Origin of the sequence: Vibrio sp. Vf1514, assembly GCF_052076135.1 — a bacterium.
In the GTDB taxonomy this organism is placed as follows: domain Bacteria; phylum Pseudomonadota; class Gammaproteobacteria; order Enterobacterales; family Vibrionaceae; genus Vibrio; species Vibrio furnissii.
Map to the genome: position 1 here is coordinate 1,440,715 of NZ_CP197268.1, position 113,659 is coordinate 1,554,373.

At 52.7% G+C, this 113,659-nt stretch carries 108 protein-coding genes and 3 pseudogenes (2 of these 111 running past the window's edge); 52 read left to right on the forward strand and 59 right to left on the reverse strand.

The features are described 5' to 3' along the window. Positions 1 to 178, forward strand: partial view of an FMN-dependent L-lactate dehydrogenase LldD gene (gene lldD / locus ACS18Q_RS21360; protein ID WP_004727548.1) — the end only. Its footprint begins 959 nt before the window's first position; only the last 178 of its 1,137 coding nucleotides appear in the window; its start codon lies off the left edge, out of view; its stop codon occupies positions 176 to 178. A 56-nt stretch (positions 179 to 234) separates the two neighbouring features. Beyond that, complete coding sequence (locus ACS18Q_RS21365; RefSeq protein WP_441257842.1) at positions 235 to 3,093, forward strand: FAD-binding and (Fe-S)-binding domain-containing protein; 2,859 nt, start codon at positions 235 to 237, stop codon at positions 3,091 to 3,093. A gap of 86 nt (positions 3,094 to 3,179) precedes the next feature. Here the strand turns inward: ACS18Q_RS21365 and ppsR are convergent, their stop codons facing one another. Next, the gene (gene ppsR / locus ACS18Q_RS21370) at positions 3,180 to 4,013 is read right to left on the reverse strand and encodes a posphoenolpyruvate synthetase regulatory kinase/phosphorylase PpsR (RefSeq protein ID WP_441257843.1); all 834 of its coding nucleotides are present in this window, start codon (positions 4,011 to 4,013) and stop codon (positions 3,180 to 3,182) included. 173 nt (positions 4,014 to 4,186) lie between these two features. Between ppsR and ppsA the strand changes: the two are divergent. Beyond that, positions 4,187 to 6,557, forward strand: a pseudogene (gene ppsA / locus ACS18Q_RS21375) (phosphoenolpyruvate synthase). 67 nt (positions 6,558 to 6,624) lie between these two features. Here the strand turns inward: ppsA and ACS18Q_RS21380 are convergent. Next, on the reverse strand, positions 6,625 to 7,356 hold the full coding sequence (locus tag ACS18Q_RS21380) for a helix-turn-helix domain-containing protein (RefSeq protein ID WP_441257844.1): 732 nt from the start codon (positions 7,354 to 7,356) through the stop codon (positions 6,625 to 6,627). 21 nt (positions 7,357 to 7,377) lie between these two features. Further along, positions 7,378 to 7,839: a carboxymuconolactone decarboxylase family protein gene (locus ACS18Q_RS21385; protein ID WP_441257845.1), complete on the reverse strand. Its 462-nt coding sequence runs from the start codon at positions 7,837 to 7,839 to the stop codon at positions 7,378 to 7,380. Positions 7,840 to 8,013: 174 nt separating this feature from the next. Here ACS18Q_RS21385 and dsdA point away from each other — a divergent pair, with 174 nt between their 5' ends. After that, a complete protein-coding gene (gene dsdA, locus ACS18Q_RS21390; protein ID WP_441257846.1) occupies positions 8,014 to 9,324 on the forward strand; it encodes a D-serine ammonia-lyase in 1,311 nt (436 codons plus the stop codon). Here the strand turns inward: dsdA and ACS18Q_RS21395 are convergent. From ACS18Q_RS21395 to ACS18Q_RS21405, 3 genes are all read right to left on the reverse strand, one after another. Continuing rightward, positions 9,321 to 9,737, reverse strand: a complete 417-nt coding sequence (locus tag ACS18Q_RS21395; RefSeq protein ID WP_004727541.1) for a PaaI family thioesterase — start codon at positions 9,735 to 9,737, stop codon at positions 9,321 to 9,323. The two genes, dsdA and ACS18Q_RS21395, sit on opposite strands and share 4 nt — an antisense overlap. Positions 9,738 to 9,889: 152 nt before the next feature. Then, positions 9,890 to 10,471, reverse strand: coding sequence for a hypothetical protein (locus ACS18Q_RS21400; protein WP_441257847.1), 582 nt, complete (start codon positions 10,469 to 10,471; stop codon positions 9,890 to 9,892). A gap of 13 nt (positions 10,472 to 10,484) precedes the next feature. Further along, complete coding sequence (locus ACS18Q_RS21405; protein ID WP_032080905.1) at positions 10,485 to 10,826, reverse strand: DUF805 domain-containing protein; 342 nt, start codon at positions 10,824 to 10,826, stop codon at positions 10,485 to 10,487. A gap of 234 nt (positions 10,827 to 11,060) precedes the next feature. Between ACS18Q_RS21405 and ACS18Q_RS21410 the strand changes: the two genes are divergently transcribed. The 5 genes from ACS18Q_RS21410 to ACS18Q_RS21430 all read left to right on the forward strand — a co-directional run bounded on the left by ACS18Q_RS21410 (position 11,061) and on the right by ACS18Q_RS21430 (position 14,515). Further along, complete coding sequence (locus ACS18Q_RS21410) at positions 11,061 to 12,089, forward strand: helix-turn-helix domain-containing protein (protein WP_441257848.1); 1,029 nt, start codon at positions 11,061 to 11,063, stop codon at positions 12,087 to 12,089. A 210-nt stretch (positions 12,090 to 12,299) separates the two neighbouring features. Beyond that, positions 12,300 to 12,785: a VOC family protein gene (locus ACS18Q_RS21415; RefSeq protein WP_014257755.1), complete on the forward strand. Its 486-nt coding sequence runs from the start codon at positions 12,300 to 12,302 to the stop codon at positions 12,783 to 12,785. A gap of 230 nt (positions 12,786 to 13,015) precedes the next feature. Further along, the gene (locus tag ACS18Q_RS21420) at positions 13,016 to 13,360 is read left to right on the forward strand and encodes a YajD family HNH nuclease (RefSeq protein WP_014257756.1); all 345 of its coding nucleotides are present in this window, start codon (positions 13,016 to 13,018) and stop codon (positions 13,358 to 13,360) included. Between the two features lie 32 nt (positions 13,361 to 13,392). Then, on the forward strand, positions 13,393 to 13,887 hold the full coding sequence (locus ACS18Q_RS21425) for an N-acetyltransferase family protein (RefSeq protein WP_441257849.1): 495 nt from the start codon (positions 13,393 to 13,395) through the stop codon (positions 13,885 to 13,887). A 196-nt stretch (positions 13,888 to 14,083) separates the two neighbouring features. Then, a complete protein-coding gene (locus ACS18Q_RS21430; RefSeq protein ID WP_441257850.1) occupies positions 14,084 to 14,515 on the forward strand; it encodes a GNAT family N-acetyltransferase in 432 nt (143 codons plus the stop codon). Positions 14,516 to 14,564: 49 nt separating this feature from the next. Here the strand turns inward: ACS18Q_RS21430 and map are convergent, their stop codons facing one another. The 3 genes from map to ACS18Q_RS21445 all read right to left on the reverse strand — a co-directional run bounded on the left by map (position 14,565) and on the right by ACS18Q_RS21445 (position 16,482). Further along, positions 14,565 to 15,350, reverse strand: a complete 786-nt coding sequence (gene map, locus ACS18Q_RS21435) for a type I methionyl aminopeptidase (protein WP_055465504.1) — start codon at positions 15,348 to 15,350, stop codon at positions 14,565 to 14,567. Next, positions 15,340 to 15,567 carry a ParD-like family protein gene (locus ACS18Q_RS21440; RefSeq protein WP_038152288.1) on the reverse strand — a complete coding sequence of 76 codons (228 nt, stop codon included), beginning with the start codon at positions 15,565 to 15,567 and terminating at the stop codon, positions 15,340 to 15,342. Before ACS18Q_RS21440 ends, map begins: the two co-directional genes overlap by 11 nt. 156 nt (positions 15,568 to 15,723) lie before the next feature. After that, positions 15,724 to 16,482, reverse strand: coding sequence for an SDR family NAD(P)-dependent oxidoreductase (locus ACS18Q_RS21445; protein WP_004727528.1), 759 nt, complete (start codon positions 16,480 to 16,482; stop codon positions 15,724 to 15,726). Between the two features lie 119 nt (positions 16,483 to 16,601). Here ACS18Q_RS21445 and ACS18Q_RS21450 point away from each other — a divergent pair, with 119 nt between their 5' ends. Further along, entirely contained in the window at positions 16,602 to 17,558 is a 957-nt protein-coding gene (locus ACS18Q_RS21450; protein WP_441257851.1) for a LysR substrate-binding domain-containing protein, read from the forward strand. Between the two features lie 66 nt (positions 17,559 to 17,624). Here the strand turns inward: ACS18Q_RS21450 and ACS18Q_RS21455 are convergent, their stop codons facing one another. From ACS18Q_RS21455 to ACS18Q_RS21480, 6 genes are all read right to left on the reverse strand, one after another. Further along, entirely contained in the window at positions 17,625 to 18,710 is a 1,086-nt protein-coding gene (locus ACS18Q_RS21455; RefSeq protein WP_441257852.1) for an AarF/UbiB family protein, read from the reverse strand. A 194-nt stretch (positions 18,711 to 18,904) separates the two neighbouring features. Next, entirely contained in the window at positions 18,905 to 19,672 is a 768-nt protein-coding gene (fecE, locus tag ACS18Q_RS21460) for a Fe(3+) dicitrate ABC transporter ATP-binding protein FecE (RefSeq protein ID WP_154179516.1), read from the reverse strand. A gap of 3 nt (positions 19,673 to 19,675) precedes the next feature. Continuing rightward, complete coding sequence (gene fecD, locus ACS18Q_RS21465; protein WP_158164694.1) at positions 19,676 to 20,638, reverse strand: Fe(3+) dicitrate ABC transporter permease subunit FecD; 963 nt, start codon at positions 20,636 to 20,638, stop codon at positions 19,676 to 19,678. After that, positions 20,635 to 21,636, reverse strand: coding sequence for an iron chelate uptake ABC transporter family permease subunit (locus ACS18Q_RS21470; RefSeq protein WP_441257853.1), 1,002 nt, complete (start codon positions 21,634 to 21,636; stop codon positions 20,635 to 20,637). Before ACS18Q_RS21470 ends, fecD begins: the two co-directional genes overlap by 4 nt. Beyond that, complete coding sequence (locus tag ACS18Q_RS21475; RefSeq protein ID WP_441257854.1) at positions 21,636 to 22,535, reverse strand: Fe(3+) dicitrate ABC transporter substrate-binding protein; 900 nt, start codon at positions 22,533 to 22,535, stop codon at positions 21,636 to 21,638. The genes ACS18Q_RS21470 and ACS18Q_RS21475 overlap by 1 nt, the downstream gene beginning before the upstream one ends. Positions 22,536 to 22,719: 184 nt before the next feature. Further along, a complete protein-coding gene (locus ACS18Q_RS21480) occupies positions 22,720 to 24,873 on the reverse strand; it encodes a TonB-dependent siderophore receptor (RefSeq protein ID WP_441257855.1) in 2,154 nt (717 codons plus the stop codon). Positions 24,874 to 25,136: 263 nt separating this feature from the next. On the opposite strand from ACS18Q_RS21480, the gene ACS18Q_RS21485 reads away from it, so the two are divergent. Beyond that, a complete protein-coding gene (locus tag ACS18Q_RS21485; protein WP_004727520.1) occupies positions 25,137 to 25,448 on the forward strand; it encodes a hypothetical protein in 312 nt (103 codons plus the stop codon). 178 nt (positions 25,449 to 25,626) lie between these two features. Beyond that, the gene (locus tag ACS18Q_RS21490; protein WP_014257769.1) at positions 25,627 to 26,250 is read left to right on the forward strand and encodes an esterase/lipase family protein; all 624 of its coding nucleotides are present in this window, start codon (positions 25,627 to 25,629) and stop codon (positions 26,248 to 26,250) included. Between the two features lie 346 nt (positions 26,251 to 26,596). On the opposite strand, the gene ACS18Q_RS21495 is transcribed toward ACS18Q_RS21490, so the two are convergent. Then, positions 26,597 to 27,406 carry a DODA-type extradiol aromatic ring-opening family dioxygenase gene (locus ACS18Q_RS21495; RefSeq protein WP_055465494.1) on the reverse strand — a complete coding sequence of 270 codons (810 nt, stop codon included), beginning with the start codon at positions 27,404 to 27,406 and terminating at the stop codon, positions 26,597 to 26,599. 133 nt (positions 27,407 to 27,539) lie between these two features. Between ACS18Q_RS21495 and ACS18Q_RS21500 the strand changes: the two genes are divergently transcribed. Next, positions 27,540 to 28,436, forward strand: a complete 897-nt coding sequence (locus ACS18Q_RS21500) for a LysR substrate-binding domain-containing protein (RefSeq protein WP_432581966.1) — start codon at positions 27,540 to 27,542, stop codon at positions 28,434 to 28,436. 115 nt (positions 28,437 to 28,551) lie between these two features. Then, entirely contained in the window at positions 28,552 to 29,163 is a 612-nt protein-coding gene (locus tag ACS18Q_RS21505) for an outer membrane beta-barrel protein (RefSeq protein WP_014257772.1), read from the forward strand. Here the strand turns inward: ACS18Q_RS21505 and ACS18Q_RS21510 are convergent. Beyond that, positions 29,160 to 29,495: a DUF134 domain-containing protein gene (locus ACS18Q_RS21510; protein WP_014257773.1), complete on the reverse strand. Its 336-nt coding sequence runs from the start codon at positions 29,493 to 29,495 to the stop codon at positions 29,160 to 29,162. The two genes, ACS18Q_RS21505 and ACS18Q_RS21510, sit on opposite strands and share 4 nt — an antisense overlap. Positions 29,496 to 29,609: 114 nt before the next feature. Further along, positions 29,610 to 30,497: a LysR substrate-binding domain-containing protein gene (locus tag ACS18Q_RS21515; protein ID WP_441257856.1), complete on the reverse strand. Its 888-nt coding sequence runs from the start codon at positions 30,495 to 30,497 to the stop codon at positions 29,610 to 29,612. 182 nt (positions 30,498 to 30,679) lie between these two features. Here ACS18Q_RS21515 and hisC point away from each other — a divergent pair, with 182 nt between their 5' ends. The 7 genes from hisC (at position 30,680) to ACS18Q_RS21550 (ending at position 37,861) form a co-directional block, all read left to right on the forward strand. Next, positions 30,680 to 31,753, forward strand: a complete 1,074-nt coding sequence (gene hisC, locus ACS18Q_RS21520) for a histidinol-phosphate transaminase (protein WP_441257857.1) — start codon at positions 30,680 to 30,682, stop codon at positions 31,751 to 31,753. Between the two features lie 23 nt (positions 31,754 to 31,776). Further along, positions 31,777 to 32,550 (forward strand): ABC transporter substrate-binding protein, encoded by a 774-nt coding sequence (locus ACS18Q_RS21525; RefSeq protein WP_004727512.1) that lies wholly within the window; start codon positions 31,777 to 31,779, stop codon positions 32,548 to 32,550. 222 nt (positions 32,551 to 32,772) lie between these two features. Continuing rightward, positions 32,773 to 33,243, forward strand: coding sequence for a transcriptional regulator SlyA (slyA, locus tag ACS18Q_RS21530; RefSeq protein WP_004727511.1), 471 nt, complete (start codon positions 32,773 to 32,775; stop codon positions 33,241 to 33,243). A gap of 20 nt (positions 33,244 to 33,263) precedes the next feature. Then, positions 33,264 to 34,322, forward strand: a complete 1,059-nt coding sequence (locus ACS18Q_RS21535; protein WP_238773455.1) for an HlyD family secretion protein — start codon at positions 33,264 to 33,266, stop codon at positions 34,320 to 34,322. 12 nt (positions 34,323 to 34,334) lie between these two features. Further along, positions 34,335 to 35,378: a DUF2955 domain-containing protein gene (locus tag ACS18Q_RS21540; RefSeq protein ID WP_038151833.1), complete on the forward strand. Its 1,044-nt coding sequence runs from the start codon at positions 34,335 to 34,337 to the stop codon at positions 35,376 to 35,378. A gap of 115 nt (positions 35,379 to 35,493) precedes the next feature. Next, a complete protein-coding gene (locus ACS18Q_RS21545; RefSeq protein WP_441257858.1) occupies positions 35,494 to 36,807 on the forward strand; it encodes an alpha/beta fold hydrolase in 1,314 nt (437 codons plus the stop codon). 160 nt (positions 36,808 to 36,967) lie between these two features. Then, positions 36,968 to 37,861, forward strand: a complete 894-nt coding sequence (locus ACS18Q_RS21550) for a DMT family transporter (RefSeq protein ID WP_441257859.1) — start codon at positions 36,968 to 36,970, stop codon at positions 37,859 to 37,861. 98 nt (positions 37,862 to 37,959) lie between these two features. On the opposite strand, the gene ACS18Q_RS21555 is transcribed toward ACS18Q_RS21550, so the two are convergent. Next, positions 37,960 to 38,850, reverse strand: coding sequence for a helix-turn-helix domain-containing protein (locus tag ACS18Q_RS21555; protein WP_238820670.1), 891 nt, complete (start codon positions 38,848 to 38,850; stop codon positions 37,960 to 37,962). 731 nt (positions 38,851 to 39,581) lie between these two features. On the opposite strand from ACS18Q_RS21555, the gene ACS18Q_RS21560 reads away from it, so the two are divergent. Then, positions 39,582 to 40,880 (forward strand): dicarboxylate/amino acid:cation symporter, encoded by a 1,299-nt coding sequence (locus tag ACS18Q_RS21560; protein ID WP_004727504.1) that lies wholly within the window; start codon positions 39,582 to 39,584, stop codon positions 40,878 to 40,880. A gap of 136 nt (positions 40,881 to 41,016) precedes the next feature. After that, positions 41,017 to 42,459 carry a sodium:proton antiporter NhaD gene (gene nhaD, locus ACS18Q_RS21565; protein ID WP_238773449.1) on the forward strand — a complete coding sequence of 481 codons (1,443 nt, stop codon included), beginning with the start codon at positions 41,017 to 41,019 and terminating at the stop codon, positions 42,457 to 42,459. An 8-nt stretch (positions 42,460 to 42,467) separates the two neighbouring features. Here the strand turns inward: nhaD and ACS18Q_RS21570 are convergent, their stop codons facing one another. Genes ACS18Q_RS21570 through ACS18Q_RS21580 form a run of 3 tightly spaced genes read right to left on the reverse strand, consistent with a single transcriptional unit; the run spans position 42,468 to position 44,723 of the window. Beyond that, positions 42,468 to 42,860, reverse strand: a complete 393-nt coding sequence (locus ACS18Q_RS21570) for a hypothetical protein (RefSeq protein ID WP_441257860.1) — start codon at positions 42,858 to 42,860, stop codon at positions 42,468 to 42,470. A gap of 23 nt (positions 42,861 to 42,883) precedes the next feature. Beyond that, a complete protein-coding gene (locus ACS18Q_RS21575; RefSeq protein WP_014257783.1) occupies positions 42,884 to 43,357 on the reverse strand; it encodes a methylated-DNA--[protein]-cysteine S-methyltransferase in 474 nt (157 codons plus the stop codon). A 1-nt stretch (position 43,358) separates the two neighbouring features. Beyond that, on the reverse strand, positions 43,359 to 44,723 hold the full coding sequence (locus ACS18Q_RS21580) for a DNA-3-methyladenine glycosylase 2 family protein (RefSeq protein ID WP_014257784.1): 1,365 nt from the start codon (positions 44,721 to 44,723) through the stop codon (positions 43,359 to 43,361). Positions 44,724 to 44,997: 274 nt separating this feature from the next. Here ACS18Q_RS21580 and ACS18Q_RS21585 point away from each other — a divergent pair, with 274 nt between their 5' ends. From ACS18Q_RS21585 to ACS18Q_RS21595, 3 genes are all read left to right on the forward strand, one after another. Continuing rightward, entirely contained in the window at positions 44,998 to 45,435 is a 438-nt protein-coding gene (locus tag ACS18Q_RS21585; protein WP_158108227.1) for a DoxX family protein, read from the forward strand. 475 nt (positions 45,436 to 45,910) lie between these two features. Next, on the forward strand, positions 45,911 to 47,149 hold the full coding sequence (gene codB, locus ACS18Q_RS21590) for a cytosine permease (RefSeq protein ID WP_041943250.1): 1,239 nt from the start codon (positions 45,911 to 45,913) through the stop codon (positions 47,147 to 47,149). Between the two features lie 9 nt (positions 47,150 to 47,158). After that, positions 47,159 to 48,436, forward strand: a complete 1,278-nt coding sequence (locus ACS18Q_RS21595) for a cytosine deaminase (RefSeq protein ID WP_441257861.1) — start codon at positions 47,159 to 47,161, stop codon at positions 48,434 to 48,436. A 96-nt stretch (positions 48,437 to 48,532) separates the two neighbouring features. Here the strand turns inward: ACS18Q_RS21595 and ACS18Q_RS21600 are convergent, their stop codons facing one another. Then, a complete protein-coding gene (locus ACS18Q_RS21600; RefSeq protein WP_004727496.1) occupies positions 48,533 to 49,420 on the reverse strand; it encodes a LysR family transcriptional regulator in 888 nt (295 codons plus the stop codon). 150 nt (positions 49,421 to 49,570) lie between these two features. Here ACS18Q_RS21600 and ACS18Q_RS21605 point away from each other — a divergent pair, with 150 nt between their 5' ends. After that, entirely contained in the window at positions 49,571 to 49,930 is a 360-nt protein-coding gene (locus tag ACS18Q_RS21605; protein ID WP_038151827.1) for a DUF413 domain-containing protein, read from the forward strand. A gap of 73 nt (positions 49,931 to 50,003) precedes the next feature. After that, the gene (locus ACS18Q_RS21610) at positions 50,004 to 51,992 is read left to right on the forward strand and encodes a flavohemoglobin expression-modulating QEGLA motif protein (protein ID WP_441257862.1); all 1,989 of its coding nucleotides are present in this window, start codon (positions 50,004 to 50,006) and stop codon (positions 51,990 to 51,992) included. An 85-nt stretch (positions 51,993 to 52,077) separates the two neighbouring features. Here the strand turns inward: ACS18Q_RS21610 and ACS18Q_RS21615 are convergent, their stop codons facing one another. Continuing rightward, a complete protein-coding gene (locus ACS18Q_RS21615; protein WP_004727493.1) occupies positions 52,078 to 52,329 on the reverse strand; it encodes a DUF3081 domain-containing protein in 252 nt (83 codons plus the stop codon). A 318-nt stretch (positions 52,330 to 52,647) separates the two neighbouring features. Between ACS18Q_RS21615 and nagB the strand changes: the two genes are divergently transcribed. Beyond that, on the forward strand, positions 52,648 to 53,448 hold the full coding sequence (gene nagB / locus ACS18Q_RS21620; protein WP_004727491.1) for a glucosamine-6-phosphate deaminase: 801 nt from the start codon (positions 52,648 to 52,650) through the stop codon (positions 53,446 to 53,448). 284 nt (positions 53,449 to 53,732) lie between these two features. Then, positions 53,733 to 55,516: pseudogene (locus ACS18Q_RS21625) on the forward strand (M28 family peptidase). Between the two features lie 104 nt (positions 55,517 to 55,620). Here ACS18Q_RS21625 and ACS18Q_RS21630 read toward each other — a convergent pair. Both ACS18Q_RS21630 and ACS18Q_RS21635 read right to left on the reverse strand, forming a co-directional pair. Next, complete coding sequence (locus ACS18Q_RS21630) at positions 55,621 to 55,926, reverse strand: bactofilin family protein (RefSeq protein ID WP_004727489.1); 306 nt, start codon at positions 55,924 to 55,926, stop codon at positions 55,621 to 55,623. An 8-nt stretch (positions 55,927 to 55,934) separates the two neighbouring features. Next, positions 55,935 to 56,882: a M23 family metallopeptidase gene (locus ACS18Q_RS21635; RefSeq protein ID WP_238824610.1), complete on the reverse strand. Its 948-nt coding sequence runs from the start codon at positions 56,880 to 56,882 to the stop codon at positions 55,935 to 55,937. 904 nt (positions 56,883 to 57,786) lie between these two features. On the opposite strand from ACS18Q_RS21635, the gene ACS18Q_RS21640 reads away from it, so the two are divergent. The 5 genes from ACS18Q_RS21640 (at position 57,787) to dhaR (ending at position 64,770) form a co-directional block, all read left to right on the forward strand. Further along, on the forward strand, positions 57,787 to 59,754 hold the full coding sequence (locus tag ACS18Q_RS21640) for a PTS mannitol transporter subunit IICBA (RefSeq protein ID WP_441257863.1): 1,968 nt from the start codon (positions 57,787 to 57,789) through the stop codon (positions 59,752 to 59,754). Positions 59,755 to 59,867: 113 nt separating this feature from the next. Next, positions 59,868 to 61,016 (forward strand): mannitol-1-phosphate 5-dehydrogenase, encoded by a 1,149-nt coding sequence (locus ACS18Q_RS21645; protein WP_441257864.1) that lies wholly within the window; start codon positions 59,868 to 59,870, stop codon positions 61,014 to 61,016. 61 nt (positions 61,017 to 61,077) lie between these two features. Then, positions 61,078 to 61,611: an MltR family transcriptional regulator gene (locus ACS18Q_RS21650; protein ID WP_004727485.1), complete on the forward strand. Its 534-nt coding sequence runs from the start codon at positions 61,078 to 61,080 to the stop codon at positions 61,609 to 61,611. A 109-nt stretch (positions 61,612 to 61,720) separates the two neighbouring features. Next, on the forward strand, positions 61,721 to 62,662 hold the full coding sequence (locus ACS18Q_RS21655) for a Gfo/Idh/MocA family protein (RefSeq protein WP_441257865.1): 942 nt from the start codon (positions 61,721 to 61,723) through the stop codon (positions 62,660 to 62,662). A 179-nt stretch (positions 62,663 to 62,841) separates the two neighbouring features. Next, a complete protein-coding gene (dhaR, locus tag ACS18Q_RS21660; RefSeq protein WP_154179496.1) occupies positions 62,842 to 64,770 on the forward strand; it encodes a dihydroxyacetone kinase operon transcriptional regulator DhaR in 1,929 nt (642 codons plus the stop codon). 96 nt (positions 64,771 to 64,866) lie between these two features. On the opposite strand, the gene ptsP is transcribed toward dhaR, so the two are convergent. From ptsP to dhaK, 3 genes are read right to left on the reverse strand one after another with little or no spacing between them, the layout of a single operon-like run. Further along, positions 64,867 to 67,269, reverse strand: a complete 2,403-nt coding sequence (gene ptsP, locus ACS18Q_RS21665) for a phosphoenolpyruvate--protein phosphotransferase (RefSeq protein ID WP_441257866.1) — start codon at positions 67,267 to 67,269, stop codon at positions 64,867 to 64,869. A 13-nt stretch (positions 67,270 to 67,282) separates the two neighbouring features. Beyond that, complete coding sequence (gene dhaL, locus ACS18Q_RS21670; protein WP_004727481.1) at positions 67,283 to 67,918, reverse strand: dihydroxyacetone kinase subunit DhaL; 636 nt, start codon at positions 67,916 to 67,918, stop codon at positions 67,283 to 67,285. A 12-nt stretch (positions 67,919 to 67,930) separates the two neighbouring features. Then, entirely contained in the window at positions 67,931 to 68,989 is a 1,059-nt protein-coding gene (gene dhaK, locus ACS18Q_RS21675) for a dihydroxyacetone kinase subunit DhaK (RefSeq protein WP_441258201.1), read from the reverse strand. Between the two features lie 355 nt (positions 68,990 to 69,344). On the opposite strand from dhaK, the gene ACS18Q_RS21680 reads away from it, so the two are divergent. From ACS18Q_RS21680 to ACS18Q_RS21695, 4 genes are all read left to right on the forward strand, one after another. Continuing rightward, on the forward strand, positions 69,345 to 70,427 hold the full coding sequence (locus tag ACS18Q_RS21680) for a glycerol dehydrogenase (protein ID WP_441257867.1): 1,083 nt from the start codon (positions 69,345 to 69,347) through the stop codon (positions 70,425 to 70,427). 149 nt (positions 70,428 to 70,576) lie between these two features. Beyond that, positions 70,577 to 70,756 carry a hypothetical protein gene (locus ACS18Q_RS21685; RefSeq protein WP_004727478.1) on the forward strand — a complete coding sequence of 60 codons (180 nt, stop codon included), beginning with the start codon at positions 70,577 to 70,579 and terminating at the stop codon, positions 70,754 to 70,756. Between the two features lie 228 nt (positions 70,757 to 70,984). Then, complete coding sequence (locus tag ACS18Q_RS21690; protein ID WP_004727477.1) at positions 70,985 to 72,160, forward strand: M20 aminoacylase family protein; 1,176 nt, start codon at positions 70,985 to 70,987, stop codon at positions 72,158 to 72,160. A gap of 51 nt (positions 72,161 to 72,211) precedes the next feature. Beyond that, positions 72,212 to 73,723, forward strand: coding sequence for an AbgT family transporter (locus ACS18Q_RS21695; RefSeq protein ID WP_143679718.1), 1,512 nt, complete (start codon positions 72,212 to 72,214; stop codon positions 73,721 to 73,723). 70 nt (positions 73,724 to 73,793) lie between these two features. Here the strand turns inward: ACS18Q_RS21695 and ACS18Q_RS21700 are convergent, their stop codons facing one another. The 9 genes from ACS18Q_RS21700 to yegD all read right to left on the reverse strand — a co-directional run bounded on the left by ACS18Q_RS21700 (position 73,794) and on the right by yegD (position 83,599). Further along, the gene (locus tag ACS18Q_RS21700; protein ID WP_014257800.1) at positions 73,794 to 74,720 is read right to left on the reverse strand and encodes a LysR family transcriptional regulator; all 927 of its coding nucleotides are present in this window, start codon (positions 74,718 to 74,720) and stop codon (positions 73,794 to 73,796) included. Positions 74,721 to 74,859: 139 nt separating this feature from the next. Further along, entirely contained in the window at positions 74,860 to 75,339 is a 480-nt protein-coding gene (locus ACS18Q_RS21705) for an aminoacyl-tRNA deacylase (protein WP_206980950.1), read from the reverse strand. Between the two features lie 78 nt (positions 75,340 to 75,417). After that, positions 75,418 to 75,954, reverse strand: coding sequence for a 4Fe-4S dicluster domain-containing protein (locus ACS18Q_RS21710; RefSeq protein WP_432581976.1), 537 nt, complete (start codon positions 75,952 to 75,954; stop codon positions 75,418 to 75,420). After that, positions 75,911 to 76,522: a molecular chaperone TorD family protein gene (locus tag ACS18Q_RS21715; RefSeq protein ID WP_441257868.1), complete on the reverse strand. Its 612-nt coding sequence runs from the start codon at positions 76,520 to 76,522 to the stop codon at positions 75,911 to 75,913. The genes ACS18Q_RS21710 and ACS18Q_RS21715 overlap by 44 nt, the downstream gene beginning before the upstream one ends. 61 nt (positions 76,523 to 76,583) lie before the next feature. Beyond that, entirely contained in the window at positions 76,584 to 77,435 is an 852-nt protein-coding gene (locus ACS18Q_RS21720) for a dimethyl sulfoxide reductase anchor subunit family protein (RefSeq protein WP_441258202.1), read from the reverse strand. Next, on the reverse strand, positions 77,435 to 78,064 hold the full coding sequence (locus tag ACS18Q_RS21725; protein WP_004727470.1) for a DMSO/selenate family reductase complex B subunit: 630 nt from the start codon (positions 78,062 to 78,064) through the stop codon (positions 77,435 to 77,437). Before ACS18Q_RS21725 ends, ACS18Q_RS21720 begins: the two co-directional genes overlap by 1 nt. Beyond that, entirely contained in the window at positions 78,061 to 80,511 is a 2,451-nt protein-coding gene (locus tag ACS18Q_RS21730) for a DmsA/YnfE/YnfF family dimethyl sulfoxide reductase (RefSeq protein WP_014257805.1), read from the reverse strand. Before ACS18Q_RS21730 ends, ACS18Q_RS21725 begins: the two co-directional genes overlap by 4 nt. A gap of 609 nt (positions 80,512 to 81,120) precedes the next feature. Continuing rightward, a complete protein-coding gene (locus ACS18Q_RS21735) occupies positions 81,121 to 82,137 on the reverse strand; it encodes a lipoate--protein ligase (protein WP_004727468.1) in 1,017 nt (338 codons plus the stop codon). A gap of 109 nt (positions 82,138 to 82,246) precedes the next feature. Then, positions 82,247 to 83,599 (reverse strand): molecular chaperone, encoded by a 1,353-nt coding sequence (gene yegD / locus ACS18Q_RS21740; protein ID WP_441257869.1) that lies wholly within the window; start codon positions 83,597 to 83,599, stop codon positions 82,247 to 82,249. Between the two features lie 207 nt (positions 83,600 to 83,806). Between yegD and ACS18Q_RS21745 the strand changes: the two genes are divergently transcribed. The 3 genes from ACS18Q_RS21745 to ACS18Q_RS21755 all read left to right on the forward strand — a co-directional run bounded on the left by ACS18Q_RS21745 (position 83,807) and on the right by ACS18Q_RS21755 (position 85,812). Next, the gene (locus tag ACS18Q_RS21745; protein ID WP_441257870.1) at positions 83,807 to 84,286 is read left to right on the forward strand and encodes a pyridoxamine 5'-phosphate oxidase family protein; all 480 of its coding nucleotides are present in this window, start codon (positions 83,807 to 83,809) and stop codon (positions 84,284 to 84,286) included. 18 nt (positions 84,287 to 84,304) lie between these two features. Beyond that, on the forward strand, positions 84,305 to 85,087 hold the full coding sequence (locus tag ACS18Q_RS21750; protein ID WP_206980954.1) for a GNAT family N-acetyltransferase: 783 nt from the start codon (positions 84,305 to 84,307) through the stop codon (positions 85,085 to 85,087). 107 nt (positions 85,088 to 85,194) lie between these two features. After that, the gene (locus tag ACS18Q_RS21755; protein ID WP_441257871.1) at positions 85,195 to 85,812 is read left to right on the forward strand and encodes a 3'-5' exonuclease; all 618 of its coding nucleotides are present in this window, start codon (positions 85,195 to 85,197) and stop codon (positions 85,810 to 85,812) included. 191 nt (positions 85,813 to 86,003) lie between these two features. On the opposite strand, the gene ACS18Q_RS21760 is transcribed toward ACS18Q_RS21755, so the two are convergent. Further along, positions 86,004 to 86,648, reverse strand: a complete 645-nt coding sequence (locus tag ACS18Q_RS21760; protein ID WP_441257872.1) for a CatB-related O-acetyltransferase — start codon at positions 86,646 to 86,648, stop codon at positions 86,004 to 86,006. A gap of 82 nt (positions 86,649 to 86,730) precedes the next feature. Between ACS18Q_RS21760 and ACS18Q_RS21765 the strand changes: the two are divergent. Beyond that, positions 86,731 to 86,787, forward strand: a pseudogene (locus ACS18Q_RS21765) (GlyGly-CTERM sorting domain-containing protein); the annotation flags it as partial. Between the two features lie 112 nt (positions 86,788 to 86,899). On the opposite strand, the gene ACS18Q_RS21770 reads toward ACS18Q_RS21765, so the two are convergent. The 10 genes from ACS18Q_RS21770 to accD all read right to left on the reverse strand — a co-directional run bounded on the left by ACS18Q_RS21770 (position 86,900) and on the right by accD (position 95,853). Continuing rightward, positions 86,900 to 87,490: a TetR/AcrR family transcriptional regulator gene (locus tag ACS18Q_RS21770; RefSeq protein WP_238809988.1), complete on the reverse strand. Its 591-nt coding sequence runs from the start codon at positions 87,488 to 87,490 to the stop codon at positions 86,900 to 86,902. 139 nt (positions 87,491 to 87,629) lie between these two features. Beyond that, positions 87,630 to 88,601, reverse strand: coding sequence for a thioredoxin-disulfide reductase (gene trxB, locus ACS18Q_RS21775; RefSeq protein ID WP_441257873.1), 972 nt, complete (start codon positions 88,599 to 88,601; stop codon positions 87,630 to 87,632). A 16-nt stretch (positions 88,602 to 88,617) separates the two neighbouring features. Beyond that, positions 88,618 to 88,944 (reverse strand): thioredoxin family protein, encoded by a 327-nt coding sequence (locus ACS18Q_RS21780; RefSeq protein WP_441257874.1) that lies wholly within the window; start codon positions 88,942 to 88,944, stop codon positions 88,618 to 88,620. Positions 88,945 to 89,044: 100 nt separating this feature from the next. Then, positions 89,045 to 89,368 carry a thioredoxin family protein gene (locus ACS18Q_RS21785; RefSeq protein ID WP_038151816.1) on the reverse strand — a complete coding sequence of 108 codons (324 nt, stop codon included), beginning with the start codon at positions 89,366 to 89,368 and terminating at the stop codon, positions 89,045 to 89,047. Positions 89,369 to 89,379: 11 nt separating this feature from the next. After that, positions 89,380 to 89,808 (reverse strand): OsmC family protein, encoded by a 429-nt coding sequence (locus tag ACS18Q_RS21790; RefSeq protein WP_004727458.1) that lies wholly within the window; start codon positions 89,806 to 89,808, stop codon positions 89,380 to 89,382. A gap of 40 nt (positions 89,809 to 89,848) precedes the next feature. Continuing rightward, positions 89,849 to 91,033 (reverse strand): MFS transporter, encoded by a 1,185-nt coding sequence (locus tag ACS18Q_RS21795; RefSeq protein ID WP_038151814.1) that lies wholly within the window; start codon positions 91,031 to 91,033, stop codon positions 89,849 to 89,851. A gap of 423 nt (positions 91,034 to 91,456) precedes the next feature. Next, positions 91,457 to 92,851: a dihydrolipoyl dehydrogenase gene (gene lpdA / locus ACS18Q_RS21800; protein WP_004727456.1), complete on the reverse strand. Its 1,395-nt coding sequence runs from the start codon at positions 92,849 to 92,851 to the stop codon at positions 91,457 to 91,459. 253 nt (positions 92,852 to 93,104) lie between these two features. Beyond that, positions 93,105 to 93,734 (reverse strand): ArsR/SmtB family transcription factor, encoded by a 630-nt coding sequence (locus tag ACS18Q_RS21805; protein WP_238773404.1) that lies wholly within the window; start codon positions 93,732 to 93,734, stop codon positions 93,105 to 93,107. A 231-nt stretch (positions 93,735 to 93,965) separates the two neighbouring features. Next, the gene (locus ACS18Q_RS21810) at positions 93,966 to 94,730 is read right to left on the reverse strand and encodes an NAD(P)-binding domain-containing protein (RefSeq protein ID WP_441257875.1); all 765 of its coding nucleotides are present in this window, start codon (positions 94,728 to 94,730) and stop codon (positions 93,966 to 93,968) included. 256 nt (positions 94,731 to 94,986) lie between these two features. Beyond that, positions 94,987 to 95,853: an acetyl-CoA carboxylase, carboxyltransferase subunit beta gene (accD, locus tag ACS18Q_RS21815; RefSeq protein WP_441257876.1), complete on the reverse strand. Its 867-nt coding sequence runs from the start codon at positions 95,851 to 95,853 to the stop codon at positions 94,987 to 94,989. 107 nt (positions 95,854 to 95,960) lie between these two features. Between accD and ACS18Q_RS21820 the strand changes: the two genes are divergently transcribed. Beyond that, positions 95,961 to 96,866, forward strand: coding sequence for a LysR family transcriptional regulator (locus ACS18Q_RS21820; RefSeq protein WP_441257877.1), 906 nt, complete (start codon positions 95,961 to 95,963; stop codon positions 96,864 to 96,866). 96 nt (positions 96,867 to 96,962) lie between these two features. Here ACS18Q_RS21820 and ACS18Q_RS21825 read toward each other — a convergent pair whose 3' ends face one another. Beyond that, a complete protein-coding gene (locus ACS18Q_RS21825) occupies positions 96,963 to 97,619 on the reverse strand; it encodes a Qnr family pentapeptide repeat protein (protein ID WP_038151811.1) in 657 nt (218 codons plus the stop codon). 553 nt (positions 97,620 to 98,172) lie between these two features. After that, the gene (locus ACS18Q_RS21830) at positions 98,173 to 99,081 is read right to left on the reverse strand and encodes a LysR family transcriptional regulator (protein WP_238795499.1); all 909 of its coding nucleotides are present in this window, start codon (positions 99,079 to 99,081) and stop codon (positions 98,173 to 98,175) included. 129 nt (positions 99,082 to 99,210) lie between these two features. Between ACS18Q_RS21830 and ACS18Q_RS21835 the strand changes: the two genes are divergently transcribed. Continuing rightward, entirely contained in the window at positions 99,211 to 99,810 is a 600-nt protein-coding gene (locus ACS18Q_RS21835; protein WP_441257878.1) for a short chain dehydrogenase, read from the forward strand. A 269-nt stretch (positions 99,811 to 100,079) separates the two neighbouring features. Here the strand turns inward: ACS18Q_RS21835 and ACS18Q_RS21840 are convergent, their stop codons facing one another. Beyond that, positions 100,080 to 100,799: an SDR family oxidoreductase gene (locus ACS18Q_RS21840; protein ID WP_004727449.1), complete on the reverse strand. Its 720-nt coding sequence runs from the start codon at positions 100,797 to 100,799 to the stop codon at positions 100,080 to 100,082. A gap of 138 nt (positions 100,800 to 100,937) precedes the next feature. On the opposite strand from ACS18Q_RS21840, the gene ACS18Q_RS21845 reads away from it, so the two are divergent. Further along, positions 100,938 to 101,852 (forward strand): LysR substrate-binding domain-containing protein, encoded by a 915-nt coding sequence (locus ACS18Q_RS21845; protein ID WP_441257879.1) that lies wholly within the window; start codon positions 100,938 to 100,940, stop codon positions 101,850 to 101,852. A gap of 160 nt (positions 101,853 to 102,012) precedes the next feature. Here ACS18Q_RS21845 and ACS18Q_RS21850 read toward each other — a convergent pair whose 3' ends face one another. After that, a complete protein-coding gene (locus ACS18Q_RS21850) occupies positions 102,013 to 103,089 on the reverse strand; it encodes a hypothetical protein (RefSeq protein WP_432581992.1) in 1,077 nt (358 codons plus the stop codon). Between the two features lie 208 nt (positions 103,090 to 103,297). Between ACS18Q_RS21850 and ACS18Q_RS21855 the strand changes: the two genes are divergently transcribed. Further along, positions 103,298 to 104,164 carry a glycerol kinase gene (locus tag ACS18Q_RS21855; RefSeq protein ID WP_283513469.1) on the forward strand — a complete coding sequence of 289 codons (867 nt, stop codon included), beginning with the start codon at positions 103,298 to 103,300 and terminating at the stop codon, positions 104,162 to 104,164. 224 nt (positions 104,165 to 104,388) lie between these two features. After that, on the forward strand, positions 104,389 to 105,825 hold the full coding sequence (locus ACS18Q_RS21860; RefSeq protein WP_441257880.1) for a diguanylate cyclase domain-containing protein: 1,437 nt from the start codon (positions 104,389 to 104,391) through the stop codon (positions 105,823 to 105,825). Here ACS18Q_RS21860 and ACS18Q_RS21865 read toward each other — a convergent pair. Further along, positions 105,822 to 107,186: a PLP-dependent aminotransferase family protein gene (locus ACS18Q_RS21865; RefSeq protein WP_441257881.1), complete on the reverse strand. Its 1,365-nt coding sequence runs from the start codon at positions 107,184 to 107,186 to the stop codon at positions 105,822 to 105,824. The two genes, ACS18Q_RS21860 and ACS18Q_RS21865, sit on opposite strands and share 4 nt — an antisense overlap. Before the next feature lie 159 nt (positions 107,187 to 107,345). On the opposite strand from ACS18Q_RS21865, the gene ACS18Q_RS21870 reads away from it, so the two are divergent. Further along, positions 107,346 to 107,942, forward strand: a complete 597-nt coding sequence (locus tag ACS18Q_RS21870) for a LysE family translocator (RefSeq protein WP_055465458.1) — start codon at positions 107,346 to 107,348, stop codon at positions 107,940 to 107,942. On the opposite strand, the gene ACS18Q_RS21875 is transcribed toward ACS18Q_RS21870, so the two are convergent. The 4 genes from ACS18Q_RS21875 to ACS18Q_RS21890 all read right to left on the reverse strand — a co-directional run bounded on the left by ACS18Q_RS21875 (position 107,939) and on the right by ACS18Q_RS21890 (position 110,030). Continuing rightward, complete coding sequence (locus tag ACS18Q_RS21875) at positions 107,939 to 108,370, reverse strand: YccF domain-containing protein (protein WP_004727441.1); 432 nt, start codon at positions 108,368 to 108,370, stop codon at positions 107,939 to 107,941. The two genes, ACS18Q_RS21870 and ACS18Q_RS21875, sit on opposite strands and share 4 nt — an antisense overlap. A 9-nt stretch (positions 108,371 to 108,379) precedes the next feature. Continuing rightward, a complete protein-coding gene (locus ACS18Q_RS21880) occupies positions 108,380 to 108,670 on the reverse strand; it encodes an antibiotic biosynthesis monooxygenase family protein (RefSeq protein ID WP_055465456.1) in 291 nt (96 codons plus the stop codon). Positions 108,671 to 108,731: 61 nt separating this feature from the next. Further along, positions 108,732 to 109,454 (reverse strand): sulfite exporter TauE/SafE family protein, encoded by a 723-nt coding sequence (locus ACS18Q_RS21885; RefSeq protein WP_004727439.1) that lies wholly within the window; start codon positions 109,452 to 109,454, stop codon positions 108,732 to 108,734. A gap of 180 nt (positions 109,455 to 109,634) precedes the next feature. Further along, a complete protein-coding gene (locus ACS18Q_RS21890; protein WP_004727438.1) occupies positions 109,635 to 110,030 on the reverse strand; it encodes a rhodanese-like domain-containing protein in 396 nt (131 codons plus the stop codon). Between the two features lie 178 nt (positions 110,031 to 110,208). On the opposite strand from ACS18Q_RS21890, the gene ACS18Q_RS21895 reads away from it, so the two are divergent. Next, positions 110,209 to 111,144: a helix-turn-helix domain-containing protein gene (locus tag ACS18Q_RS21895; RefSeq protein WP_441257882.1), complete on the forward strand. Its 936-nt coding sequence runs from the start codon at positions 110,209 to 110,211 to the stop codon at positions 111,142 to 111,144. Positions 111,145 to 111,192: 48 nt separating this feature from the next. Here the strand turns inward: ACS18Q_RS21895 and ACS18Q_RS21900 are convergent, their stop codons facing one another. Next, the gene (locus ACS18Q_RS21900; protein WP_441257883.1) at positions 111,193 to 111,699 is read right to left on the reverse strand and encodes a cysteine hydrolase family protein; all 507 of its coding nucleotides are present in this window, start codon (positions 111,697 to 111,699) and stop codon (positions 111,193 to 111,195) included. A 143-nt stretch (positions 111,700 to 111,842) separates the two neighbouring features. Here ACS18Q_RS21900 and ACS18Q_RS21905 point away from each other — a divergent pair, with 143 nt between their 5' ends. Further along, positions 111,843 to 112,808: a GlxA family transcriptional regulator gene (locus tag ACS18Q_RS21905; protein WP_238809857.1), complete on the forward strand. Its 966-nt coding sequence runs from the start codon at positions 111,843 to 111,845 to the stop codon at positions 112,806 to 112,808. Between the two features lie 132 nt (positions 112,809 to 112,940). Then, on the forward strand, positions 112,941 to 113,659 hold the 5' portion of the coding sequence (locus tag ACS18Q_RS21910; RefSeq protein WP_441257884.1) for a DMT family transporter. Its footprint extends 181 nt past the window's final position; the window shows 719 of its 900 coding nt (coding positions 1-719); it begins with the start codon at positions 112,941 to 112,943; the stop codon falls past the right edge of the window.

The following is a 113,659-nucleotide window of genomic DNA, read 5'->3' on the forward strand; positions in this document are numbered from 1 at the left end:
ACTGGGCGCCGACTGTACGCTCCTCGGCCGCGCCTTTGTTTACGCACTGGCCGCCCAAGGACAGGCCGGCGTAGAAAACCTGCTCGACTTGTTTGAAAAAGAGATGCGAGTCGCCATGACGCTGACCGGCGCTAAAACCATTCAAGACCTGTCGCGTGAATCGCTGGTCAACGGATAACCCCCAAGAAGGCTTCGAAATTCCATTTTGAAGCCTTCTTTCCTAACACTGAAAGCATGACACTGGAAGCTATGATGAATCAGTCACCTACTGCCGAACATTATCGTCAATTAGAACAGAAACTGAGCAGCAAAATCGACCTGGAACGTATCGTGACTCAGGAGGCCAAGCGCCTCGCCTACGGCACCGACGCCAGTTTTTATCGTTTGGTTCCCAAAATCGTACTGCGCTTGAAATCACTCGACGAAGTGATTTTTGCCATTGAATGCTGCGGCGAACTCGGCATTCATTTCACCTTCCGCGCAGCAGGCACCAGCCTGTCGGGTCAGGCGGTATCCGATTCTGTGTTGATCACCCTGACCGACGATTGGCGTGGTCACCAAATCCTCGAAAATGGCGATAAAATTCTTCTCCAACCAGGCGTGATTGGCGCCGATGCCAACAAATACCTAGCTCCATTTCAGCGCAAAATCGGCCCGGATCCGGCGTCGATCAATACCTGTAAAATCGGCGGCATCGCGGCCAATAACGCCAGCGGCATGTGCTGCGGGACGGCGCAGAACTCGTATCGCACCGTCGACAGTATGAAAATCGTCTTCGCCGACGGGTTTGTGTTGGATACCCAAGACGCCGCCAGCGTGGAACACTTCAAGCAGCACAAAGCGCATCTGGTTACTGGCCTTGAAGCGCTGTGCGCTGAAACGCTCGCCAATCAAGCATTAACCGAGCGCATTCGTCACAAATACCGCCTGAAAAACACCACCGGCTACGCGCTCAATGCGCTGGTCGATTTCAGCGATCCGATTGAGGTGCTTGAGCACCTGATGATCGGCTCAGAAGGCACACTCGGCTTTATCGCCGAAATCACCTACAACACCGTCATTGAACACGCGCACAAAGCGTCGGCGCTGTTGGTGTTTGCCGATATTGAACAAGCCAGTCAAGCCGTGACGACGCTGTCAAAATCACCGGTCGCGGCGGTTGAAATGATGGATGGCCGCGCGATGCGCTCGGTGGCCGATAAAAAAGGCATGCCTGCGTTTATCGCCACATTGGATCTCGAAGCAGCCGCCCTGCTGATTGAATCCCACGCCAACAATCAAGCCACGCTGGATACGCAGTGCGACGCGATCATGCGCGCGCTCAGCGACTATCACATTCTCGAATCCGTGCCCTTTACCACCGACAGCCGCATGGTGGCAACATTATGGGGCATTCGCAAAGGCATGTTCCCGGCCGTGGGCGCCGTGCGCGAAGTCGGCACCACCGTCATCATTGAAGACGTGGCGTTTCCGGTTGAAGATCTCGCCGCTGGCGTGCGCGACCTTCAGGCACTGTTCGACAAATACGCCTACAACGAAGCGATCATTTTCGGCCATGCGCTGGAAGGTAACCTGCACTTTGTGTTCACGCAGGGCTTTGACAGCCAGCAAGAGATCGACCGCTACGGCGCCTTTATGGACGATGTTGCCGAACTGGTGGCGGTGAAGTATCAAGGCTCGCTGAAAGCGGAGCACGGCACCGGACGCAACATGGCACCGTATGTGGAGCTGGAATGGGGCAAAGACGGCTACGCGTTGATGCAAAAAATCAAAGCGCTGTTTGACCCGCGCGGCCTGCTCAACCCGGGCGTCATCATCAACCCCGATCCCCATTCGCACATCAGCAATCTCAAACCGATGCCGGCGGCCGATGATTTGGTCAACCGCTGCATCGAGTGTGGCTTCTGTGAACCGGTGTGTCCGTCGCGCACCTTAACGCTCTCTCCGCGTCAGCGCATTGTGCTGTTCCGTGAATTGCAGCGCCACATTGCCGCGGGTGAAAACGTGCAGGCGAGCGAACTTGAGCAAGTATTCGAGTATCAGGGGCTAGATACCTGCGCCGCGACCGGATTGTGTGCCGAGCGCTGCCCCGTGGGCATCAACACCGGCGATCTGGTGAAGAAACTGCGCACCGCTAAATATCAGAAATTCACCCCGATTGCGCGCTGGACGGCCGAGCACTTCTCCGCCACCACCGCCATTGCGCGCAGCGGACTGAAAGCGAACCAACTGGCAACCAAGGTGCTGGGTAAGAAAACCGTCGGCAACCTGACCAACGGCCTGCGCAATCTGACCCAAGGCAAAACGCCGCTGTGGATGCCGGAGATGCCACAGGCCAACACCCATCAACTTGAACTCGCCGCCGAGAATCTGCCGCGCCGTGAGAAAAAAGTGGTCTATCTGCCGTCGTGTGCCAGCCGCAATATGGGCCAGCAAAATGACGCGCAGGATCAGCGCCCACTGACCGAGGTGACTTTATCACTGCTCAATAAAGCGGGCTTTGAGGTGATTCTGCCGAGCGAACTCAGCAGCCAATGCTGCGGCATGCCCTACGACAGCAAAGGCATGACCGAACTGGCGCAAAACAAAGCCCAGCAACTGGAAGCGGCGTTATGGGAAGCGAGCCATCACGGCGACTATCCGGTGCTGATGGATACCAGCCCGTGCGCCAAACGCAGCATGGAGCAGTTCACCAAACCGCTGGAAATTCTCGAACCAACGGGTTTTGTCAGTAAGTATCTGTTGGATCACCTAGCAATCACGCCGAAACAGGAAACCGTGATGCTGCACATCACCTGTAGTTCGCGTCGCATGGGGCTGGAAAGCGAGATGCTCAAACTGGCGCAGGCGTGCGTGACTAACGTGGTGGTGCCAGAGCACATTCAGTGCTGCGGTTGGGCGGGCGACAAAGGCTTTACCACCCCAGAGCTGAACGCGGCGGCGGTACATCCATTGAAAGAGCAAGTGCCGTCAGCCTGTTCGCGCGGCTTTAGTAACAGTCGCACGTGTGAAATTGGCTTGTCGCATCACAGCGGTATTCCGTACCAGTCGATTCTGTATTTAGTCGATGAAGTGGCGCGCCCGGTTAATTAAAGTGGTTCACGAATACCACTTGGCTGAGCGCTGAAAAAACAGGGAGCCGAGGCGCCCTGTTGATGGATTGAAATGGGGCGTTAACGTCAGAATAAGCGCCGTTTCAGCCCGGCTTTTTCGAGAATACGAGTGGAGATCTCTTCCACCGACAACGATGAAGTGTTGATGTACGGAATCGCTTCGCGGCGAAACAGCGCTTCGACTGTGGCGAGTTCCGTCTGACACTGCTCGGTGCTGGCGTAATCACTGCCCGATAGACGGTTTTCGCGAATTTCGGTCAAGCGCTCCGGGTCAATGGTGAGGCCAAACAGCTTGTGACGGTGAATTTCAAATTCCGGCAGCAGTTTAAGCGCGCGAATGTCGTCAGCAATAAACGGATAGTTCACCACGCGCAGGCCAAACTGCATCGCCATGTACAAACTGGTTGGGGTTTTGCCACTGCGCGACACGCCAAGCAGAACCACATCAGCCTGATCGAGGCCTTTGGTGGAGATGCCGTCATCGTGCGCCAGGGTGTATTCAATCGCGGCGATGCGGTCAAAGTAGGTGTTGGAATCTTTGCCGACACTGCGCGAACGTTGCAGTTTGGGCGTCGGCTCCATCTGAATGTCATCTTTGACGCGCTGAACAATGCTTTCCAGCACGTCATAACAGTGCGCGGGGGCATTCAGCAGACGCGAGCGAAACTCAGGAATGACGATGGAGAAGAACACCAACGGGCGAACGCCGTTGCGCTGAAATGAGTGCTCGATCTGTTTGATGAGGTCGCTCAGTTTGTCGTCGGTTTCGACAAACGGGAAGGTCTTTTCGTTCGGCACAAAAGAAAACTGGCCGAGAACGACGTGACCTAATGTTTCACATGTAATCGCGGTTCCATCCGAAACGTAGAATACATCACGGCTTTGACAATCTATTTCCATTTTCGTTTAAACATTCAAATAAATTTTATTACGATGGTTTACATAATACCGATAATAAAACCCGGCATGCCATTACGGCCCCCACAGCTTTGAAAAATTCCTCGGAATTTTTTTCAGTTGCCACGTAATCGATTGCCCTCCCCTACAAAGCTGCAATGTTTCTGGAGAAAGACATGCAAAAGAACACCCTCTGGTTCAATAGCCTATCCATGGAAGATGTCGATAAAGTCGGCGGTAAAAACGCATCACTTGGCGAAATGGTATCTAACCTCGCCAACGCCGGTGTGTCCGTACCCAACGGTTTTGCGACAACCTCTTACGCGTTCAACCAATTCCTTGATTTTGAAGGCTTGGACGATCGCATTCATACCCTGCTCGACGAACTGGACGTTGACGATGTAGAAGCCCTGCGCAAGACAGGTGCCACCATCCGTCAATGGGTATTAGACGCCCCATTCCCTGCAGATTTAGAGCAGGACATTCGAGACAACTACGACACCCTGATTGAAGGCAACCCCGAGCTTTCGGTCGCGGTTCGCTCTTCGGCTACCGCTGAAGACCTGCCAGACGCTTCGTTTGCGGGCCAACAAGAAACCTTCCTGAACGTGAAAGGCATCGATGCGGTGCTGGAAGCGACCAAGCACGTGTACGCGTCGCTGTTTAACGACCGCGCGATCTCGTACCGCGTGCACCAAGGCTTTGACCACCGCGGCATCTCGCTGTCGGCGGGTATCCAGCGCATGGTGCGTTCAGACAAAGCGGCATCGGGCGTGATGTTCACTCTCGATACTGAATCTGGTTTCGACCAAGTTGTCTTCATTACCTCGGCTTGGGGTCTGGGCGAAATGGTGGTGCAAGGCGCGGTGAACCCAGATGAGTTCTACGTGCACAAACCGTTGCTGGAAGCAGGCCAAGCGCCGATCGTGAAGAAAACCTTCGGTTCGAAGCTGGTTAAAATGATCTACGCCAACAGCCAAGTGATCGGCAAACAGGTTGAAATCATCGACACCACCGACGCCGAACGCAATCAGTTCTCTCTGAGAGATGACGAGATCAAAGAGCTGGCAAAACAAGCGATGATCATCGAGAAGCACTACCAGCGTCCAATGGACATCGAGTGGGCGAAAGACGGCATCGACGGCAAGCTGTACATCGTACAAGCGCGTCCAGAAACCGTATGTTCACAAAGCGAACAGAACGTCATTGAGCGTTACGAGCTGAACAACAAAGCCGACATCCTGATTGAAGGCCGTGCGATCGGTCAGCGCATCGGCAGCGGCACCGTTCGTCTGGTCGATTCCCTGGATCAAATGTCACTGGTCAAAGAAGGCGATGTGCTGGTCACCGACATGACCGACCCAGACTGGGAACCGGTAATGAAGAAAGCCGCTGCGATCGTCACCAACCGTGGCGGCCGTACTTGTCACGCGGCGATCATCGCGCGTGAACTGGGCATTCCGGCGATCGTCGGTTGTGGGAACGCCACCAGCACATTGACAGACGGCGCAACCGTGACCGTTTCGTGTGCGGAAGGGGAAACCGGCTACGTGTACCAAGGCCTGCTGGACTTTGAAGTGCGCCGCTCATCGGTTGATGAACTGCCACTGCTGCCAACCAAAGTGATGATGAACGTGGGTAACCCGGATCGTGCCTTCGATTTTGCACAAATCCCGAACGAAGGGGTGGGTCTGGCGCGTCTGGAATTCATCATCAACAAGATGATCGGCATTCACCCGAAAGCGCTGCTGAACTTCGACGCGCAAACCGATGAACTGAAAGCTGAAATCACCAACCGCATTCGTGGTTACAAAGATCCAATCGATTTCTACGTCAGCAAACTGACTGAAGGCATCGCGACCATCGCCGCGGCATTCTGGCCAAAACGCGTGATCGTACGTATGTCAGACTTCAAATCGAATGAGTACAGCAACCTGGTGGGTGGCAAGCACTACGAACCGCACGAAGAAAACCCAATGCTGGGCTTCCGCGGAGCGTCTCGCTACATCTCACCGGTGTTTGAAGACTGTTTCGAACTGGAAACACTGGCGGTGAAACGCGTGCGTAACGAAATGGGGCTGAAAAACGTCGAAATCATGATTCCATTCGTGCGTACACCAAGCGAAGCGGCATCGGTCATCGACCTGCTGGCGAAGTTCGACCTGCGCCGTGGCGAGCAAGGCCTGAAAGTGATCATGATGTGCGAACTGCCATCCAACGCGGTACTGGCGGATGAGTTCCTCAAGTACTTCGATGGTTTCTCTATCGGCTCAAACGACATGACTCAGTTGACCCTTGGCCTTGACCGTGACTCCGGTGACGTGGCGCACCTGTTTGACGAGCGCAACCCAGCGGTGAAAGTGATGCTGAAGATGGCGATTGATGCGGCCACCAAAGCGGGTAAATACGTCGGCATTTGTGGTCAGGGCATCCGACCACGAAGATCTGGCGGAATGGCTGATGGAACAAGGCATCAGTTCGGTCTCGCTCAACCCGGACACTGTGATTGATACGTGGATCAAACTGGGTGAAGTGGCTGCGAAATAATTCGCTCACCGCTCCATCGAAAAAGCGCCGTCTTGCGGCGCTTTTTTTATGCCTGCTGGCCAGCCCATCAGGACTTGCGCTGGCGGACAAATTGTTTGGGCGTGATGCGGGCGATCTGTTTGCACTCACGCGTCATGTGGGCCTGATCGGCAAAGCCCTGTTCGAGCGCCAAATCGGCAAGCGACACATTGGGCTGCGCGCGCAGTTGCTCCAAGGTCTGTTTCACCCGCACGATGCGTTGATACTGTTTCGGCGTGATCCCCAGCCATTTCTGAAACTGGCGTTCGCGCTGACGCTGGCTGAGCGTCTCGGGCTGGCGATGAATGATATGTCCCACATCTTGCGGCTCATACTGCGCGATCAACGCGTGGCACCAGCGATATAACATGGTGATTCTGGCAGCCGGAGAACGCGCGCTTTGCAGCGCAGAAAAGGCGGTCTGTGCCGACGCGGCAAGTGGGTGGTCGCCCGCAATACGCAACGGCGTCTCCAGCCGTTCACCAAACAGCTGATAGCCTACCGCTGGATGAAAGCGTACCCCCGCCACCACGGCTCCCGGTGGCAAGCCAACCTGATGAGCCAAAGTGCTGACCGGCAGCAACACCACGCCCGGCGACTGCCATTCGTCGTCCATTTGCACCTGCTGTTGCAAAATAAAGGTCACGCCCGTGCCTGCATCGCTGAGGAGTTGCCTGCGCACGGTTTGCTTGGTTTCAGGCGCAACAGAAACCGACCAGATTGCCTGAATCTGGCCGGCTAATAACCCCTGCGGTTTGAAGATCTCAAAATCTAAATCCAAACGGATGTTCCCACATTGCGATTAGTTGGGTTGATACAGGCCCACCTGCGGCTGAAACACTTTCACTATCCGGTTCCAACTGTTGATGGCATTCACCGCCACCGTCAGGTTCACCATAGCTTTATCACCAAAGGTATTCAAGGTGAGCAGATAGGCGTCATCGTCCACCGGTAGACCTGCCGTCAGCAGTTCTGCCCACGCCAACGCCACGCGTTCAGCCTCGCTATAAAGTGGCATGTCTTTCCAGGCACTCAGCCCCCAGATTCGCTCGGGCTGCTCCCCCATTTTAAGCGCGTCTTTGCTGTGCATGTCGATACAGAAAGCGCACTGATTCATTTGCGATACACGCAACTTTACCAGCTCCCAGGTGGTCATATTTAGGGTGTCCGACTGACGAAACTGTTCATGGAAGTACGCTTCTTGGGTGTACAAAATTTCCATGGCTTGCGGTGCGATGTGGATGTAGTTGATGCGTTTTGACATGGTCTTTCTCCTCTGTTTTTCACAGCATAGGGAATGGGAAACATCAGAGATTGAAGATTTTCGACATCCACTCAGCCAAGGTGACGCATCGGTTCAGACTTTGATTGCCCCGCCCTAGGCAAACCGACACAAATCGTTATGATGACAAGTTAAAACCCGATGAGAAGGTGCCCCATGACCGAAGCCCTTATTGAACGATTTCCATTGCTCAAACAGCTCATTGCGCTGCAAGAAACGCAATGGTTCAACCCCAACATCACCACGCTGGCGGAAGGCCTGCCCCATGTTGGCCTCAGTGAACAAGACGTGCAGGATGCGGCTGCAAGGCTGCGCCGCTTCGCGCCGTATATTGAACACGTGTTTCCTGAAACCGCCGTCAACCAGGGCATCATCGAATCGCCGCTGGTGACCATCGATCACATGCGCCGCGCGCTGCAATCTCACTACCAAACTGACATGCCGGGCAAGCTGCTGCTCAAACTCGACAGCCACCTGCCGATTTCGGGCTCGATCAAAGCGCGAGGCGGGATTTACGAAGTGCTGGCCCACGCCGAACAACTCGCGCTGCAAGCGGGTTTACTTCACCTTGAAGACGATTACCGAACGCTGGCGAGCGATGAACTGCGCCACTTTTTCTCGCAGCATCAGATTGCCGTCGGATCCACCGGAAATCTCGGCCTATCGATTGGCATCATGAGCGCCAAGCTCGGCTTTCGCGTCACAGTGCACATGTCGGCCGATGCCCGTGAATGGAAAAAAGCCAAACTGCGCTCACATGGCGTCACCGTGGTGGAATACGACAGCGACTACGGCGTCGCCGTTGAACAAGGGCGCGCGCAGGCTCAAAACGATCCGAGCTGCTTTTTCATCGACGATGAAAACTCCCGCACGCTGTTTCTGGGCTACGCGGTGGCCGGTGAGCGCCTCAAAGCGCAATTGGCACAGCGCGAAATTCGCGTCGACGTCGATCACCCGCTGTTTGTTTACCTGCCGTGCGGCGTGGGCGGTGGCCCGGGCGGCGTTGCCTTTGGACTCAAACTCGCGTTTGGCGATCACGTGCACTGCCTGTTTGCCGAACCGACGCACTCGCCGTGCATGCTGCTTGGCGTACACACCGGTTTGCACGATGCCATCAGCGTGCAAGATTTGGGCATCGATAACCTCACCGCAGCTGATGGTCTCGCGGTCGGGCGGGCATCGGGTTTTGTCGGCCGCGCCATGGAACGCCTGCTCGATGGCTATTACACCGTCAGCGACGAAACGTTATTTACGCTGCTGAAAATGCTCAGCGATTACGAACAGATTCAGCTCGAACCGTCAGCCTTGGCGGGCATGAAAGGGCCGATGGTCGCACAGCGCGATCACGGCTATCTCGCTCAGCATGGTTTCAGTGATGCCCAACTCAGCCGCGCCACGCACTTGGTATGGGCAACCGGGGGCGGCATGGTGCCGAAAGATGAAATGGACAAATACTTGCGCAGTTAGCTCGCTTTCACTTTCTCTTGGAGAAATTTGCCGCTGGCGCTGACCCGCAGCTCACCGTCAACGTGCAGCTGCGCGGTCAGCAGGTAAATCCCTCGGCGCACCGTATCGCAATGCGCCGAAATCACCACCTGTTCCCCCACCACAATCGGGTGATGAAAGCGCACGTCCAACTGCGCCGTCAACGCTTCGATGCCTTGGTGTAACAAACAGTGCGTCATCGCGGCATCCAGCAGCGAACTGGCAATTCCGCCATGCAGCTTTCCCCGATACCCCTGATGACGCGAACAGACGGTAAAGTGACCACTCACTTGCCCGCGCTCGTCGCACCCCAAAGCCACGCCCAATGAATAAGGATTGTGCTCGGCTGGCGAGCACACCGCGCACATTGCGTGCGATTCTAACGCCTTGGTCATCATCCACCTCACTCTCAAAAATGAAATTAGCATATGCCAATAACAAGTCGAATGCTGAGGTGGAATCAATGTTTGCAGCGAATCAATGTTTGCAGCGAACTCATGCACCTGATCGCGATTCATCAACCGAGTCACGATTCACGAACCTAACGCTAATATTGACGTGTGTAGAGCTGCTTGAGTTGTGCCTCGGTCGCGGTTTGACAGCGCGCGGCTGACCATTCGCCATTGAGCCACGAGGTCCACTTGCGGCGCGGATTCAAAATAAAATGTACTTGGCTGCCGATGCCGCTTTCGATCGCCACATCACCGGGTTCATGACTGAGCCCTTGTGTTACGTGTAAGTGCTCACTCGTGACCTGATCGCCGTTTTTCAGCGCTTGCGACACTTCGCGGCTGTAAATGCGCAGCGTCACCGGGCCGGTTTCTTTGACCACAATACCGCCTTGCTCAAAGTTACCCGCCACGATGTGCAGCGGCGCCACAATGCACAATTCACCATCCTCATTGCGACTCAGGTACGCGCCTTTGCCTGCGATCCCATGCAGATAAACCAGATGCCCTTCTGCCACGGTGGGCACGATGACCAGACCTTGCACATCGCTGGGGAGCCATGCCGCCGTGGTGTCTTGTCCATATTCGCCCACCCGCGGGTTTTCCGTTGCCTGCGCCACGCTTGATAGGCCAAATGCCCATACGAGTGCCAACCAAACCGCTGTTTGAATTCGTCTCATCTTCCGTTCCTCCCTATTGCGCGACATCAAAACGATTGCGGTGCGGCTCGCAGCGCAGCGCCATCAGCACCAACAGTACAACCACACCAATCACCGGAATAAAGCACACCAAACTCCACCAGCCAGAGCGTCCGGTGTCGTGCAAACGGCGCACCGTCACCGCCACCAGCGGTAGAAAGCTGAGTATGCTGTACGCCACTTCCACCCACGGCGGCGAACCGGCGTTGATCTCCAGCGCCACCAAAACAAGGCTGACCAGCAGATTGACCAAAAAGAACATCCAGTACGCCTGACGCGTCGCTCGCCCGGAAAAACTCAACCCAAGTTGCCACGCCTGCCAATACCAATTCATCATCGCGCTCCTTTTTCTCGCCCATGACCTCTGTCGTTAAAATGATGTTCGACATGTGTACTCAAGCATTACGCCGAACAGGGTCACTTTGGCGCAATGCCTTGGCGGGCGCGTCCTCGATCCGGTTCGAGGACTTCCTCAATCCGGTTTGAGGACCGCAATCGCTTCACGTGACGCGGAGAAATCGGTAGGCTTAGCACGTTGGATAATGAAACGTTGCCCATGTAAGGAAACCCGATGATCGCCATTCCCCTGCCCTTTGTTGTCTCATTGCTGCTGTTGATGTTGGCGATCGTGTTGTGGGTCAAATCCGATGCGGCGACCAAACCCGCCAGCTGGTTTACCGCGCTCTGCGCCTTAACCACGGCAATTGTCGGCCTGCGCTGGACACTGGATGTCGCGCTGTTTCGCATGTTGCAGCCGGTGTGTGCCGCGCTGGTGCCGATGGCGGCCTGGCACTGTTTTCGCCGCGCCCATCAACCCGGACGACTTGCGCGCCTGCATTGGCTCGGGCCACTGGTGATTGCCGCCGGATCGCTGAGCTATCCGTATTGGCATGCACCACTCGATTTGATGCTGACAACGCTGTATATCGGCTACGGCATCGCACTGCTGCTGGCCTCGCGCAGTGAAGCGTCGCGAGTCCGGTTGTCCGACATGGACTGGGTGCGCTACGCCGAGCGCATCGCCGGTTGCATGCTGCTGTTTTCTGCCTGCATTGATGGCGCGCTAACGCTTGATTTCGCGCTGTATGAGGGCCGCCACGCGATGTATGTGCTGGCGGTCGGTTACACCCTATTGTTGCCCACCTTGGCGTTAGCAGTGGTGATGGTGGCGCAAAGTACTTTGCACGTGGCCGAAGAAGCGCCGCAAGCGAGCGCGCCAGACTCTGCCGTTGAGCAAAGCGACAACAATGCGATGAGTGATGAACACGCGCAGGCGATTCTGACGCGACTCGATACGCTGATGAAAGAAAAGCAGGCATTTCTCGACCCGGATTTAACCTTGGATCGTCTGGCGCGCAAACTGACGATTCCCGCGCGGCAGATTTCAATGGCGGTCAATCAGATTCACGGCCGCAACATCTCAAAAATACTCAATGAATATCGCATCGAGTACGCCAAGCAGCGTTTGCTACGCAGCGATGAGAGCATTACGCAGGTCTATCTGAATTCCGGTTTTCAAACCAAATCCAACTTCAATCGTGAATTCAGCCGCGTGACCGGTTTGACACCCAGCGGCTTTCGTCAACGTGAAACCCAATAAGCGATGCCATCTCGCTCGATAAACCCCGCGATGGTGTTCGACGAGCCGTATTATCAGCGGTGTCGCGACGTCTTGAACGGGTAGAAAACAATAACAAACCATTATTATTTTTATAAATATTGATAATTTTTTAATTCAATCGCAGTTCCCTATACTTCTCTCCATCGACACAAACAGCGAAACAAACAACTCAATTTTTTGGAGAATCGTATGAAAATGAATCACGTGGGCATCATGGTTGGCGACATGAACAAAGCAGTCGAGTTCTACACAAAAGCCTTGGGGCTGAGCATTGTGATGGACAATACCCAAGTGACCGAAGAACGCGAAACCGCAATTGGCCGCATGTGTATCGCAGTCTTTGGGGAAGGGTTTAAAGGCTTTAACATCGCGCATCTACTAACCAATGATGGCATCGGTTTCGAGCTGTTCGAAATGAAAGAACGCCAAGAACGTCACCAAGTCGACTTCTCTCGCATCGGCATCTTCCACTTCTGTCTGCAAACCGATGATTTCGAAGGCACCATTCAACGCGTGGAAGCGTTTGGCGGTAAAGTGCGAATGGACATCATGCGCTACCACCCAGAAGACGACAACAAACAAGCAAAAATGGTGTATCTGGAAGACCCGTTCGGCAACCTGTTCGAACTCTACTCACACACTTACGCAGAAACATACGCGTCTGATTACGAGTAAGCTAACCTTCCCAAGCTCGCAAGGATTGGTCGCTCGGCCAATCCTTTTTTCTCTTCCCGAACATCCAAATGAATGCGCATCGCCCGCCCCCACGGCATGACCTGCGCGCAAACCCGCTTTAGATTTGTGCACTGAAATCACGCACGCCGCCCCCACTGAATCTGAGTCACTGTTTCTGGCCTCGTTGTCGTGATAGCATCGGCGCATACTCTATTTTGTGGAAGACAACCATGTCATCAGATCATTACGGCACCAGTGCCAATTACGCTCGTAAAGAAGCCGGTTATCGCGAAAAAGCACTCAAACTCTACCCTTGGGTATGCGGCCGATGTGCACGAGAATTTGTTTATTCCAACCTGCGTGAATTGACGGTTCACCACAAAGATCACGACCACACCAACAATCCTGAAGATGGCAGCAACTGGGAACTGTTGTGTCTGTATTGCCATGATCACGAGCACAGCAAATACCTCGAGCATGATTTGTACGGCAGCGAAATCAAGCCCGGCGAAGATGAACACCAAGGCGCGACGTACAACCCGTTTGCTGACTTAGCCAAGATGATGAAAAAGTAATGGCTCTTGAGCCTGCGCTTTTGGACTCAAGCGTGCAGAAGCCTCGCGTGACACGCGAAGCAACGGTGAACGATCTGCGCGCCTTGGTGGCGCTCTTTGTGGCGGAGAACCAACACAACGCCACGTTGGCGCCAGAGACCGTGCGCGTCACCAACGATGTGCTGACAGCACCAGAGTTGCAAGCGATCATCGATGATGCCGGGCAGCAGCTTCTCGTGGCCGAACACGAAGGCCTCGTGGTCGGCGCGTTACTTGGTCAGATCACCCGGACGCGAGCACACCGATGGGTACAGTCGCGCTGCACGGGATACGTCGACGAGCTGATTGTGTCGCCGCACGCCCGCCGACAAGGCGTCGCCGATGACATGTTGGCAGCATTTGAAAGCTGGGCAGCCGCGCAAGGTGCGACGGCGCTGGAATTGCACGTGTGGTCAAACAACGATGGCGCCATCCGTTTCTACGCACAATCCGGCTTTGCCGAAAAACAGCACCTGCTGACCAAGCCACTGCGGCGCGAACCAACCTGATCCGCGAAAAACAACCTGATCTGCGTAAAACAACCTGATCTGCGTAAAACGTAGCCATGGATATCGCCGTTACATGGATATCGCCGTAAATGGAGAGGACCTTAAATGGATCGCACGATGGTGTTGAACAGCGCCCCTCATACCAGAAGAATACACCAACAAAATGTACGAAAAGAATGCACCAAGAGATTGCCCCATGCTCATCGAAACCGCAGGGCCTGAACATTACCCGCAACTGTTAGCGGTATGGGAAAATTCCGTTCGCGCCACACACGACTTCATCACAGAAGATGACATCGCGTTTTTTAAACCGCTGATTCTTGAACACGCCTTTTCGGCGGTCGCGCTGCGATACATCAGAAACGCGGCAGGCGCTATTGTCGGCTTTATTGGCGTGCACGAGGGCAAGATTGAGATGCTGTTTGTATTGAATGAAGCACGTGGTCAAGGTGTCGGCAAACAGTTGCTACTGCACGCCATGGAGCACATGGCCGCAAACGCCGTCGATGTGAACGAACAAAACCCCGCTGCGACGGGGTTTTATCAGCATATGGGCTTTCATGTGGTCTCCCGATCGCCCTTAGACGACCTCGGCAAACCGTTCCCGATTCTGCACATGGCGCGGTAACGGTCGATACACCGTGCCCAGCCCCAAATTTGGCATGGCCTGACGCCCTTTAGGCCTCAGGCAATTGTTCCTCATCGCGTAGCGTCAACACTTCATAGCCCGTACGAGTCACTAAAATCGTGTGCTCTGACTGCGCCGACAGCTTTTTATCGCGCGTGATCACCGTCCACCCATCGTTCTTGGTTTTGATCTTGGCGGTGCCTTGGTTAATCATCGGTTCGATCGTGAAGGTCATTCCTTCTTTCAACGTCAGCCCTCGATTGGGCAAACCGTAATGCAGCACTTGCGGTTCTTCATGCATTTCGCGCCCAATACCATGGCCGCAGTATTCGCGCACCACGCTATAACCGCGAGATTCTGCATAGTGCTGAATGGCGTGGCCGATATCACCCAATTTTGCGCCCGGTTTCACCAACTTAATCCCTTCCCACATGGCGTTGTAGGTGGTGTCCACCAGCTTTTTGGCCAGCGGTGAGGCATCTGGCATCACGTACATTTTGCTCGAATCGGCGATGAAACCATTTTTCTCCAGCGTGATATCGAGGTTGACGATGTCGCCGCGTTTGAGAAATTGCGTCACCTTCGGCACGCCGTGGCACACCACTTCGTTGATCGATGAATTGAGCACAAACTCATAGCCGTATTGGCCTTTGCTGGCTGGGCGTGCGTTCAGTTCTTGTTCAATAAACGCTTCCACCGTGTTGTTGATGTCCATGGTCGACACACCCGGTTGAACGTAGGTGTCCAACATCTTGAACACCTGCGCCAGTAATCTGCCCGACTCGCGCATCAATGCAATGTCATCTTCCGATTTGATGTGAATGTCATGATTCATGATTTGCCTCTGCGGTCACCGCAATGTGGGTGGCAGACACATTCACCGATTGCATTAAGTTCGCCACGATTTCATTGAAAGAGAGTTGCGGATGCAATTCCGCCAACATGCCCATTTTGATCCAGAATTCTGCTTGAGAGTTGATTGAGCGTGACATCACCGAACTTGCTTTGCGCAGTTCTTCATGCAGCTCATCGGAGATTTTTACGATGCCCATGATGATACGATACATATATAAAACGTACATGCATTGTATTGAGAATGTTTCATGAGTCAAGCGGCAGAGCTGCGACGTGTCGTCATGCCTGCTGCCCGGCGCAAACAAAACGCCCCGAGCCAACGGCCCGGGGCATTTCAATACGCTCGATAAAACTTATAAGAACATGCCGCCAGACGCTTCGATGCGCTGACCTTGGATCCATCCGGTGTCGCCGACCAGCAGTGAAGCCATCACGCCGCCGATGTCATCCGGCAGCCCCGCACGGCCCAACGCGGTGTTGGCCGACACATGCGCATTGATCGCCTCCACATCACGCACCGCGCCACCGCCAAAATCGGTTTCAATCGCCCCCGGCGCGAGAACGTTAACGCGAATCCCCCGGCTGCCCAGCTCTTTGGCCAGATAACGGGTATAGACTTCAATCGCTCCTTTCATCGCGGCATACACCCCTTTTCCCGGCATGGCAAAACGGGTCAGGCCGGATGAAACATTAAGAATACGACCACCATCACGTAGCAAAGGAGCCAGCGCCTGCGTCAAGAAAAACACACCTTTGAAATGAATATTGCACAGGCGATCAAACAGCGCTTCGCTGGCGTCGGTCAGGCTGGCATCCATACCAATGCCGGCATTGTTGACCAGAAAATCGAAATCGTCCCGCTGCCAATGTGTGGCTAAAACCTGCTTCACTTCGGCCACAAACGGCTCAAATTCGCTGATGTTGCCGGTATCGAGCTGAATCGCCACGGCTTTGCGGCCGAGCGCTTCAATCTCTGCCACCACTTGCTGCGCCTGCTCGGCCTGACTGTGGTAGGTGAGAATAATATCCACGCCCTGCTTGGCCAGTTTCAGCGCGCCATTTTGGCCCAGCCCACGGCTGGCACCGGTGATCAAAGCAATACGAGAATCCATTGGAGTTTCCTTTTTTGGTGTTGGGTTACAGTCAATACAGCTTATTAGCCAACATAAGTAGGATAAACAGCGATAAATTGATTACACTATTCATCATTCACGAACAATAGGAGCCATCTATGGATCGCCTGACTGCCATGCACACCTTTGTGCGCGTTGCGGAGCTTGCCAGCTTCAGCCGCGCCGCCGAAGAGTTAGGGCTGCCGAAAGCCAGCGTCTCAAATCACATCCAACTGCTTGAAACGCAGGCAGGTGCGCGCCTTTTGCAGCGCACGACACGCAAAGTGTCGTTAACACCTGACGGGCGCACCTACTATGAGCGTTGCCTCGATCTGCTGGCTGAATTTGAAGAACTCGATACCTTATTCGTCCAAACAGAGCAGCAGCTCAGCGGGCGCATTCGGGTCGACATGCCAACGGGGATGGCAAAAGGCGTGGTTGTGCCGCATCTGGCCGAATTTCTGCAGCAACATCCGGGCGTTCAGTTGGAACTGAGCAGCACCGATCGCCGCGTGGATGTGGTGCGGGAAGGGTTTGATTTTGTGGTTCGTGCCGGGCAGTTGAGTGATTCAGCGCTAATCGCACGTAAGGTGTGTGACATGGCGGTACGTACCTATGCCAGCCCCGACTATCTGGCGCGCCATGGCGAGCCGAAAACGCCGGACGACTTATCGCACCATCAACTGGTGCACTACGCGCAAAATCTCGGCGGTCAGCCGGACGGTTGGGAATACTGGGATGGCGAGCGGTTGCACACCATTGACATGGCGGGCGCGCTGACGGTCAACAATGCCGAGTCTTACACCGCGGCGTGTTTGGCGGGCATCGGGCTGATTCAAACGCCAGAATCGGGCGTGCGTAAGCTGGTCGCCAGCGAGCAATTGGTTGAAGTGCTGGCAAACTTCACTTGTCAGCCGCTGCCCGTGTACCTGCTCTATCCACATCGCCGACATCTGGCCAAGCGGGTCCGCGTTTTGATGGACTGGATGACGGCGTTGATTCAGCACAAATTGCAGTCTGTTCATGATGAGCCTGTTCGTGATGTGCCCGCTCGTGATGAGCCCCGCCATGGTTAGTCAGCGGGTTGCGCGGTGCAAACGGCGCTCTGAGCCAACCCATCGCCAAGTTGACGAATTGCTGGGCTAACGAATCTGATACTGCTGCGCCAGCTCACGCTTGCGTTGATAATCATCCGTCAGTTGCGTAGCTGATTTGCCGCGATTGGCATAAAATAGGCCGCCATGTTGCGCGATATTGGGGTAATCGTTCGCAATCACATCCAGCACGTAATCGATGCGTTTCAGGGTCAGCGGCGTGCACGACTGACCGTGCAGATCGTCTTCGATATCGAGCACATGAGAGCGAAACGCCTCCAGTTGAAACAAATGAACGAACGCGTGTTCACTGCTCAGCGCCGTTTGCCAACGCGCTATGATTTGGCGGTAATGTGCCAGCACGGGTGACGTCGCCTGCTGGGTGTGTAGCCAATGCACTTTGCGCTGATAGCTCGCCACAGCCCGCTGTTTCAGTTGGCGAAACAGGGTCAGTTGCTGCGTCTCTGTCAATGCGCTTGACAGCAACCAGCCAAAGAAGAAGCGGGTTTCAAAACGTTCCACCGCATGAAATATCGGGTCTTGCGTGCCGTTGCTGTTGAACTCGCGCAGCGGATCAAACGGATACATGTAACCAAAGTCAAACAGCCACAACTGATTGTCGCTGTCCACCAGCATATTCCCGCCGCACAAATCCCACTCCATCAGCCCATGCGCTTCGCATGCCTCCAGCGTCGCCAACAGTTGCTCCATCAAATCCGACGTCAGCGTTTGGATGTGTTGTCCGTCAATCCACGGCGAGAGCAGAATGCCCAAGCGATAATCCGCATAGAGCGTGGGCACAATGTGGGCAAAGTGCGGCGCGGTGGCCGGATTTGCTTTCAGGGCCTCAAAATCTCGCCTGCGCTGCACTTCGTTGAGAAACGAATATTGCCCGTCCAGATTAGCAACTTTGGCCGTTTGGCGGCGTTTTTTCAGATTATAATCCCGCCCGTTCACCCGCAGGTGAAACACCTCCGCAGTCAGACCAGAACCAATCACCTCAACCACGTATGGCGAATCGGCGTTTAATGTCGCCAGTTGCTCCGGCGGCAACGGGCAGTGACTCACGTCACCGACGATAAGCGGCGCGTCACTTTGATCAAAGTGTTGTTGGGCTTGTTGTCTTGCGTTCATGTTCACCTCGTTGATGTCACGCTGCCATTGCAGCGCGATCGGGTGAAAAAAGCATCCTCCCCACCAGATGAAACCTTGGGCGCAGAAGCAAAGAGGGAGCACGATCATCGGGGCGTAGACAAGAAAAAGGTTCCCACTTGAGCGAGGTTCAGGGCCTCAATCTCAAGCGGGAAGTACTGGGGAGTGCGCGCAGGTCAGCGGACAATGCACATCGGCGTGCCAGCAATCGGGTCGCGGTGAATTTCCGCATCCAGTTCAAACACGCTGGCGAGCAGTTGCGGCGTCATCACGTCGCCGGGTGCCCCTTCGCCAACAATGCGTCCGCGCTGCATCACGATCAGGTGGTCGCAGTAGCGGCACGCCTGATTGATGTCGTGCAACACGGTGACAATGGTTTTGCCCTGCTGATTGAGCAGGCGCATCAGCTTCATCAGTTCAACCTGATGGTTGATATCAAGGTAAGTCGTCGGTTCGTCAAGCAACACAAAATCGGTATCTTGCGCCAAGGTCAGGGCCAGCCACACGCGCTGACGCTGACCGCCGGACAGATCCGACACCGCGCGGTCGGCAAATTCCGCCACACCGGTCGCCTGCATCGCCTGTTCAACAATGCGCTTGTCCTCGCGAGACAGCTGGCCCCAGAATCCGGTGTACGGACTGCGACCATACGCCACTGCTTCGCGCACACTCACCCCTTCCGGCGGCTCTTGCGATTGCGGCAACAGCGCCAGTTGCTGCGCCAACAAACGCGACGGCACCTGCGCGATCGGTTTGCCCTGCCACAACACCTGCCCGCTTTCGGCATGGAGAATGCGTGACAAGGTTTTCAGCAACGTGGATTTGCCACAGCCATTGGGGCCGAGCAACGCAGTAATTTTGCCTTCCGGAATGACGACATCCACACCGTTCACGATCGGCCCTTTGCCGTAGCCGACAATCAGATTTTCAGTGGTTAAACGCATGGCTTATCTCATTCTCATTAACAGATATAAAAAGTACGGCGCGCCGATGATCGCGGTCAGGATCCCTGCGGGCAGTTCCAGCGGCGGATGGATGATACGCGCGATCAGATCGGCCACCAGCAGCAATAGCGCGCCGACCAGCATCGCCGTTGGCAGCAATTGTTGATGGCGGCCGCCCACCAGTTGCCGCGCCAGATGCGGCGCGACCAAGCCGAGGAAACTGAGCGGCCCACACACCGCGACCGCTGCTGAGGTCCAGATGACGGCCACCAGCAGTGCGCCCGCACGAACCCAAGCGACCGAAATGCCGAGGCTTGTGGCGCGTTCATCACCCAGCGTGAGCAGATTCAGCGCATGGCTGAGCCACAACACCACAGGAAGCAGTACCCACCACGGCCAGAGCAGCGTCAGTTGCGACCAGCCGCGCCCCCACAAACTGCCAGTCAGCCACAACAACGCATTGTTGATTTCCAGCGGCTGCGTGAGGATCAAAAAGTCAATCGCACTGCCGTATAACGCCGCGAGCGCCACACCAGTAATCGCCAGTTTGACCGGCGCGGTTTGACCACCGCACACCAGTGCCAGCACCAGCGCCGAGGCCATCCCGCCCGCCAGCGCCGCTGCCGGTAACCAATAGACGGAGAGGGTCGGCCACAGTGTCATCAGCGCGACCGCTGCAAGCCCTGCGCCATGGCTGACGCCAAGAATGTCCGGCGAAGCGAGCGGGTTGCGAATCACGCCTTGAATCAGCACGCCCGCAGTGGCGAGCATCGCCCCCACCAGCAGTGCAATCCACACGCGGGGCAGGCGATAGTCGTGAATGGTAAAATAGTGTTCGCTGCCTTGAAACAGGCCATTCCACACCTGCGCCGTGCTGAGATTGACCGCGCCCAAACTCAGATTGGCTAAGGCCGCAACCACCAGCAGGCACAACAGAATCAGTTGCGTTTTACGGATCGGATTCATTGTTTTTTCCTCACCAGATAGAGGAAACACGGCGCGCCAATCAGCGCCAACACCGCCCCTGCGGGCGTTTCGGTGGGAAACACCACCGCGCGACTGATGATATCGGCGCCCAGTGTGAGCATGGCGCCCAGCAGCATCACCACGGGCAACAAAATTCGGTGATCGTAACCGACCAGAAGGCGAGCCATGTGCGGCACAATCAGCCCCACAAATGCAATCGCGCCGACCGTACTGACACTGATGCCAACCAGCACCAACACCGCCAGCCCCACCAGCACGCGCAGCAGCGTTAGGTTCACGCCCAGGCTTTTCACCCGCTCATCCCCCATCGCCAGCACATTCACTTTCGGAGCCAGCAACATACTGAGCACCAGCGCCAGCGACAGCGGCGGCCAACTCATGTGCCAAGTGCGCCATTCCACATGGGCAAACGAGCCCGCCAGCCACGCCATCACACTGGCGGCCTGATCTTCCACCAGAATCACGCTGGCTTTGGTCAAGGCACTACACAACGCGGAGATGGCAATCCCCGCCAGCACCAGTTGCCCACGCTCGGCACCCATTTTCCACGCGCCGCCGAGCATCATCACCAAGCACCACGCGCTCAGCCCGCCAATCATCGCAGCCAGCGGGCTGCTGAGTGACGATGAAGCAGCAAACACCGTGGTCACCAGCGCCATACCCAGCGCCGCACCTGCGTTCACGCCAAACAAACTGGGTGATGCCAGCGGGTTTCGAGTCAGCCCTTGCATCAACGTGCCTGCCGCTGCCAGACTGGCGCCAACCAAAGCCGCATCGAGCACCCGCGGCAGGCGAATATCGCGCACAATCACATGCGCAATGACCTGCTCATTCGGCGCCCACAGTGCCGTCAGCGCATCCGTCGCAGACACCGGCACCGCCGAGTAAGCAAACAACGCGCCCCAAGCAACAAGCAGCAGAAAGACAACGAGCGTGATCACCACGCCCGTTCGTTGAATCGATGGCGTCAACCGCATCAGGATTGAACCAGTTTCGCCAGATCCGCCGCCATGTATTCCGCGGCCAGAATGCCTCGGCAGCGCGCCCACATGTTGCCATCCACATGCAGCACCTGCTTGGCTCGCACCGCATTCAGCACGTTCCACAACGGCTGTTTCTGCCAACGGCTGACAATGCTCTGTTCGGTGTAATCGCCGACCACCAGGTAGTTCGGGTTGAGGGCCAACAGTTGCTCTAAACTGATTTGGCGCGACGCATTTTCATTGTTCAGCCCAGTGGGCGCAGCCAGTCCCAGCGCATGAATTACGCCCCCCGCATACGATTCCGCCGCGTGCGCATAAAAGCCATTTTCACGCGCAACACCAAATTGAACGGTCTGATGGTTCAGACCAGACAACTGCGCCGCGTAGTGGTCCATCAACTGATGGTGCTGCGATAAGCGCTGCTGCATTTCGGCCTCTTTACCGATCACTTTGCCGATGATCGCCGCCGATTTGAGGTTATCTTCATAAGTTTCGCGACGCGAAGGCAGTAAGAGCGTCGGCGCAATTTTCGACAAATCGCGATACACCGCAGAGTGGCGATCAACATCCGCGATGATCAGATCCGGTTTCAGCGACGCAATCACTTCCAGACTCGGTTGAGAGCGCGTGCCGACCGACTGCCATTGGCCGAGCTTGGCACTCACCGCAGGCAGCAATCGACTTGGGTCGTTGTCATCCGCGATGCCCACTGGGCTGACATCCACCGCAGCCAGTGCATCCACAAAAGAAAATTCCAGCGCAACAATGCGCTGTGGCACCTGATTCAAGGTGAATTCACCGTGACTGTCCGTCACAGTTACGGCCGAGGCCATCAAACTCAGACAGCCACTAATGAGCACAACGCTGCGCGCAATCCATCGACACCATTTCATTGTTCTTTACCTAATTGATTGAGATTTAACATTCATTGGCCGCATCGCCATCGGTGATTGTAATGATTTAGCTCACAAAATGAATGCAAATTTTATTGAGAATTATTCATATTCCATCACTCAACAGACTGAGCTAGGCTCAAAACGAAACAGGCCCAGCGGATGCCGGACCTGATCGTCACACTTAAAAATCGTAGCTTGCCGTGAGGTAGAGACGACGCTGCTCACCCGGGAAGGAACCGGTTCGGTCGATGAAGCCACTCACCGCGTACTTCTTATCAAACAGGTTCTTCACGTTGAGCTGGAACTGCCACTGTTGCCAGCGGGTCTGCCATGACGCATCAAACACGGTGAAGGCTTTCACCGTCTGGCCGCTCTGGTTGTACTGTTCACTGACATGATCGGCACCAAAGCCAACAGACGAGTCGATGGCGGTGATGTCATAGCGCGTCCACACGCCCAACTGGTGATGCGGCGCGTTGGCAAATCGAGTCCCCACCGTTCCGCTGATGCCGTCGTATGCTTCTTTCACGCGCGTGTCGTTGTAGGCGTAGCTCAGGTTGGCGCTCCAGTTGTCGGTCAAATCCGCCAGCATGTCGACTTCAACGCCTTGGCTGCGCACTTTGCCGTAGGCCACTGAGCGCGTGTCATCGTCCGGATCCGTTTGCAGAATGTTCTCTTTGATGATGTGGTATAGCGCCACATTGACGTTCAGCGCATTATCCAGCCAGTAGGTGCGCACACCCGTTTCGTACATCAGGCTCTCTTCCGGATCAAACGGGCCACCGTTCGACTCCGCTTGATCAGACACATCCTGCGGCACAAAACCTGTCGCCACGACGGCATACGGATGCCATTGATCGTTGATGCGATACGTAGACCCCAAGCGGTAAGACATGCCAGAGCCGGTATAATCGCTCTCGCTGCCCGCTTTGATGTCGTTGATTGTGTCTTTGTAACCGTCGATGCGCAGGCCCGACAGTACGTTCCAGCGCTCAGTCACCGCCCACTGATCCTGCACATACGCGCCATAACGCTGCGAACGCGAATCGGTTTGCTTGGCAAGCGTCAGCGTGTAGCTAGAGGTATCCGCGCCATATTCCGGATCAGTCAGACTGATGCCGTCCACATTGGCACGGTAATAAACATAATCTTCGTCGAGACGGTAGTAATCACCGCCGATAAGCACGGTATGATCGCCCAATTCCGCCACCAAGTTTGCCGTCACCGACCCCGCTTTGTTGTGACGCACCTGATCGCGGTATTGGCGCTTACTCCAATCCACCACGCCGTCGCCATCGGTATCCACCAAACCGTTGGGTTCGTGATACTTCTGCGTTTCTGTGTTTTCGTAATACCGCAGCGTCACATCACCGCTCAACCAGTCGTTGAAACTGTGGTCAACGCGCATCTGGTACACCTGTGCTTCCAAGTCTTGATAGTCCGACGCTTCGTTGGCGTTCCAGTCGATATCGGCCAAGAAGTTGCCGTCATCATCGGTGGGAATACCACGCAGGCGAGCGCCGCCGTAATGCTGAATGATGTCGGTAAATTGCGCCGTCACCGTGGTGGCATCGGTCATGTCCCACGCGTAGCCCAAATCGATGATGCGGTTGCGCACATCGGTGTTGTTGCGTGACGGGTTTTCGTGGTCTTGATAAATCGCAACGCGATAGCGCTGGCTTTTATCGTCGGTTACTGGCCCTGACAGCTCCACACTGCCGCTGACAAAATCCTGATTGCCGCCCGTCACTGACACGCGGCGTTTGGTGTCGTAGGTCGGCTTTTTGGTCACATAGTTGATCACGCCGCCCGGTTCCCCGCTGCCCATCACCGCCGAAGACGGGCCTTTCAGCACTTCGACCTGCTCAATGTTGAACAGCTGCGGAATGGCGAAACCGTTGAACGGGTCGCCGCGCACGCCATCATAAAGAATCTGATCTTGGCGAAAACCGCGAAACGTTACGCCGGAGTAGGAATACTGGCTCACGCCACTGATCGAGCGATACAAGTCAGTCACCTGACGCGCGCCTTGGTCTTCAATCAATTGTTGCGTCAGCACCTGAATCGACTGCGGTGTATCGTCAATCGCCGTGGGAGTTTTGGTGGCTAAGCTCGTTTCTTGCGCGCGGTAGAGCGACAGTGCGCGGCCGTAAACGGTCACGGTGTCTTTGCTGGCGGGCGCGGTGCTCGAGGCGGCCGTATTGGTGGCGACTGTATTCGTGGGAACGGTATTGCTAGAAATGGTGTTGGTTTGCGAAACGTCATCGGCTGCCACAGCCTGCGCGGATAAACCGGCAAGCACAGCCAGAACAAGAGGATGAATGTTAGCCTTCATTAATATTTCTTATAGATGTTGTGTAAACGACAAGGCTCAAGAATCTAACTGAGTTTAATTCTCATTACAATTGATTTTGTGATCCCCGTCGCCATCAATCGCATCAATACCATGAGAACCACCCATCGATCTGATCATTATTTGTTCGATTTATTTGAACATGATCAGCCAATCTATCCTATCGAACGAAGTGTGACTTAGATCTACTATTAATCCCAAGCACTGAGGTGCGATACAAACACAAATCGAATGAGGAAACTAACATGACTAAGCTCGCTTCTATTCTTGCTGCTACCGTAATTTCAACCACGTTTGCGGCTGGCGCCATGGCATCTGATCTGCAAATGAGCGTGTCCGCTCGTGATAATCAAGCCACTGCGTATGTGACGCAACACGGTCAAGCACTGGGTAGTTATCCGGTTGATGTTCAAGGCCAGCACTACGTGACCGACCAAAACGGTGCCGTGACTTACAAAAACCACGCAAGCAACGCGAAAACCGTGAAATTCGCCACCAAAGATTCAGCAGGCAACCTGGTGGAAAAAACCACGTTCGTTGGCCGTGACAATGACTAATTCACGAAAAATCAGGGATTAACATTCAATGGATTTGAATATAATTGTGCTTGAACGCGGCAGCTTGTGATTTCACTCTGCCGCGTTTTTGTTTTGGCGCATTGCAGCCAGCTTTTCATTTCGCCCGCAGTTGAGTAGATTAGCAGTCAGAGCCTTACGCTAATCATTCAGGAGCTTCATGAAAATTATCATCCTCCATGGTTTGTATATGCATGGTTTCGTCATGCATCCCCTTGGCCAACGTTTGAATAAACTGGGTTACACAACCGAAGTGCTCAGTTACAACACCGTGGCCATTCAAGATGAGAAAGTGTTTCGCACCATCGACCAAGCGCTGGATCCAGACCAACCGAATGTATTGGTCGGCCATAGTCTTGGCGGCCTGATGATTAAACATTACTTGGCGTCACGCCGTCCGAGTGTCACGCAGATCTCGCATGTGGTGACCATTGGCTCACCGCTCAAAGGGGCGTCGATCGTGGGGAAAATTCAGCAAATGGGCTTGGGGGCAATCCTCGGAAATTCCACCCATTTTGGCTTAGAAACACACGAGGACGAATGGCAGTTTGAGCAGAAACTGGGCAGCATTGCTGGCACGGTCGCCTTTGGCATGCGCCGGGTGTTGATGGGCAACCAATTGATGTCGGATGGCACAGTGACGGTCGATGAAACCAAAATCACCGGCATGACCGATCATCTGGAAACGCGCGCCACCCACACCAGCATGATCTACAGCACCTACGTCGCCCGCCAGATTGATTACTTCATTCGCCACGATCAATTCGAGCATCAGGCCGCCTAAAGCCAGACACGAAAAAGCCCGAGTCAGCGCGCATGGAAACAGGGAACGCTCACTCGGGAACCAGGTGAATCATGGGATAACCCGCCGAGACTGGCCTCATCTGATGCTGACTTTGATCGTCTGTTTGCTGTGACTGGACATGAGCTTTGCCAGCCGAGTCATCGCAAACCAACGCATCACCAGATCCAAGGGCATTCAGCCATACCGGTCATTTGAGGGGCAACTCTACCTCACACCACTCATTCACGCAGGTTGCTTCTTCCTATTTGATTAATAGATAAAAACAATAACGCCCACGATTTTAAGTCGCGGGCGTTATATCAAGGTGTCACGAATCGACGAGCAATTACGCGGCGGCCATGCCAAAGCCGTAGGCATCCAAGGCGAGGATTTCTAGGTCGATGGCGCGATGTAATACTTCGCCAATCTCGTCCTCATAGCTGGTACCCAGCACACTTGGCAGTGGCAGATAATGATCCGGCGTTGGGTGATTGAAACGCGCATGCGGCCCTTGGTCGAGATAATCCAGCAACGCATCAACATTGCCTTGCGCCAGTTGCTCACTCACCCACGTGGTGAACTGATTCACTTTGCTGACGCGGTTTGGATCCGGCATGGGCGAGAAAATTTCACGCAGGTTGTGGCTAATGCCACCCGAACCGACAAACAACACCCCTTCTTCACGCAGCGGACGCAGCCAGCGGCCAATTTCAAAGTGCGCCACCGCATCCATCGCGCTGTTGATAGAGACCTGAATGATCGGCACATCGATATTCGGATACAGATACAGCATCGGAATCCACGCGCCGTGGTCTAACCCTTGCTCGCTGTCCAATTGAACTGGTATCCCGGCATCTTTGAGCATTTTTTCCGCTTTTAACGCCAAGTTCGGCGCACCTTGCGCTGGGTATTCAATGTCGTACAACGGCTGTGGAAAGCCGTAAAAGTCGTGAATCGTGCCCAACGTATGGCCGGAGGTGATCACCACCGGACCGCGACGGTCAAAGTGCGCGGAAAAGATCACGATCGCTTTCGGTTTGGGTAATTTCGCCCCCAGTTGTTGAAAGAACTCGGTCGTTTCTGAATGTTCTATCGCCATCATCGGCGAACCGTGGGATAAGAACAAAGCTGGCATGCGGGGTGTTGGGTTCATCATGGCAATCTCTCCAAAAAATCGTTTCAATCGCCAGTGCCCTCACTGGCTCGTTGCGATATAGACAATATACCTATCCACTAAACTATGATAAAACCCGTTATCATTGCGTCATTATCAACGGAGCGTTGTTAATATGGATAAGATCAGCGCCATGCGTGCATTTACCACGGTGGTCAGCGAAGGCAACTTTGTCAAAGCCGCCGAACGGTTGGATTTGTCGCCACAGTTGGTGAGCAAATACGTCGCACAACTTGAAGATGCGCTCAAAGTGCGGCTACTCAATCGCACCACACGGCGCGTGAATCTGACCGAAGCCGGTCAAGCCTATTTCGAGCGCTGCCAGCAGGTGTTGCAAGACATTGACGACATGGAAAATGCGTTGTCGAACTTGCAGAGTCAAGTGTCGGGCACGCTACGCGTCAGCGCGCCGATGTCGTTTGGGGTGCACCATTTATCCAAACCGGTCGCCCTGTTTCAAGATCGCTATCCCGACGTGAAGGTGGAATTGCTGCTCACCGATCGCAAAGTGGATTTGCTCGATGAAGGAGTCGATATTGCACTGCGCATTGGGCACCTCAAAGACTCCGCGCTAGTCGCCAAAAAAATCACGCCGATTCATTTGTCGATCTGCGCCGCGCCGCACTACTGGCAACAGCATGGCCGCCCCACGCAGTTTGAAGCGCTGAGCCAACTCAACTATTTACGGTTTACCTATTCAGACCCGCGCGCTTGGTTTCGTGACTGGCCCAAACACGTCTCGATTCATGACTTTGCCAGTGATTTTTCCAGCAATAACGGCGATGTGATCGTCAATGCGGCGCTTCTGGGGCGCGGCTACGCCATTCAACCGACGTTTTTGACGGGCGCCGCCATCAAGCGCGGTGACTTGGAAGTGCTCTCTGCATTCGCGCTCGAACCCCTTGGGTTGTACGCCCTCTATAGCCATCGCGAGTTTCTCGCCTCCAAAGTGCGCCACTTTATTGATTTTCTCTCGCACTATTATGGCGACGTGCCGTATTGGGATCGATAGTGGCGCCATTGACACCGTGACGCGGCTGCAGTTGCGGATCAATAGCTAGGAATGATTTGAAATCAGCGGGTTCAAGGATTATAACAGAGCAAAACCATGAGCCATGAACCCTCTTATGAGAAAGTCTTCCATCATCACCTTGATCGCCAGCGCCGGATTGCTGCTGCCGAATGTCGCCTCAGCCTACGGAATGGGCCCTCGCGGCGGCCCAATGGGCACGCCATTGATGCTGTATGGCCGCCCTTATGTGGGCATGAGCTTTAACTTTGCGAATGTGGATATTGAGGTCGAAAACAGCAGCGGCAACCGCCAATCGTTCAACGTCGATAACAACAGTTTGGCTGGGGCAATCTTTGGCTTGCGCGTCACACCAAACGTCGCGTTTGAACTGCGCGCGTATGGCAATGCCTCGGAAGGGGATTATCAAGGTCAGCGCGTATCCATCGACTATTACTACGGCGCATTTACGAAGTTTATCGTGCCATTTAACCCGATGTTTGAAGCGTATGCGCTGATGGGCTTTGGCAACCAAAAACTGACGGTCTTGGATTACAGTGACAGCGATACCGATATGGCCTATGGCCTTGGTGCGTCACTGAGTTTAGGCGCGCCCATTGAAGTGCAGTTGGAATGGATGAAAACCATGAACGACAATTTTCAGCAGGGCGACTACCGCGTCGATGTCGACGAAACCAATATTCACCTGAACTTGGTGTTCAGCTTCTAATCCTTCAGTCGTCGCTGTTCAACCGGCGACGACGCATTCGCCTCGGGCGCTGCGCTGGCCTCACTCATCACCAGCGCCTTACCATGAAGCAAGCAATCCGACACTTTGCGCCGCGCAGCTTTGACTAAATTCGCCAACGTTTGGCGAGACACTCCCATTTCCACCGCAGCCACCTGCTGCTGCATGCCTTGGTAATCCACCAGCCGTAGCGCTTCAAATTCATCCGCCTGCAAGGTGATGGTGTCGAGTTGAGACATCGGAATGCCATTAGGTTTAAAGCAGCTTTGCGCGGGCGTCCCACAGATTTGTCGAGGAATTTTAGGCCGAGCCATGCAGGTTCCTTTCGTGCCGTTCAAATAACAAGTCGCCCTATTGTGGCGCAATTTGTTGGAAACGCAACGCCGCCGCGTGGCTGGCGACCCGCGACCCGTTCACCGAATCCGCATTTAGTCGACGCGCTGCGCCTGATACCCCGCGACCAACCAGTACTGCAATCGGTCCAACATCGGATTGTCGCTTTGCTTGGGAAACAGAAAATAGTAGCTGTGCCCCGAGAGCACAGTGTCGTCAAACGGCATGACCAAGCGCTTCATCGCCAAATCTTGCTCGGCCAACGTCACATCACCGACGGCAATACCAAAGCCTTGCTGCGCGGCGTTCATCGCCTGATCGAGCGTGGAAAAATGTTGGTTGAGTTTGCTAGTTAATCCGCGCTCGCCATGGTGAGTCAGCCACAATTTCCAGTCACTCTGTTCGGCATTGGCGTGCAGCCAAGTCAGTTGTGTCAGTTGCTTCACCGATAAGTCACCGCCGTGACTTTGCAGCAGTTCCGGTCGACAAATGGGCGTTAACCGCTCTTCAAACAGCAGATGACTCACCACCGACGGCAGCTTGGGCACTTTCCCGTAGCTGATCACCGCATCGAACACATCGAAGTTGGGATCTGGGTGGTGCTTGATGGTTGAAGTGAGTTCGACATCAATGTCTGGATGCGCGTCCTGAAACGCCATCAATCGCGGCAGCAGCCAAGCAGTCACGCAGCTGGGTGCATTGAGTTTAATGGTGGACGGCGTGCTGGAGACGTCATCAATGGCCAAGCGCAAACGGTGCAAAATGTCTTCGGCATGCGGCACAAACTTGACGCCTTGCTGCGTCAGCGACAACCCGCGTGCATGACGAAAAAACAGCTTCACCCCCAACAACTCTTCTAACGCCAGAATCTGACGACTGATCGCCCCTTGCGTCAGGTTCAACGCGTCGGCAGCGCGCGTGAAATTAAGGTGTTCTGCGGTGGCGAGAAACGCCTGCAACGTTTTGGTGGAAGGAAGATGCATCGCGGCCCTTAGCTATGATTTTTTATCATGGCTAGTATGTGTTTATTTCGATTCTTTTTACAAACGCTTTTTGCTTGAATGAATCCATTGCTGATGAAATTGAAAATAAACGCAACACAAGTGCAATTATCAGCATAAAAAATCATTTACTGCGACTAAATAACAGCAGAACGAGGTCACACATGTCTTCCATTGCATCGACACTGGCACCTGAGGCCATAAAAAAATTAATACCTTACCAATCGGCACGCCGCATTGGTGGAGCCGGCCGCGTGTGGCTGAATGCCAACGAACTCGAGAGCGCCATTCACTACGGTCGCCACGAACAAAACTACAACCGCTACCCCGATTTTCTGCCGCACGATGTGGCCAGCGCCTATCAGCGCTATTGCCAAGTGACTACCCCCGTGATGGCGGTGCGCGGCGCGGATGAAGCGATTGATTTGCTGATCCGCACTTTCTGTCAGCCGGGCAAAGATAAAATTGTCGTCTGCTCACCCACATACGCCATGTACGAATTCTGCGCCGACGCGCTGGCGATTGAAACGCTGCATGTACCATTGATGGGAGATAACTTCGCGCTCGATACGCACGGGGTGATTGCTGCGGCCAAAGACGCCAATGTGGTGTTCCTTTGCTCACCCAATAATCCAACTGGCAACCCGCTGGCTACCGACGCGATCATTGAAGTACTTGAGGGCACCCGCCACGACGCGTTGGTGGTGGTCGATGAAGCCTACATTGAATTTGAACTCGATCAGAGCGTGGCCTCGTTGATTGCCAAGTACCCCAATTTGGTGGTGATTCGTACCCTGTCCAAAGCCTTTGGTCTTGCCGCCGTGCGCTGCGGGTTTATCCTCGCCGATGCCAGCGTGATGGAGTACGTCGCCAAGCTGATCCCGCCGTACCCGATGCCCGATTCCAGCGCCACGATTGTTTTGGAGGCGTTATCAGAAGCCGGATTAAACCAAGTTCGCCACATGACGCAGCAGCTCATCGAGACTCGTCAATGGTTTATCGGCGAACTGCAAACGCTGGATTTCATCCACAAGATTTACCCCTCGTCCACCAACTTCGTGCTACTGCGTGCGCACCCCAATGACGATCTGTTTGCGTATCTGCTGCAGCACGGTATTGTGACTCGTAATCAAAGTCATGATCCGGCGCTGAGAGACTGCGTGCGCATCACCATTGGGTGCCGAACGAGCATGCAAGAAGTGGTTGATGTGCTCCGTCGTTACCCGTCGCAATCATAGCTGTCTAGAAAAGGAATTTGATCATGAAAAAACTTGCTGTTGGCCTGGCGTGTGTCGCCACTTTGTTCTGCACCGCGGTTTCTGCAAAAGAAGTTCGTCTGGCGTCCGACTTTACCTACCCCCCATTCAACTACAAAAACAGCGCCGGTGAACCGGTGGGGTTTGACATCGAAATCGCCGATGCGTTGTGTCAAGAAGCCAAACTGGATTGTACTTGGGTTGCACAAAGCTGGGATGCTTTGATCCCCAGCTTGCTGGCGCGAAAATCCGACGTGATCATGGCGTCGATGCGCATCACCGATGATCGCAAAAAGAAAGTGCTGTTCACCCACAAGTACTACCAAACGCCAGCGCGTTTCGTCACACGCAAGAGCGCCGATTTCACGTTGGATAAAGCGGGCCTGACCGGCAAAGTGATTGGCGTGCAACAAGGCACTATTCATGACCGCTACGTGACCGACAAATTTGGCGCCGTGGCCGACATTAAGCGCTACACCGGCCAAGATGAAGTGTACATCGACCTGCAAAACGGCCGCTTGGACGCCACGTTTGGCAACGCCGATCAACTCTCACTCGCTTTCCTCGATAAAGCCGATGGCCAAGACTTCGAATTCAAAGGCGACGCCGTGACCGACAAAGCCTACATTGGTGAAGGCACCGCACTGGCGCTGCGTAAGCAAGATCAAGCGCTGGCGGAGAAACTCAACCAAGCGATTGAAACCATTCGTGCCAACGGCACTTACGACAAAATCGCCGCCAAATACTTCAGCTTTGATATTTACGGCGAGAACCTGTAAATCACACACTTGTTGCGGCCACGGCCGATGGTAGCGAGCTTCGCGCCAACGAAAACCACACTCCAAGCCTTAGCCACGCGGTCCTGCGTGGCTTTTTTTTGTGCGCTTATCAGCGGCTTTCTCATCAAATTAGAAATTTTACTGTGATTTGTATCACATTGCATTTACTTAGCGTGCTAACTAATCTATATTACTTAGCACGCTAAGTATTTAGGACGCATTATGATTCAAGACATCAACAGCCTTTACGAGTTAACGCTGGCCGAAAAACTCGCCCGTGTATCGCGTTTGTGGAAGATGGTGGCTGATCGCGAGCTGGCGCCTTTGGGCCTCACGCACCCTCGCTGGACAGCCCTATGGAAGCTACAACGCCTCGGCGACAACATCAGTCAGAAGCACCTTGCTGAAGCGCTGGAGATCGAATTGGCCTCATTGATGCGCACGCTCAACCAACTCGAAGAGCAATCCCTGATCACACGACACTGCTGCAGTAGCGATAAACGCGCACGCATTGTCAGTTTGACCGAGCAAGGCCGTTCCATGATCAAGCTCATGGAGACGCGTATTCTACAGGTTCGTCGCCAATTGCTGAGCCACATCAACGATGAAGAGCTGCTCAAGCTGGGTCAAGTCCTTGAACAGATTGCCAACAACGCCCTCGAATCACTTAGTGATAAGTCAGATAACCTTTAATCGAAGAGAAATAATCCCCCATGACACCCGATCAGAAATTCGCACGCTGGATCAAATATTCCAGCTTCGTGTTTGTCTTCGTCTTTGCTTATTTTCTCGTGGCCGACCTTGCGATGCCGCTCACGCCGCAAGCCATGGCGACCCGCGTGGTCACCAAAGTCTCACCACGCGTTAGCGGACAGATTTCAGAAATTTACGTCAACAACAACCAAGCGGTTCATAAAGGTGACGTACTGTTTCAAATCGATCCAGCGCCTTACCAGCTCGCGGTCGAACAAGCACAACTCAATTTAGAACGCACCATGCAGAGCAACGATCAGCTCGATGCATCGATTGTGGCTGCGCAAGCAGACGTGACCGCTGCGGTGATTGTGTCGGACCAGAAAACACGCGAATACAACCGTTTAAATACCCTATTTAATCGCAACGGCACCTCGCAACAGCTGCGCGATGATGCGCAAAGTGCGGCAACGGCAGCGAAAGCCAATTTGGCGGCGGCGCGTGCCCGTTTGAAAGAGCTGCAAGTCAGCCGCGGCAATACCGACAGTTCAAACGTCAGCATTCGCGTGGCACAAAACCAGTTGGACCAAGCCACGCTCAACCTCTCTTACACCAAAGTGATGGCTGAAAATGATGGCGTGGTGACCAACCTGCAACTAGAAGCAGGCACCTATGCGGCGGCAGGCAGCCCGCTGATCGCGCTGGTGGATAACCAAGTCGATGTGATTGCCGATTTCCGTGAGAAAAGTTTGCGCCACCTCAACACCGAAAGCGACGCGCTGATTGCGTTTGACAGCAAACCGGGCCAAGTGTTTGAAGCTCGCGTGAGCAGTGTGGATGCAGGGGTCAGTTCGGGTCAGTTCGATGCCAACGGCTTGCTGGCCTCACCCACCTCTTCTACACGTTGGGTGCGCGACGCACAGCGCATGCGCCTGCATTTAGCGTTGCACGATGAGCAGCTGCAAAAACTGCCTGCGGGCGCACGTGCTACCGTGCAACTGCTGCCAGAAAACAGCGTGTTTAAACTGCTGGCGAAACTTCAGATTCGCTTTCTGAGTGCGCTGCACTACATCTACTAAGCAGGGGGTGGCATGAAATTATGGGACCATCCTATGTCGGACAACGATCTCCGACAATGTCTGCGGATTGCCACCGGCGCCACACTGGGGTTCACCTTCAATAAATTGATGGGGTGGAACTACGGTGTGTTTTATACCGTGACACCGATGCTGCTGTTGGGCATGGTGCCCGTCATGAGCGCCCACGCCGCGCGTCAACTGCTGGCTGCGGCGGTCGTGTGTGGCTTGGAAGTGGGGATTCTGGGGGGGCTTTTTGGCTCGCACCCCGGCATGATGACGCTCATCGCCTTCTTTCTGTTTCTGTATAAATTTGCCTGTATGTCAAAGGGCAGCCTGTTTCTGTTTGGCGCCAACAGCGTCATCAGTCTCAGTATCATGCTGCACTTTGCCAGTTATCCGACCACGGATCTCAACGAGCTGATTTTTGGTAACTTTTACGCCAACATTCTTTCGGTGATGATCGCGTATCTGATGACGTTTTTGATTCCTGATACTGAACCGCGCCAACCGCCGCCACGTCCGGCGACGCCAAAACAGTCGCATCGCATGCGCCATGAAGCCCTGATGGGCGCGAGCATCACCACGCTGTCGTTTGTGGTGTTTCAGGTGTTCGATTTGAGTGATTCGCTGTCGGCGCAAGCCACCACTATTTTGCTGTTGTTTCCGATGCATTGGAACGGCGCGATGGGGTACGCACGCAAGCGCGGCATGGGCACCATTCTTGGTGTGACCTTTGGATTGGCAGGGCAATTGCTGCTCTACGATTGGTCGGACTTACTGCTGTTTGTGGTGCCGTTGTTGTGGTTGGGATCGATGTTGTTCAGCTACATGCACGTCAAAGAATCGAGCGGTTCAGGTGCCGGTTTTGGTGGCTTAACCACGTTGGGGATATTGTTTGGTCAGTACCTCAGCCCCGGCGGCGACTTGGTATACAGCGCTTTGTATCGCGTCAGTAGCATTTTCTTTGCCATCGTGGTCACGCTGATGATCACCTATTTGATCCACCGCATTCTCAACAGCTTTGAATCGACTCGTTTCGGGCCGATTGAAGGCTAAGCAACACCCCCATGATGCTCTGCGGCAATAATTGCAGAGCGTCATATCTCCCTCCTTCGCCTTGTGCTATCGTCTGCCTCACTCACACAATGACTCACAAGGAAATCAGTCAGTCATGATGCATTCCCAGCAAAGCTTCGTTGAAGCGGGCGTTCGTTACACGCCGTACACCTTCTCTGTGCCGTTGAATTATCAGCAACCGAATGGCGACACTCTCACCGTCTTTGCCCGCGCCGTCACGGCCGCTGATGGCCACGATGAGCACAAGCCTTGGTTGGTTTATTTTCAAGGCGGACCCGGCTTTCCGGCACCACGAGCCAGCGCCAGTAGCGGCTGGATGAAACGCGCGCTGCAACAGTTTCGTGTTCTGCTGCTAGACCAACGCGGTACCGGCCAAAGCAGTGTGATCACCCACTACACACTGGCGGGTCAAACGCCGCAACAACAAGCCGAGTACCTGAGTCATTTTCGCGCCGATAACATCGTACGTGACGCCGAATTCATTCGTCAGCAATGGGGAATTGATCGCTGGGCAATCCTCGGGCAAAGCTTTGGTGGCTTCTGTTCACTCACTTATTTATCGCTGTTTCCAAACAGCTTGCTGCGCAGCTACATCACCGGCGGTGTGCCATCGCTGTCGCGTCATCCCGACGATGTCTACCGCGCCACCTTCCAGCGCACGCTGGACAAAAACGCCGCGTTCTTTCGCCAATTTCCCCACGCGCAAGCGATGTGTCAGCGGATTGCCGATCACTTACTGACAAATGATGTTCGCCTACCAAACTGTCAGCGTTTTACCGTCGAGCAGTTCCAGCAAATCGGCATTCATTTCGGCATGAGCGATGCGTTTTTGCCAACCTACTTTACGCTGGAAAACGCCTTGATTGAGGTCGAGGGCAAAGAAACGCTGCGCTACGAATTTTTGCAACACATGATGATGGACCAAGGGTTTCAAACCAATCCGATTTACGCCATTTTGCACGAAGCGATCTACTGCCAGGGCTTTGCGTCGCAATGGTCGGCTCATCGCATGCGGGATGCGTTTCCTGAGTTTCACTACCAACCGGGGCAAGCGTTCCTGTTTACAGGTGAGATGGTGTTCCCGTGGATGTTCGATCAATATACGCAGTTGCAGCCGTTAAACGATGCGGCACATTTACTGGCCGCAAAAGACGATTGGCCCGCGCTGTACGATGCCAAGGTGCTGGCACAAAACAGCGTGCCGGTGAGCTGCGCGGTCTATGCCGACGACATGTTTGTTGAGATGGACATCAGCCGTGAAACCCTCCGACACATCCCCAACAGCCAAGCGTGGATCACCAACCAATATGAACACAACGGCCTACGCGTCGACGGGGAACACATTCTGGATACGCTGATCGCCATGGGCGAACAGACAGCGGCGAACTTAGGCCAGCCGTTGCTATAACGCGTTCTGTTCGTCTTTGCCTCTCACCGCAGGCTTCGGCCTGCGGTGAGAGGCAACATCGATTCAAACTAGCCATTTCCGGCACTGTTATCTTTTTAGCCATTGACCTACATTGGCCCCTGCTTCACAGTAGCGTTTCCAGACACAACAAGGATTCGTCATGCCTGTCGCCAGCTTTTTACAACTGCTTGGATTGGCCGCCATTTGGGGTGGCTCATTTCTCTTTTTACGCCTCGCTGCGCACAGCTTTGGCCCAGCATATTTAATTGAAGCGCGCGTCGGATTTGCCGCGCTGAGTCTGCTGCTGATTGGCATCTATTTAAAAAAATCACTGCCGTTTCGCCAACACTGGCGCCACTTTATGATACTAGGCCTGTTTAACAGCGCGCTCCCCTTTCTGCTCTTTGCTTATGCAGCGCAGGTGCTCAACGTCTCGACTTTATCGATTTTGAACTCCACCGCGCCGATTTGGGGCGCAGTGATTGGCTATGTGTGGCACAAAACGCCGCTCAGCCCAAAGGCCATCATCGGCTTGTTGGTTGGCGTACTTGGCGTGTCGGTGATTGTCGGGTTGGATCGTTCGCTCATGGGCGCTGAAACCGCCTTACCGATGGTCGCCGCCACGCTGGCTGCCTTTAGCTATGGCATTGCGACCAACTACACCAAAAACGCGCCGTCGATCTCATCATTTAACAACGCACACGGCAGCATGTGGGCGGCGGCGTTGTGGGTGCTTCCCCTACTCCCGTTGATGCCCATGCGCGCGGTGCCGAGCGGGGTCGAAATGCTATCCGTGGTGGCACTCGGCATCTTGTGTACAGGGTTAGCTTATCTGCTCTATTTCCGTTTGGTCAAAGACATCGGCCCATCGCCCACACTATCCGTCACCTTTTTAATTCCGGGATTTGGCATTTTGTGGGGTTACTTGGTGCTGGGGGAAACCATCGGACTCAATACGCTGCTGGGCACCGCACTGGTCTTGCTTGGCACCATGATGGTCACAGGCTTTTCCCCGTTGGCCCTGCTGCGCGCACGTCAGCCCGCCGCGTCGTAACCAACGGCTTCAGTCCTATTCATAAAACCGTCGGTCCTATCCAAAAAGCAGTCCGCTCTATCCAAAAAAATAATGCGAGACAAAAAAGACAACGGGGCCTAACGGTCCCGTTTGATGAGGTTGAGCTGTTTGAACCGCTGACGAAACTGACGCGGCGTCATCTGCTTATATTTGAGAAACAAGCGGTTAAAGTTGGCCTGATTGGTAAACCCCGCCTGCTCAGCCACCAGCGACACCGGAAAGTCGGTACGAATCAATAACGAGCACGCTTTACCAATGCGTACTTGCGTGATGTAGCGGTTGACACTTTGCCCCATCAACCGCTTAAAAAAGCGAATCAAGGTGCTTTCGCTCATCGCCACATCTTGCGCCAATTCAGGCAGAAATAGTGGCTCGGTGTAGTGGGCGTGAATGCGCTCCAACAGCTGAGACAACACACGTTGATCGCGTCCGTGCGTTTCCGCCAAGCGCATCCCGCCTTCCACACCTAACGTTTGTGGCGTGTCACATTCTGTAAGCGAAGCCAGCACACTGAGTAAAAGCGTGGAGCGTCGTGCGGGCGACGCGTTGTCCAATTGCTCAAACATCGGCAGCAGCGACAAAGCGAACGACGTGGGAAAGGCAACGCCATGGCGCGCCTGCTGAAACAAAGCATCGAGCGGGGCAAATTCAGGGAACGACCGCAGCAGGTTATCCACCCACGCTTGGTCGAACCACAACACGTACACCTTTTGCGGCAGCGTGGGATCCAAGTGCCATTGCGATTGCCAAGTATGGGGAATGTTGGGGCCGACTAAGGTTAAATCGCCATGCTCATATTTGCTGATATTGTCGCCAATGTAGCGTTCACCGGCACTGTTGAGGGTCAGCGTCAGTTCATACTCGGGATGGAAGTGCCACCCAAACGGAATGGTATCGAGTTCGCGAATCAGCAATCGCCACGAACTGTCATCCCGATATTCCACTTTTTCAAACTGGGCACGCATCATTTTTCCACCAACGCCAATCGACCACGACCGTCGTGCTCTGCAATACAGTCGTGTCCTGTCATACAATCGTTTCCTGCAATAGAGCTGTCGTGTTCGACAATATCACCGTTCTCTACAATTCTGACGTCATCAAGACTTCATATTGATGGAATAGTATTATTTTTTGCCAAAATTGCATCACCCATTTAGCGGCAAATTGCCAAACTGTGATCAGGCGAAATCGTGTATGCTCCTGATATTTCACCCCCACCCCCGAAATTCCATGCACGATTTCGCTTTCATCGTATCCCTTTCCTCGTATCCCTTTCCTCGTATGCCTCTCATCAACGTCGCGCTCGGTCGTTCTGATGTACGTGAAGGCATATCCAAACCATTCACCCCATCAATGCCAGAAAATACGCAAGTGCAATCTTATGCACAAAAAGGCAGAAACTCGACTAAATATGCGCCTAATTTTTGGGAAGTAAAGGAGAAAAACCCTCGAATTATCAATGCATGAGAATCGTGAACATTGTTGCATCGCTAACGCTATATGTTACCAATTCACGAACAACTGAATTAAATCACTATTAATTTGTTATTTTTTAGTTAAAAACACCCAACAAATAGTGAGCAAGATCACACCAATGAATAGGTATTGTGAATTTACTTTTTTATTTTGGATGACGCCTGCTAACCTGCCGCTCGCTTTGAAATGATGTCGAAGTGCATAAATATAAGGAGTGTTCAAGATGAATACCAAGAAACCGATGTCGCTCACCAGCCGCGTAATTTTAGGCATGGTAGCCGGTATCTTGACAGGGTTTGCACTGCGCACCCTGTTTGCGGACAACGGATTTGTGGACGCATATATCGTTAATGGATTATTCGAAGTCGGCGGCAAGATCTTCATTGCCAGCCTGAAAATGCTTGTTGTCCCACTGGTGTTTGTATCTCTAGTGTGCGGTACAAGTTCACTGAAAGACCTTTCTACACTGGGCCGCATGGGCGGTAAAACACTCGCGTTTTACATCACCACCACCGCGATTGCGATCACGCTGGCACTGACCATGGGCACCATTTTCCAACCGGGCGCCGGAGCCGATCTCACAGCAGCCACCGGGTTTACATCTGCAGAAGCCCCTTCGCTGGGTAAAGTGCTGATCGACATGTTCCCGACCAACCCAATCAATGCCATGGCAGAAGGTAAAACCCTGCAGGTGATTGTATTTGCGGTACTGTTTGGGATTGCAATCAGCGCAGCCGGGAAACCGGGCGAGCGCATCGCGGCCGTGTTCAATGATCTCAACGACGTGATCATGAAGCTGGTTGCCATGCTGATGCATGTGGCGCCATACGGCGTATTCTTCCTGATGGCGAAACTGTTCACCGGCCTGGGTCTGAGTGCAATTTTGAATCTGGCAGAGTACTTTGTGGTGCTGGCGGCAACGCTGCTGATCCACGGATTGGTAACGTATAGCGTGATGCTGAAGAGCTTTGCGGGCCTGAGCCCAATCACCTTCTTCCGTAAAATGGAAGATGCGATCATGTTTGCGTTCTCAACCGCCTCATCCAACGCCACCATTCCAGTGACCATGGAAACGGCGAAAAACCGTTTTGGTGTCGACAACAAAGTGGCGTCATTCACCATCCCGCTGGGCGCGACCGTCAACATGGACGGCACCGCAATCATGCAAGGTGTGGCGACTGCGTTTATCGCGCAGGCGTTTAACATCGACCTGTCGATGGGGGACTACCTGACGGTGATCCTGACCGCGACACTGGCGTCCATTGGGACGGCAGGTGTTCCGGGTGTTGGCTTGGTGATGCTGGCGATGGTACTGAACCAAGTGGGTCTGCCACTGGAAGGGATCGCGCTCATCATGGGGGTTGACCGTCTGCTGGATATGATTCGTACTGCGGTCAACATCACCGGTGACAGTTGTGTGACGTGTATTGTGGCCAAGTCGGAAAATGCGCTGGATGAAGCCCGTTTTAACGACCCAATGGCTGGCGCGAAAGAAGAAGAAGTACATCTGAAACGCGCCTAACACGACCGTGTTGACAAACCCCGGCTTGCCGGGGTTTTTTATTATCTGGCATTCCGTCAGATTCGATACACCTCACACCTAACGGGCGAAATTGGTTCTAAAATTTGTGTAATTTCCGTCAGTTGGAGCGCAGATTATGAAGCGAGTTTGGCTAGGCCTGATCCTTTGTTTGTCCCTGTTTTCCTCGTTCTGTTTTGCCTCGACTGCGCCGCAATCGCCCTTACCCCTCACGCAATCGGTCATCGGCTACTTCGCGTTGCTGCTGTTTGGCCTAGCCTACACCTTGGTGATGCTCGAAGAGTACCTCCAACTGAGAAAATCCAAACCCGTGCTACTGGCGGCGGGGCTGATCTGGGCCATGATTGGCTACGTGTACCAACAACACGGTATGGCCGACATCGCCCGCGAGGCGCTGGAATACAACCTGTTGGAATATGCCGAACTGCTGCTATTTTTGCTGGTCGCGATGACCTACATCAGCGCGATGGAAGAACGGCGCTTGTTTGATGCCCTGCAAGCGTGGATGATTGGCAAAGGCTTCAATTTTCGCTCGCTGTTTTGGATCACTGGCCTGCTGGCGTTTTTCATCTCCCCCATCGCCGATAACCTGACCACCGCGCTGTTGATGTGTGCGGTGGTGATGAAAGTCGGCGGCAAACACAGCCGCTTTGTGAATTTAGCGTGTATCAACATCGTGATTGCCGCCAACGCCGGGGGCGCGTTCAGCCCGTTTGGCGACATCACCACGTTGATGGTCTGGCAGGCCGGTCACGTCTCGTTTATGCAGTTTATGGACTTGTTCCTCCCCGCCGTCGCCAATTACCTCGTACCGGCGCTGGTGATGTCGCTGTTTCTGCCCACCGAACAACCGGATGTCATGCATGAACATGTCGAGCTCAAACGCGGCGCGCGGCGCATTGTGTTGCTGTTTGTACTCACTATTCTCACGGCGGTCAGTTTCCACGCCTTGTTCCACTTCCCACCGGTCATGGGCATGATGATGGGCCTCGCCTACCTGCAATTTTTTGGCTATTTCCTGCGTAAAACATTGGCCCGTTCTCTGGCGAAGAAAACCGCGCTGGCCATCGCCAACCATGATGAAGCGGCGTTGCGGCGCATCGGCTCCGTGGTGCCTTTTGACGTTTTTCGCCGCATATCCCATGCAGAATGGGACACGTTACTCTTCTTTTACGGGGTGGTGATGTGTGTGGGCGGCTTGAGTTTACTCGGTTATTTGGGGCTGATTTCGCAAGTGATGTACGCGCAGTGGGATCCGATGTGGGCCAACATCATGGTCGGCATTCTCTCTTCCATTGTCGATAATATTCCGGTGATGTTTGCTGTCTTAACCATGGAACCATCGATGTCGATTGGGAACTGGTTGTTGGTGACACTCACCGCGGGGGTCGGTGGCAGCTTGTTGTCGATTGGTTCGGCGGCAGGTGTGGCGTTGATGGGCGCCTCTCATGGCAAATACACCTTCTTTGGTCATTTGAAATGGACGCCCGTGATCCTACTGGGGTATGTGGTGAGTATCGCCATTCATCTGTCCCTGAATCAGGCATTGTTTGCCTCGTAAACAGTGGCTTAAGGCGACGCCGTGGCCGCATTTTGTGGCGCGGCGTTTTGGCGCACCCACACATTACTGAGATGAAGACGGGCGCAGGCGCTGCACGTGAGCACCTCTCCCCCGCCATGAATGCGCATCACCAAATCATCACGTTTCTCGCGCGAGCTTTGACGCACACGAATATTTAATAAGCTATCTTCGACCTGAAAGGTGTGCTGCCACTGCGGCTCATCCCCCTGTTGATGAATCGAGACGCGTCCTTCCTTAAATACCAACAGCTGTTGGTCGTACTGATTATCGTACGTTCCTTCAAAGGCTAAGGTTTCTCTGTTAGCCAAACGCTCCAAATCTTCCTGACTGCAACCGGACACTGTCGCGGCGACCGCCAGACAAAGGAGGGGAGCGTGCAAACATTGGATCGACATATTCTGAATTATCTTTCTCGTTCAAGTGCCAGTAAGCGGGCTTTGCGTTCAACGCCCCCCGCATACCCGGTGAGTTTGCCGTTTTTACCGATCACGCGATGACACGGCACGATGATCGACAGCGGATTTTTGCCATTGGCCAACCCCACCGCCCGTACCGCTTTGGGATTGCCAATCGCTTCGGCAAGTTGCAGGTAGCTCCAGGTTTCACCGTAAGGAATGGTGCGCAGCGCTTGCCATACTGAGCACTGAAACGCCGTTCCCGTCGCGGCCAGCGGCAGATCAAATGTGTGGCGCTGCCCGGCGAAATATTCGGCTAACTGATTGATCGCCATGACAAGTATAGGACAATTTTCACTATATTGACCCAACTCATTTGGCAAAGTGGTTTCCGTTTCAAACCACGCGCCCAACAGGCCCTTCGCGTTGGCTTGTAACGTCATTTGGCCCAGCGGGCTGTCGAAGTAGGTAAACTGATTCATGTTATTGGTCCCAACAATGGAATGTGGCGTAACTGCCCCAAGGCGATACGCGTTCAGGCGTGAGCTGTGGAAAGGTCGCCAGCGCCTTCTTCACCACCAAATCGGTGTGTAAAAAACAGTTGCTGTCGGACACCCCGCGCAAGCGGGCATAGTTGACCGTCCAAGGCCCGACGCCTTTGAGCGCCAGCCACTCCTCCAGCGGCGCATCGGGGTGTTGCGTCAAAAACACCGCAAAGCGATGCAGGGTTTCTTTGCGGCTTTGCGGCATGCGCAGAAAGCTTAAATCGGCCGCTGCCACCTGTTGCGGTGTCGGAAAATACCACGGCTGCGCAACGCCTTCGTTGAGGGTGGCCACCAGCAAGTTCAATTGACCGATGGCAGCTTTGATCGATACTTGTTGGCCTAAAATTGCGCGCACGCCCGCTTCCCATGCATTCCACACGCCGGGAATCCGAATGCCAGAATGCGTGACCAGCCCCGGCGCCGCTTGTTCTAACTGCGCTTCAATGCCCACGATATCGGCATCCAGATCAAACACACGGCGCAGTTGGCTCACCAAATGGCGCAGCGCTGTGAGCTCGGCCAATTCAAATTCAACTTCCAGCTGTGAGTCCGACGCCAGCGTAGCTTTAAACCAGCCGGCACAACCATTCATCATCACGTGGCGTTGATAACTGGTGTCGTCCACCTGTTCAATGCCAGCCACCGCCCGCAGGCGATAAAATGCCAACATGTGCGACCAATCAAACGGGCCACGATAGGCCAGCAATAAGCGGTTTTGCGCCGTCACCGATGCCGCTTGGCGACGCACTTGGCTTGGCGTGAGCTGCAGCACTTTTTGAAATGCATCATTGAAACGTCGCGTACTGTTAAAGCCACACGCAAACCCAATGTCGGTGATCGTCATATGACTGGTGTGTAGCAATTGTTTGGCAAACATTAATTGATGGTATTGCGCGTACTGCTTTGGCGACATGCCTAAATGCGTTTGAAATAGCTGGCGCAAATACCGATCGCTAATGCCCAATCGTTCTGCCAGCTCACTCAAACGTTGGCCTTGCAGCTCACCGTTATCAATCAACTTCACGGCGCGCAAAAAAGTGGTTTCCACGCCTTTCCAAGCCCACGAGCTTGGCGCGCTATCGGGGCGGCAACGCAAGCACGGGCGATAGCCCGCTTGCAACGCCTGCGCTTGATTAATGAAGTATTCGACATTCTCTTCTTTCGGAAGATTGGCCGGGCAAATCGGGCGACAGAAAATCCCCGTGGTTTTGACCGCCACGTAAAAACGACCATCAAATCGGGGGTCGCGGCTCATTCTTGCGCGCTGGCATTCCTGCGAAGTGAGTGCAAATTCAGTGTCCATCACGGTCTTCCTTTCAACGGTTACGCACAGTGTACGACGTCACCAACAGAACACTAGCCATTTTCGGAACTCAATGATGGAACGCCGATGGACACCCTGCGCAATCGCGAACCGAAAGACGCAATAAAGTTCACAGAAACTCATTCAAAATTTTTGAACAAGAATGTCGAGCAGCAGGCGTTATCTAATTTATCAAACTCACCTACACTTTCTCCATCGGCACAAAACAATGCACGACACTTATTTCAGAATATCGAACGTTGAGGAACCCTATATGAACGCACTATTGAAAAAACTCATGAGCACTGACGCAGGCTACGCACCACTGGCACTCCGTATTCCAATCGGCATCACTTTCATGGCGCATGGCGCACAAAAACTTTTTGGTTGGTTTGGCGGCTACGGTCTGGAAGGCACAGGTCAATGGATGGCTTCCATCGGTATTGAACCGGGCGTCCTGATGGCATTCCTTGCCGGTAGCGGTGAGTTCTTCGGCGGTCTGTTCCTTCTGATCGGCCTACTGACTCGCCCAGCAGCGGTGGTGACTGCGTTTACCATGGTTGTTGCCATTCTGAGCGTCCACATCGGTAACGGTCTGTTCATGGCAAACAACGGCTACGAATTTGGCCTTGCGCTACTGGCAGCCAGCGTTTCCCTAGCAATTTCAGGCGCAGGCAAAGCGAGCATCGACTCAGCAGTCAGCGGCAAATAACTGTCGAAGACAGGAAAAAGGGCGAGATCATCTCGCCCTTTTTTTGTACTTACGCCGTATCGTACGCGGCCTGTTTTCGTATCATCATCCCATCATTGAGCATTCTCGCCATCGCGCGGGAGTGATCATCCTTTCGATTTTCGGTTCGTGTTGATGTATCAGCACGACCTATTCAGCGATTTAAACGTCATCTTCCCGACCGACCAAACTGTTGTTCATTTAAAAAACGATTCACTATGTGAATATGATTCCCACCATCAAATATCACTGACGACATCGAAAGCAACCGACATAATCATTAATGAGAGCAATCGTTTGCCATCGTTTATTTACTTGAATTAATGAACGGTATTTAAATCGTGAATCATGTTGACGAATCATTTGACTCATCGGGGATTGTGTACCTATTATGCGCCGTTTTGCCTAAATTTGGTGAAATAGAATTCAACCCATGAATAAGGAGGATATTCAAACTATGGCGACAGATCATGATTTCGGATTGGGGCCTGTCCCCCAAACGGCCAGAAAAGGCGTGATATCGTTAACGATGGTGATGCTGGGGTTAACCTTTTTTTCCGCCAGCATGTGGACCGGCGGGGCGCTTGGCACCGGACTGACATTCAATGACTTTTTTCTTGCAGTACTCATCGGCAATCTTATCCTCGGTATTTACACCTCCTTTCTTGGTTACATCGGCGCTTCCACTGGCCTCTCCACCCACCTCCTCGCGCGATTCTCTTTTGGCTTAAAAGGTTCTTGGTTTCCTTCCGCATTATTGGGAGGCACGCAAGTCGGCTGGTTTGGTGTCGGCGTCGCGATGTTTACGCTACCGGTGCAAAAAGCCACCGGCATTGACACCAACGTATTGATCATTGCCTCCGGCCTACTGATGACGATTACCGTTTACTTTGGTATTTCAGCGCTGATGATCCTGTCAGCACTGGCCGTACCAGCCATCGCCATTTTAGGGGGCTATTCGGTCTTTGATGCCGTGAGTAGTGTGGGTGGCATTGCCCAACTACAAGCGCAACAACCGGCTCAACCGATGGATTTCCACATCGCACTGACCATGGTTGTGGGCTCGTTCATTAGCGCAGGGACGCTCACCGCTGACTTTGTTCGCTTTGGCAAAAAGCCATCCGCCGCCGTATTGGTCACCATGATCGCCTTTTTCGTCGGCAACTCTTTGATGTTTATCTTTGGTGCCGCAGGTTCATCGGTGACCGGTCAGTCGGATATTTCAGAGGTCATGATGGCGCAAGGATTGTTGATTCCAGCAATTATCGTGTTGGGTCTAAACATCTGGACAACCAACGATAACGCGTTGTACGCCTCCGGTTTAGGGTTTTCCAACATCACCGGGTTGCCTAGCAAATACATCTCGATGGTGAATGGGGTCATCGGTACTTTATGTGCGCTGTGGCTGTATAATAATTTCGTCGGTTGGTTAACCTTTCTTTCGTTGGCGATTCCACCGATTGGTGGTGTGCTGATTACCGATTTTCTGGTCAACCGGAAACGCTATCGCGATTTTCACCATGCAGAGTTTCAAACCATCAACTGGGCGGCCATTATTGCAGTCGCAATCGGGATTGCAGCTGGTCACTTTATGCCAGGGATTGTGCCCGTTAATGCCGTTCTCGGCGGCGCGCTCAGTTACTTCATTATCAATCCCCTTGTGAACAAGAACATACGACAAACTCAAGCGGTGTAAGGACATCACATGACAACTCTACTCGTTAAAAACGCCCGTCTTGAGGGCGAATCACAGCTTAAACAGATTTTGATTGAATCCGGTCGTTTTGCCCGTATCGATGATGCAAGCGCTTCGATTGAGCATCACGGCCCAACGATAGACGCTCAAGGCGGTTTGGTCGTGCCCCCCTTTTGTGAACCACACATTCACCTCGACACCACGCAAACGGCGGGTGAACCAGCATGGAACTTGTCAGGCACTTTGTTTGAAGGCATCGAACGCTGGGCTGAACGCAAAGCCCTGCTGTCGGTGGAAGATGTCAAAGCGCGCGCGATTCAAACCCTGAAATGGCAGATTGCCAATGGCGTGCAGCATGTGCGCACCCACGTAGACGTCTCCGACCCTACCTTGACCGCACTTAAAGCGATGCTGGAGGTACGCGACACCATGAAACCTTGGGTCGACATTCAAATCGTCGCATTTCCGCAAGAAGGCATTCTCTCGTACCCCAATGGCAAAGCGCTGCTTGAAGAAGCGGTTAAATTGGGCGCGGATGTGATTGGTGCGATTCCGCACTTTGAATTCACCCGCGAGTATGGCGTGGAATCCCTGCACTATATTTTTGAACTGGCTCAGAAATACGACCGCCTGATTGACGTGCACTGCGACGAAATCGACGATGAGCAGTCCCGCTTTGTCGAAACTGTAGCAGCATTAGCGCTGAAATATGACATGGGCGAAAAAGTAACCGCCAGCCACACCACAGCGATGGGCTCTTACAACGGCGCGTATGCATCACGCCTGTTTCGTTTGCTGCGCATGTCAGGGATTAACTTTGTCGCCAACCCGCTGGTCAACATTCATCTGCAAGGTCGGTTTGATGATTACCCGAAACGCCGAGGCGTGACCCGCGTGAAAGAGATGCTGAATGCGGGCATTAACGTCTGTTTTGGCCACGATGACGTGTTTGATCCGTGGTACCCACTCGGCACAGCCAACATGCTGCAAGTGCTGCACATGGGGCTGCACGTGTGTCAGGTGATGGGCTATGAGCAAATCAATGACTCATTAAAGCTGATTGGCCGCCATTCCGCGCGCACACTGCATCGTCAAGACCAATATGGCATTGAGGTTGGCAAACCGGGCAACTTGTTGGTACTGCCCGCTGAGAACGGATTTGACGCCGTGCGTCGCCAAGTCGCTGTGCGCTATTCTGTGCGTGGCGGCAAGGTGATTGCCGAAACACAACCGGCGACCACCGAGATCCATCTCGACCGCAGCGAACTGGTCGATTTTCGACGCTGATTGGCGTCACCGTTGAATGGTCGATGACGCCATGCGTCCGACGGTAAAGCACAAAAAAAGGCGAGCTTCAGCTCGCCTTTTTCTTCAATTGAGCCCTTAAGAGCCCAGTTCCCCAGCGCGTTGCAAACTGTAAGCCGTCAGTGGATCAATGCTCTTCACCAACTTCTCCACCTGCATGATCGCGTCGATCGACGAGCTGTTCTTACGGTAGCTCAGGTAGATCGGGCGATACCAATCTTCGATGTCGTCCACGCGATGCAACTGACCAGAATTGAGGAACGGTTCCACCACCGATGCCGGCAAGTACGCACTGCCGCCTTTTTCCAGAATGAAATCCAGCGCAATACGTGCGGTAGACGTGCGTAGGAATGGCGCCGGTGCTTTCGGGTGACGGTCGGCATGCTCTGACGCAAAACGCGCGCCCCAGTCAACGTAGACATATTGGTGTTCAAAGGCCGTCTCAGCGGTATCAGGACGGGTCGATACCAGCACCAAAACCAAGTCTGCGACTTTCTTACACTGCAACTCTTCTGCTTTGATTTGGTCCAGCGCAAACGCCATATCCAGCGTGCGCTCCAGCAGGCAACGGCTGAGCTGCTCTCGCCCCATCACTTCGGCCATAAACCCATAACCGCTGAACGCATCGGTCACGACACTCAAACAGTTCTGCAAATAGGCATCCCAAATGTTCGGTGTGCCACCTAAAGTCAATTGCAGTGCTTTACCACTTTCCAGCGACAATTCAAATTTGGCCTGTTGCAACGTCGCCACCATGACTTCGGCATAGCTCACCAAACGCTCACCGGCGGAGGTCAATTTGATGTTATTTCGATCACGCGTGAACAACTGAGCATCGAAATAGCTTTCGAGCTGTTTAATGCGTGCGCTGACGGCGGCCTGAGTGAGGTACAGATTCTCTGCTGCCCGCCCAAAATGGCGAACTTTTGCCAGTTCAAGAAAAGTGCGAAAGACTTTGACGTCCATATTGAATCCTCTGATATTCCTCGTGAAGATTAACAAGGAAGTACAATAATGACGATAAAAAATTTTTGTTTTTCTTTTCGAGATTTTACGCCTAACTTTCGCCGTGAACCACGGCTGCGTAGTGGTAGCATATATTCACACGAGGTAGACATGTCTGAGACAGTATTTCGTCAAGGAAAAAAACGATTTTTCGACACTAAAAAATTCCCACGAGGCTTTGCGAAGTCTGGTGATTTCACACTTGCAGAAGAAGATACTCTTTCGCTGTACGGTGAGACTCTGGTTGGCCTTGAGACCGGAGCGTTACAGCCTGAGAACGCGGAAGAACAACACTTTATGGACGTGTTGGTCAACCCAGATCTCGCTCAAAGCAAGATCGAGCGCGTTTGGATGAAGTATGTTCGTCTGTCGCGCGGTCGCAAGCGCTTCCATACATTGAACGGTCGTAACAAGCCCGACGCGGCAGACGACTACACCGATGACGAGCCAAGCCTGACCGAAGAAGACTAATTGTACCCGGCGTTGCCCGTTCAGCGCCGCCTACTTCAACGACGAGAATAGCCGTCTTCTTATAGGGTCCCGCATGCCCAACCCAGTATCCAAAGTTTATTCTCTAGAAGAGATGCTCTCGCTGATTCAGCGAGGGCAACCTTTCTCTGGTGAACTCGAGTCCGCGGGCTGCTTCATCAAAATTGAACAATACCTTCCTGTGGTCTGCACCGCCATTCACGCGGGAAGCCGCCTGCGCGACGACTTGCAGAAACAGTGTCAGCTGTCCAAAGCCGAGCGCCGCCTCGAAGAAGCCCCGTTCACCGATCAACTGATTGCCTCCCAGCCCATTACGTTATGGGGACTGGATTCACGCTTTGAGTACGATCTCAATCGTGCCCGCACGTTGAGTACCCGCTATAAATCCGCGTGGAAAAAACCGCTCAATGACAAGCAGCGCGCCGCCAGCCACCTCAAGCATGGCCTGTTTTATCAGCTGTATGAAGCACTGATCCGCAAACTTGAATCCAAGTTTGGCATGGTGATTGTGTTTGACCTCTACGCTTACAACTACCAGTCATTGCCCCAGCCGACGCCCGTGTTTAACGTGGGTACGGCGCAAATCGACATGCAACGTTGGGGCACGGTGGTGAAGCGTTTTTGCACCGAGCTGGGCAAAATTCAACTGCCCCATCTGGAAAACCATACCGCCATGAACGCGGTGTTTGAAGGGCGAGGGTATTTGATTGCGCACACCAACGCGCATTTCGACCGCACGCTGGTGCTGCCCACCGAAGTGAAAAAAGTCTTCATGGAGGAGAGCGACGGCACGGTGTATCCGTTGGTGATGGACGCACTCAAAAGCGGCTTGAAAGAGGCCTTTAGCCAAACCAGCGCCTATTTTCAGCGACGCCACAACCGCCGCCGCACCACCAAAGCCAACATGCTCAGTTCATCCATTGAGCCGAACGTGCTGGCCATTGATAAAGCGCTGGCCAAGCTGACGCAAAAAGTGGAAACGCTCAAGTACGTCAACCCCACCAATATCAACGCTGAGCGAAAGCGGTTTGATGCAGCGCCGAGCCGCTACAAGCCAGATTTTCGTTACAAACAATTACCGATTCACGCCAACGAGTTCAAACACAAGCTGTTTCAGTTGCCGATCGAGTCGATTTCCGATCCCGACCTCAAGCAGCTTTACAGCGCGATGGTCAACAAGCTGAGCGAGAAAATTGACTTGCTCACCAGCGTTGGCCACGAGGCGTTTCTGTATAACTCGTTGCGGTTTTACGGCCGTCCGAATGCCACCGCCATTGAGAATGCGCGCTTTCTGCTGTATGCCAAAACGCTGCCCGAAGAAAAAGGCACGCTCTACAGCGCAGATGAAGCAGCCGTGCTCATGGCCAACAAAGCCAAAGCTTGGGGCATGGCCTGCAACGTGACACCAACATCGTCATTGGCCGCGCGAGCCATGGTGAGCGGGAAAAAACCGCCCACACTGTATCTCAACAGCAAAGCGACCTACTCGCACGCGGAAGTGCAGCGCTTGATTCAACATGAGTTGGGCGTGCACATGGCGACCACCTTTAATGCGCGCCTGCAGCCGCTCAAGGTGTTTTCGATTGGCCTGCCGGGCTCAACTGAATCGCAGGAAGGTTTGGCGATTTTGGCCGAATATAAAGCGGGCTACATGTCACATGATCGATTGCAGACACTTGCAACCCGCGTGCTTGCCGTGGATTCTATGCTCAAAGAGCAGAATTTTTATCAAACGTTCGATTTTCTGGTTGATGAGTTTGGTTTGGATCGAGACAGTGCCTTTGTCACCACCACACGCGTGTATCGCGGCGGCGGTTTCACCAAAGATCATCTCTATCTGGAAGGCTTCCTGCACACGCTGCAACAAGCGCAGAAACGCAGCATCGACAACCTGTTGGTGGGCAAGTGCAGTCACACCTATTTGGATTTGATTGACGAATTGGTGGAACGAGGCTGGTTGGTCAAACCGCAACATCGATTTGACGATAAAAACATCGAGCCAGAACCCGTGTTGAAATACCTCATCGATTCGCTACGTTACTGAATCGGCTCTGACAGAATCTTTCTCCCAAAGCCCTAGAGCGCCTCTCGCCTAGGGCTTTGTTTTTCTTGCGTGGCCCACACGCGCCCTATTTCGACAACATCGCCACTTTTTTCAAAAAGCTGTCACGCAAGTGTTCTTGGTCGTACTCCAGGTGATATGTGTTATGGAAGCCGACTTTGAGCTCAACGCCATTCCCACGCATATAGACGTTGTAGCCGTCATAGTCGGCAAACGCTTCAATACCTTCATAAATTTTGCCATGTTCGGTCGGTGTACCATGTTCCATCACCACTTCGTACGCGTGCAAAATTTTGGCAGGATCCAGTTCATTTTTCATCGGCACCGCTCCTTGTTAGTCGTCGTTTCAAGTATGGATAACGAACCGCACCTTCGCCAATGCACAACACGAAGCACATCAAAAAAATACTTAATTTTATAAATAAATTTTTTCACACTTTTTGACTACGCTTTGGGGAGAGAACGTGTTAATGATCGGTGAATTATGTGGCAGAACGCCATTTTTTGCGACGATTGCAACGAAAAAGAAAACTATTTTAAAAAATGCGATCCAAAGCAATAGCCGTTATCACCAACTTATTTTATAATGCGAATTAATGATTATCCGAATCACGAATTACCACATTAGAGGCTATCCATGAGACTGATTCCACTGAACAACGCGGCACAAGTAGGTAAATGGGCTGCAGCATTTATTGCAAAACGCATTAACGACTTCAAGCCAACTGCGGAGCGTCCTTTTGTATTAGGCCTTCCAACAGGTGGTACACCTCTGGCAACTTACAACGCACTGATCGAGCTTTACAACGAAGGTAAAGTGAGCTTCAAACACGTTGTGACCTTTAATATGGATGAATACGTTGGCCTGCCTGCCGACCACCCAGAATCTTACCGTTCATTCATGTTCAACAACTTCTTCAACCACGTTGATATTCAAGAAGAGAACATCAACTTGCTGAACGGCAACACCGACGATCACGATGAAGAGTGCCGTCTGTACGAAGAGAAAATCAAATCGTACGGCAAAATCAACCTGTTCATGGGCGGCGTGGGCAACGATGGTCACATCGCATTCAACGAGCCAGCGTCTTCTCTGTCATCACGCACGCGTATCAAAACCCTGACTCACGACACCCGCATCGCAAACTCTCGCTTCTTTGATGGCGACATCAACCAAGTACCAAAATACGCACTGACCATCGGTGTGGGTACCCTGTTAGATGCGCAAGAAGTGATGATCCTCGTGACCGGTCACAACAAAGCACAAGCACTGGAAGCTGCGGTCGAAGGTTGCGTGAACCACCTGTGGACTGTATCGGCGCTGCAACTGCATCCAAAAGCAGTCATCGTGTGTGACGAGCCAGCAACACAAGAATTGAAAGTGAAGACTGTAAAATACTTCACTGAACTTGAAGCGGAAAACATCAAAGGCTTCTAAGCCCCGCTCTGCATCGGTTCGAGCCCCGCTGATCGCGGGGCTTTTTTGTGCCCGCCTTTCCCGCCATCGCCCACCTTATCATTATTAATATTTCTATAATTAACAATGCGTTACTGATTCTGTGTATTTAGTGACAACCACTCATTGATGCAATGAATTCACCTCGCGTTGCATTCACAGAGTTTGACATTCAGCCATAATACGCATCACGATGCTTAAATTAACATTTCATTAACCAAATCGCTGACGAACAATGGCTTGGATCACTCAACAAGGAGTTACCGATGCAAGCACACATGACCACTCGAAGAACCCTGATCGCGGCGGCCGTCAGCGCCACGCTGCTCAGCGGTTGTTATTTTGATGACCCACGTTGGGTCGCAGAGCACGTCAGTCAGGCCATTGAACAGGATGAGGTCGTCGATCATTTGCAAACGCTGGAAGGCCTTGCCTCGCCAACCAGCGACAACAGCGGCATCACGCGTGCGGCGGGCAGCCAAGGCTATCAAGAGTCGGTCGATTACATCATCGCCACCATGAAAGCGCACGGCTACAAAGTCACCACGCAAGAGTTTGATTTCCGCGCGTGGGAAGAGCTCGCCAACACCCATTTGACCGTGAATGGCAGCGAACTGGTCGGTACGCGCAATGCGCCCGACGGCACAGAACCTGACTTCGCGGCAATGTCTTATTCCGGCGGCTCGAATGGCGAGCTGAGCGGCGAACTGGTGTTTGTGACGCCCGATTTCGATTTTGAGTCCGACAGCTACGACAGCAGCGATGGCTGTGAAGCTTCCGATTTCGAAGGCAAAGCCATTGCTGGCAAAATCGCCGTCATTCAACGCGGCGCGTGTAGCTTTAGCGACAAAGTGATGAACGCCCAGAACGCTGGCGCCATCGCGGCCATCGTATTTAACCAAGGCAATGATGACGGCCGAAAAGGCGTGGTGAATGGCACGCTCGGCAGTGACACCACCGTCACCATTCCAGCCTTTGGCGTGCGTTATGAACTGGGCGAAAGCTGGTATCAAGCGGCTCAATCAGCCTCGGTTCCAGCCACACTGAGCATTGATGTCAAAGATGACATGGTGGTGACGCAAAACGTCATCGCCGAAACGCGCGGCGGTAACCCGAACAATGTGGTCATGCTTGGCGCGCACTTAGATTCGGCCCCGAAGGGCCGGGGATCAACGACAACGGCTCCGGCACCGCTGGCTTACTCGAATATGCAGTGACACTGGCCAACCTCAAGGTGCCGGTGAAAAACCGCGTTCGCTTTGCGTGGTGGGCAGCAGAAGAAGCGGGCTTAGTGGGCTCGGAATACTACACCAATGCACTGTTTGCCCCGCTGTACGATAAAGCGCAGCAGCAGATCATGGATGAACTGGGCATCAGCGATCCCGCGCAATTGACACAAGCGCAGCTGGAATTGGTCGATGCACGATACAACAAGCTCAACAAAGTGAAGCTGTATCTCAACTTCGACATGATTGGTTCTCCGAACTACATCTACGGCGTCATGGATGGCGACTTGTCCGATACCAAAGACAGCCCAGACAACGCCTACACGGGTGATTTTGAACCGCCTTACGGCACTTCAGACATCGAATCCATCTTCAACGAATTCTTCACCTCGAAAGACAGCGCGACCGTTCCTCAAGCCCTGTCGAAACGCTCTGATTACGCAGGCTTTGCCGATTGGGGCGTGGCGTTTGGAGGCCTGTTCACCGGCGCAGAACAAACCAAAACCGCACAAGAAGTGGAACAATTTGGCGGGGAGATTGATGTGGCCTACGACGTTTGTTACCACCAGGCGTGTGATGATCTCAACAACATCAGCCAACAAGCCCTATGGGTGAACACGCAGGCGCTAGCCTATGTCACCACCTATTATGCGATGAGCCGTCCGCTGTTCCCAGCAGAGGCCGAGAGCGAGCAACCCATGCTGCGCAGTATGAGTGCGACACAAAGCACACAAAAATTGCGCATTGGCGAAAAACTCAAAGCGGCGAAGAGTCACTCGGATCACGCCCACTTCCACGGCGACTTTGATCAAGACAAACAGTAATCCGCAGACTGGCTCATCCATCGCATCGGCCTAGCCGGTGCTTGGGGAGAGAAAACGACAAAGCCCCGCATTGCGGGGCTTTTTGTGTTCACGTGAGCGCTAAATTAACCTTCAGCGGCCATTTTCACTTCACTGATTTCCACCAGCTCAGCCACTTTCGACTGCTCTGCTGGGTAGGTCACACCGTTAAAACGGCCACCTTGTTCAATACTCAGGTCATCGCTGTAGATACTGCCATTGACGCGGCCTTTGCTTAAGATCTCAATCTTGTCGGCGTGGCAGATGCCTTCAAATTCACCGTTCACAATGACATGTTCCGCGTAAATTTCGCCGCTAACACAGCCGCTTTCGCTGATCACCAACGATTTTTCTACATGGATCTGGCCATCAATCTGGCCATCAACCTGCATATTGCTCTCTAACCGGAGTTGTCCGCTGATAGAACACCCCTTTGCGATGAGAGTTGTAGCTGAGCGCTGACTCTTAGCTCGACTTTGTTTACTAAAGATTCCCATCGAATACCTCTTACCTTGCTGAATATCGAATCGAAGTCATTCACACCCCAGTCAACAAATGGTCTGGGATCTAACGGTCGTCCGACAAATCGAATTTCATAGTGCAAATGCGGACCCGATGACAGGCCGCTATTGCCCGAGTAACCTATCAGGTCACCTTTTTGAATAAAGTCTCCGCTTTTCACCGCAAATTTTTGCAAATGTGAATAAGAGCTTGAGAACCCGTATGCGTGTTGCAAACGCAAAAAGTTACCCGAACCTTTGTTGCTTGCGCGTGTCACTTCCACCACCCCATCGGCGGGGGCATACACCGGCGTACCGATGTTGACGGCAAAATCTTGGCCGCGATGGAATTTCACTTCCCCGGTCACAGGATGAACACGTTTACCGTATCCTGACGAAATTCTCGCCTTTTGGACAGGTGCACCACTTGGGATTTGGGTTAACATCACCATCCTGACCGACGAGGTGATCGTCGCGGTATCTAAACGGGATTCCAATTCCGCGCCGGAGTCTTCCACGCCCAACACTTTTTCTAAATCGCCGAGGCGATCCGACACGATCTGCATCTTTTCTTCACGTTCGAGCAGATCGTTTTCCAGGTTCTCTTTCAGCTCTTTCAGCGAGGCAACTTCTTCATGCAGCGACGTTGACTGGCTTTCCAGCTCTTGCTGTTTCAATTTGGCAAAGTCCACTTCACCGACGAGGTAGTAAATCACACCACCAGCCGCAACTGCGCCTGCAAGCAGGACATAGCCGAAGCCTTTAAGACAGTGACGATACCATTTGCCAATATGAAAATGCCGTGTTCCGTGAATAGACGAAACCGAAACAATGACGTTTTCTTTCATGTACAAATTCTAATTGTCATTATTGAAAGTGGCAGAATTCTAGCAGGGAACGTTTATTGACTAAACTGTTTGCTGCTCATCTCTTCCGCAACTTGCGTCCTTATTGTCTAGTTTGTGAATCAAAGCATAAACATGCAATGCGATGACTCAATCCATTTAATTTAAAATCAATAAGTTATTAACAGCGCCCAAAAACAGGGGCTGCGCGTGCATGCAAAAATTTCAGAAAAGTCCTACCGCGTTGCCATGGCGGACGCTTTGCATCACCGATTGCCCGCTCTCACAGCCCGCACCACCGAACCCGTACAGCCCTTCTCTGGTGCTTCTCTCTAAATAGGCGACCCATTGGCGCCGTATCTTTAATCGCGATTCGTGCCAAAAGTCACGCAAGCGCCCCCGTCAGATCGAGCGTTGTTGGCAGCATGATTCACAGCATCGATTCATGCACGAAAAGCGCGTCGAGGACGCCGATAAATTTCGTATATAAGTTACAAAACACTCATTACAGGTTTGGATTATTTATTTTGACTTTTGAAATAAATAGCAATAAGTGACATAGATCACTTCGCTATTTTTTCCAGTCCAAAAATCAACTCAATACGTGATTTAAATCACTTTTTATTTAATTTTTAATTTTCTGTTTTTGTGATATTAAACATTACAAAGTGATTGCAAAATAAAAACATTGGCTTTTGTAGCAAAATTACATGGTCAATAGAGGAGGTAGATCACAGAAAAATAGTTTGATGAGCGAGGATTACGTTGCGCGGATCACAAAAAACCCGTTGTCAGTTCCAATGAGAAAATGTGTGGTAAATTGATTGGGTACTAAGCAATCAAATCACGGTTTTGACGAACCGTTTACGACAACAATATTCATCAGAACATCGAACGGGGAATTGTTATGATATCACCAGATGCCAAGATCAAGATACAAAATTTTGGTCGCTTTCTGTCAAACATGGTAATGCCAAACATTGGCGCGTTTATCGCGTGGGGCTTTATCACAGCACTGTTTATTCCAACCGGATGGCTACCGAATGAAACGCTAGCGTCAATGGTTGGTCCTATGATCACTTACTTGTTGCCACTGCTCATCGGTTACACCGGGGGTAAATTAGTTGGCGGCGACCGCGGCGCGGTAGTGGGTGCAATTACCACCATGGGCGTGATTGTCGGTACCGACATTCCGATGTTCATGGGCGCCATGATGGTCGGCCCGTTGGGTGGTTGGGCGATCAAGAAATTCGATCACTACATCGATGGCAAAGTCAAAAGCGGGTTTGAGATGTTGGTCAACAACTTCTCGGCGGGCATCATTGGTATGCTGCTGGCGATTCTGTCGTTCTACCTCATCGGCCCGTTTGTGAAAGTCCTGTCTGGCACCTTAGCGGCTGGCGTTAACTTCCTTGTGTCAGCACACCTTCTGCCACTCACTTCTATCTTTGTTGAACCTGCGAAAATCCTGTTCCTGAATAATGCGATCAACCACGGCATTTTCTCGCCACTGGGCATTCAACAAGCCTCAGAAACCGGTCAGTCTATTTTCTTCTTGATTGAAGCGAACCCAGGTCCGGGTTTGGGTATTCTGCTGGCCTACATGGTCTTTGGTAAGGGCACAGCGCGCCAAACCGCGGGGGGGGCATCCATCATCCACTTCTTCGGCGGTATCCATGAGATTTACTTCCCATACATCCTGATGAACCCCCGTCTGATTCTGGCAGCGATTGCCGGCGGGATGACCGGTGTCTTCGTACTGACCATGTTCAATGCAGGCATTGTGTCACCCGCGTCTCCGGGTTCAATCTTCGCCGTGTTGCTGATGACACAAAAAGCATCCATTGTCGGCGTACTGGCGTCTATCGCCTCTGCGGCAAGCGTGTCGTTTGCTGTGGCATCACTGCTGATGAAAACGCAAACGTCGACCGAAGAAGAAGGCGATGAAGCCGCGCTCGACAAAGCCACTTCACAAATGAAAGAGATGAAATCTGCCTCGAAACAATCGACCTCGAACCATGGCGCAGCCGTGAACAGCGAGAACAAAGGTGACATCGACCTTGCGACTGTACAAAGCATCATTGTTGCCTGTGATGCAGGCATGGGCTCGAGCGCCATGGGTGCCAGCATGCTGCGCAAGAAAGTACAGGACGCCGGTCTCAAGATTCATGTGACCAACCTCGCCATCAACAGCTTAACCGAGAGTGCAGATATCGTGATTACTCATAAAGATTTGACGGATCGTGCACGTAAGCACGCGCCAAACGCACACCACATCTCACTGACTAACTTCCTTGACAGCCAGATGTACAACCAACTGGTCACCCAACTGCTGGCCGCGCAAAAACCGGCGGCAGCCAACGACGAGCAGATGGTCAAAGTGTCTGTCCTCGCCGCGAACGATGACAGTTTTGAACCGCAGCAACCTTCGGTTTTCCAAATCCAACGAGAAAACATTCACTTGGGCTTGAAAGCCGCCAACAAAGAAGAAGCGATTCGCTTTGCTGGGAACAAGTTGGTTGAACTGGGTTACGCCGAACCTGAATACGTCGACGCCATGTTTGAACGTGAAGCGCTGGTGTCCACCTACCTTGGCGAGTCCATCGCTGTGCCCCACGGCACTGTGGAAGCGAAAGACCGCGTGAAGAAAACCGGCATTGTGATCTGCCAATACCCATCTGGCATCCAATTTACCGATGACCACGATGACGTCGCCAAACTGGTGATCGGCATTGCCGCCAAGAACGATGAACATATTCAAGTCATCACTACCATCACGAACGCGCTCGATGAGCCGGACGCGATTGAAACGCTAACCAGCACCACGGATATTGAGGAAATCCTCACCATCCTGGGTCGCGAGCAAGCCGCTTAATCACGCCCAAGTCATTTGCTCCTGAGCAAACATGAGGTCAGCTGTCACCCCCTATGCGGTTGGCCTCACCCTCAATTCGTTCGTCACATTTTAGACATTGGTAGGTAAGTATTATGAAAAACGCAGTACATTTTGGCGCAGGCAACATCGGTCGTGGCTTCATTGGTAAACTTCTCGCAGACGCCGACGTGGCCGTCACGTTCGCCGACGTGAACGCCCCGCTCGTCGACCAGCTCAGCCACAAACAAGAGTACAAAGTGAAAGTGGTCGGCACTGAATGCCAAATCGACACCGTCACGCACGTCACCGCCGTGAACTCCGCCAGCGAAGACGTCATCGACCGCATCGTCAACACCGATTTGGTCACCACCGCCGTGGGCCCAAACGTGCTCGACATCATCGCCAAAACCATCGCCCAAGGCATCGCCAAACGCTTTGAGGTCGGCAATGAAGCGCCCCTCAATATCATCGCGTGCGAGAACATGGTTCGCGGCACCACACACCTGAAAGGTGAAGTCTACAAACACCTCGATGCAGCCTTGCACGCCAAAGCTGACGCGCTGATTGGCTTTGTCGATTCAGCCGTCGACCGCATTGTGCCACCGGCAGAAGCGGCCAACGACGACCCACTGGAAGTGACCGTGGAAAGCTTTAGCGAATGGATTGTCGATGAGCAACAGTTCAAAGGCGAGATTCCAACCATCGCCGGCATGGAAAAAACCGATAACCTGATGGCGTTTGTCGAGCGTAAACTGTTCACCCTCAACACCGGTCACTGCATCACCGCATATTTGGGTTGTTTGAGTGGCCATCGCACCATTCGCGAAGCGATTGAAGATCCAACCATTCACACGCAAGTGAAACAGGCCATGCAGGAGAGTGGTGAAGTGCTGATCCGCCGTTACGGGTTCGATCGCGACATGCACAACGCGTACATCGACAAGATTCTCGGTCGCTTTGCCAACCCGTACTTGGTGGATGAAGTGGATCGCGTCGGCCGTCAGCCAATTCGTAAATTGGGTCCAAATGATAGATTAGTGAAGCCATTACTGGGTACAATCGAGTATGGCACTGAAAATAAAACACTTTTGAAAGGCATCGCCGCCGCATTGAAATACACCAATGACAGCGATCCACAAGCTGTCGAACTGCAAACGTCGCTCAGCCAGCACGGCGTCACTCAAACAGTGGCCCACTACACCGGTCTGGATGAACACAGCGCAGAAGTGCAGACCATTGCGTCGCTTTACAACCAACTCTAACGGTGCCGAACGATTGGAGGGCAACTCGCCCTCCATCCCAAGAAAACACTTAGATCAGTATATGGCAGAAAAAATTAACGAAACCGAGATTCTAGAACGACTGAACGATGCACCATCGGTCCGTGGTTTCTTCATTGCAACCGTCGAAGTCTTCAATGACGCCATTGATGCGCTGATGCAACGCATTTTCCGTAAAGACAACTTTGCGGTTCAATCGGTGGTCGGTCCGTTGCTGCAAGACACCGGTCCGCTGGGCAATTTGTCTGTGCGTCTCAAACTGTTGTACGGTTTAGGGGTGCTGCCCGATGCCGTTTACCATGACATCGAAAGCATCATCAAACTGCGCAATCAGCTCAACAGCGATGGAGCGGAATATTCGTTCACGGATCCCAAAATCATCGCCCCGATTCAAACCCTCAATCTCGTCCAAAAAATGGGCATGGTTCAATTCAGCCCGCTGGATGAACCCGATGACGACATCGATCTTGAGTTCTACCATTTGCAACTGCAACGTCAGCAGCAAATCATCAAATCGGGTCTTTCTCTTGCCATCATTGAAATCTGCAATGAACTCAACCGAGAAAGCCCCTTCTAACGCATTGGATCACAGGGCAAGGATCGCCTTCCCATTTTCTTGTATTTCTTCGACCAAATTCTTCGCCGCGTGTTAGCCTTTGGGCATGTTCCTCCATTGAGATTGTTTCATGAAAATCGGCATCATCGGCCTGGGCGACATCGCGCAAAAGGCTTACCTTCCGGTCATCACACAGCGCCCCGGCGTCGAGCTTATCTTCTGTACCCGCAGCGCCAGTGCATTGGCTTCACTGGCCAGCCAATATCGGATTGACGCCACTTGCAGCGACTATCGCGACCTACTCGGTTTTCAACCCGATGCAGTGATGATTCACGCCGCAACAGCCGTGCATCCTGAGATCGCACGCTTCTTTCTCAGCCGCGGGATTCCGACCTTTGTAGACAAGCCACTCGCCGACAGCGCTGCTGCCTGCGAACAGCTATATGAGCTGGCTGAACAGCATCAGCAACCGCTGTATGTCGGTTTTAACCGCCGCCACATTCCCCTGTTCAATACGCACCTTCAGGGCATGCAACGCGGAGAACGTGCGGATCTACGCGGCCTGCGTTGGGAAAAGCACCGTTACGATTTAACCGGCGAGATTCGCACCTTTTTGTTTGACGACTTCATTCACCCGCTCGACAGCGTCAACCTGTTTGCCAAAGCCGATTTGAATGACGTCTATGTCACGCACCAGATGGCAGGCAACCAACTGGCGCGCATCGACGTGCAATGGCAGCACGGTGACACAGTGCTGCACGCGTCGATGAATCGCCAATTTGGCAAAACCGGTGAGCGCATCAGCGCGCAGTTCATCAATGACGCCTATGAGTTTGACTCTTTTATCGAAGGCAAACGCTGGCACGCCAATCAAACCACCACGCTGGCCCTCAAAGACTGGACACCGATGCTGACCAGCAAAGGCTTTGCCGACATGATCGACGATTGGTTGAACGTGGTACAACGCGGCCAACTGAGCCAAGAGGTCATCGCCCGCAACCTCGCCAGCCACCAGCTCGCAGAAGCGGTGTGCGCCAAAGTAAGCGCGCAAGTGAGCGCCAATCTGCGCTAATCTTCATCAGGCGATGCAGCACGCATCGCCTGTGGGACATTCCCCCAAAGATCGCGTGAACACGGTCACAGTCTCCCCGCTCAAAGCCCTTTAGTATGAACCCCATTTCCTGTTGGCCACGCGTTTGCAGCTTGCCAATCGCCGTATGCCATACCTTGCACCGATTGCCGTGGTATTGAATGCTTTCTATCGAAGATAACAAAACCAAATGGGATTTCTTTCAGAAACATCATTGGGTTTCGCCGGAATTTGCCCGCTCACACGTTCTCGAATCTTGGGAGCGCTGCATCAAGCAGTGCAGCCCCTACACTTGGTCTAAACCACACTTGGCCTCGGGTTACACCTTCGCTTCTCTGATGCGGCGCAACGAACGCCTGATCCAATGCGCCACCACAGTGTTGGAAGATACCTACGACATGCTCGACGACGACACCCTGCTGTTGATGGTCACCGATGACAACGGCTGCATTCTCTCGTTGGTGGGCCATTCGCAGCTCAAAGAAGAGATGGACGCCCTCGGCATCAAGCAAGGCTGCTTTTTGTCGGAAGGGAAAATCGGCACCAACGCCACCAATTTGTGCGTCCACACTCACGTTGCGTGCGATGTGTTTGCCGCCGAGCACTTCAACCGCCATCTGCATGCCTACGCGTCCGCCGCCGCGCCGATTTTCGACCAATTCGGCAAGCTGCGCGGCACCGCGTGTCTGTTCAAAAAAGCCGATGCCTATCGCAAAGAAAACTTGGTTATCATCGCCTCGTGCGCCAAAGAAGTGAGTTTGCAAATTCACATTCAATCGGAACAAGAGAACACCAACCGGTTGACCTGCGCGCACAACGCGACGCTCGAGAGCATGGACGATGGCCTCATCGCTTGGGATGAAGAACAACACATCACCATGGCCAACAATCAGGCTGAGCGGCTGCTCAATCTCGACATGGCCAAAGTGCTGGATAAAGAGCTGTTTTCCGTGCTGCGTTTTGCGCCCAATATCGTCAGCAGCATTGAAGCGGGCGCACAGATCAACCGCAAACTCACCACGCTGGAAGTGCACGGCGAGTTTGTCGAAGCGATCATCACCCTGCGCCCACTTAACGACGGATCCAGCCTGCTGTTTTTGCACCCAATCGACAAAATCCGCGAATTGGCGCAGCAACAAATTGGCGGTCAGGCGCGCTACACATTCAGCTCTTTGCCGGTGGTGTCGCGTAAAATGAAGCACCTGATCACCGTGGCCAAACGCGCCACCAAATCCAAATCGCCCATCCTCATCACCGGCGAAGAAGGCGTAGGCAAAGCCACACTGGCGATGGCGATTCACAACGAGAGCGACTACAAAGAGGGGCCATTCATCACCCTCAACTGCCGCTCGCTCACCAGTGAGCAGCAAATTCGTGAAACTCTGGGCTATGACGAAGGCCAAGGCATGCCATCTAAGTTTGAGTTGGCCCACGGCGGCACGCTGTTTTTGGAGAAGGTGGAATACTTGTCGCCGGATCTGCAATCGGTACTGCTGAAACTGCTGAAAACCGGCTTAGTCAGCCGCAGCGACAGCCTGCGCTTGATTCCGGTCGACTTTCAGCTCATCACCAGCACCGCCTCGGAGATTAGCGAATACGTCACACAGCGCTCATTTGGCCGCCAACTGTATTACGAAATTTCAGCCAATGAACTGCGCATTCCGCCCCTAAGAACGCGCAAAGAAGACATCGAATTTCTGGTGCAGCAAATCGTCAACCATTACGAACGTCGCCACAACGTGACCATTTCGGTGGAAAAATTGGCGATGGATGCATTGATGAGTTTCCGCTGGCCGGGTAATAACTCCGAACTGCGCAACCGCACCGAACGCATGCTGCTCAACCGCAGTGCCAACCTGATTCGCCTGAGCGACATTCCCGAAGACATCAAATTCAACCTCAACCAGTCCACCGACAATCAGCCGGTGCTGTCGTTGGAAGAGGTGGAGAAAAAAGCGATCATTCAGGCGTGGACCTTGTGCGACGGCAAGTTGAATGAAATGGCCAAGGCGCTCAAAATCGGCCGCACGACCTTGTGGCGCAAAATCAATAAGTTCGAATTGACCGAGCAACTCAAGCTCAGCAGTTAGCAGTTAGCAGTTAGCCGCCGTCATCAAAACATCACACGCACAAAAAACAAAACCCCGGTGACCAGCCGGGGTTGTTGTGATCGCGTTCAGGTCGCGTTATTTCATTACCGCCGTTTGGCGAATCTGCGCTTTCAGGGCAGGCAACAGGCTCGCACTGGCGCTAAATTTACGCAGCCCAATGTTGAGCAGTTGCTGCGTCGCTTTCGGATCGCCCGCCATTTCCCCGCACATACTCACCGGTATGCCTGCTTTTCCGCCAGCGGCGCAGGTCATTTCAATCGCACGCAAGACCGCAGGGTCAAAGTAGTTGATGAGGTCGGTCAGCTCGGTATTGCCGCGATCTGCCGCCATCACATACTGGGTTAAATCGTTGGTGCCGATTGAGAAGAAATCCACTTCCGCCGCCAACGCATCCGCATTCAACACCGCCGCCGGCACTTCAATCATGATGCCGACGGGTAGCGTGCTGGCATCCAAACCCAGTGCATCGGCTTCGCGTTGGAGCAGCGCTTTCACTTGACGCACTTCGTCAACCCGCGCAACCATCGGAATCATCAACTGAATGTTACGATGCTGCTGGTGAGCGCGCAGGATGGCACGTAACTGCGTCACAAGCAGCTCGGGGTGTCTCAGGCATAAACGCACGCCGCGCACGCCCAAAAATGGGTTGTCTTCGCTTGGCATAGGAAATGCGGCTAACGGTTTGTCGCCGCCGACATCTAAGCTACGAATCGTCAGCGGTTGGTCGCCCAATGCGGCTGCGATGTCACAGTACACGTCAAACTGCTCCTGCTCGGTTGGCAAACTATCGCTGCGTTGGAACAGAAACTCGGTGCGAAACAGCCCCACGCCTTCGGCGCCGCTGTCGAGCGCTTTACGCACATCGTCCGGGCCGCCGATATTGGCCAGCACACTGACAGAAATGCCATCGGTGGTGGACGCATGTTGCAGCGCGCGCTGTTGGGCCTGATGTTGCTCTGCTTGCCACGCATCACGCTGCGCCGCTAATTGCGCGCTCACCGCCGCAGAGGGCGCAAACCACAGCAAGCCAGCAAACCCATCCAATGTCACCATTTGACCTGGGGTGACCTGCTCTAAGCAGCCACGCGCTTTGACCAGCGCCGGAATACCCATCGCGCGCGCCAAAATGGCACTGTGTGAGGTTTTACCGCCTTCACTCAAACAAATCCCCAGCACTTTGGCCGTATCCAGCCCTGCCACATCCGATGGCATTAAATCACGCGCCAGCAGAATGCTCGGTTGTTCAATCGCCACTGCAGCCGCAGGCTCGCCGGTCATTTCCATCATCACCTGACGCGCAATGTCCTGCACGTCGGCTTCACGTTCACGCATATATTGGCTATCGGCCGCGCGGAAATCGTCTGCCAATGCTTGCAGCGCGTCGGCCCATGCGTGTTCGGCAATCGCGCCCGCTTGAATGCGCGCTTGAACCGCTTGCCACAATTCGGGGTCACGCAGCATCATGCTGTGGGCCGCGAAAATATCGCCATGTGGGCGTTTGGCCTGCATATCCAAATGCGCTGCAACCGTGTCGATGGCGCGCTTCACATGCTCAATTTCAGACGCCGCATCACGGGCGTCACGTTCAGGCACCGCGGGCATCGAGTGCGTAAACAGCACCGCGGGGGCCGAAACAATACCTTCATTGACGCTCCATCCACTCACCGCACCCGCCACCGCGGGGGCATCTATCGTGGTTGACGCGTCGGGTTGAACGTCTGTCGTTACACCACGCGCCACGGCATCGGCTTCACCAAAGTGGGTTTGCGCCAGTTGGCGAAAACGCTCAACTGCGTTAGCCGCTTGCGCGCCCGTGGCCACAAAGGTGATGTCGTCATCGCAACGCACGCCTAATTTGGCAATGCTGTTGAGGCTGCGAGCGCTCACGCGCTGGTCGCCTTTTTGCAGCCACACATCGCCGTCTACGTCAGCCAATGCGCCGACGATTGCCGCCGCCGGACGGGCATGTAAACCATGGGGATTTTTCACGTGCCATTCAAACGTCTGCGCGTCGTTCGCCAGCGCTGCGTTCGGCGTGGCAGCTTCGGCTTCTGCCGCCATCGCCACGCTTTCGCCCAAGTGCGCTTGTTTGACGCTCAAGGCCTGACGCGCTTCTTCAACCACCGTCGCCATGGGCAACCCTGCCGCCGCCGCGACAGAGGCCGCCATGGTGCCTTCCACAATCGGCGCGGCAACCAAGGTGACTTTGTCGCGAATCGACTCATCGAGCAGTTCCAGCGCCATCTCAGTGCTGAGCAGCGCGCTGCCGAGATCCATCAAGACCACCACGCCCTGCGCATCGCACACCTGTTCAATGGCGCCCATCACGGCAATCGCGTCCGTGCCGATTGGGTTTTCCGGATCGTCGATGCCCGCCGCAATCGCCAAATTGACTTTGCCTTGTGTCATCTGGGTGGCCAGTTCGGCCACCCCTTCTGCAAGACGTCGACTATGAGATACAACTACAATTCCCACCATATCAATACCCTGCTTAGTTCCCCGCAATTGCCTGTTGCAATGCTTTGATCATCAGAAGTGAAGATGTTGCACCGGGATCTTGGTGACCCACACTGCGTTCACCCAAATAGCTGGCGCGGCCTTTTTTGGCCTGCATTTCAATCGTGGCGACGGCGTTGTGTTCCGCCAGTTCCACCATCTCGCTCAGTAGGTGATCTGGGCTTTGGCCCTGCGCCAATGACGCTTTGATGCTTTGCAGCACCGGCAACCAAACGTCGCACATGGTTTTATCACCCAGCTCCGCTTTGCCGCGCGACACCACACCATCAACGCCGCTTTTGAGCGCATCAATCAGCTCTTCAAACGTCAGTTGTTCGCGGGTGCCCACGGCCGCCGACATGCGAATAAACAGCGTGCCGTAGAGCGGGCCACTGGCACCGCCCACACTCGACAGCAAAGTCATGCCGGTGTTTTTCAAAATGGTCGCAATGTTTTGCTCTGCCACTTTCGGCAAGGTTTCCGCCACTTTCTTAAAGCCACGATTCATGTTGAGGCCGTGGTCCGCATCACCGATATCGCGGTCGAGATCGGTCAAAAATTCTTGGTTTTCCTGATAGGTTTTCGCGCACAGCTCCAGCCAGCTCAGAATGTGTTTTTTCTCAATGTGCATGATGTGTCTCCCTTACCATTTCATCGCGGCGGTATCGACCGGCGCATCAAACAGCGCCAGCATTTCAGCATCGGCTTTGAGCAAGGTGATTGAGACGCCCTGCATGTCGAGCGAAGTACAGAAGTTGCCCACGAGGTTACGCACAATGCGGAAGCCTGCTTGATCGCAGTTGTGCGCCAAACGGCGATACACGCCATACAGCTCTGAAATCGGCGTGCCGCCCATGCCGTTCACCAGCGCGATGTAGTCGTGTTCGGCGGCAAAGGATTCGATGGTAGATTCCACTTCATCCCAATCGCTCTCCGCGCGGTTCCAGATCCGCAGCGTGCGGCTATATGGGGTGTTCTCTACCAATTCGGCAAACATCTCATCCACCAGTGCATCTGCTGTGGTGTATTGAATGCGTTTAATGCCCGGTTCGCCGTGAATGCCCACGCCAAATTCCACTTCGCCATCAGCCAAAACAAACGACGGTTTGCCCGCAGCAGGCACCACACACGCGTTCAATGCCACGCCAAACGAACGACAATGGTTGTTCACGCGGCGCGCCAACGTTTCACACTGCTCCAGCGAGTACCCTTTGGCCGCAGCCGCACCCACCAGTTTTTCCACCAGCACAGTGCCCGCCACACCACGACGGCCCGCAGTGTACAAACTATCTTTCACGGCCACGTCGTCATCCACCAACACGGAACCGACTTTGATGCCATCGGTGTGCAGCAGCTCCACCGCCGTTTCAAAGTTCAGCACATCGCCAGTGTAGTTTTTGATGATAAATAGCACGCCTTCACCGGTGTTGACTTGATTGCCACATTCGTACATTTGATCCGGCGTGGGCGAGGTAAACACTTCACCCGGACAAGCCCCGGTCAACATGCCTTTACCGATGAAGCCCGCGTGCAGCGGTTCGTGACCACAGCCACCACCCGACACCAATGCCACGTGTCCTGGCGTTTCTTCATGCCACATGTAGCGAGGTTCATAATTGACTTTCAGTTGAGGACGAGACAGAGCCAGCCCTTCCATTTGCTGAAGGACGACGTCTTCTACGTTATTGATTAGCTTTTTCATCATTCTGCTCTCATTCAAGTTTCAAGTTTTTATGTAGGGGTAGATTCATCTTAAGAGCAGAAATCCAAGCCTCAACAAAAGTATTTACGTTTCGATTTGGAACAAAATTTTTGGTTTTTACGTTTCATAATGGAACGAAAAAACCAAAATCTACGGGAAAGGTGATCGCGGGCATAAAGCGCCGGAAACCGCGTCCGTTCCAACCGTCAGTTTGTCACCCCGATCATAAAAGCCACCGACAAACAGCGCGATCGCTTCTCTCGGCTCCGCACTCGACTCTAAGATGAAGCCATGGTTTCAACGCACCGCGCTGAAGCAAAAAAACAACCACAAATAAAAATAAAGGTTTGAAATCATGGATAAAATTATTATTAGCCCAAGTAAATACGTGCAAGGTGAACAAGTTCTTAGCGCTATCGCGAGTTATGTCAAAACCCTCGGCGAACACCCCTTGGTCATTGCTGATGAGTTCGTGATGAACTTGGTGGGTGATACCGTGAAAGAGAGCTTTGCGAGCGAAAAACTACCGCTGAGCATGAACATTTTTCACGGCGAATGCTGCCGCGTTGAAATTGAACGCATTACCGATTTGTGTGCGACACAAAAACACGATGTGATTGTGGGTGTTGGCGGCGGTAAAACTCTCGACACCGCCAAATCAGTCGCGTTCTACACCAAAATTCCAGTGGTTGTGGTACCGACCATCGCATCCACCGACGCCCCTACCTCGGCCTTGGCCGTGATTTACACGCCAGAAGGTGAATTCGCGGAATACCTGATGTTCCCGAAAAACCCAGACATGGTGATCATGGACACCTCCGTGATTGCCAAAGCGCCTGTGCGCTTGTTGGTGTCCGGCATGGGCGATGCGCTGTCCACTTACTTTGAAGCACGCGCCAACATGACCTCAGGCAAAGCCACCATGGCTGGCGGTTTGGCCACTCGCTCAGCGCAAGCGCTGGCAAAACTGTGTTACGAAACCTTGCTTGAAGATGGCTTGAAAGCGAAAGCGGCGGTTGAAAATGGTGTCAGCACCAAAGCGCTGGAAAACATCATTGAAGCCAACACCTATTTGAGCGGCATCGGCTTTGAAAGTAGTGGCCTAGCGGGCGCGCACGCCATTCACAACGGCCTGACTAAACTTGAAGAGTGTCACCACCTGTACCACGGCGAAAAAGTGGCGTTCGGTACCTTGGTGCAATTGGTGCTGGAAAATGCCGACATGGCCGAAATCAACACCGTTTTGGCGTTCTGCCGCTCGGTCGGTCTACCCACCAACCTGTTTGACATGGGCGTGAAAGAGATCAATCACGCCACACTGCGTGACGTGGCCGAAGCCTCTACTGCAGAGGGCGAAACCATTCACAACATGCCATTCCCGGTCACTGCCGACAACGTGTATGCCGCGATTCTAGCTGCGCACACGCTGGGCCAATAGACGCCCGACTCGCACGCTTGTGCGAGCCCCCCCCCTCAAGGGCAAGCGCACGCTTGCCCTTTTTTGTTGCGCCATAACTCGCCCCACTTTGCCTATACTTACCCTGTTGTTGGACATCCCAACGCTCAGACCCAGCCAAAGGAGGCATCATGGAACTGCGCAATCAATCTGGTCAGGTGACCCACATTGCCGACAACCTCACCTTAAAAGAGGTGCGCGACATGGGTTTTACCATCGATTTATGCGACGAAGCGTACGATCAGCAAGAACATTGGAAAGCCAAAGCTGAGCAACGTCGCCGTCCACACGATAACCGGGACGAATCCTGACACCACCAACCGGGCCTTCAGCCCGGTTGTCTCTTTCAGCACGCCCTTTCGTAATTCGCACCTGCATCACTTCCAATCTGTATCATTTCCAATCTATATCGCGCCCAACCGCTATCACTTCACCGCCTCATGCATCAACTATTAGCATGGCTAATAGTTTGAGTAGTAATCGGGTTTGTTTGAAATGTTTCAATCGTGTTAAATCTAACCCAAACAAAGGGGAGCAGTATGAACACGATTGATGTTTTAACACCTTGGATTCCAGATGCCATTCGCATTCGTCACGCCATTCACCAACACCCGGAGCTGGGCTTCGAAGAGAACCACACGCAGGCGTTGGTAGCCGCAGAGCTACACCGCTACGGCGTGGATGAGGTGTGCACGGATTTCGGAAAAACCGGCGTGGTCGGTGTGATTAACGGCGCGCTGGGCGATGGCCCGTCGATTGGCCTACGAGCCGACATGGATGCCCTGCCGATTCACGAAGAGAACACCTTCGCGCATCGGTCGTGCCACGACGGCAAAATGCACGCCTGCGGCCACGATGGTCACACCACGATGCTGTTGCTGGCAGCGCGTTATCTGGCGGATTCGCGCCAGTTCAGCGGCCGAGTGGTGCTGATTTTCCAACCGGCGGAAGAGGGTCGCGGCGGCGCTGAAACCATGATTGGCGATGGCCTGCTCCAGCGCTACCCAATTGATGCCTGTTACGCGCTGCACAACATGCCGGGCATACCCGCGGGGCATTTTGCGTTTAAAACCGGCCCCATCATGGCCAGCTCGGATCGCCTGTTTGTCACCATCAACGGCCAAAGCGGCCATGCAGGATTGCCGCACCTCACGCAAGATCCGCTGCTGGTCGCTACCCATATTTATCAGGGCATTCAAGGTATGGTGAGCCGCAGCTACGACCCGTTTGATCCGCTGGTGGTGTCCGTCACGCAACTGCACTGCGGCGAAACCACCAACGCGATTGCGGATCAGGCGCACATGAGCGGCACCTTCCGTACGCTCAATCAAACGACGCGCGACAGTTTGGTGGCACGCCTCGCCCAACTGGTGGAACACAGCGCCAAAGCGCATGGTATGCGTGCTGAATTCAAACTCGGCCCCATCTCACATCCACCAACCGTCAACACTGCCGAAGAAACAGCGCAAGCCATTGTGGCGGCGCAGAAAACTGTCGGCGCCGCGCACGTGAATCCGAGCTGCGAGGCCAAGCTAACCAGCGAAGATTTCGCCTTCTTCCTCAACCAAGTACCCGGCTGCTACGGCTTTCTGGGTAACGGAGCGGGCGAGAACGGCACCTGCGGCGTGGGCCTGCATAATAAAGCCTATGATTTTAATGACAATTTACTTCCCATCGGGGCTGCCTATTTCATCCATTTAATTGAAAAACACTAACACCGCATGAGGGGAAGTGACTCCCCTCGTTACACAAGGAGTGTCCTAGCAATGTCGACCGTACTTTCACAAAAAGCGGCGCCACGCGCGTCGATGATCGATCGCATTGAGCGATTCGGGGATAAAGTGCCCCACCCGTTTTACCTGTTTATTTTCCTGTGCTTGGGCGTGATGGCACTCTCTTGGCTGCTGTCGATAGGCGGCGGTGGCGTCACCCATCCCGCCACCGGCGAGCTGGTGCACGTCAAAAACCTGCTCAGTGGCGAAGGGCTGGTATACATCCTCAAATCCACCGTCAACAACTTCGTCTCGTTTAAACCGCTGGGACTGGTGCTGTGCATGATGCTCGCTGTCGGGTTACTGCAAGAAGTGGGCTTGGCCGACAGCGCGATCAAACAATCGCTGCTCAACGCCCCGCGCCAATACGTGACCGCCTCGATTTTCATCACCGGCATCATCGGCAACCTCGCCTCTGACGCGGCGTTTATTCTGGTGCCGCCGTTGGCTGGCCTGATTTTCGCCGCCACCAACCGCAACCCAATAGTCGGTATTGCGGCCGGTTTCGTGGCCGTCGCGGCTGGTTTTACTGCCAACGTGTTTATTGCCGGCACGGACGTGCTGCTATCGGGCATCACCACCGAAGCCTCCAACATTGTGGCCTACGTGGAAGTGAGCCCAGCGGCAAACTGGTATTTCATGCTGATCTCGGTGCCGATTCTGGTCGTGACGGGCACGCTGTTGACCGACAAATACATCGAGCCGCGTTTTGCCCACAAAATGGTGGCGCACGAAGCCACCACCCAACAATCTTTCACCATCACGGCGCAGCAAAAAACCGCATTGAAATGGTCGGGGTTGGCATCGCTGCTGTTCATCGCCGCGTTGTTCGCCCTCCTGTGGCCCAGTGATTCTCCGCTGCGTAATGCTGAGGGCGGCTTGGTACCTTCACCATTTTTGAGCGGCATCATTCCAATCATCATGGCGTTTTTCATCATGAACGCAGTGGTGTATGGCGTGAAAGCGGGCACCATCAAACAAGCGAGTGACGTGCCGGAGTTGATGGCCAAAGCGCTGAAAGGGGTCGGCGGTTACATTGTGCTGGTGTTTGTGATTGCGCAGTTTATCGCGTGGTTTAAATGGTCGAATTTGGCCATCTTCATTGCGGTCAATGGCGCAGAATGGTTATCGTCGGTTGAAATGCCCAAACTGGCGATGATGGCCGTGTTTATGGTGCTGGCTGGCCTGATGAATATGATTGTCTTCAGCGGATCGGCGCAGTGGGCGATTATGGCGCCAGTGTTCATTCCGCTGTTTATGTTGCTGGGCGTCGACCCGCAAGTGACGCAGATGGGCTATCGCATCGCCGATTCCACCACCAACATCATCTCGCCAACCAACCCATACATTCCGATGGTGTTGGCGCTCATCGCCAAGTACAACCCCGAGGTCAAATTCGGCACGTTTCTAGCGATGATGGTGCCTTATGCACTGGTGCTGTTTGGCGTATGGGGCGCGTGTTTCTTGCTCTACATGCTCACCGGCCTGCCGGTTGGTCCCATGTAATCGAGTCCCCCTCTAATCGAATCTCTATGTAATCTTGTCCCCAGAGATTTGACCGTATCACGTGAGCCTCTTAACGAGGCTCACTTATGGCCATCCCCGCCTCCCACAACGTCGAGTCGCTGACATGCTTTTTCAGGATCAGCGCAAACTCATCCACCAACGCGCGCTGCGTGTCTTTACGCGTGATAAGTCCCACCAAACGAAATTGCACCGGCTGCACAATCGGAATAAAACGGATCGTGTCACTTGCATTGAGCCCAGCGATGGTCGACGACAAAATGGTCGACCCCAACCCGCTGGCGATCATGCCCAGCAGCGTCGAGGTGTGCGAAGCACTGAACTCTGGGTCGTAGGTTAGCCCCACGCGTGAAAATGCCTCATCTGCCAAGGTGCGTAAACTGTTGCCCGGACTCACGCCAATCGTGGCGTATTGGTGCGCTTGCTCCCAACTGATGTCCTGTTGTTCCGCCAACGGATGATCGGCACGGCACACAAAGCAGAGCGAGTCGCGAAACAGCAAATCAAAGTTTAAATCCGGATGATTGGGGTTGGTATTAATGCCGATGTCGGCTCGCCCCTCCAGCACCGAATGCGTGATGTCGTCGACGCGCTCTTCGATGAGGCGAAAGGTGAAATCTGGGTACCGTTTCTTCAAATCATTGAGCGTTTTGGGGGCCAGTGAGGCACACAAGGTGTAGAGCGAGGACACCACCAGCGACTTGTTATAACCGTGCTGACGGTCGTGATTTTCCTGCACCAGTTTTTCCAAGCGATTGACGATAAAACGCGCCTCCTGATAGAGGTGATGACCGGCCTCCGTCAGCACAATGGTGCGCCCTTTGCGCTCAAAGAGTTCACACGAGAGCTGCTGGGCGAGCTTTTTCATCATCTGACTCAGCGCCGATTGCGTGATGTGCACTTTGTCGGCGGCATAGGTAAAGTTTCGCTCTTCAGCCAGCGCGATAAAGGCTTTGAGTTGGCGATAGCTGATGTCCATAGGCAGGCTCATATTGGGTGAATGACAACGGCGTCAGTATACCTTAACCCAACCCATCACAGGACGTGGTCTGTTCAGAAACCTGCTGAGAAAATCGGCCAAGAAAAACCGAGCCGGACGCTCGGTTTTGTGGGTTCGCTTAATGGAAGAGTTCGCTGCCAAAGCGCAAGCAGCGGCTGTGGCCGATGAGTTGGTTGAACGCGTGGCGGTCGAGGCGAATCAGCGTTTCGTGGTCGCCAGATTCCATGTACACGTGGTCGAGTTCAGTCAACGCCTGATCGCACACCATGTTCATGTGGTAGGGCGCGCCGATGGGTGGCACCGCGCCGCGGTCGCAGTCATCGAACAGTCGATAAATATCGCGCTCTTTCACCAGATGATAGGTAGCCCGATATTCGTCATTCAGCACGTGCAAACTCACCTTGGCGTTTGCAGGCAGAATGGCCATTAAGTGTTTGCCATCATGATCTTCAAGTATCACGCCTTTGGCCAAATGCATCGGCTGAATGGCGGCGCTATGCGCACTGTGCAGTGAACTATTGCTGTGGCGGTGCACCACACGTTGGTACGGAATATGATGATCGCGTAAGTAGTGGTCGAAGCGGGTTTCCATGGTCATACAATCCTCCGCATGTCCTTTCCCCTTTCTGAGTATAGAAAAAGAACCCACATTTCGCCGCGCGCCGTAAAGCGCAATCTACTGCTCAGACAGACGAAACTGAATCACGTTGGTGAAACAGCTGGCCGCGCATTCTCCGCAGCCGACACACGCGGTGGCATCGATACGCGGTTTCGCGCCCTCTTGCCACATCAGCGCCTGATGCGTGCAGCGGTCGGTGCAGTTATCGCAGTAGCCATTGAGGTTGTCGCAACTGTCGGTGGCATACGCCACCAACCCCGTTGTCGAGGGGGGATTGGAGAGCGCGATCGTCGGACACGCGTGCTGACAACGGCCGCAGAAATCACACGCGGCATAGCTTAAATCTAGCGCCGCCACGCCGCGGTCTAAAACAATCACACCTTGCGGGCAAGCCACTTCGCACGCGCCGCATCCATCGCACAGGCGCACAAACAGGTCGTCGTCCACCGCAAAGGGCGGACGCGCGGCCTGACGGCTCACCGCACGGGGTGGCGTCTGGGCGAAGGTCGATAAGGTCAGAAAACGTCGTTTTCCGAGATCGACCTCCGGCTCACAGGATGGCGTTGAAGTAGTTTCTTTTTTGGATCGGAACAATCGCATCGCGTTCACACACCGAATGAAGAAGTTCTTGAGTTTGTTCGGCCAACAGCGCGTACGCTGGTGATTCCACCGTGCGTTTAAACTCCGCCATGTAGTAACCAAACCAAGGCATTAAATGCTCGCCCAACAGGGCTTTGAACTGCGCGTGCTGGTCATTTTCCAGCAGCATCGCCGCGACCATCAGCATCAAGCCGATTTGGTCTTCCGGCTCATTTTGCTGTGAGGACAACGCCACGCCGCACTCACGCAAGAATTGACGATACATCACTGTCGATTCACCAAACAACACCGCTTCTTTGTCGAGGTACACCGACCCCCACGGTGGCGCAGGCATGTCGCCCAACCCCGCAAACAGGCGATCGTGTTCAGCTTGTAACAGGTCCACTTCCGAGTAGCCAAAGGCATCCATCACGGTTTTTAACGCGGCAAACGGTACGTCCTGTTCCGCCAATATCACATCGAGATTCGCGTTCTGATATTGGTTAGGTGCGTAGTAAAACAACGCACCAAAGAGCTTCAACACTGTCCCTAGGTCAACGGCTTCGAGTTGGGTATATGACATAAATCACTCTAATGATGTAAGTAAAACATGGGCAAACAACGTGGTTTGCCCAGCGACTCCGTTAGTACAAACCGGAGGTAAAATGCATGCCGTAGAACACATTACGACCAAAGATTTCTGCCGCAAACAGAGCGACAAAACCGATGATCAGCACCCAACGTTTTGCGTTCGCGGGGAGCGCGCTCAGCTCAGCCAGCAGCCAAATCACCGCTGCAATCACGGTCAAGGTTAATTGCGCGGTCAGTGACCCAGACAGCGCTGTGATGTGCGCCACGCCACTGTTGATCGCGGTGCTCAAACCGGCAAAGTACAGCACTTGCATTGCGGTGACGGCCAAGTGGCACAGAATCAGGCTGACGCCCAATGCCATCAGTGTGCGGCTCACGCAGCGGCTTTCTATACCCGCCACGTTGACGATCACGGCGGCAAACATCACGCCCAGCGTCACCACGGTGAACCAGAACGTCCACACGGTCAGCGGTGTGTGCCATGCCGGTACGGTGTCAATGTGGTACACGTTCGCCATCGCAAACATAAACACCACACCCAGCACGATGGAGATCACGTTGAGCGCTTTGCGCACGCCTGCCCCCGCTACATTGAGCACGGTCAGCAGCCAGTACAACCCAGCAAAGGTCAGAAAGGACGCGCCAGTCAGAATCTCATTAGAGAGTGCTGCTGAACCCACTTTGTTGAACGCGTTAAACGCTCTGAGCGGGCTGCCCATGTGAGTGGTCGAGAACAAAAAGCCCAGCCCCATCACCACCAAAATCGCAAAACGGCCCCAGTTCAAACGCGCCACCGTTTGTGCGTTGGGTTTAGCGAGCAACTGCGCCCCATTGACCGTCAAATGCGCGCCCACGGCGGTTTGCGCCAACACGGTAAAGGCGACTAATGGAATTTCATAAAACATCATTTCACCTCTCTTGGATTTTGCAAAAATCCGCTACGGTCATTGCTTGGGCGAGCGTTTGGATTCAGTTTGACGATCAGGTTTGGACTGGTCAGGCGTGAATCAGGCAGCGGCGCCACATCAGCATTGCTGCCATATTTCGCACGCAACTCATCAATCGGGCCAAACTCCAGCGCACGCAGTGGGCAACTGTCGACACACACGGGCATCAAACCTTGCGCCACGCGTTCGAAACAGCCATCACATTTGGTCATGTGGCCTTTCTCTTCGCTGTATTGCGGTGCGCCGTAAGGACACGCCATGTGACAGCTTTTACAGCCGATGCACACGCTTTCATCCACCACCACCAAGCCATCTTCATCGCGTTTATGCATCGCGCCAGACGGACACACTTTCACGCACGCTGGGTTGGAACAGTGGTTGCACGAGATAGACAAGTAGTAGGCAAACACGTTTTGACGGAACGCGCCATTTTCAGCCGTCCAGTTACCACCGACGTATTCGTACACACGGCGGAAGTTGCGATCAATGCCGAGGTCTTTGTTGTCTTTGCAAGAGAGCTGACACGTTTTACAACCGGTGCATTTGCTGGAATCAATGTAAAAGCCATATTGCTTTGCGGTGCTCATGACTGTGCTCCCATTTTCTTAATCAGGGTGATTTCTACCAGGTTGGTGTGGCTTGGGTTCGACTTCGCCAAAGGGCTTGGACGTTGCGTGGTCAGCACGTTGATTGAGCCTGCTTGGTCGACGCCTTGACGGTTCGGCGCATACCACGCCCCTTCACCCAGCGCGGTCACTCCCGGCATGATGCGTGGTGTCACTTTGGCGCGAATGTGCACTTCACCGTGTTTGCTGCGAATGCTGACTAAGTCGCCGTTGGCGATGTCGCGCAGTTCAGCGTCCATGGGGTTGATCCACACTTCTTGGGGCGCAGCCGCTTTGAGCACATCCACGTTGCCGTAGGTCGAGTGGGCGCGCGCTTTGTAGTGGAAACCGGTCAATTGCAGTGGGTATTCCGCACGTTCTGGTGAATCCCAACCGTTGAAAGTCGACACGTATTCTGGCAGCGGGGTGATTTTTTCGTCTTCATCCAACTCCCAAGTCGCGGCAATGTTGGCCAGCGTTTCAGAGTAGATCTCAATCTTGCCGGATGGGGTTGGCAGCGGGTTCGCAATCGGATCGTGACGGAACGATTCAAACGCCACGTACGGACGATCAAATTGTTTCTTGTAGATCCCTTGCTCGCGCATCGCGTCATACGATGGCAGATCGGGATCGTTATTTTGTTGCACGGTTTGCGCATACATCCAACGCAACCACTCTTCTTGCGTGCGACCTTCGGTGAAGGCATCGTACACGCCCATCTCTTTCGCCACGCCCGACAACATCTCGTAAATCGGTTTGCATTCGAAACGCGGTTCAATCGCCTGACTGGCGAAGATGAAGTACGGCATCGACGCCGCCGCGCCATCCATACAGAAATCCGACTGTTCCGACGTGGTGCAGTCTGGCAGCACGATATCGGCGTATTTGGCAGATGATGTCATGTGGTTGTCGATCACTACAATCATTTCACACGCCTGTTCATCTTGAAGGATTTGGTGTGTGCGGTTGATGTCTGAGTGTTGGTTAATCAAGCAGTTACCGGCGTAGTTCCAGATAAACTTGATGTTATTTTTCAGCTGTTTCACCCCTTTGATGCCGTCGGTCAGATCGGTCATGTCGGTGCCGCGGAAAATCGCATCCGTCCACAAGAACATCGGGATTGACGCTTCAATCGGGTTGGCCACTTTCGGGAAACGCACGAATGGGTAGGAATGGTCGCCTTCACGCGCGCCTGTACCGCCGCCTTGTAGGCCCACTTGGCCGCGCAGCAGCGACAACATCATGATCGCTTTACACGCTTGCTCGCCGTTGGCTGAACGTTGCAACCCCCAACCTTGCGAGATGTAGATGCGTTTGGCTTCGCCGATTTCGCGTGCCAATTTGATGATGATATCGGCTGGAATCCCGGTGATAGGCTGCGCCCATGCTGGGGTTTTCGCCAAGCCGTCTGGGCCGGTGCCCAGAATGTAATCTTTGTAGCTGGCGTTTTTCGGTGCAGATGCTGGCAGCGTGGCGCGGTCGTAACCCACGCAGTAGCGATCCAAGAACGCTTGATCGACTTTGTCTTCGGTGATCAACACGTGTGCGATCGCCGCCACCAAGGCCGCATCGGTTCCGTGTTTGATAGGCACCCACTGATCTTCACGACCCGCTGCAGTGTCGGTGTAGCGCGGATCGATACAGATGGTGCGAGTTTTGTTGATGTTTTTCGCATCAACGTAGTTATGCACTTGGCCGCCGCCTGACATGCGCGTTTCGGCTGGGTTGTTACCAAACAGCAAGCACAGGTCAGCATTTTGAATGTCATCGACTGAGTTGGTGGTGATCCAGGTGCCGTAGAAGTATTCCGACATACACTCGATGTTTGCCGCCGAGTAGTCACCGTAGTGGTTGAGGTAACCGCCACACAGGTTCATCAAACGCGCGACCAACGTGCTGCTTGGATCCCAGCTCTTGGTCACGGTGCCGCCCAGAGTGCCGGTGCCGTAGTTGAGGTAAATGGCGTCGTTGCCGTAGTTTTGAATGATGCGTTTAAGGTTATCGCCAATGGTGCGGTACGCTTCGTCCCAGCTGATGCGCTTGAACTTGCCTTCGCCACGTTTGCCCACACGTTTCAGGGGGTATTTCAGGCGGTCTGGGTTGTAAACACGGCGGCGCATGGAGCGGCCACGCAGGCACGCGCGCACTTGATGATGGTGGTTAAACACATCATCGCCCGTGTTGTCAGTTTCTACCCACTTGATTTCGCCGTCCACCACATGCATGCGCAGCGGGCAACGTGAACCACAGTTCACCGTACAAGCCGACCAGACGATTTTTTCATCCGCTGCAGCGGGCGTTTCTTTGGCCACAGCTTGGGTTGAGAACGGTAGTGAAATGGTGCCGCCGACTAACGCCAGTGCCCCGAGCGCAGAGCCGCCTTTTAAGGCGTCACGGCGGGTCATATTAAATTTACCATTTTGACTCATGGCTAACTATTCCTAATAACCGTTGAATGGGATTGTTAGCGCCAAGCCTTAATGTGTTCTGAATAAATCGACGCGAGAAAACCGGTTTATTCGTACCGATCTAATGATAAAGAAAAGAGATAACTGACCACTCTCACCGGCAAGATCAACACGGAAGATCACCGCAGAATCCGATGGTGAGACAGAGATTTCGAATCAATCCCAAAGACGAGATAAGAGAGCAACGTTAAGACCGCACTATGTGTACCAAGGCATTGTGCGGAATTTGGTGGATGGATGATTTGACGGCAATCAATTCTTATTTTCTTATTTATTGATTGGTACATTAAATAAACAGCATTAATTCATTCAATAAATATAAGTAAGCAGGTAAATATTTATGCGTGGAATATGCGAGATTTCAAATAATAACGATTGCTATTTAAATAACGAGAGAGACGTCGCAAAAAAATAAATTTCACAACGTGTAAAGCAGTATATTGACGCTGATTTCCCTTGATCATACTTTCGAAAATTGCGTATGTATTTGGCGTTGAGACACACATTTGACATCAGCACAGGGCGCCCACCGCCCACGGTGTTTCGCGCCCTGAATGGATATCGGCGGCTTTAATCGAGCTGAGTCAGCAACCAGGTTTTCACATCTTGCAGCGGATCGGTGTACTGCGGCATCGTGGCGATTAACTGGTCGATGCACGCTGCCACACTCTCTTTTTGATAGCCTTGGCCTTTGAGTGCCATCGCCAACTGCTCCATCGGGTACGGGTCGAGCATGTCGCTGAAAATGGTCGCTTGCACAATCGCGCCGCGTTCCACGTCCAGATACACATCCACCCCACCCCAGCCAAAGCGCTCGTCCATATTGTGGGTGAACGGTGGCGTTTGGCCAAAGTTCCAGTCCCAGCTGCTTTGCAGCGCAAATTTCTGCTCAAAGCCCGGTAAATCTAAAAACGACTGCGGCGAGATAAACTCCGGCGCCACCGCTTGCTGGTAGTGCTCGCAGTAGGCCTCCATGATCACCTCGCACACCGCTTGGTGTTCAATGTCGGCTTTCACCGTGTTGAGGTTGATCACCCGCGATTTGACCGAAGTGATACCTTTGGCTTGCAGCTTTTTGATGTCCGGATTGAGGTAATCCGCCAAACGGCTGAGATCGGCGCTCAGCAGCAGCGTGCCGTGGTGAAAACCGCGATCCAGCGTTTCACGATACGCAGAGCCGGAGAACTTGCGAATGCCATGCTCATCTTCCAGCACCAAATCATTGCGGCCATTGGCCACGCCGTTGATGCCAAGCTTTCTAAGCCCCGCCAGCACAATGTTGGTCGACACTTCTTTGTCGTATTCCGGTTTCCCCGCCATGAAGGTGAAGTTGGTATTCCCCAAATCGTGGAACACCGCGCCACCACCGGTTTGACGACGGGCCAGTTTGACGTGGTCTTGTTCCATGCGCTCGGTTTTGCACTCGCGCCACGGGTTTTGCGCACGGCCAATCACCACCGTGTCGGCATTACGCCACAAAAACAGCACACGTTGGTCCGCAGGCATGGCACGGAAAATAGTGTCTTCCACCGCAAGGTTAAACCACGGGTCGGTAGAATCGGAGATCAGAATGCGGGTCTTTGTCATTGTCGTTTTCGCACCAAACAGAAGGGAAGATGCCGCTATGTTACGAGATTCTGCTGCCAATCACGAGCGAAAGCGGCATAAAAAAGCCTTCCGAAGAAGGCTTTCAACATCAGCGAAAACAGACCTGCGCCCAGCGCGCAAGGCCGGCGGTCACCGAGCCAAAGTAGTTGCCACTCACCACCGGCACATTGGGCAGCGCCTGCTCCACCCCGGCACGTAAAATCGGTGAACGCGCGCTACCGCCAGTCATGAAGATCACATCCGGCGTCACGCCACCCAGCGTCACCGCTTCTGTCACCAATTCAATCATTTTGGTTTTGGGCGCATCAATCGCTTCAATCATCGCTTCGCGTTGAATATCGACCTCCAGCAGCTCCGACAGCACCTTCACTTGCGCCGTCACCTGCGCCGATTCCGACAGCGCAATCTTCGCTTCTTCGGCTTTCTTCACCAAGCTGTAGCCAAGCGTGTCGTGGTACACCGCCAGCAAACGCGCCAGTTTCTCCGGCTCACGCGCTTCTTTGTGCAAACGCTTTAGATCCGCGAGGTTTTCACGGGCGAAGAATTTGGCCTGCGCGCTCACATCATTAATCGCTATTGGGTTCCAGAACTGCGTGATCGGCATTTCCAGCCCGCTTTGAGTCTGGCTGCCAAAACCAAACGACGTCATCAGTTGTTTAAACGCGAGATGAATATCAAGATCGTTCCCGCCCACACGCTGACCGCTGTGCGCAATCAGGCTTTGAGTGCGATCCGCTTTGCCGCGCCACGATGGCCCCATCTGAATCAACGAGCAGTCGGTGGTCCCGCCGCCGATATCGACCACCAGCACGGTTTTGTCTTCGTTTAAGGTCGCTTCGTATTCCAGACCCGCCGCCACCGGCTCAAACTGAAACTCCAGATGACGAAAACCGGCACGCGTGGCTGCGCGGCGCAAAATGGCTTCCGCTTGTTGGTTGGAATCTTCCCCGCCACGGCCATGGAAGTTGACCGGACGCCCAATCACCGCATCATCAATCACCGCATTGGCACGCGTTTCAGCCTGCGTTTTGATGTTGGCCATCATCGCGCACACCAGATCTTCAAAAAAGCGCAGTTGAATGTCGTGCAGCCCCATCGCGCCCAAAAACGACTTGGGCGATTTGACGTAATACACTTCGTGCGGGTCCGACAAATAGAGATCAAGCGCCGCCTGGCCAAACACCACATCATCAAATTGCAGGTCGATGTCTTCATCGCGGTTGGCTGCGACCGAACGGCGCAGCAGTTGCTCACCCAACGCATCCGCAGGCGAGATGTGGCGATGGCGGAATAGATGCTCCGACACCGAATCACGAGTCGGTGCCGCCAGTGTCGACGGAATATAAAGACTGTCGCGCTCAAGCGGGATCAGCACCGGATGCTCATCCTGCATGCTGGCGACCGAACAGTTGGCCGTGCCGTAGTCAAACCCTATGTACATCTGCTTACTCCCACGCTTGTGCAAAAAAGGTCGGCGATACTACCGCAAGCCTTGCCTGATCTCTAGCGGAAATTGTTATTTTTTATGCAGTTTGATAGCGCTTTCGCGCATTTTCTGTTCAACATTGATTCTGTGTGAACAAGTTGTAAAGATAAGCAACCCGTCGGATAACGACTGCCCGACGCCGTTCCCAAATTCAGGAAGAAAATGATGAAGATGGACCTCAACACCTATTGCGAAAGCAGCGTGCTGTGCTGGTTGGCCACCGTCAGCCACACCCTCGTTCCCAATGTGTCGCCCAAAGAGATATTCACCTTGTGGGACGACGAACGCCTGTTGATCGCCAATATCGCCTCGCCAGTCAGCGAGCAAAATATTCTTGCCAACCCGAACGTGTGCGTTTCGATGATTGATGTGTTTGAGCAGCGCGGCTACAAGCTGAGCGGCAAAGCGCGCATTGTGCGCCCCGACGATCCCGAATGGCACGACTACATTGACGCGCTGCGCAAACTGGCTGACGAACGTTTCCCGATCAAAAACATTTTTGAGGTGCAGATTCAATCCAGCACCACCATCATCGCGCCGAGTTATTTCCTGTTCAGCGACACCACAGTCGAAGAGCAAGTGCAAAGCGCGCTGAGCACTTATCAGGTTGAGCGCCCTCGCGCGTTCAACGCCGCCGAATAACGCACCCCAAGTAAGCCTATGACTCATACATCGCCCACGCATATCCGCGCTTTTGCGCGCTACTTTCAGTTTAATAACCTGCGCACGCTATCGACCGATGCGCCCAGTGAGCTGCGCGTGCTCAACGCCGGGGTATATCAAGCCTACATCGACCCGACGCGCCGCTACGACAACCAATTGTTGATTCAGGCCGAATCCAGTGCCAGCCAGTTAACCACAGCGCTCGCGCTGTATGCCAACACGCCTGCACCAGAGATCAGTGTCGCACCCGCTGCCGACAGCGCCACCCTGCGCAACTGGATGAGCGAACACGGATTCCAACGCGAATTTAACCATCAGTTTTTGCAGCTGCGCAGCCGCGATTACACAGCCAGCAACGCCCATTCTCGGGTGCGTGTGGAGCGCTGGACCTCAGCCCGTGCCGATGACTTTCTGGCGCTACTGAAAACCTCCGGCCTGCAATGCAGTGATGCCATCTGGCAAGCCAAACGCCACCTGTATTGCACCGACGCGTTTCGCTGCTTTGTCGCCTATCACGGCGACACGCCCTGCGCATGGGCAACCACCTATCTCGATGAAGACGTCGCCACACTCGCCAATGCGTTCACGCAGGAAGCGGCGCGCGGCAACGGCTGCCAAACCGCGCTGCTGCACGCACGCATTCGCGATGCGATTGAGCATGGCGCTACGCTGCTGTTCACCGATGTGATGCCAGAGAGCACCAGCGCACGCAACTGCCTGTCGGTCGGCTTTGAGCCGGTGGTGACCCGTCAGGTGTGGTGTCAAAGCGAATCAGATTGAAATGATGTGGCTCGCGCGGCGGGAATAGCCGATTCGCGCCAGCCGCTGCTTACCTTCTTGGCGTCAATCGGGGTATACTCGCGCTTTGCGTTTTTCAGGGCTTTGTTATGCACCACCCCGCTCACTCCGTTATTGTTCTCGACTTTGAAACCACTGGGCTTTCTCCCAACATGGGCGATCGCGCGATTGAAATCGGTGCGGTGAAACTCGTCGATGGTCAAGTCGCAGGTACGTTTCAACAGTTGATGAATCCGGGCTTTCGCGTCAGCGGGTTTATTGAAGGCTATACCGGCATCACCAACACCATGCTGCGCACTGCGCTCCCTTGTGAAGAGGTGATGGCTGAGTTCGCTCACTTCATCGGTGACACGCCGCTGGTTGCGCACAACGCGTCGTTCGATAAACGTTTTTTGGATGCTGAATTCGACCGCATCGGCGTACGCTATCCCGGTCAGTTTGCCTGCTCGATGTTGATTGCCCGCCGCCTGATTCAAAACGCGCCGACCCACAAACTAGGCGATTTGGTGCGCTTCAAACAAATCGAAAACGACGGCACCTTTCACCGCGCGTTAGCCGACTCACAAATGACCGCCAGCCTGTGGATGTTGATGGTCAACGACCTGCGCGAACGTGGTGTTCTCAACCCGAGTTTTGCGTTGATGCAGAAGATCAGTAAAACCAATAAAGGGGCATTGCGAGGTGTGTTGGCGGAGTATATGGGGTGAGGGTTTGGTGAGTGCGAGAGGGTTTGATGCACACCAGATACTCTTTGCTGGCACAAAGAGTATCCAGAAAGTGCTTTTGATTCAGTACTCGCTAACCAAGACAGCGTTTGGATGATCGTTGCAGCGAATCCACAGATTGGCTCTCTCGGCATCCAAAAACCGGAATCGTCTAGCTAACGCGAACGACCACGTTATGGATTGAGGTTCCCCGCATCGTAGGCGGCCAACGCCACTTTGAGCGCGTCCATATCAGCACTGCATAAGTGACGTTTGAGCGCGTCGAACTTTTCCGAGGGCCACTCGTAGATATTGAGTGACAACAGCTCGGCAATCACCGCTGGCTCAAACCGATATTTCACGGGTTTCGCTGGCGATCCCGCCACGATGCTGTAAGGTTCAACGTTTTTAGTCACTACGCTGTTGGCCGCGATCACCGCGCCTTCGCCGATGGTGACACCCGGCATGATCATCGCGCGCATGCCAATCCATGCGCCATCACCAATCTGAGTATCGCCTTTGCCTACGTAGGCTTCTTCGATGAAATCCATAAATGGATACAGGCAGAACCAATCCGCCCGATGGGTATGGTTTCCGCCCATCAAAATGACGGCTTCCGCACCGATGCAGACGTAATCCCCGATGAATAAGCGGTCGATGTCCCACTTCGGCTCCCACGCGCGGCTCACTTCGTCGCCGTGCAGGTAGCGCACCACCGACGCTTCAAAGCCTTTATCCCAGCAATCGCTGTAATAGCTGTGCTGCCCTTTCACCACAATATTCGGGTTGGTGACCACCTCGTGCAATAACTGCACTTTCGACCAATGTTTGTTTTCCATTGTTTACCTCTAAATTCGCGTTTAAATCATTGAAAATTTTGATTGTTGGGCGAGTTTAGTCAGTGGATGCGAGGCTGTTTAAGGCGGGGGATCAGTTTCATGGTGGTTTCTCTATCTTGTATATTTCATAACGAGATAACAACGTGCTAAACGCTTAAGGTGACGGGTGACGGCTTGCTCTGTCGTCACCGCATTCAATGCGCCAATGTCGCTCTTCTCTCGTACAGCCGTGCTTTTAACTTTAGTAAGACTCACCACCTTTCTAAAAATTGCTCACAAGCGTCGAGTAGCTGTTCCCGAGACATCCCATCTCTCGACTGGATGGAAAGGCCATTAATAAAAGTATCAATCATCAATATAAAACTATCTGCATCCAGATCCTGTTGCCACTCCCCTTGCTCAATGCCACGGTACACACACTTTTTCAGGGCGCTACGAATATCATTCCGTACGGAAAGTGCCATCTGCTCAATTTCTTTATTATCATCGCAACAATTCAGACCAGAAAGCACCGCCATACAGCCTGTCGGTGTCATCGGTGACGTTTGCATGTTAATGGTTTTTACCAACATATTCTTAATTGCTGTTTTCGCCGGAACGTTTTCATGATTGAGTTCAGAAAGTGTCTCACCACAAGTCTGCGTGTAGAGTTCCAAGCACTCTTGGTACAGTGCTCTTTTAGAACCGAAGGCAGCATAAAAACTAGCAGCAGAAAGATGACCCAACGCAGTGCGAAGTTCCGATAGTGACGTTCCTTCAAACCCTTTTTTCCAGAACAAATCCATTGCTTTTTTAACCGCTTCATCGCGGTTAAATTCTCTGGGACGCCCTGTTCGAGCCATATCAATACCTCACAAAATAAAGGGAATACATTCATTGCCAGTGAATGAACTGGATATTTTAACTGATTGAAAAGCAGCAAGCCCGAAACATATACCATGTTTTCGGGCCTGATTCTTACTAAATGTAAGCTTTATCACATCACTTAGAAGCCATTAGGTCCAATGAATCACCTAAGCTTGCTAAGTATTGTTCTGCATCAAGTGCTGCCATACAACCGCTGCCCGCTGACGTGATCGCCTGACGATAGTGGCTATCACTCACATCACCCGCCGCAAACACGCCAGGAATGCAGGTCATCGTCGCGTTACCATTCGTACCCGAGTTTACTTTCAGGTAACCGTTATTCATCTCTAACTGATCCTGAAATATGCCTGTATTCGGTTTGTGTCCTATGGCAATAAATACGCCATCCAGATCAAGATGTTCGATTTCTTGGGTTGTGGTTGATTTGATTCGCAAACCTGTCACGCCCATGTCATCCCCCAACACTTCATCGAGTGTAGAATGCCATTTGATGGTGACTTTTCCTTGTTTTACTTTCTCAAACAATCGGTCTTGCAGTACCTTTTCCGACGTTAACTGATCACGTCGATGAATCAGGGTAACGTGTGAAGCGATATTGGCGAGATACAAAGCTTCCTCAACCGCAGTATTCCCACCACCGACAACAGCAACCGGTTTATTTCTGTAAAAGAAACCATCGCAAGTAGCGCAGGCTGATACGCCACGACCTTTAAAGGCTTCTTCACTTTCCAGCCCCAAATACTTAGCGGTTGCGCCGGTCGCAATAATCAGCGCGTCTGCCGTATACGTATTTTCACCTTTCAACACAAAAGGCTGCTGGTTCAGGTCAACCTGAGTAATGTAGTCATACTCGATCTCAGTGTTAAACCTTTCAGCGTGTTCTTTTAGTTGCACCATTAACTCTGGCCCCTGAATGCCATCAGGATAACCTGGCCAGTTTTCAACATCCGTTGTCGTCGTCAGTTGTCCCCCAACTTCAATACCTGTGATTAAGAGTGGCTCAAGGTTAGCTCGGGCAGCATAAATTGCAGCGGTATAACCGGCAGGGCCAGAGCCTAAGATGATTAATTTGCGATGTGTATTCATACTCTGATACCTCTACTTATTTTGCGCTCAGTACAAGTTGTTCCAGTTGTGGCGCTGGCATCATGCCCGTCGATCGCGAGACTTCTTTACCCCCTTTAAAGACAACCACGGTTGGAATGCTTCTTACACCAAGTTGAACCGCGACTGATGGAAATTCATCAATATTCACTTCTCCCATCATCAATGAATCATCAGCGATACGACCAGCGACATCCTCATAAATTGGAGACATCATGCGGCATGGCATACACCATTCCGCCCATAAGCGAACCGCAAATGTAGAACCATTTTGTAGATTTTCTTGGAATGTCGCATCATTCAATGTCGTTACTTTTGAAGTCATGTAAATGTTCTCCTTATAATTATGGAATAAGTAATCCATAATTTGGGCGTGCAAAGTCATCATTGAATCGTGACTTTGCCGCATGAATAAAAGTGGTGTGTTACTTGAGATATTTTTCAACCTGACGCTGAAGGTCATCAGCCAGAATCACACCGTCGATTCTTTTTACTTCTTTACCATGCTTGTAGATGACAATCGTTGGGATACTTCTGATACGACACCGTTCAGAGAGTTCCTGATGTCTGTCAACGTTCACATCGTAAAATTCAGCTTTATCACTAAGTTTCTTTTCTGTTTGTTGATAGACCCGCGTCATCATCCGACAAGGCGGACACCAACTTGCCCAGAACCGAAACAGGGAAACTCCCTGTTTCTGCTTAACGACCTGATTAAATCGCTTAGTATTCGCGTCTAAAACCGGCATGCGTACTTCGCTTATTCAGCGAAAGTGACGTTCGCTTGTGCGGTCACTTCTACACCCGCTTTGCGTGCAAGGTTTCCGATCAGACAAATTTTGTCAGCCTTTGCGGTGTACTCAGTTGCCTTAGCAACGTCGTCTTGTGTTGCCGCTTTTGACAATACAATATTCGCGAGGTGATGAATGGCGAAATGATCGCCGTCTTCCTGAGCAGTGGTCTCCACTTTCATCGCGTCCAGAGGAAGCTTTTTGTTGTCAGAAATTGCAATTAAGGTCGAAAGAAAGCACGCCGCGGTTGACGACACATACAGCTCTTTTGGATTGCTGTATTCACCCAAACCACCGTAGACAGCAGGAATACTGATTTTAGTCGACAGGCCTTCACTCTCGATCAAACCTGAACCTTTCATACCACCTTGCCAAGATAGGTCTAATTTAATATCCATGATTTCTCCTCACGATATGTGTCTAAAAATTTGAATTGACTCAGTCTTGTATTGCTAACTTTTTGCTGTCTTTGGATTCCAGTACACCGCTGTAAACAATCAACAGTACACTGATAGCGACCACAACCGCAGCAGCGGGTGCCGTTGCCAATAAGCCATATTTCGTAACAACCAAGCCACCAACCGAAGCGCCAACAGCAATACCAAGGTTAAACGCAGCAATATTCATACTCGATGAAGCATCAATCGCTTGTGGAAAGTGCTTTTCGGCTTGCTGAACAACATACAGCTGAAGAACCGGTACACTACCAAATGCCGCAGCGCCCCAAATCATCACTAACGGGATAACGTAGTATTTGTTAGTTGCAACGAAGCCAAACAGAAGCAGTGTCAAAGCTAACGAAATGAAAATGCCTGCGGATGCTTTCAACGGACCTTGTTTATCCGCCCATTTCGCCGCATAAGTATTGCCAAATACAACTGCGATACCGTAGAAAATTAGAATGGTGCCGATTGCTGACGTTGAGAATCCGGTAATTTTCCCAAGGATTTCTGACAGGTAGGTATACGCGATAAATGAACCGCCATAGCCTATCCCCGTGATCAGGAACACCAATAGCATTCTTGGAACACCGATAACAGAAAGTTGTTTGAATACACTTGCCGGTTTAGGGCGCTTAAGGTTTGCGGGTAACAAGAACCAAAGTGAAACCATACTCACAAAACCCAGCACACTGATGAGCGCAAATGCCGCACGCCAGTTGAGCCATTCAGTAATAAATGCCCCTGCTGGAACACCAGAAACAATCGCGACAGTCATACCAGAAAAGACAATACCAATAGCGCGACCAGACTTATCTTTAGACACTAAATCCGCAGCAATCACTGTTGCAATGGAATAAAAAACGCCTTGAACCACACCGGCTAAAACACGACCGAAAAGAAGCAACGAATAGCTTGGCGCAAGAGTCGTTAACAGGTTTGCCAGTGCAAACAGAAGCATCAACCCAACAGTTAATTTTCTGCGGTCATATTTGCTCGAAAGTGCAGTTAAAATCGGCGCGGCAACCGCAACACCTAACGCGTAGTAAGAAACAAGTTGTCCAGCCGTCGGAATATCGACATTCATGTCACCTGCAATCACGGGCAAAATACCCACGACTACAAATTCTGCCATACCAATCCCGAACGCAGCTGCTGCGAGTGCATATAAAGCAACAGGCATAAATAAAACCCTAATTACAGAACGATTGATCTATAAGTTATGATCAACAAAGTTTTCTGTCAACGGATTTAAAGAATGACCGTTCCATAATTAAGAGAAAAATGAATGCTCAGCAAAAGCCATTCCAACATAATTCATTGATTTTAAATAAATTATAGATGAATAGATTACGAGAAAGTATTCTAAAACTTTTTAGATTACAGGATTGGAGAATAGAAAATGTATTGAAATGGGAAATGTATCGTGCTTTTTTATTGATTGAATCGCTTGCTGATTCAATCGATGAACAACGCCCCCTACGCGAGGCTCCAGCGTCTTTACAAAAACACGAGCGTTGATCACGACAAGTCTCAGAGCAGCAATCATTGGCCCAACACAGAGACAAAAGGGCTACCCAAATGGATAGCCCTATCAACAAATCAATTATGGGTAGACTTTATAAATCGCATGACCAAATACATCTTCCGCCGCCTCATGAACCCCTTCAGCAATGGTTGGATGGCCATGAATCGTTGAGATAATATCTTCAATCGTCGCACCCATCTTAATAGCCAGTGCGCCTTCGTGAATCATATCGCTCGCACGTGGACCAAGGATGTGCATGCCTAATACTTTTTCAGTTTTTGCATCAACAACAAACTTAACAGTACCGTGCTGTTGAACGATCATCGTTTTTGCATTCCCTGCTAAATCAGATTTGCCCAGTTTAATGTCGCCAACGGCTTCTTTAGCCGCTCTTTCAGACAAACCAACACTCGCAAATTCAGGGCTTGTATAAACACAAGCAGGCGTTGTAGAACCGTCAAAGGCAACTTTGCTACCTGTCACCATATTCTTCGCAGCAACGACGCCTTGCTCCATAGCAACGTGAGCGAGCATGTAACCACCAGTACAGTCACCTAATGCGTAGATATGAGGCACATTTGTTTGCATGTACTCATTCACAGCGATAGCACCTTTCTCCACGACAACACCCGTATTTTCAAGACCAAAACCAGTTAAAAGTGGTTTACGGCCAACAGACATTAATACGGTAGAAGCTGATAACGATTCCCGTCCATTTTGAGTTTCGAAGAATACTTTCACGCCTTTGTCTTGTTTCTCAATTGCAGAGACTTTAGCGTTCACACGGATATCAACACCTTCTGCAATCAAAGCTTGAGCAAGCTGTTCAGATAATTCGTCATCCATATGAGACAGAATTTTGTAGTGTGCTTCGATGATGGATACTTTAGAACCAAGACGAGTCATCAACTGAGCAAACTCAACACCAATTACCCCACCACCGATGATGACGAATTCTTCTGGCACTTCAGTTAAAGATAACGCTTCGTTACTAGTAATCACTTCAGGTAAATCAGAACCAGGGAGATTAATCATGGTAGGAACAGAGCCAGTCGCCAATACAAGCTTGTCGAATTCGATCTCTTGTTCAGTACCATCAACTGCAATCACTTTTGCTTTATGGTCAGAGATGATTTCAGCATTGCCGTATAACACTTCTACATTCTTGCTTTCAACTAACCCATTAACGCCATTCGTGATCGTATCAAGAATGTGACGTTTGCGCTTTTGTAGTTGCTCCATATCGACTGAAGCGGCACCAACGTTGATACCAAGTTCTGCAGCATGCTTAATCTCATGAAGCACATCTGTCGTATGCAATAGTGTTTTCGTTGGGATACAACCTTGGTGTAAACAAGTACCACCGAGTTTGTATTTCTCAACAACGATAGCTTTCGCGCCAAATTCAACTGCTTTAATTGCCGCGACATGACCACCAGGACCACCACCGATCACTAAAATGTCAGTTTTCATAACAAGCCTCTATATCTAATATTCTAAAGATTTTAAGAATTAACTAACCGTGAGACTAGCATAAGGAAGGAAACGAAAGTTGCTTCTGATCAATGTTATTCTAGTAATCTAATGATTTTTAGAATTATGCGAATTTGCTGATAATGGATAAGGCAAAAGAGACATTCTCGCAATTGCCTTTGTCTTCTTGTAGATCGGGAAAAGCAGATAAGATAAGGATATAATCTATTGATTATAAATGAATTTATTAGAATTACTTCTCAACATCAAACCCTGACGCAGCCCATTCATCTAGGCCATTGCGATACATTTTTACGTTCAGCCCTTTTTCCTTCAGGAAATTTGTCGCATCAATGGCTTGGATACAATAGTAGCCTTCACAATAAACGATGATCATCTCATCTGAATTTTCATAGTTTTCGGCCCATTGTGTCAGTTCATCAACAGGGATAGAAATTGCACTAGGTATATGACCTTCTTCGTACATATCGGATTCACGGACATCCAATAACACCGTTTTCTTTGACTCTAATGCAGCAAGTAAGTCTTTGAGTGTCAGGCAAAAATCACTATTTTTGTCTAAAGGAGTGATATCTTTATTGGATAATGCCACTTCCCATAAAGACTGAAATAATTTCAATATATTGTCGTTACGTAGTCGATAATAAACTCGAAGACCTTCTTTCCGTGTCGTTAGGATTCCCTGAGTTCTCATGACCTTAAGGTGGGCAGAAACTGATTTCACGCCAATTCCCATCGCGGTGGCTAAGTCTTCAACACAACGTTCATGGCTACTCAGTAGCTCAATGATGAGTAACCGCTTTTCATGCCCTAAAGCTTTGGCAAACTCACCAACATTTTCATACGCATAAGAATCAACCAAACTTCTGTCTCCAAACCCAATACTCGTAACTAGACAGGCGAGTATACATTGGCAGAGTTTACAAATCATCATGAACACATTTGATGGAACTACATGAATCATTGCATGAGAAATATAGGTCTAACGACCTGCCCACAAAGCGTATCCAGAAAGTGCCTTTGGCTTCGCGCTCGCTGACCGGGACGGTTTTGAGTGACCGCTTATCTGAAGTGAATCTTCGTTCTGTTGATTCTATTCGCTAATCTGACGTTGAATCTCTTCACATGCCTTAAGCCATGCCTCAAATCCCCCTTCAGCCTTAATCATCTCCTGAGCTGTCAGGGTAAATGTGCCAGGTGTCGCAATCGAATGATTAATATCGCTGAGGCTTTGAACAAGCTTATAATCGGCTAACCCTGTCGCCCCTCGTAATGTATGGGTCACAAGAGCTCTCGACTGCTCATCCGTCATGCCTTTGCTCTGAAACCACTCACTTAACTCCGCCATAAAACCAAACACAACCCCATTCATAACAGCTGCAACGCCAGCAAGATCATATTCTGCTTCAGAATCAAACACCATTAACTTTCCTATCGGATTGAGTATCGACTGCGCGGTAGCATTTTGAGGAAATAAAGGCACTACGCCTTCACCTACCTCTACTGATGCTAAAGGTTGTGTCCTGACAATGGTTGGTTGAGGTAGTAGCGCTTGTAATCGTTTCAGTGAAATTCCCGCGATACATGAAATCAGTAAATGATCCGATGTCGGGACGATTTCAGCAGCTAAAATTTTCAATTGATCAGGACGTACCGCAAGTAAAACAACGTTGCATTCATCGACGACAGCCTGATTACTCACGGCGATATCACAACCATAGGATGATTGGAGATACTTTGCTCGCTCTTGATTGCGAGGTGATAACACGATTCTTCGCGTGTCCCCAGCACGACGAAGTGCTGCGACGACATAACATGCTAGATGCCCTACCCCTAAGATCCCTATTGTTTCAGCCATACCCACCCCATCAGACTACATCTACTAAAACCTAAGTAGCTACTAAAACCTAAGTAACCACTCAAGACGTAGCTTCATCTAATCACTACGCCATGAAACACACCTTGACCCATTACCAAAATGAGGGCAAGTGACAAGCTAAACAGATGTCATAAAAAGTGACGTTGAATCGTGTTGGGGTAGAAACAATTTACGCCCTCTTTAAAACCACACAATCAGGCTAGGCGCGCTCTGCGCCGCCTCGATAACCTTGACGCTATCCATTGAGTGGCGACGTTGTATGGGTCATTTTTGCAATGAGCCCGCCCACTCGTTTGCGCATCTCACGCCTATCCACAATCATGTCAATCGCGCCATGCTCTAAGAGGAACTCACTTCGCTGGAAGTCCTCGGGTAGTTTCTCTCGAACAGTTTGTTCTATCACACGACGTCCAGCAAAGCCGATAATGGCCTTCGGTTCGCCAATGTTAATATCTCCTAGCATGGCTAGACTTGCAGATACACCACCCAATGTTTGATCGGTTAAAACAGAAATATAAGGCAAACCTTGGCTAGACAAACGATGTAACGCAGCGCTGGTTTTTGACATTTGCATCAACGACATCAACGATTCTTGCATGCGAGCGCCGCCGCTGGCCGAAAAGCACACAAACCCACAATGTGCATCAATCGCCTCTTCCACTGCCCGAACGAAACGAGCACCGACCACGGAACCCATCGAGCCTGCCATAAAAGAGAACTCAAATGCACAAGCAACAATCGGTAAGCCCATCAGTGTTCCTCTCATCGCAACCAAGGCATCTTTTTCTCCCGTACTTTTTTGGGCAAGAGCCAGACGCTCCTTGTAGCGTTTCAGATCCTTAAAATTCAGCACATCTTTCGGCTCATGTTCACTGGCAATTTCGACTCGGTCTCCTTTGTCTAAAAAGCGGTCTAGGCGGTGGCGTGCTGCCATCCTCATATGGTGATCGCATTTTGGACACACAGACAGATTCTCCTCAAGTGCGATGCGGTACAGCGGTTGAGCACAGGCGGGGCATTTCACCCATATCCCCTCAGGAATCGTCGCTTTACGTGTACTGATAATATTCTGCTTATCAAATAGTCTTTCTAACCAACTCATCGGTCATTTCTCCAAAGAACGTTCATGAGGAGTATTGTATAAGCCTATTTCTGGTAATAAAGTGCGTTCTATGGGTTTGATAAACCAAGATAATGGGATTAAAGGCAATGCTTGATAAGATTGACCAACAGTGGCTCAAGAGTTTTCACTGTGTGTATGAGAACAACAGCTTTAAACGAGCGGCGGAATTTCTCAGCTTGCCGACGTCCAATGTGAGCCGCCATATCGCGTTGCTGGAAGAACGGTTGGATACGCGATTATTTGACAGAACCACTCGCCGAATCGCTCCGACGGATGCAGGAGAGCACCTTTATTTACGCACGCAGCCATTGCTCGACAAACTAAATGATGCACTTGAGGAAGTGACTCAGCAGTCGCATGAAGTCATGGGGCAACTGAGAGTGCTCATGCCGGATTCACCGGCCTTAGCCCAAGCAGTGGTTTCTTTTTGTACCCAGCATCCCTCAATTTCATTATGTTGCGATACCAGCATTAGCCCGAAAGCGGATTTACTAGATGGGTTTGACATCATCTTAAGTTTTCATCGAGGAAAGCTTGAAGACCATCGTTGGATAGCGAAAGAGATCAAGCGCTGGCCAAGTGCTGTTGTGGCATCCCCCAAACTCCTCCAGACGTCACCCATACCTTTTCAGATTACCGATTTGAAACACGTGCCGTGTATCAATAGCTTTACCGCGTTAAATGGCACACCTTGGGTCTTCAAAGACGCCAAAGGTGAACTGATCACTCAAAAGGTACAGTCTGCATTTAAAGTCAACAGTGGCTATCTCGCTAAATCAGGCGCATTGGCTGGTTTGGGGTTCGCAATACTCCCAACCGAGTCCTGCCGTCATGAGTTAAATGCTGGCGCTCTGGAGATTGTAAACATGGAATATGAGCCTGAAGATTTGATTTTGTATGCCTTTTACGCGTCCAGAAAACACTTGGCCAAAAAGATCCCAATGTTTATTGAACACTTACAGCACCAAGCAAATTTAGATCAAAACAACTAGGCAGAAGCACCCTTTGTTTGAGACCGGCGTACCAATCAAACGCTCCCAAAAAGTCAATGGTACGCAGCCCCTCAAAGGCAAAGCCACGATGCCGAATTAGTCCGGAACCACAATCACACCCAGCTTCTCTAGCAGTTGTTCTTGCTGCCAATCGCAAATTTTTACCCCCGTTAAATCCACTCTGCGGGGATCCAGCCCGGTCAGTTCAATATGGGTTAAATCGCACCCTTGGAAGCGCGCTTGTTCCCAGCAGTCCTCTGAAAATGAACCCCGGCTTAAATCAGACTCTTTAAAAGAAACCCCGTGCAAGTTGGCGCCAATCCAGCGGTTTTCAAACAGATCACATTTTTCGAGGCACTGCCGCTCCAAGTTGGCATAGGATAAATTACATCCCGTGATGTACGCGGAACAAAAAAACATTTTATTCGAGACCTGATTAACAAAGCGGGCGCGAGAAAAATTGGCACCTTTCAAATCACAATCTCTCAGTTCAATTCCAAAACAGTCCGCCCCGCTGAAATGAGCCATCGCCAATCGGCAGTGTTGAAAAGATGCATCTCTGAGATCGGCATACGCAAAATTACATCCCTCCACATCGCTTTTCTCAATAAAGCTGCAATTGATGAATTTGGAATCACGCATGTCGGCACGGCTAAAGTTGCATTGATAGAAGCAACAATCGTTGAAAACTAAGTTCGACAAATCCCGATTTGAGAAATCGGTGTGTTGGTAAGTGTGATGGTTTAATTTCATGTTTCGCCCCTAAGCCTGTGGAGTGCGCAGACTACCATGTGGGCATCAGTTCTCAAGAAAAACAACTCCTTGAAAAACAGTTATTTAAGACACCCAAAAATCGCCATTTTAAGGCACCAAACTGGCGATTAGAGGCATGAATAAATGAAAACGGATGGTTATCTGAAAAAAAGTTTCGTTCAATACAGGCGGATACAGACGGAATTCGAGTTTAATGTTTGGGAGGGTTAGATTTGGTTTGTTGGTTTAGTTGGGTGTGGGTTTAGCTGGGTGTGGTTTGTTGCGCTTTGGGTTTAACGAACCACGTGGCTTTGGTTAAAGCGCACCAGATACTCTTTGCTGGCACAAAGAGTACCCAGAAAGTGCCTTTTGCTTCGCGGTCGCTGTCCGGGACGGTTTTAGGCGTTCCCGACGCCGAAAACCTAAAAATTCATCCATGAATTTTTCCCTGTTTGTGGGGTTTAAAGCAAAATCGTAACTGGACAGAAATGTGCAATACTCAACCGACCTTAGAACTGAGCACATGACATACAATGGTTAAAAACTTAGCTAATTATTTCACGATTCGATCACCAATAGGCGCACTTTCAAAGCTGGTTACGAGGTAATCAATCAAAGCCCTGATTGTGGGGCTTTGCAGTCGATTAGAAGGATAAATAACGTTTAAAGGCAATGGTTCGCTAGCAAAATCACTGAGTACCTCGATTAAACGACCTGAAGCCAAATCTTCTCGAACATATATTTCTGGAAGTACCGCCAACCCCAAACCAGCTCTCACAAAAGACAGAATGCACGCTGACTCATTGGATTCAATATCACCCGATACTTTTATAGCTTTGATCTTATGATTAACTTTATACGACCAACGCTTTGAGTTGGAAAGTGCGGCATTGATGATACAGTTATGCTCGCAAAGATCACTAGGCTCGTTGAGTGGGGGGCTATTTTTGAGATAAGCGCGACTAGCAACGGTTTTAAATGCAATGTCACCAATTTTACGCGCGAAGAAACTGGAGTCAGATAAATTCCCTGCCCTTATTGCTACATCGAAACCTTCCTCAATTAGGTCGGCCTTACGATTCATCAACGTTAAAGAAAGGCTGATATCAGGATGTCGAGCTTTAAACTCAGACAAGAGATCTGGAACAATGATCTGACCCACCATCATAGGTGCAGTAATTTTCACTTTTCCTGAAAGGTGAGACTTATCTTCGTTTAGTGCTTTTAACGCTTCGATTTGGCTAGATATTTCTGCCATTTTTTCTAGATATCTTCGTCCATCATCAGTTAGATGTAGTGAACGAGTGGTACGGTTAACTAACCGTACACCAAGCCACTTTTCCAATTCGCCAACCTGACGACTCACAGCCGATGGTACGAGGTTTAAGTTTTCTGCAGCTCTCGTAAAGCTTTGGTCTTCCACTACCTGTTGAAAAACCTGAATAGATTTGACGATATCCACTGTGCTTCCTTAAGCATATTTAGATTATTCAGTATTTATCACAAGTGAAATCAAATTACCTCTATTTTTGCATGCAATCGGTAAGCGTAGAATCAATTTGAACTTAACGAGACATAATAGGTGACACATATGAAAATAGTATTGGTTGGAGCTACGGGTACAATTGGCAAGGCAGTTGTTGAAGAGTTAGCAGAGCACAGTGTTATCCGCGTAGGATTTAATGGCGGTGAATACCAAGTCAACATCGAAGACCGTGATTCTATCGAGGCACTTTTTAAGGAAATCGGGACTGTTGATGCCATCATATCGACAACTGGTTTGATAGCATTCGCCCCAGTAAAAGAACTATCGTATCAAGATATTAAGAAAACAGTTGATAACAAAATTCTAGGACATATCAACCTATTTCAAGTTGGTAGTGAGTATGTCCGAGAAGGTGGTAGCATCACGTTCACATCTGGGCATCTTGCTCAAAATCCGATGTTAGGTGGTTCTGCCGTCAGTATGGTTAACGCTGCACTGGATTCATTTGCTAAAGCCTCTGCGTTTGAACTGGGCACAAGTCTTCGTGTCAATACAGTGAGTCCTCGGTTTGTTAAAGAGACAATGGAGTCAATGGGAATGGATAGTTCCGATGGGGTATCAGCGGCAGATACAGCAAAAGCGTACAGACATGCGCTAGAGAGCAAGGAAACTGGGCAAGCATTTGATGTTGTAGACTATTTGTAACTCAGAGTCTTACTCATCTTAGGCGTAAACAAGCTTCATTTTAACTATTGTACAGGCTTCAGAATGCATGCTTATGTATTCTAGGGCATTTCAGATTAAGTTTGTTTTGCACTTTCTGGTGACTCTTTGTGCCAGCAAAGAGTCACTGGCACGCCTCACACAATGCGGAGAAAAAACACTGAACCAACCCGCGTGACAATCCAACCACCTAAAATCACAAAAGAAAAAAGCCAGCACTATGCTGGCTTTCTCATTAGAAAATAACTGGATTACGGTTGCTGCTTAGTCGGCGCTAATGCAATCTCACGAATGCACACATTCTGCGGTTGCTGATACGCAAATACCACGGCTCTTGCGACATCATCGGCGTCAAGCACGCCGCCCATCTCTTGTTTCCATGCATCATAGCCAGTTTTGATCGCATCAGAGGTGATGTGAGACACCAGCTCAGTTTCAACCGCGCCTGGGGCGATGGTGGTTACGCGAACATTCGAGGCCGCCACTTCTTCGCGCACGTTTTCAGAAATCGCATGCACCGCGAATTTAGTGCCACAGTAAGCCGCGTGATCCGGGAAAGTTTTCTTACCCGCGATAGAACTGATGTTGATGATGGTGCCGGTGTTGCGCGCTTTCATCGGCGCGAGTACCGCTTGCATGCCGTTGAGCAGGCCAAGCACGTTCACATCAAACATGCGTTTCCATTCGCTGGCATCTTGCGTGTCGATCTGCCCCAACAGCATCACACCCGCGTTGTTGATCAGCGCATCGGCTGGGCCGAACTCGGCTTCCGCGTTGGCAATTGCCGCTTCAAACGACGCTTGCTCGGTCACATCCACGCGAGCGCACAATGTGTTTGGCAGGTTCAATGCTTCCAAACGTTCCACACGGCGTGCCAGCAGTAGTAACGGATGACCTTCCGCGCTCAGGCGACGCGCAATCGCTTCTCCAATACCAGAACTTGCCCCAGTAATAACGACTAATTTTTTCATGTTTGAATCCTCAATAAGACCTTGTGTCGTGTTGGGAGCTAGTCTATGAAAAAGTTTTTTGTTGATATATATCACCCTAGTTGAAACTCTGTTGTTATATAGCAACAATAAAGCGTGAACTGAGAAAAGAGAGCACCGATGCAAAAGCAGATTAATTTGGCGGATATCCGCTCGTTCGTCCTCATCGCCCAACTGGGCAATTTCACCAAAGCTGCCGAAGCGCTGGATGTATCGCGTTCTCACGTGTCGCGCCAAATCAGCCAGTTAGAACAACAAATGGGCGTGACACTGCTGATTCGAACCACACGCTCGCTCAAGCTCACCGAAGCAGGCAAAACGTTTTTCGCGCAATGTGAAGCGGCGCTGCACAGCATCGACCAAGCGGTGTTGGCGGCAGTCGACGACACCGAAGCCGTGCGCGGCCAAATTCGCATCAACAGTGTCGGCGGCTATTTGGGTGAAGAGATCGTCGCCGATTTGATCACGCAGTTTATGGCGCGCTACCCACACGTGCGGGTCGACTTGGATTTAAGCAGCCACCGCGTCGACTTAATTGAAGATGAGTTTGATGTCGCGTTTCGGATGGGCAAACTGGAAGACTCCGGCTTTGTGTCACGCAAGCTGATGGACGTCGAGATGGGCACCTACGCCAGCCCAAGTTACCTTGATCGGCACGGCCACCCCACACACCCGAAAGAGCTGGAACATCACCAATGTTTAACCGGCTCGGTCACGCGCTGGGCGTTTCAACACAAACAGAGCCACGAGTCGCTGGAGTGCCATATTCAAGGGCAACTGCGCTGTAAAAGCGGGCGCATCATGATAAAAGGCGCGCTGGCGGGCAACGGCATCATTCGCGTGCCGGCGCTGTATTGTTTGCAGGAAGTCACCCGCGGCGCGCTGCAACCCGTATTCGATGATTGGAACATTCAAAGTGTCGAGTTCTCCGCGCTCTACCACCGTGATCGCTACCAGCCCAAACGCATTCGTACCTTCATTGAATTCACCAACCAGTACTTCCGCGACCTACAAAAAACACTGCGCAATGGGTAAGGTGAAAAACGCTTGGCCGCTACCCAATAAAAGGTTTATCTGCCACTGAATCAGGGGGAAAAATTCACGACGAATATTTAGGTTTTCGGCGTCAGGAACGCCGAAAGCCATCTCCATCTACATCTCCTAGGGAACCAAACCTATCTCCTAGGAAACCAAATCATCGCCTCGGAAACCAAACTGCCGCCGCCAAGCCCATCACCGCATACAGCCCCCACACCGGCAGCATCAATAGCCACTTCGCGAGTAACGCAATGGCATCGCCTTTGTAGGCGATTTTCGCTCCGCGCGCGGCCAATTTGGTGAATTTCAACGCGCCCAAATGATCCAGCAAGCGTAGCCCGCCTTGGCCAAACGTGGCCGCCAGTTTGATGCTCTCTTTGCCCAATTGCGCAGCGCGTGGCGTCATCGCCACCACCGCATCGCCGCCGAGGTGATACAGCGTGGCACTTTGTGAGCCAAACGCTTTGGCAAACGCTGCCATGCGGCTCAGTTCAGCGCTGTTCTTGGTTCGGCTCAGCAAACGAAATCCGCCGCGGGTGTTAGCAAGCGTGGTGACATCGCTCAGCATCGCCGTCATCGCGCTGAGGCTTTTCGATTGCTGCGCGATTTTGGCTTCTCGCACCAAGGTTTTGCCCAGCCAAGGCGGCAGTTTACCCAGCCGTTTGGCGGTTTTCAGCGCGACAAGTCCGCTTTTGGTCGCGGTGGTGGCGACCAACGTCGGTGCGGCGACACCCACGGTTTCGACGGTGCCGATACCACTGGCAATTTGCGCGGCCGTGGCCACAAGGCCGAGCGCCGACAGCGCCACCAATGTTTCATCCACTGCTTCCCCTTGCAGGTGATTCATGCCCTGCAGCGTGAGGTCGCGAATATCGCCAATCACCAGAAAATCGGTGGTCACCGCCGCGACTTGGCCAATGCTTTCGTCGCTGGTGCCCGTCAGCAACCCTTCGCTGAGTTTGTCGAACTGATAACGCCAGTCGCTGCGAATACGGGTGATATCAGCATACAGCGCCTGCGCTTTCGGGTTGTCACGCACATAGTCGTAGTCCATGAAGAAGCCGAGGTAGCTGGCCGCATCGGCATAACGCTGCTCCGCCAGCATGTGACGAGTTTCCGGCAACGGGTCGATGCGCCCCAGCGCCAGCACCGATAACTGCGCTTGCTGCCACAGCACGCCCGCCGAAACCAGCGCCAGCACCAAAAGCGTGAATTTGAAAAGCCGTCTGAACATCGCGCACCGCCTGTGAAACCTCGTTCCCCTATCCTAGCAACGAATTCAATGCTGAGAAAAGCGCGCCAACGTCAAGATTTCTCCGCCCTGTTTACAATGTAAATCGCACGGCGCGCTCACAGATTTTACGCGTGGTGCGCAGTCAAAGATTGAGCGCTGCGCAGCAACCTGCTTGAATAACACCATCACTTCGCTAAGGAATGCTCACATGTCTGACAAACTCTCGACCTCAGCACTGGCCAAACTGCGCGGTCTTGATGCCAAGCAACTGTTCGCGGATTTAAAAAAGGCAGGCTACATCAATCGTCACGACGAGCAGTGGATTTTGACGGAACTCGGGGCAAAATTCGGCGGCGAATATGTTCAACATGCCAAGTTCGGTACCTTTATCGTCTGGCCTGAGAATTTACTCATCGACATGGCGGCCACCAGCGGCAGCACACTCAGCGCAACGCAAGTCGGCGAGTACTTTAAACTCAATCCGAAGAAAATGAACCAGCTATTCAGCGAACTGGGCTGGATCACCAAAAGTGAGCAGGGTTGGCGTGCGACCGCCTCCGGCTTGCGAGCTGGCGCGCAACAGCGTGAAGACAAAGCTTCAGCGCAGAAATTTGTGGTGTGGCACGATTCGATTCGCCACAACCCGCACCTGCGTCAATCGGTGGTGGAGTTTCTTGGCCACGATGCCGACGAGCAAGCAACCGACAAATCCTATGCCAGCTTTCGCCAGAAGTTTGCAGCCAAACACCGTACGCTGGATGGCCATTACGTGCGCTCGGTGGGTGAACTGCTCATAGACAACTGGCTATATCTCGCTGGCGTCGCGCACGCCTACCAGCGCCCATTGCCAATCGAACAACCGCTGATGAGTGATTTTTATCTGCCGTCTGGCAATGTCTACATTCAGTTCTGGGGCACCGACGGTGCACCGATTGACGACACGCAGCGCGAGGCCACCCGCGCGGTGTATGCCGACCATCAATTCAAGCTGATTGAAATCACTCCCGAAGAGGTGCATCAGCTCGACGATATTCTGCCCGCTCGGCTACGGGAGCACGGCATCAAAGCATACTGACAAATTAAACATTAAAAACGAAAAAATCTTTGAATCAGGTCGAGATAGGTAATGCATCTATCAATACCAAGAAGAAAAAATGACCATTATCAAATCTCATTTTTACCGTCACCTGTAGGATAAACAAAATCCCATTGGTGTGTTATATGACTAATTCTTATACCTTTTCTTCACATAATTATCTTCTGACCAAGATTTTCCTTGTGTTGGGAATCGTGATTGTAATGTTCTCGTTATTCATGGTTGCTTTGAACTATAAAAACCATGTCAACACGCGCATGCAAGGGTACGATCAATTGCTCTCGACCCTGAAAACGACCTATCTCTATGAATTGGTGAAAGAGAACGAACGTCAGCTGTATATTCTGGTGAATTCGCTCGACAAAGAGAAAATTCGCCACGAAGAGTCAGCGTTCAACCCGGTGTGGCGCGCCGCGCACAAAGTCAAAATGGACGCCGAGCACTACCTCTATTTCTACAACATCGCCACCGGACGAATCGATGGGTATCCGCATTGGGAAGCGCCCGAAGGGTATCAAGCATCCACGCGTCCGTGGTTCCAACTCCTCCATCATCCCGATACCGATCCCCATTGGCTTGGCCCGTACTTAGAATTCGGTAGCAAGAAACGAGTGCTGACGCTGGGGCAAAAAGTCATCTCCGCCGATGGGCAATTGTTGGGCCTCATGATGGTCGACATGAGTGTGGAGACCATCGACCGCGTGTTGGAACGGATGGCGCCTGAGTTGAATATCTCGCTGTTTTTGCGCGATAAGGAAAGCAAAGTGCGTTTCTCGACGGTCAATGAAGCGCAGCTCAAGCTGGATCGCGTGATTGAAAACCGCGAATCGGAGTGGTTGCACGGCCTGTTTGACGGCATCGTGAAGACCAAAGCGCTCACCTATGCCGATTGGGAACTGGGCATTTATGCGCCACCGCAGCGCTTTCATCACGCGTTGGTTGACCAAATGCTGAAACTGATGGCCCCGATTTGCGCCATCACGATCGTGACCGTACTGGGCATCCGTACGCTGCTCAATATCTTTCAACAAGAACTCAAGCTGGTTGAAACGAACTTGCAGCAATGGCATCACGGCCCGCTCGCCCCTGCCGCGCCGCGCGGCATGCCACCGCATTCGTGGTTTGTCGACCGCAGCCTGACGACCATCGAACAACAATACAACGCCCACCATCAACAGTTGCGGTTGGACACGCTCACCGGCATTCAGAACCGACGGGCGTTTGATCTCGATCTGGCGGCGATGGCCGAGAATCAGCAGTCGCCCTACGCGCTGCTGCTGATCGACGTCGATAAGTTCAAACACGTCAACGACACTTGGGGACACCAGTTTGGCGATAACGTGCTCGCGCGCGTGGCGCAGGTCTTAACCAAAAATCTCGACACCCACAGCATTTACCGCATTGGTGGCGACGAGTTTGCAGCGCTGGTGCCAGTGAACGATGACGCCCCTTTGGGGGAACAGCTCAACCGTTTGGTGCTAGACATGCGTCATCAGAAATGGCGCGAGCAGGGCTGCCACGTGACCCTGAGCATTGGCGTCAGCATCGGACCAAATACACCGTGTGAACTGGTGAATCAAGCCGACAAAGCGCTGTATCGCAGTAAAGAAAATGGCCGTGATTGTTGGTCGATGGCTTAACGCACGGCCGCGTCCAGATGCGCTTTGATACGTTGCAGCCCGTGCTTTAAATCTTCCCGCGATAGCGGCCCGGTGAGCGAAATACGAATCGCGTTCGGCAAGGGGTAAGAGCCAACGCGAAAGAACATTGCATCACGCACAAACACGCCCTCTTCGGCGAGCTGCTGTTTTAGCTCACTCGCTGGGCAATGCTCTGGCAGTGCGATCCAACAGTTGAAGCCGGGAATCGCCGCAGTTTGGCGCTCAGGGAACACCGATTGCAAAATGCGGTGACGGGCGCTGAGTTCCAGCGCAATGTCTTCATCGACTTGTTGCATCGCGCCATTGCTCAGCCAGCGACAGACCAAATCCACGAGGATCGGGCTGACATGCATGCACGATGCGCGCAGCGCTTTTTGCAGTGGCAGTTTGAGGTTGGTCGGCAGCACCATGTAACCGACGCGAATGCCACCAGCAAAATACTTCGAGAAACTGCCGATGTAGAGGGTGATGTCCGGCGCGATGCTCACCAACGGCGAACGGCGATGCTCCGGTGGGCAATAGAGCACGTCGTCTTCGATGATCAAGACATCAAACCGGCGGCAGATTTCGATGATTTTTAGTCGCCTTGAATCGCTCAGTGCCACGCCCGTCGGGTTTTGAATCGCGGGTGTCATATAGAGCAAGCGCGGACGATGGCGCTGACAGTGCAGCAGCAAATCGTCCGGCATAATGCCTTGGTCATCAATCGCCACCGGGATCACTTTGCGCTCCTGCTGCGTGCAAGCATTGATGAATTCGCCGTAGCACAACCCTTCAAGCAAAATGGTATCACCACTGCGGGTGAGCGCTTGCAGCACCGTGCTCAGCGCATGCTGACCGCCGTAGGTCCATTGCAGTCGCGAACGGTCAATGTCGCACTGCCAACGCTGATTGACCCAACGTTGCAACGTCGCGCTGTGGCCTTGCAAACCATCGGCAGAGAAATAATCCAGCACCGCTTTTTGCGCCGTCGGCTGGCTGGCGAGTTCGCCCAACGCCGCCATCAAATGGCGCTGCTGGCTGAGGATTAACGGGCGACACAGCGACAAATCGACCCCGCCGCGTGACACCAGCGGATGATAATAATCCTGCTGCTCGTGGCGGCGATCTTTAATGTAAGTACCGCTGCCCACCACGGGCACGGTGACGCCGCGCAGTTCCAGTTCCTGATAAGCGCGAGTGATGGTGCCGACGGTCACGCCAAGCTTGTAAGACAGCATGCGCTGCGACGGCAATTTGCTGTGCACTTTCAGCTCGCCACGCTCGACCGCTTCTTCAAAGGCATCGGCCAGCACTTTGTATTTCGGCCCCGCGCGGCCGGTGAGATCTGGAATAAACATTGTCACCATTGTCATCGATACACTTGGTTGGAAAGTTAAGCATATTCAAGGGTTGGCGGAATGTGAAATACAAAAGTGTCATGGTGACGCATAAACACTAGGGATTCACTTGGCAGGCAGATTAGAGTGGCCCTATCGCCAATTCAAGGAGCTTAATTCATGTGGACCCTGTTGCCTTCGTTGTGTCTGTTCGCGTTCATCACCGCCTTCACGCCGGGGCCGAACAACTTTCTGCTCGCCAGCTCCGGCTCTCAGTTTGGTCTGCGCCAAACGTGGCGCCATATCATCGGCATTCGTGTGGGGGTCAGCGGGTTGATTCTGCTCAGCGCGGCAGGTGTTGGAGTGCTGTTGCAAGCCTATCCGCTCGCCTATACGGCGCTTAAATATGTTGGGTTTGCATACATGAGCTGGCTGGCCATCAAACTAATTTTGGCGGGCGGCAATCTACACAAAAGCCACGCAGCCAAACCACTCACGTGCCTGCAAGCGGCGCTGTTTCAACTCGGCAATGTCAAAGCGTGGGCGGCCAGCTTGACGGTGGTTGCCACCTACACACTGCCGTCGCTGTATTGGGTGTCGGTACTGTGGATTCTGGCCGCGTTTACCGTGACCGGTGTGCTGTGTAATCTGTGCTGGGCGGGGATGGGAAAAGCGGCGGGCCGGTATCTCGACACGCCGCGTAAGATTCGAACCTTTAATTACAGCTTGAGCGGATTGACCTTTGCAACCATTCTGCCGGTGCTGTTTCAGGCTTAACGACGCTGGCCGTACCGGGCGCGGGCGGCCGCTTCTTTGGAGACAATCGTCTGACCAATCGGGGCCAGCGAAATGACCGCCAGTTTGAGGTGTTGCAAGGCAAACGGAATGCCGATGATGGTGATAAAGCACGCCACCGCTGACAGCAGATGGCCAATCGCCAACCACACACCAGCCAGCAAGAACCAAATCACGTTGCCGATCACCCCAAAACCGCCAGTGCCGATGTCTTCTTTACCGGTCAGTTCATCGCGGCCAATCGCCTCCTGACCAAACGGAAAGAAGGAAAAATTACCAATGACAAAACAGGCGCGCCCCCAAGGAATGCCGACAATGCTGATAAAGGCCAGCAAGCCGAAAAACCACCAGGCGAGGCCCATCATCACGCCACCCAATAGAAACCAAATAATATTACCGATCGTTCTCATGTCTTCCTCTTAAAACACACGTTGATAATGCTCCACCGTGGGAAACGGGTCATAAAAGTGATGAAGCAACGCGCGCCACTGCTGATATTCCGCCGATTGACGAAACCCTTCGGTATGCGCCTCCAGTGTCTGCCAGTTGACCAGCAAAATGTAGCGACTTGGGTTTTCCATACAGCGTTGCAGTTGGTGCGACACATAGCCCGCCATGCTGGCGATAATTTGCTGCGCTTGAGCAAAGCTCTGTTCAAACTGCGCTTCCTGTTCTGGTTTTACATCCAGAATCGCGACTTCCAGTATCATGATTTTTCCTTAACCGAAGATGAATGGGTGTTTCAGCGTTTAACCTAAATGGTTCAATGGGTTACATCAAGCCTTTGATCAGCGCGGTCAGGCCACTGATCAAACACAGCGACAACGCGCCCACGCGAATTTTCTCTTTCGGCAGGGTTTGGGTAGTTTTACGCGCCAATGCGTACCCCAGCCATGCCGAGGGGATCAGCGGAATGGTGATGAGCAGATGATGTAGGGTCAAAAAGCCAGCCGGAATCTGAATGATGAGCGAAATGATTGAGCTGAAGACAAAAAATGCCGACAAATTACCGCGCAGTTGGTTGGCTTCTTGATGTTGCAGCAACAGCGCCATCGGCGGCCCGCCAATCGCGCTACTGGTGCCGAAAAAGCCGGAGAAGAAACCGGCAATGCCCATGCGCGCGGGCGTCGGTTCAATGCGAAATGGCAGAAAACTCACCCCGACCGCAAACAGCACCAACACGCCCAACCACAGCGCCAGCACATCAGTCGAGACCCACACCAACAGCAAACCACCAGCAATCGAGCCGGGCACGCGGCCAATCAACGCCATTTTCAAGCCACCGATGGAGATGCTGCTGCGATGCTTCATCGCACTGAGCAAGGAGATGAATAGCGCCACCAAACAGATCGGCGCGGGGACATAATCCGGCGAGACCATAAACAGCAACGGTGCGGCCACCACCGCCAAACCAAACCCAATCGCGGTCTGCACAAACGAACCAACAAAAATAAGTAACATCGCGATGAGCGCCGTACTGCTGAAATAATCCATGAGGGTGCCTGATCTCCTTATAATGACGGTGGCAGCAGGGCGAGCTGTCACTGACGGTGTCTGCAATTGAATCGGTGGGCGAAAGCCGCAAGAGAACGAGAAAAGTCATGCGATTGCATGACTTTTGAACGGTAACAGTTTACTCAATTTTCGCAATAAAAACGTTTCGCTTTGCCCCACTTAGGCGGAAATGAGCGCAAACCCTTCATCCAACCAACCGGTCACGCCGCCAATCATTTTTTTCACCGGCCGCCCCAGTTTTGCCAAACGAATCGCCGCTTTTTCTGTGCCATTGCAATGTGGCCCCGCGCAGTAGACCACAAACAGGGTTTCGGGCGGGTATGCCGCCAAGGTGCGCTCATTGAGGCGTGGATGCGGCAGGTTGATCGCGCCGTCAATGTGCCCTTCAGCGAACAGCGCTTCGCCACGCACATCGAGCAAAATAAAGTCCTGCGTGTGGTTGGTCAGTGCATGGTGCACATCCCAACAGTCGGTTTCAAATTGCAATAAGGTGGAAAAATGAGCAAGTGCTTGCTCACTGCTGGCCGCAGGAATTCTCGATACCGCGCTCGACATAATGACTCTCCTTTTCATGATTGATGCGTCAGTGGTGGTCATCATGGTGTGTCACCGTGATGTGTCACTGGAATGCGTAGTGTGCCGCACACTTTGTTCACGCAACACTGGCGCAAACGCCAATTATCGATAACATTACGCCAATACATCGTTCTCCGTTTCACGCTCAAGGAAGCTTATGCGTCGTATCGCCATTCTCACTCATGCCCACTGCTCGCTGTTTGAACTCGGCTGCGCCGTCGAACTGTTTGCCCTGCCCCGCCCAGAGATCGCACATTGGTATGCTTGCGACGTGGTCAACTTGGAAGGCGCGCCATTTGAGTCCACCGCTGGCGTCACCATTGCAGCCAAATGCGTTACCAGCCTGAGCGATTACGATACTTTGGTAATTCCCAGTTGGCCGACGCAAGGCGACCCCGTGCCCGAGGTGCTTGCCCGCGAAGTGCGCGCCTTTGCCCAGGCAGGCAAACGCCTGCTGAGCTTTTGTTCGGGCGCATTTTTACTTGCCGAACTGGGCCTGCTCGATGGCCGTCAGGCCACCACCCACTGGCGTTATGCTGAACGGTTCAAGGCGCGCTTTACCCAAGTCGATTACGTCGATGACGTGTTGTACGTGTGGCAGGATCCAATCGGCTGCTCGGCAGGTAGTGCGGCGGCGCTGGATTTGGGTTTGGCGGTGATTCGCCACGATTTTGGCTACAAGGTCGCCAACCAAGTGGCGCGGCGATTGGTGATGTCGGCGCATCGCGCGGGCGGTCAGTCGCAATTTGTGGAAGCGCCGATGCTGGCGGTGCCCAAACAGTTTGCGGGCGCGCTGGATTGGGCGCAGCAACACCTGACATCGCCCATCAATGTCGACCAATTGGCCGCGCGCGCCAACATGTCGCGCCGTACCTTTGAGCGTAAATTTCGCGCTAGTTTTAACCTCTCGCCGAACGAGTGGCTGATTCAGCAAAAAATCGAGCGCGCGAAAGGATTATTGGAAGAAACCACGCTGCCGCTGGAACGCCTCGCGGAGCAATCTGGCTTTGACAGTGTGGTGACGCTGCGTCACCATTTTCGCCGTTTACTCGGCGTTTCCCCCAAGCAGTATCAGCAGCAGTTTCTTCCTTAAGGGATCGACCAACGCTTGCCTGCGCGTCAATCACGTGTCAGTCAGTGCTTACAATTCATCCAATATGATCAGCGGCACGCGGTCGCTTAAGGCGCGTAACGCAATGCCATGCACCATGGCATCCGGCGCACTGCACGCGTCACTGAGTACACGAACCGAGTAATCACTGGCCGCAGGCGACAGCGCGGTGTGAGTGACGCAGTTTTGCGTCATCATGCCACACACCACCAACTCACGGATATTTTGCGCGCGCAGAACATCACTTAAAGTGGTGTTAAGAAAGCTGTCAGCATGCTGTTTTTCCACCACCACGCTCGCGGGCGCTTGGGCAAGCAACGCCGAATGCAATTTCACCCCGTCGCTGCCCGCTTTGAAAAAGGGTGCCTCTGCGCCGCCGACATGCTGCACCAACACCACAGGCCAGCCGCGCTGCTGCGCGATCTCGGCGGCGGACAGGGTGTGAGCAAGCACCTCCTCGGCCTGATACTGCGGGTAAGCGCCCGCCGGAAAATAATCGTTTTGCAGATCGATCACAATGAGCGCCGAGTGACTCATGGTTGTCTCCTTTTGTTGTTGAGATGATTGACTGTTGAGATAAATGATTGTTGGAATGAATCCAGAGTATCCACCGATTGCATTGTGTTGTTCAGCGTCTAAAATGACTTTAATCGAGTCAAAAACGACAGCAAGGACGTTTCGTGAACCACATTCCGATTGCGATACTCGCCTACCCCGGTTGCCTGCTTTCTGCGGTGCATGGGCTAGAAGAGATGTTATGGATGGCGAACCGCGCCTGCGCCGAATTGGATCAGCCCTTTCAGTTTGATTGCCATGTGTTGCGCTGGCCATTGGATGCCACCACACATGACGATGTGCCATACGCGGTAGTGGTGCTGCCCCCCAGTCGTGAACGCGGTTTTGATGTCAAAGCGCCGGTTGAACTCACCGACTGGCTGCACACGCATCATCAACAAGGCGCGATTCTCGCGTCCGCCTGCGCGGGCGTGTTTTTGCTCGCCGACACCGGTTTGCTGGCGCACAAAGTCATCACCACTCATTGGGGCTTGGCCGAACTGTTTCAGCAGCGCCATCCCGAGTTGCAGCTCAACACCAACGACATTTTGATCAACCAAGGCGACATCATCACCGCTGGCGGCATGATGTCGTGGATTGATTTAGGGCTAGAACTCATCGCGCAGTTTGCTTCGCCGGCCGTAATGCGTCAGGTGGGCAAATTGTTGGTGGTCGATACGGGCTTGCGCGAGCAGCGCTATTATCAGCAATTCACCCCCAGCTTTTTGCACGGCGATGAGAGCATTGTCGCGCTGCAACATTTGATTCACCGCCAATTTGCAGCGCCCTTGACCCTGTGGCAACTCGCCGAGCACGCCAACGTCACCGAACGCACGGTGCAGCGCCGCTTCCTCAAAGCGACCGGACTCAACCCAATTCAATACCTACAACGCGTGCGGATTCAAAAGGCGTGCGACTGGTTGGAATCCACCGCGCAGTCGTTTGAGTGGATCGCCCATCACATCGGCTACGAAGACGTGAGCGCGTGCCGCAAAGTGTTCATCAAAATCATGGGATTAACCCCCAGCGAGTTTCGCCGCCGCTTCGCCCCGTCGCATTACACCGTCGATACCGTGGTGCAGAGTGACTGATCCCCGCGCCAAACTCAGTGTTTTAAAAATGCACAAAATTCATTTTTAAAACACCTTTTCATTTTGAGCAATTCCTCTACAATAGCGCCACTTTTCGGCGCAGTCGCGCCCTCATTTTTGCAGGCTCGTTTCATGTCGAACCCCATTTCGCGCGCGATCACCTTGTTGGTGCTGGCCAACCTGTTGGCCTCGTTTTCTGATGTGTCGCTTAAAGTCCTCAACGGCGAAGTGCCCACCTTTCAATATGTGTTTATTCGCCAACTGATCAGCACGCTGATCATGCTGCCGCTGTTGTGGCGTTTGCCCAAGGCCGAACGCATGCAGGGCGGTAAATGCTGGGTGACTTTTTCGCGCGCGCAGCTGATCCTTATGGGCAGTGCGTGCGCCATGATTGCCATCACTTACTTGCCGCTCGCCACCGCCAACGCAATGTTCTACGTCGGCCCACTGCTGATGTTGCCCCTGTCGATTACCCTGCTCGGTGAGCGCCCGGCACTGAAACAAATTGTCGCTACCTTGATTGGTTTTGCGGGCGTGCTGGTGGTGCTGCGTCCGGAGCATTTTCACTGGGCGGCGATTGCCGGATTAGGTTGCGCGCTCTCAATGGGGCTGGGGAATATTTTGATTCGCAAACTGCCGTCCGAGCAGCCCATGGCCGCCACGCTGTTTTGGACCGGCGTCATGACGCTGCCGCTGGCGCTGATCCTCGCACTGCCACAATGGGCCCCGATTTCCTGGCGTCATCTGGGCTGGATTGTGGTGATCAACCTGCTGGTGCTGGGCTATCACGTGTTGGTGCTACTGGCGTACAAAGGGGTGGAAGCCAACCGCATCGCACTGGCGGAATATTC

Excerpts from the sequence above, each read along its gene's own strand:
- ACS18Q_RS21365 (WP_441257842.1), top strand. The coding sequence starts at position 235 with ATGACACTGGAAGCTATGATGAATCAGTCACCTACTGCCGAACATTAT.
- ppsR (WP_441257843.1), bottom strand. The coding sequence starts at position 4,013 with ATGGAAATAGATTGTCAAAGCCGTGATGTATTCTACGTTTCGGATGGA.
- ACS18Q_RS21385 (WP_441257845.1), bottom strand. The coding sequence starts at position 7,839 with ATGTCAAAACGCATCAACTACATCCACATCGCACCGCAAGCCATGGAA.
- dsdA (WP_441257846.1), top strand. The coding sequence starts at position 8,014 with ATGACCGAAGCCCTTATTGAACGATTTCCATTGCTCAAACAGCTCATT.
- ACS18Q_RS21395 (WP_004727541.1), bottom strand. The coding sequence starts at position 9,737 with ATGACCAAGGCGTTAGAATCGCACGCAATGTGCGCGGTGTGCTCGCCA.
- ACS18Q_RS21400 (WP_441257847.1), bottom strand. The coding sequence starts at position 10,471 with ATGAGACGAATTCAAACAGCGGTTTGGTTGGCACTCGTATGGGCATTT.
- ACS18Q_RS21405 (WP_032080905.1), bottom strand. The coding sequence starts at position 10,826 with ATGATGAATTGGTATTGGCAGGCGTGGCAACTTGGGTTGAGTTTTTCC.
- ACS18Q_RS21410 (WP_441257848.1), top strand. The coding sequence starts at position 11,061 with ATGATCGCCATTCCCCTGCCCTTTGTTGTCTCATTGCTGCTGTTGATG.
- ACS18Q_RS21415 (WP_014257755.1), top strand. The coding sequence starts at position 12,300 with ATGAAAATGAATCACGTGGGCATCATGGTTGGCGACATGAACAAAGCA.
- ACS18Q_RS21420 (WP_014257756.1), top strand. The coding sequence starts at position 13,016 with ATGTCATCAGATCATTACGGCACCAGTGCCAATTACGCTCGTAAAGAA.
- ACS18Q_RS21430 (WP_441257850.1), top strand. The coding sequence starts at position 14,084 with ATGCTCATCGAAACCGCAGGGCCTGAACATTACCCGCAACTGTTAGCG.
- map (WP_055465504.1), bottom strand. The coding sequence starts at position 15,350 with ATGAATCATGACATTCACATCAAATCGGAAGATGACATTGCATTGATG.
- ACS18Q_RS21440 (WP_038152288.1), bottom strand. The coding sequence starts at position 15,567 with ATGGGCATCGTAAAAATCTCCGATGAGCTGCATGAAGAACTGCGCAAA.
- ACS18Q_RS21445 (WP_004727528.1), bottom strand. The coding sequence starts at position 16,482 with ATGGATTCTCGTATTGCTTTGATCACCGGTGCCAGCCGTGGGCTGGGC.
- ACS18Q_RS21450 (WP_441257851.1), top strand. The coding sequence starts at position 16,602 with ATGGATCGCCTGACTGCCATGCACACCTTTGTGCGCGTTGCGGAGCTT.
- ACS18Q_RS21455 (WP_441257852.1), bottom strand. The coding sequence starts at position 18,710 with ATGAACGCAAGACAACAAGCCCAACAACACTTTGATCAAAGTGACGCG.
- fecE (WP_154179516.1), bottom strand. The coding sequence starts at position 19,672 with ATGCGTTTAACCACTGAAAATCTGATTGTCGGCTACGGCAAAGGGCCG.
- fecD (WP_158164694.1), bottom strand. The coding sequence starts at position 20,638 with ATGAATCCGATCCGTAAAACGCAACTGATTCTGTTGTGCCTGCTGGTG.
- ACS18Q_RS21470 (WP_441257853.1), bottom strand. The coding sequence starts at position 21,636 with ATGCGGTTGACGCCATCGATTCAACGAACGGGCGTGGTGATCACGCTC.
- ACS18Q_RS21475 (WP_441257854.1), bottom strand. The coding sequence starts at position 22,535 with ATGAAATGGTGTCGATGGATTGCGCGCAGCGTTGTGCTCATTAGTGGC.
- ACS18Q_RS21480 (WP_441257855.1), bottom strand. The coding sequence starts at position 24,873 with ATGAAGGCTAACATTCATCCTCTTGTTCTGGCTGTGCTTGCCGGTTTA.
- ACS18Q_RS21485 (WP_004727520.1), top strand. The coding sequence starts at position 25,137 with ATGACTAAGCTCGCTTCTATTCTTGCTGCTACCGTAATTTCAACCACG.
- ACS18Q_RS21490 (WP_014257769.1), top strand. The coding sequence starts at position 25,627 with ATGAAAATTATCATCCTCCATGGTTTGTATATGCATGGTTTCGTCATG.
- ACS18Q_RS21495 (WP_055465494.1), bottom strand. The coding sequence starts at position 27,406 with ATGATGAACCCAACACCCCGCATGCCAGCTTTGTTCTTATCCCACGGT.
- ACS18Q_RS21500 (WP_432581966.1), top strand. The coding sequence starts at position 27,540 with ATGGATAAGATCAGCGCCATGCGTGCATTTACCACGGTGGTCAGCGAA.
- ACS18Q_RS21505 (WP_014257772.1), top strand. The coding sequence starts at position 28,552 with ATGAGAAAGTCTTCCATCATCACCTTGATCGCCAGCGCCGGATTGCTG.
- ACS18Q_RS21510 (WP_014257773.1), bottom strand. The coding sequence starts at position 29,495 with ATGGCTCGGCCTAAAATTCCTCGACAAATCTGTGGGACGCCCGCGCAA.
- ACS18Q_RS21515 (WP_441257856.1), bottom strand. The coding sequence starts at position 30,497 with ATGCATCTTCCTTCCACCAAAACGTTGCAGGCGTTTCTCGCCACCGCA.
- hisC (WP_441257857.1), top strand. The coding sequence starts at position 30,680 with ATGTCTTCCATTGCATCGACACTGGCACCTGAGGCCATAAAAAAATTA.
- ACS18Q_RS21525 (WP_004727512.1), top strand. The coding sequence starts at position 31,777 with ATGAAAAAACTTGCTGTTGGCCTGGCGTGTGTCGCCACTTTGTTCTGC.
- slyA (WP_004727511.1), top strand. The coding sequence starts at position 32,773 with ATGATTCAAGACATCAACAGCCTTTACGAGTTAACGCTGGCCGAAAAA.
- ACS18Q_RS21535 (WP_238773455.1), top strand. The coding sequence starts at position 33,264 with ATGACACCCGATCAGAAATTCGCACGCTGGATCAAATATTCCAGCTTC.
- ACS18Q_RS21540 (WP_038151833.1), top strand. The coding sequence starts at position 34,335 with ATGAAATTATGGGACCATCCTATGTCGGACAACGATCTCCGACAATGT.
- ACS18Q_RS21545 (WP_441257858.1), top strand. The coding sequence starts at position 35,494 with ATGATGCATTCCCAGCAAAGCTTCGTTGAAGCGGGCGTTCGTTACACG.
- ACS18Q_RS21550 (WP_441257859.1), top strand. The coding sequence starts at position 36,968 with ATGCCTGTCGCCAGCTTTTTACAACTGCTTGGATTGGCCGCCATTTGG.
- ACS18Q_RS21555 (WP_238820670.1), bottom strand. The coding sequence starts at position 38,850 with ATGATGCGTGCCCAGTTTGAAAAAGTGGAATATCGGGATGACAGTTCG.
- ACS18Q_RS21560 (WP_004727504.1), top strand. The coding sequence starts at position 39,582 with ATGAATACCAAGAAACCGATGTCGCTCACCAGCCGCGTAATTTTAGGC.
- nhaD (WP_238773449.1), top strand. The coding sequence starts at position 41,017 with ATGAAGCGAGTTTGGCTAGGCCTGATCCTTTGTTTGTCCCTGTTTTCC.
- ACS18Q_RS21575 (WP_014257783.1), bottom strand. The coding sequence starts at position 43,357 with ATGAATCAGTTTACCTACTTCGACAGCCCGCTGGGCCAAATGACGTTA.
- ACS18Q_RS21580 (WP_014257784.1), bottom strand. The coding sequence starts at position 44,723 with ATGGACACTGAATTTGCACTCACTTCGCAGGAATGCCAGCGCGCAAGA.
- ACS18Q_RS21585 (WP_158108227.1), top strand. The coding sequence starts at position 44,998 with ATGAACGCACTATTGAAAAAACTCATGAGCACTGACGCAGGCTACGCA.
- codB (WP_041943250.1), top strand. The coding sequence starts at position 45,911 with ATGGCGACAGATCATGATTTCGGATTGGGGCCTGTCCCCCAAACGGCC.
- ACS18Q_RS21595 (WP_441257861.1), top strand. The coding sequence starts at position 47,159 with ATGACAACTCTACTCGTTAAAAACGCCCGTCTTGAGGGCGAATCACAG.
- ACS18Q_RS21600 (WP_004727496.1), bottom strand. The coding sequence starts at position 49,420 with ATGGACGTCAAAGTCTTTCGCACTTTTCTTGAACTGGCAAAAGTTCGC.
- ACS18Q_RS21605 (WP_038151827.1), top strand. The coding sequence starts at position 49,571 with ATGTCTGAGACAGTATTTCGTCAAGGAAAAAAACGATTTTTCGACACT.
- ACS18Q_RS21610 (WP_441257862.1), top strand. The coding sequence starts at position 50,004 with ATGCCCAACCCAGTATCCAAAGTTTATTCTCTAGAAGAGATGCTCTCG.
- ACS18Q_RS21615 (WP_004727493.1), bottom strand. The coding sequence starts at position 52,329 with ATGAAAAATGAACTGGATCCTGCCAAAATTTTGCACGCGTACGAAGTG.
- nagB (WP_004727491.1), top strand. The coding sequence starts at position 52,648 with ATGAGACTGATTCCACTGAACAACGCGGCACAAGTAGGTAAATGGGCT.
- ACS18Q_RS21630 (WP_004727489.1), bottom strand. The coding sequence starts at position 55,926 with ATGCAGGTTGATGGCCAGATTGATGGCCAGATCCATGTAGAAAAATCG.
- ACS18Q_RS21635 (WP_238824610.1), bottom strand. The coding sequence starts at position 56,882 with ATGAAAGAAAACGTCATTGTTTCGGTTTCGTCTATTCACGGAACACGG.
- ACS18Q_RS21640 (WP_441257863.1), top strand. The coding sequence starts at position 57,787 with ATGATATCACCAGATGCCAAGATCAAGATACAAAATTTTGGTCGCTTT.
- ACS18Q_RS21645 (WP_441257864.1), top strand. The coding sequence starts at position 59,868 with ATGAAAAACGCAGTACATTTTGGCGCAGGCAACATCGGTCGTGGCTTC.
- ACS18Q_RS21650 (WP_004727485.1), top strand. The coding sequence starts at position 61,078 with ATGGCAGAAAAAATTAACGAAACCGAGATTCTAGAACGACTGAACGAT.
- ACS18Q_RS21655 (WP_441257865.1), top strand. The coding sequence starts at position 61,721 with ATGAAAATCGGCATCATCGGCCTGGGCGACATCGCGCAAAAGGCTTAC.
- dhaR (WP_154179496.1), top strand. The coding sequence starts at position 62,842 with ATGCTTTCTATCGAAGATAACAAAACCAAATGGGATTTCTTTCAGAAA.
- ptsP (WP_441257866.1), bottom strand. The coding sequence starts at position 67,269 with ATGGTGGGAATTGTAGTTGTATCTCATAGTCGACGTCTTGCAGAAGGG.
- dhaL (WP_004727481.1), bottom strand. The coding sequence starts at position 67,918 with ATGCACATTGAGAAAAAACACATTCTGAGCTGGCTGGAGCTGTGCGCG.
- dhaK (WP_441258201.1), bottom strand. The coding sequence starts at position 68,989 with ATGAAAAAGCTAATCAATAACGTAGAAGACGTCGTCCTTCAGCAAATG.
- ACS18Q_RS21680 (WP_441257867.1), top strand. The coding sequence starts at position 69,345 with ATGGATAAAATTATTATTAGCCCAAGTAAATACGTGCAAGGTGAACAA.
- ACS18Q_RS21685 (WP_004727478.1), top strand. The coding sequence starts at position 70,577 with ATGGAACTGCGCAATCAATCTGGTCAGGTGACCCACATTGCCGACAAC.
- ACS18Q_RS21690 (WP_004727477.1), top strand. The coding sequence starts at position 70,985 with ATGAACACGATTGATGTTTTAACACCTTGGATTCCAGATGCCATTCGC.
- ACS18Q_RS21695 (WP_143679718.1), top strand. The coding sequence starts at position 72,212 with ATGTCGACCGTACTTTCACAAAAAGCGGCGCCACGCGCGTCGATGATC.
- ACS18Q_RS21700 (WP_014257800.1), bottom strand. The coding sequence starts at position 74,720 with ATGGACATCAGCTATCGCCAACTCAAAGCCTTTATCGCGCTGGCTGAA.
- ACS18Q_RS21705 (WP_206980950.1), bottom strand. The coding sequence starts at position 75,339 with ATGACCATGGAAACCCGCTTCGACCACTACTTACGCGATCATCATATT.
- ACS18Q_RS21715 (WP_441257868.1), bottom strand. The coding sequence starts at position 76,522 with ATGTCATATACCCAACTCGAAGCCGTTGACCTAGGGACAGTGTTGAAG.
- ACS18Q_RS21720 (WP_441258202.1), bottom strand. The coding sequence starts at position 77,435 with ATGTTTTATGAAATTCCATTAGTCGCCTTTACCGTGTTGGCGCAAACC.
- ACS18Q_RS21725 (WP_004727470.1), bottom strand. The coding sequence starts at position 78,064 with ATGAGCACCGCAAAGCAATATGGCTTTTACATTGATTCCAGCAAATGC.
- ACS18Q_RS21730 (WP_014257805.1), bottom strand. The coding sequence starts at position 80,511 with ATGAGTCAAAATGGTAAATTTAATATGACCCGCCGTGACGCCTTAAAA.
- ACS18Q_RS21735 (WP_004727468.1), bottom strand. The coding sequence starts at position 82,137 with ATGACAAAGACCCGCATTCTGATCTCCGATTCTACCGACCCGTGGTTT.
- yegD (WP_441257869.1), bottom strand. The coding sequence starts at position 83,599 with ATGTACATAGGGTTTGACTACGGCACGGCCAACTGTTCGGTCGCCAGC.
- ACS18Q_RS21745 (WP_441257870.1), top strand. The coding sequence starts at position 83,807 with ATGATGAAGATGGACCTCAACACCTATTGCGAAAGCAGCGTGCTGTGC.
- ACS18Q_RS21750 (WP_206980954.1), top strand. The coding sequence starts at position 84,305 with ATGACTCATACATCGCCCACGCATATCCGCGCTTTTGCGCGCTACTTT.
- ACS18Q_RS21755 (WP_441257871.1), top strand. The coding sequence starts at position 85,195 with ATGCACCACCCCGCTCACTCCGTTATTGTTCTCGACTTTGAAACCACT.
- ACS18Q_RS21760 (WP_441257872.1), bottom strand. The coding sequence starts at position 86,648 with ATGGAAAACAAACATTGGTCGAAAGTGCAGTTATTGCACGAGGTGGTC.
- ACS18Q_RS21770 (WP_238809988.1), bottom strand. The coding sequence starts at position 87,490 with ATGGCTCGAACAGGGCGTCCCAGAGAATTTAACCGCGATGAAGCGGTT.
- trxB (WP_441257873.1), bottom strand. The coding sequence starts at position 88,601 with ATGAATACACATCGCAAATTAATCATCTTAGGCTCTGGCCCTGCCGGT.
- ACS18Q_RS21780 (WP_441257874.1), bottom strand. The coding sequence starts at position 88,944 with ATGACTTCAAAAGTAACGACATTGAATGATGCGACATTCCAAGAAAAT.
- ACS18Q_RS21785 (WP_038151816.1), bottom strand. The coding sequence starts at position 89,368 with ATGCCGGTTTTAGACGCGAATACTAAGCGATTTAATCAGGTCGTTAAG.
- ACS18Q_RS21790 (WP_004727458.1), bottom strand. The coding sequence starts at position 89,808 with ATGGATATTAAATTAGACCTATCTTGGCAAGGTGGTATGAAAGGTTCA.
- ACS18Q_RS21795 (WP_038151814.1), bottom strand. The coding sequence starts at position 91,033 with ATGCCTGTTGCTTTATATGCACTCGCAGCAGCTGCGTTCGGGATTGGT.
- lpdA (WP_004727456.1), bottom strand. The coding sequence starts at position 92,851 with ATGAAAACTGACATTTTAGTGATCGGTGGTGGTCCTGGTGGTCATGTC.
- ACS18Q_RS21810 (WP_441257875.1), bottom strand. The coding sequence starts at position 94,730 with ATGGCTGAAACAATAGGGATCTTAGGGGTAGGGCATCTAGCATGTTAT.
- accD (WP_441257876.1), bottom strand. The coding sequence starts at position 95,853 with ATGAGTTGGTTAGAAAGACTATTTGATAAGCAGAATATTATCAGTACA.
- ACS18Q_RS21820 (WP_441257877.1), top strand. The coding sequence starts at position 95,961 with ATGCTTGATAAGATTGACCAACAGTGGCTCAAGAGTTTTCACTGTGTG.
- ACS18Q_RS21825 (WP_038151811.1), bottom strand. The coding sequence starts at position 97,619 with ATGAAATTAAACCATCACACTTACCAACACACCGATTTCTCAAATCGG.
- ACS18Q_RS21835 (WP_441257878.1), top strand. The coding sequence starts at position 99,211 with ATGAAAATAGTATTGGTTGGAGCTACGGGTACAATTGGCAAGGCAGTT.
- ACS18Q_RS21840 (WP_004727449.1), bottom strand. The coding sequence starts at position 100,799 with ATGAAAAAATTAGTCGTTATTACTGGGGCAAGTTCTGGTATTGGAGAA.
- ACS18Q_RS21845 (WP_441257879.1), top strand. The coding sequence starts at position 100,938 with ATGCAAAAGCAGATTAATTTGGCGGATATCCGCTCGTTCGTCCTCATC.
- ACS18Q_RS21850 (WP_432581992.1), bottom strand. The coding sequence starts at position 103,089 with ATGTTCAGACGGCTTTTCAAATTCACGCTTTTGGTGCTGGCGCTGGTT.
- ACS18Q_RS21855 (WP_283513469.1), top strand. The coding sequence starts at position 103,298 with ATGTCTGACAAACTCTCGACCTCAGCACTGGCCAAACTGCGCGGTCTT.
- ACS18Q_RS21860 (WP_441257880.1), top strand. The coding sequence starts at position 104,389 with ATGTTCTCGTTATTCATGGTTGCTTTGAACTATAAAAACCATGTCAAC.
- ACS18Q_RS21865 (WP_441257881.1), bottom strand. The coding sequence starts at position 107,186 with ATGTTTATTCCAGATCTCACCGGCCGCGCGGGGCCGAAATACAAAGTG.
- ACS18Q_RS21870 (WP_055465458.1), top strand. The coding sequence starts at position 107,346 with ATGTGGACCCTGTTGCCTTCGTTGTGTCTGTTCGCGTTCATCACCGCC.
- ACS18Q_RS21875 (WP_004727441.1), bottom strand. The coding sequence starts at position 108,370 with ATGAGAACGATCGGTAATATTATTTGGTTTCTATTGGGTGGCGTGATG.
- ACS18Q_RS21880 (WP_055465456.1), bottom strand. The coding sequence starts at position 108,670 with ATGATACTGGAAGTCGCGATTCTGGATGTAAAACCAGAACAGGAAGCG.
- ACS18Q_RS21885 (WP_004727439.1), bottom strand. The coding sequence starts at position 109,454 with ATGGATTATTTCAGCAGTACGGCGCTCATCGCGATGTTACTTATTTTT.
- ACS18Q_RS21890 (WP_004727438.1), bottom strand. The coding sequence starts at position 110,030 with ATGTCGAGCGCGGTATCGAGAATTCCTGCGGCCAGCAGTGAGCAAGCA.
- ACS18Q_RS21895 (WP_441257882.1), top strand. The coding sequence starts at position 110,209 with ATGCGTCGTATCGCCATTCTCACTCATGCCCACTGCTCGCTGTTTGAA.
- ACS18Q_RS21900 (WP_441257883.1), bottom strand. The coding sequence starts at position 111,699 with ATGAGTCACTCGGCGCTCATTGTGATCGATCTGCAAAACGATTATTTT.